91 protein-coding genes (1 of these 91 running past the window's edge) are annotated in these 115,343 nt (G+C 42.7%); 52 read left to right on the top strand and 39 right to left on the bottom strand.

The window, feature by feature from the left end:
- Together QNI24_RS07575 and QNI24_RS07570 are read left to right on the top strand one after the other, a co-directional pair.
- Window positions 1–848, top strand: the 3' portion of a protein-coding gene (locus QNI24_RS07575) for a YfcC family protein (RefSeq protein ID WP_267175955.1). It extends 553 nt beyond the left edge of the window; the window shows 848 of its 1,401 coding nt (coding positions 554–1,401); its start codon lies beyond the left edge, outside the window; the stop codon is at window positions 846–848.
- An 80-nt stretch (window positions 849–928) separates the two neighbouring features.
- Complete coding sequence (locus QNI24_RS07570; protein ID WP_267175954.1) at window positions 929–2,164, top strand: choice-of-anchor Q domain-containing protein; 1,236 nt, start codon at window positions 929–931, stop codon at window positions 2,162–2,164.
- A 34-nt stretch (window positions 2,165–2,198) separates the two neighbouring features.
- On the opposite strand, the gene metH is transcribed toward QNI24_RS07570, so the two are convergent.
- Together metH and QNI24_RS07560 are read right to left on the bottom strand one after the other, a co-directional pair.
- Complete coding sequence (gene metH, locus QNI24_RS07565; protein ID WP_267175953.1) at window positions 2,199–5,855, bottom strand: methionine synthase; 3,657 nt, start codon at window positions 5,853–5,855, stop codon at window positions 2,199–2,201.
- 3 nt (window positions 5,856–5,858) lie between these two features.
- A complete protein-coding gene (locus QNI24_RS07560) occupies window positions 5,859–6,779 on the bottom strand; it encodes an ArsR/SmtB family transcription factor (protein WP_267175952.1) in 921 nt (306 codons plus the stop codon).
- Window positions 6,780–6,899: 120 nt separating this feature from the next.
- Between QNI24_RS07560 and QNI24_RS07555 the strand changes: the two genes are divergently transcribed.
- The 4 genes from QNI24_RS07555 (at window position 6,900) to QNI24_RS07540 (ending at window position 13,993) form a co-directional block, all read left to right on the top strand.
- Window positions 6,900–7,502 carry a glutathione S-transferase family protein gene (locus QNI24_RS07555; protein ID WP_267175951.1) on the top strand — a complete coding sequence of 201 codons (603 nt, stop codon included), beginning with the start codon at window positions 6,900–6,902 and terminating at the stop codon, window positions 7,500–7,502.
- 253 nt (window positions 7,503–7,755) lie between these two features.
- On the top strand, window positions 7,756–12,666 hold the full coding sequence (locus QNI24_RS07550; protein WP_267175950.1) for an NAD-glutamate dehydrogenase: 4,911 nt from the start codon (window positions 7,756–7,758) through the stop codon (window positions 12,664–12,666).
- Between the two features lie 209 nt (window positions 12,667–12,875).
- Window positions 12,876–13,316, top strand: a complete 441-nt coding sequence (azu, locus tag QNI24_RS07545; RefSeq protein ID WP_267175949.1) for an azurin — start codon at window positions 12,876–12,878, stop codon at window positions 13,314–13,316.
- 161 nt (window positions 13,317–13,477) lie between these two features.
- Complete coding sequence (locus QNI24_RS07540; RefSeq protein WP_267175948.1) at window positions 13,478–13,993, top strand: BLUF domain-containing protein; 516 nt, start codon at window positions 13,478–13,480, stop codon at window positions 13,991–13,993.
- 27 nt (window positions 13,994–14,020) lie between these two features.
- Here QNI24_RS07540 and QNI24_RS07535 read toward each other — a convergent pair whose 3' ends face one another.
- From QNI24_RS07535 to pyrD, 6 genes are all read right to left on the bottom strand, one after another.
- Complete coding sequence (locus tag QNI24_RS07535; RefSeq protein WP_267175947.1) at window positions 14,021–14,821, bottom strand: SDR family NAD(P)-dependent oxidoreductase; 801 nt, start codon at window positions 14,819–14,821, stop codon at window positions 14,021–14,023.
- A gap of 74 nt (window positions 14,822–14,895) precedes the next feature.
- Window positions 14,896–15,222 (bottom strand): c-type cytochrome, encoded by a 327-nt coding sequence (locus tag QNI24_RS07530; protein ID WP_267175946.1) that lies wholly within the window; start codon window positions 15,220–15,222, stop codon window positions 14,896–14,898.
- Between the two features lie 2 nt (window positions 15,223–15,224).
- Window positions 15,225–15,542 (bottom strand): c-type cytochrome, encoded by a 318-nt coding sequence (locus tag QNI24_RS07525; protein ID WP_267175945.1) that lies wholly within the window; start codon window positions 15,540–15,542, stop codon window positions 15,225–15,227.
- Between the two features lie 158 nt (window positions 15,543–15,700).
- Entirely contained in the window at window positions 15,701–15,997 is a 297-nt protein-coding gene (locus tag QNI24_RS07520) for a c-type cytochrome (RefSeq protein ID WP_267175944.1), read from the bottom strand.
- A 124-nt stretch (window positions 15,998–16,121) separates the two neighbouring features.
- The gene (gene murB, locus QNI24_RS07515) at window positions 16,122–17,117 is read right to left on the bottom strand and encodes a UDP-N-acetylmuramate dehydrogenase (RefSeq protein WP_267175943.1); all 996 of its coding nucleotides are present in this window, start codon (window positions 17,115–17,117) and stop codon (window positions 16,122–16,124) included.
- Entirely contained in the window at window positions 17,095–18,123 is a 1,029-nt protein-coding gene (pyrD, locus tag QNI24_RS07510; RefSeq protein ID WP_267175942.1) for a dihydroorotate dehydrogenase (quinone), read from the bottom strand. Before pyrD ends, murB begins: the two co-directional genes overlap by 23 nt.
- Before the next feature lie 531 nt (window positions 18,124–18,654).
- Between pyrD and QNI24_RS07505 the strand changes: the two genes are divergently transcribed.
- Window positions 18,655–19,122, top strand: coding sequence for a CPBP family intramembrane glutamic endopeptidase (locus tag QNI24_RS07505; protein WP_267175941.1), 468 nt, complete (start codon window positions 18,655–18,657; stop codon window positions 19,120–19,122).
- 224 nt (window positions 19,123–19,346) lie between these two features.
- Here QNI24_RS07505 and amaB read toward each other — a convergent pair whose 3' ends face one another.
- From amaB to QNI24_RS07485, 4 genes are all read right to left on the bottom strand, one after another.
- On the bottom strand, window positions 19,347–20,864 hold the full coding sequence (gene amaB / locus QNI24_RS07500) for an L-piperidine-6-carboxylate dehydrogenase (RefSeq protein ID WP_267175940.1): 1,518 nt from the start codon (window positions 20,862–20,864) through the stop codon (window positions 19,347–19,349).
- 11 nt (window positions 20,865–20,875) lie between these two features.
- The gene (locus QNI24_RS07495; RefSeq protein ID WP_267175939.1) at window positions 20,876–21,808 is read right to left on the bottom strand and encodes an electron transfer flavoprotein subunit alpha/FixB family protein; all 933 of its coding nucleotides are present in this window, start codon (window positions 21,806–21,808) and stop codon (window positions 20,876–20,878) included.
- Window positions 21,805–22,560: an electron transfer flavoprotein subunit beta/FixA family protein gene (locus QNI24_RS07490; RefSeq protein ID WP_267175938.1), complete on the bottom strand. Its 756-nt coding sequence runs from the start codon at window positions 22,558–22,560 to the stop codon at window positions 21,805–21,807. The genes QNI24_RS07495 and QNI24_RS07490 overlap by 4 nt, the downstream gene beginning before the upstream one ends.
- A 189-nt stretch (window positions 22,561–22,749) precedes the next feature.
- On the bottom strand, window positions 22,750–24,135 hold the full coding sequence (locus tag QNI24_RS07485; RefSeq protein ID WP_267175937.1) for a hypothetical protein: 1,386 nt from the start codon (window positions 24,133–24,135) through the stop codon (window positions 22,750–22,752).
- A gap of 167 nt (window positions 24,136–24,302) precedes the next feature.
- On the opposite strand from QNI24_RS07485, the gene QNI24_RS07480 reads away from it, so the two are divergent.
- Genes QNI24_RS07480 through cysQ form a run of 8 tightly spaced genes read left to right on the top strand, consistent with a single transcriptional unit; the run spans window position 24,303 to window position 31,386 of the window.
- The gene (locus tag QNI24_RS07480) at window positions 24,303–24,941 is read left to right on the top strand and encodes a sulfotransferase family 2 domain-containing protein (RefSeq protein ID WP_267175936.1); all 639 of its coding nucleotides are present in this window, start codon (window positions 24,303–24,305) and stop codon (window positions 24,939–24,941) included.
- 56 nt (window positions 24,942–24,997) lie between these two features.
- Window positions 24,998–26,071 (top strand): dTDP-glucose 4,6-dehydratase, encoded by a 1,074-nt coding sequence (rfbB, locus tag QNI24_RS07475; RefSeq protein ID WP_267175935.1) that lies wholly within the window; start codon window positions 24,998–25,000, stop codon window positions 26,069–26,071.
- Complete coding sequence (gene rfbA / locus QNI24_RS07470) at window positions 26,068–26,946, top strand: glucose-1-phosphate thymidylyltransferase RfbA (RefSeq protein ID WP_267175934.1); 879 nt, start codon at window positions 26,068–26,070, stop codon at window positions 26,944–26,946. The genes rfbB and rfbA overlap by 4 nt, the downstream gene beginning before the upstream one ends.
- 3 nt (window positions 26,947–26,949) lie before the next feature.
- A complete protein-coding gene (rfbC, locus tag QNI24_RS07465; RefSeq protein WP_267175933.1) occupies window positions 26,950–27,507 on the top strand; it encodes a dTDP-4-dehydrorhamnose 3,5-epimerase in 558 nt (185 codons plus the stop codon).
- On the top strand, window positions 27,504–28,394 hold the full coding sequence (gene rfbD, locus QNI24_RS07460; protein WP_267175932.1) for a dTDP-4-dehydrorhamnose reductase: 891 nt from the start codon (window positions 27,504–27,506) through the stop codon (window positions 28,392–28,394). The genes rfbC and rfbD overlap by 4 nt, the downstream gene beginning before the upstream one ends.
- Window positions 28,391–29,836 carry a mannose-1-phosphate guanylyltransferase/mannose-6-phosphate isomerase gene (locus QNI24_RS07455; RefSeq protein ID WP_267175931.1) on the top strand — a complete coding sequence of 482 codons (1,446 nt, stop codon included), beginning with the start codon at window positions 28,391–28,393 and terminating at the stop codon, window positions 29,834–29,836. The genes rfbD and QNI24_RS07455 overlap by 4 nt, the downstream gene beginning before the upstream one ends.
- Window positions 29,814–30,611 carry an inositol monophosphatase family protein gene (locus QNI24_RS07450; protein WP_267175930.1) on the top strand — a complete coding sequence of 266 codons (798 nt, stop codon included), beginning with the start codon at window positions 29,814–29,816 and terminating at the stop codon, window positions 30,609–30,611. The genes QNI24_RS07455 and QNI24_RS07450 overlap by 23 nt, the downstream gene beginning before the upstream one ends.
- Window positions 30,604–31,386, top strand: coding sequence for a 3'(2'),5'-bisphosphate nucleotidase CysQ (cysQ, locus tag QNI24_RS07445; protein ID WP_267175929.1), 783 nt, complete (start codon window positions 30,604–30,606; stop codon window positions 31,384–31,386). The genes QNI24_RS07450 and cysQ overlap by 8 nt, the downstream gene beginning before the upstream one ends.
- Window positions 31,387–31,440: 54 nt before the next feature.
- Here the strand turns inward: cysQ and QNI24_RS07440 are convergent, their stop codons facing one another.
- The 5 genes from QNI24_RS07440 to msrP all read right to left on the bottom strand — a co-directional run bounded on the left by QNI24_RS07440 (window position 31,441) and on the right by msrP (window position 37,681).
- The gene (locus QNI24_RS07440) at window positions 31,441–31,815 is read right to left on the bottom strand and encodes an RNA-binding S4 domain-containing protein (RefSeq protein WP_267175928.1); all 375 of its coding nucleotides are present in this window, start codon (window positions 31,813–31,815) and stop codon (window positions 31,441–31,443) included.
- A 66-nt stretch (window positions 31,816–31,881) separates the two neighbouring features.
- On the bottom strand, window positions 31,882–34,755 hold the full coding sequence (locus tag QNI24_RS07435; protein ID WP_267175927.1) for a hypothetical protein: 2,874 nt from the start codon (window positions 34,753–34,755) through the stop codon (window positions 31,882–31,884).
- 163 nt (window positions 34,756–34,918) lie between these two features.
- Window positions 34,919–36,172, bottom strand: coding sequence for a threonine/serine exporter family protein (locus tag QNI24_RS07430; RefSeq protein WP_267175926.1), 1,254 nt, complete (start codon window positions 36,170–36,172; stop codon window positions 34,919–34,921).
- On the bottom strand, window positions 36,114–36,746 hold the full coding sequence (locus tag QNI24_RS07425) for a protein-methionine-sulfoxide reductase heme-binding subunit MsrQ (RefSeq protein ID WP_267175925.1): 633 nt from the start codon (window positions 36,744–36,746) through the stop codon (window positions 36,114–36,116). Before QNI24_RS07425 ends, QNI24_RS07430 begins: the two co-directional genes overlap by 59 nt.
- Window positions 36,746–37,681 (bottom strand): protein-methionine-sulfoxide reductase catalytic subunit MsrP, encoded by a 936-nt coding sequence (msrP, locus tag QNI24_RS07420; RefSeq protein WP_267175924.1) that lies wholly within the window; start codon window positions 37,679–37,681, stop codon window positions 36,746–36,748. Before msrP ends, QNI24_RS07425 begins: the two co-directional genes overlap by 1 nt.
- A gap of 74 nt (window positions 37,682–37,755) precedes the next feature.
- On the opposite strand from msrP, the gene serC reads away from it, so the two are divergent.
- The 7 genes from serC (at window position 37,756) to QNI24_RS07385 (ending at window position 47,431) form a co-directional block, all read left to right on the top strand.
- Window positions 37,756–38,835, top strand: a complete 1,080-nt coding sequence (gene serC / locus QNI24_RS07415) for a 3-phosphoserine/phosphohydroxythreonine transaminase (RefSeq protein ID WP_267175923.1) — start codon at window positions 37,756–37,758, stop codon at window positions 38,833–38,835.
- On the top strand, window positions 38,828–39,676 hold the full coding sequence (locus QNI24_RS07410) for a CvfB family protein (protein ID WP_267175922.1): 849 nt from the start codon (window positions 38,828–38,830) through the stop codon (window positions 39,674–39,676). The genes serC and QNI24_RS07410 overlap by 8 nt, the downstream gene beginning before the upstream one ends.
- 255 nt (window positions 39,677–39,931) lie before the next feature.
- Window positions 39,932–42,862 (top strand): ligand-binding sensor domain-containing diguanylate cyclase, encoded by a 2,931-nt coding sequence (locus tag QNI24_RS07405; RefSeq protein ID WP_267175921.1) that lies wholly within the window; start codon window positions 39,932–39,934, stop codon window positions 42,860–42,862.
- A gap of 150 nt (window positions 42,863–43,012) precedes the next feature.
- Window positions 43,013–44,389: an NAD-dependent succinate-semialdehyde dehydrogenase gene (locus QNI24_RS07400; protein WP_267175920.1), complete on the top strand. Its 1,377-nt coding sequence runs from the start codon at window positions 43,013–43,015 to the stop codon at window positions 44,387–44,389.
- Window positions 44,386–45,387: a DNA topoisomerase IB gene (locus tag QNI24_RS07395; RefSeq protein WP_267175919.1), complete on the top strand. Its 1,002-nt coding sequence runs from the start codon at window positions 44,386–44,388 to the stop codon at window positions 45,385–45,387. The genes QNI24_RS07400 and QNI24_RS07395 overlap by 4 nt, the downstream gene beginning before the upstream one ends.
- Before the next feature lie 134 nt (window positions 45,388–45,521).
- Entirely contained in the window at window positions 45,522–46,307 is a 786-nt protein-coding gene (locus tag QNI24_RS07390) for a hypothetical protein (RefSeq protein WP_267175918.1), read from the top strand.
- 65 nt (window positions 46,308–46,372) lie between these two features.
- Window positions 46,373–47,431 carry an MBL fold metallo-hydrolase gene (locus QNI24_RS07385; protein ID WP_267175917.1) on the top strand — a complete coding sequence of 353 codons (1,059 nt, stop codon included), beginning with the start codon at window positions 46,373–46,375 and terminating at the stop codon, window positions 47,429–47,431.
- On the opposite strand, the gene metJ is transcribed toward QNI24_RS07385, so the two are convergent.
- The gene (gene metJ / locus QNI24_RS07380) at window positions 47,410–47,700 is read right to left on the bottom strand and encodes a met regulon transcriptional regulator MetJ (RefSeq protein ID WP_267175916.1); all 291 of its coding nucleotides are present in this window, start codon (window positions 47,698–47,700) and stop codon (window positions 47,410–47,412) included. The genes QNI24_RS07385 and metJ overlap by 22 nt on opposite strands.
- A gap of 50 nt (window positions 47,701–47,750) precedes the next feature.
- Window positions 47,751–48,023 (bottom strand): hypothetical protein, encoded by a 273-nt coding sequence (locus QNI24_RS07375; RefSeq protein WP_267175915.1) that lies wholly within the window; start codon window positions 48,021–48,023, stop codon window positions 47,751–47,753.
- 89 nt (window positions 48,024–48,112) lie between these two features.
- On the opposite strand from QNI24_RS07375, the gene QNI24_RS07370 reads away from it, so the two are divergent.
- The 6 genes from QNI24_RS07370 to QNI24_RS07345 are packed head-to-tail and all read left to right on the top strand — an operon-like array spanning window position 48,113 to window position 54,449.
- Window positions 48,113–49,117 carry a tryptophan--tRNA ligase gene (locus tag QNI24_RS07370; RefSeq protein ID WP_267175914.1) on the top strand — a complete coding sequence of 335 codons (1,005 nt, stop codon included), beginning with the start codon at window positions 48,113–48,115 and terminating at the stop codon, window positions 49,115–49,117.
- A 28-nt stretch (window positions 49,118–49,145) separates the two neighbouring features.
- Window positions 49,146–50,135 (top strand): hypothetical protein, encoded by a 990-nt coding sequence (locus QNI24_RS07365; protein ID WP_267175913.1) that lies wholly within the window; start codon window positions 49,146–49,148, stop codon window positions 50,133–50,135.
- A 40-nt stretch (window positions 50,136–50,175) separates the two neighbouring features.
- Window positions 50,176–50,493, top strand: coding sequence for an MGMT family protein (locus QNI24_RS07360; protein ID WP_267175912.1), 318 nt, complete (start codon window positions 50,176–50,178; stop codon window positions 50,491–50,493).
- A gap of 6 nt (window positions 50,494–50,499) precedes the next feature.
- Window positions 50,500–51,804 (top strand): aminopeptidase P N-terminal domain-containing protein, encoded by a 1,305-nt coding sequence (locus QNI24_RS07355; RefSeq protein WP_267175911.1) that lies wholly within the window; start codon window positions 50,500–50,502, stop codon window positions 51,802–51,804.
- A 4-nt stretch (window positions 51,805–51,808) separates the two neighbouring features.
- Window positions 51,809–53,098, top strand: coding sequence for a metal-dependent hydrolase family protein (locus tag QNI24_RS07350; protein ID WP_267175910.1), 1,290 nt, complete (start codon window positions 51,809–51,811; stop codon window positions 53,096–53,098).
- 22 nt (window positions 53,099–53,120) lie between these two features.
- On the top strand, window positions 53,121–54,449 hold the full coding sequence (locus QNI24_RS07345) for a choice-of-anchor B family protein (protein ID WP_267175909.1): 1,329 nt from the start codon (window positions 53,121–53,123) through the stop codon (window positions 54,447–54,449).
- Window positions 54,450–54,492: 43 nt separating this feature from the next.
- On the opposite strand, the gene QNI24_RS07340 is transcribed toward QNI24_RS07345, so the two are convergent.
- From QNI24_RS07340 to QNI24_RS07315, 6 genes are all read right to left on the bottom strand, one after another.
- Window positions 54,493–55,935: a protein adenylyltransferase SelO gene (locus QNI24_RS07340; protein ID WP_267175908.1), complete on the bottom strand. Its 1,443-nt coding sequence runs from the start codon at window positions 55,933–55,935 to the stop codon at window positions 54,493–54,495.
- Between the two features lie 4 nt (window positions 55,936–55,939).
- Window positions 55,940–58,939 (bottom strand): efflux RND transporter permease subunit, encoded by a 3,000-nt coding sequence (locus tag QNI24_RS07335; RefSeq protein ID WP_267175907.1) that lies wholly within the window; start codon window positions 58,937–58,939, stop codon window positions 55,940–55,942.
- The gene (locus tag QNI24_RS07330; protein ID WP_267175906.1) at window positions 58,936–59,988 is read right to left on the bottom strand and encodes an efflux RND transporter periplasmic adaptor subunit; all 1,053 of its coding nucleotides are present in this window, start codon (window positions 59,986–59,988) and stop codon (window positions 58,936–58,938) included. The genes QNI24_RS07335 and QNI24_RS07330 overlap by 4 nt, the downstream gene beginning before the upstream one ends.
- A complete protein-coding gene (locus QNI24_RS07325) occupies window positions 59,985–60,563 on the bottom strand; it encodes a TetR/AcrR family transcriptional regulator (RefSeq protein ID WP_267175905.1) in 579 nt (192 codons plus the stop codon). Before QNI24_RS07325 ends, QNI24_RS07330 begins: the two co-directional genes overlap by 4 nt.
- A gap of 80 nt (window positions 60,564–60,643) precedes the next feature.
- Window positions 60,644–63,793, bottom strand: a complete 3,150-nt coding sequence (locus tag QNI24_RS07320; RefSeq protein WP_267175904.1) for an efflux RND transporter permease subunit — start codon at window positions 63,791–63,793, stop codon at window positions 60,644–60,646.
- Entirely contained in the window at window positions 63,790–64,911 is a 1,122-nt protein-coding gene (locus QNI24_RS07315) for an efflux RND transporter periplasmic adaptor subunit (RefSeq protein ID WP_267175903.1), read from the bottom strand. Before QNI24_RS07315 ends, QNI24_RS07320 begins: the two co-directional genes overlap by 4 nt.
- Before the next feature lie 123 nt (window positions 64,912–65,034).
- Here QNI24_RS07315 and QNI24_RS07310 point away from each other — a divergent pair, with 123 nt between their 5' ends.
- The 4 genes from QNI24_RS07310 to QNI24_RS07295 all read left to right on the top strand — a co-directional run bounded on the left by QNI24_RS07310 (window position 65,035) and on the right by QNI24_RS07295 (window position 69,241).
- A complete protein-coding gene (locus QNI24_RS07310) occupies window positions 65,035–68,280 on the top strand; it encodes a S41 family peptidase (protein WP_283708595.1) in 3,246 nt (1,081 codons plus the stop codon).
- Between the two features lie 59 nt (window positions 68,281–68,339).
- Window positions 68,340–68,510, top strand: coding sequence for a hypothetical protein (locus QNI24_RS07305; RefSeq protein ID WP_267175901.1), 171 nt, complete (start codon window positions 68,340–68,342; stop codon window positions 68,508–68,510).
- Window positions 68,511–68,583: 73 nt separating this feature from the next.
- A complete protein-coding gene (locus QNI24_RS07300) occupies window positions 68,584–68,742 on the top strand; it encodes a hypothetical protein (protein ID WP_267175900.1) in 159 nt (52 codons plus the stop codon).
- 106 nt (window positions 68,743–68,848) lie between these two features.
- Complete coding sequence (locus QNI24_RS07295) at window positions 68,849–69,241, top strand: hypothetical protein (protein WP_267175899.1); 393 nt, start codon at window positions 68,849–68,851, stop codon at window positions 69,239–69,241.
- Window positions 69,242–69,408: 167 nt separating this feature from the next.
- Here QNI24_RS07295 and QNI24_RS07290 read toward each other — a convergent pair whose 3' ends face one another.
- The 4 genes from QNI24_RS07290 to mfd all read right to left on the bottom strand — a co-directional run bounded on the left by QNI24_RS07290 (window position 69,409) and on the right by mfd (window position 75,105).
- A complete protein-coding gene (locus QNI24_RS07290; protein ID WP_267175898.1) occupies window positions 69,409–70,197 on the bottom strand; it encodes an enoyl-ACP reductase FabI in 789 nt (262 codons plus the stop codon).
- 75 nt (window positions 70,198–70,272) lie between these two features.
- Complete coding sequence (locus QNI24_RS07285; RefSeq protein ID WP_267175897.1) at window positions 70,273–70,884, bottom strand: YceI family protein; 612 nt, start codon at window positions 70,882–70,884, stop codon at window positions 70,273–70,275.
- Window positions 70,868–71,692, bottom strand: a complete 825-nt coding sequence (locus QNI24_RS07280) for a CsiV family protein (RefSeq protein WP_267175896.1) — start codon at window positions 71,690–71,692, stop codon at window positions 70,868–70,870. Before QNI24_RS07280 ends, QNI24_RS07285 begins: the two co-directional genes overlap by 17 nt.
- Window positions 71,689–75,105 carry a transcription-repair coupling factor gene (gene mfd / locus QNI24_RS07275; protein WP_267175895.1) on the bottom strand — a complete coding sequence of 1,139 codons (3,417 nt, stop codon included), beginning with the start codon at window positions 75,103–75,105 and terminating at the stop codon, window positions 71,689–71,691. Before mfd ends, QNI24_RS07280 begins: the two co-directional genes overlap by 4 nt.
- 147 nt (window positions 75,106–75,252) lie before the next feature.
- Between mfd and QNI24_RS07270 the strand changes: the two genes are divergently transcribed.
- From QNI24_RS07270 to QNI24_RS07235, 8 genes are all read left to right on the top strand, one after another.
- A complete protein-coding gene (locus tag QNI24_RS07270; protein WP_267175894.1) occupies window positions 75,253–76,005 on the top strand; it encodes an SDR family oxidoreductase in 753 nt (250 codons plus the stop codon).
- Between the two features lie 190 nt (window positions 76,006–76,195).
- Complete coding sequence (gene rpsF / locus QNI24_RS07265) at window positions 76,196–76,642, top strand: 30S ribosomal protein S6 (protein ID WP_267175893.1); 447 nt, start codon at window positions 76,196–76,198, stop codon at window positions 76,640–76,642.
- Between the two features lie 5 nt (window positions 76,643–76,647).
- Window positions 76,648–76,902, top strand: coding sequence for a 30S ribosomal protein S18 (rpsR, locus tag QNI24_RS07260; RefSeq protein ID WP_267175892.1), 255 nt, complete (start codon window positions 76,648–76,650; stop codon window positions 76,900–76,902).
- A gap of 11 nt (window positions 76,903–76,913) precedes the next feature.
- A complete protein-coding gene (gene rplI, locus QNI24_RS07255; protein ID WP_267175891.1) occupies window positions 76,914–77,372 on the top strand; it encodes a 50S ribosomal protein L9 in 459 nt (152 codons plus the stop codon).
- An 87-nt stretch (window positions 77,373–77,459) separates the two neighbouring features.
- Window positions 77,460–78,860 (top strand): replicative DNA helicase, encoded by a 1,401-nt coding sequence (dnaB, locus tag QNI24_RS07250; protein WP_267175890.1) that lies wholly within the window; start codon window positions 77,460–77,462, stop codon window positions 78,858–78,860.
- A 2-nt stretch (window positions 78,861–78,862) separates the two neighbouring features.
- Window positions 78,863–79,969 (top strand): alanine racemase, encoded by a 1,107-nt coding sequence (gene alr / locus QNI24_RS07245; protein WP_267175889.1) that lies wholly within the window; start codon window positions 78,863–78,865, stop codon window positions 79,967–79,969.
- Window positions 79,956–81,278, top strand: a complete 1,323-nt coding sequence (locus tag QNI24_RS07240) for an NTP/NDP exchange transporter (protein WP_267175888.1) — start codon at window positions 79,956–79,958, stop codon at window positions 81,276–81,278. Before alr ends, QNI24_RS07240 begins: the two co-directional genes overlap by 14 nt.
- 235 nt (window positions 81,279–81,513) lie before the next feature.
- On the top strand, window positions 81,514–84,375 hold the full coding sequence (locus QNI24_RS07235) for a penicillin acylase family protein (protein ID WP_267175887.1): 2,862 nt from the start codon (window positions 81,514–81,516) through the stop codon (window positions 84,373–84,375).
- A gap of 88 nt (window positions 84,376–84,463) precedes the next feature.
- On the opposite strand, the gene QNI24_RS07230 is transcribed toward QNI24_RS07235, so the two are convergent.
- A complete protein-coding gene (locus QNI24_RS07230) occupies window positions 84,464–85,213 on the bottom strand; it encodes an MBL fold metallo-hydrolase (protein WP_283708594.1) in 750 nt (249 codons plus the stop codon).
- The gene (locus QNI24_RS07225) at window positions 85,210–86,109 is read right to left on the bottom strand and encodes an alpha/beta hydrolase (RefSeq protein WP_283708593.1); all 900 of its coding nucleotides are present in this window, start codon (window positions 86,107–86,109) and stop codon (window positions 85,210–85,212) included. The genes QNI24_RS07230 and QNI24_RS07225 overlap by 4 nt, the downstream gene beginning before the upstream one ends.
- Window positions 86,110–86,261: 152 nt before the next feature.
- On the opposite strand from QNI24_RS07225, the gene QNI24_RS07220 reads away from it, so the two are divergent.
- The 5 genes from QNI24_RS07220 to QNI24_RS07200 all read left to right on the top strand — a co-directional run bounded on the left by QNI24_RS07220 (window position 86,262) and on the right by QNI24_RS07200 (window position 93,512).
- On the top strand, window positions 86,262–86,750 hold the full coding sequence (locus QNI24_RS07220; RefSeq protein ID WP_267175884.1) for a pentapeptide repeat-containing protein: 489 nt from the start codon (window positions 86,262–86,264) through the stop codon (window positions 86,748–86,750).
- A gap of 203 nt (window positions 86,751–86,953) precedes the next feature.
- Window positions 86,954–88,267, top strand: coding sequence for a TolC family protein (locus QNI24_RS07215; RefSeq protein ID WP_283708592.1), 1,314 nt, complete (start codon window positions 86,954–86,956; stop codon window positions 88,265–88,267).
- Window positions 88,264–89,619 carry an efflux RND transporter periplasmic adaptor subunit gene (locus QNI24_RS07210; protein WP_283708591.1) on the top strand — a complete coding sequence of 452 codons (1,356 nt, stop codon included), beginning with the start codon at window positions 88,264–88,266 and terminating at the stop codon, window positions 89,617–89,619. The genes QNI24_RS07215 and QNI24_RS07210 overlap by 4 nt, the downstream gene beginning before the upstream one ends.
- Window positions 89,616–92,735 (top strand): efflux RND transporter permease subunit, encoded by a 3,120-nt coding sequence (locus QNI24_RS07205; protein ID WP_267175882.1) that lies wholly within the window; start codon window positions 89,616–89,618, stop codon window positions 92,733–92,735. The genes QNI24_RS07210 and QNI24_RS07205 overlap by 4 nt, the downstream gene beginning before the upstream one ends.
- A gap of 39 nt (window positions 92,736–92,774) precedes the next feature.
- The gene (locus QNI24_RS07200) at window positions 92,775–93,512 is read left to right on the top strand and encodes a MauE/DoxX family redox-associated membrane protein (protein ID WP_267175881.1); all 738 of its coding nucleotides are present in this window, start codon (window positions 92,775–92,777) and stop codon (window positions 93,510–93,512) included.
- 92 nt (window positions 93,513–93,604) lie between these two features.
- Here QNI24_RS07200 and QNI24_RS07195 read toward each other — a convergent pair whose 3' ends face one another.
- Entirely contained in the window at window positions 93,605–93,940 is a 336-nt protein-coding gene (locus QNI24_RS07195; protein ID WP_267175880.1) for a hypothetical protein, read from the bottom strand.
- A 64-nt stretch (window positions 93,941–94,004) separates the two neighbouring features.
- Window positions 94,005–95,630, bottom strand: a complete 1,626-nt coding sequence (locus QNI24_RS07190) for a hypothetical protein (protein WP_267175879.1) — start codon at window positions 95,628–95,630, stop codon at window positions 94,005–94,007.
- A 168-nt stretch (window positions 95,631–95,798) separates the two neighbouring features.
- Here QNI24_RS07190 and QNI24_RS07185 point away from each other — a divergent pair, with 168 nt between their 5' ends.
- From QNI24_RS07185 to QNI24_RS07170, 4 genes are all read left to right on the top strand, one after another.
- Window positions 95,799–96,614, top strand: coding sequence for a DUF6502 family protein (locus QNI24_RS07185; protein ID WP_267175878.1), 816 nt, complete (start codon window positions 95,799–95,801; stop codon window positions 96,612–96,614).
- A gap of 50 nt (window positions 96,615–96,664) precedes the next feature.
- Window positions 96,665–98,155 carry a DUF5666 domain-containing protein gene (locus tag QNI24_RS07180; protein ID WP_267175877.1) on the top strand — a complete coding sequence of 497 codons (1,491 nt, stop codon included), beginning with the start codon at window positions 96,665–96,667 and terminating at the stop codon, window positions 98,153–98,155.
- 269 nt (window positions 98,156–98,424) lie between these two features.
- Window positions 98,425–99,447: a succinylglutamate desuccinylase/aspartoacylase family protein gene (locus QNI24_RS07175; RefSeq protein ID WP_267175876.1), complete on the top strand. Its 1,023-nt coding sequence runs from the start codon at window positions 98,425–98,427 to the stop codon at window positions 99,445–99,447.
- 69 nt (window positions 99,448–99,516) lie between these two features.
- Window positions 99,517–101,064: an exonuclease domain-containing protein gene (locus tag QNI24_RS07170; protein ID WP_267175875.1), complete on the top strand. Its 1,548-nt coding sequence runs from the start codon at window positions 99,517–99,519 to the stop codon at window positions 101,062–101,064.
- Here QNI24_RS07170 and QNI24_RS07165 read toward each other — a convergent pair.
- Genes QNI24_RS07165 through QNI24_RS07155 form a run of 3 tightly spaced genes read right to left on the bottom strand, consistent with a single transcriptional unit; the run spans window position 101,058 to window position 104,730 of the window.
- Window positions 101,058–101,942: a TIGR03915 family putative DNA repair protein gene (locus QNI24_RS07165; protein WP_283708590.1), complete on the bottom strand. Its 885-nt coding sequence runs from the start codon at window positions 101,940–101,942 to the stop codon at window positions 101,058–101,060. The two genes, QNI24_RS07170 and QNI24_RS07165, sit on opposite strands and share 7 nt — an antisense overlap.
- Window positions 101,943–101,945: 3 nt before the next feature.
- Complete coding sequence (locus QNI24_RS07160; RefSeq protein WP_267175873.1) at window positions 101,946–103,205, bottom strand: putative DNA modification/repair radical SAM protein; 1,260 nt, start codon at window positions 103,203–103,205, stop codon at window positions 101,946–101,948.
- A gap of 55 nt (window positions 103,206–103,260) precedes the next feature.
- Window positions 103,261–104,730, bottom strand: coding sequence for a flavin-containing monooxygenase (locus QNI24_RS07155; protein ID WP_283708589.1), 1,470 nt, complete (start codon window positions 104,728–104,730; stop codon window positions 103,261–103,263).
- 231 nt (window positions 104,731–104,961) lie between these two features.
- Between QNI24_RS07155 and QNI24_RS07150 the strand changes: the two genes are divergently transcribed.
- Entirely contained in the window at window positions 104,962–106,485 is a 1,524-nt protein-coding gene (locus QNI24_RS07150) for a diguanylate cyclase (protein ID WP_267175871.1), read from the top strand.
- 86 nt (window positions 106,486–106,571) lie between these two features.
- Entirely contained in the window at window positions 106,572–109,397 is a 2,826-nt protein-coding gene (locus tag QNI24_RS07145) for a serine/threonine-protein kinase (RefSeq protein WP_267175870.1), read from the top strand.
- Between the two features lie 53 nt (window positions 109,398–109,450).
- On the opposite strand, the gene QNI24_RS07140 is transcribed toward QNI24_RS07145, so the two are convergent.
- Window positions 109,451–109,816 (bottom strand): hypothetical protein, encoded by a 366-nt coding sequence (locus QNI24_RS07140; protein WP_267175869.1) that lies wholly within the window; start codon window positions 109,814–109,816, stop codon window positions 109,451–109,453.
- A gap of 223 nt (window positions 109,817–110,039) precedes the next feature.
- Here QNI24_RS07140 and QNI24_RS07135 point away from each other — a divergent pair, with 223 nt between their 5' ends.
- Window positions 110,040–110,969, top strand: a complete 930-nt coding sequence (locus QNI24_RS07135; RefSeq protein ID WP_267175868.1) for an FHA domain-containing protein — start codon at window positions 110,040–110,042, stop codon at window positions 110,967–110,969.
- A 147-nt stretch (window positions 110,970–111,116) separates the two neighbouring features.
- Here QNI24_RS07135 and QNI24_RS07130 read toward each other — a convergent pair whose 3' ends face one another.
- Window positions 111,117–112,355, bottom strand: coding sequence for a tyrosine-type recombinase/integrase (locus tag QNI24_RS07130; protein WP_267175867.1), 1,239 nt, complete (start codon window positions 112,353–112,355; stop codon window positions 111,117–111,119).
- A gap of 293 nt (window positions 112,356–112,648) precedes the next feature.
- Window positions 112,649–115,042 carry a hypothetical protein gene (locus QNI24_RS07125; RefSeq protein ID WP_267175866.1) on the bottom strand — a complete coding sequence of 798 codons (2,394 nt, stop codon included), beginning with the start codon at window positions 115,040–115,042 and terminating at the stop codon, window positions 112,649–112,651.
- Window positions 115,043–115,343 lie beyond the last annotated feature (301 nt).

Genomic DNA, 115,343 nt, shown 5'->3' with positions numbered 1-115,343 from the left:
AAATCGCCGATGTGCCGTTGTATTCTGGTTTGTGGCTGCGCTTGGCCATATTTTTGCCCTTTGTGTTGATTGGTTTTCACCATGTTTGGAAATACGCCAAAATGGTTCAAGTTGATCCATCAAAGTCATATGTGCATGGTTTGGCTTGTCCACTGGAGGATAAGGAACAACATGATTACCCACAGCTCAATAACAGACACCGTTTGATATTATTTGGCTTGGTGGCAACCATTGTGGTTGCTGTTTGGGGCATATCTGAAAGAGGATGGTATTTATATGAGTTAGGCGCCATGTTTATTGTCTGGGGTGTTTTTGCTGCTGTGGTTGGTAAGCTCAGTGCGGATATGGCTGCCAATAAATTCATCGAAGGGGTGCAAGAATTGGCCACCACAGCCATCCTCATCGGTGTGGCTCGTGGTATTGCATTGATTATGGAAGACGGTCAAATACTGCATACCTTGGTACATGCCATGTCCATGCCTCTGTCATATTTGGGTGCTGAATTGGCTGCGGTAGGCATGTTCATCATGCAATCGGTTCTGAATCTATTTATCCCGTCAGGCAGTGGTCAAGCCTATGTCACCATGCCGTTAATGGCGCCAGTGGGTGACATCATTGGGGTAAATCGTCAGATATCAGTTTTGGCCTATCAATTTGGTGATGGTTTTTCTAACATGATCATTCCAACCAATGCGGTATTGATGGGCATCATTGGTATGGCCGGTGTCCCTTATAACGCTTGGTTCAGGTTTTGTCTGCCGTTGATATTAAAATTGATGGGAGCAGCTGCTGCGGTGCTGGTACTGGCCGTGGTGTTTGATTATGGCGCTGGGGTTCAACCAATTTAATCAGATAAAAATTTTATAACCAATGCAGTCTTCGAAATATATAAACATTTTGATGATGCAATTAAGACAAGGAGTTTCTTATGAAAACAAGTAAGTTTGTGGTATTTGCGTACCTGAGTATGATTGCAGTATTTGAGCTCAATGCGGCTGTCATAGTGGTTAATTCCAACAGCGGCAGTCTAGGTAACAACCAATTTTGTACTTTACGGGCTGCGATCAGAGCCGCCGAGTCAGATGCATCATTTTATGGCTGTTCTGCCGGTTCAGGTCAAGATACCATAGTATTACCCACGGCTGTCACCATCACTTTCAATCAAGTTGATTATAACGGTATCGGCAACAATGCATTGCCCCGAGTAACCACTGCCATCATCATTGAAGGCAACGATTCAGTGTTAAGCATTGACGATTCAGCGCCTCAGATGCGTTTCTTCACGGTCAATGACACCCCTGAAGAAACGGGTCAATTGACTTTGAATGATTTGACTTTACAAGGTGGTAATGTGGATGGTTCAGGCGGTGCCATTGCGAGCAATGGCGTATTGAATTTGAACCGTGTACGTGTTGAAAACAATGAGGCCAGTTTTGAAGGGGGTGCCATGTATTGTTACGAATCACAAGCTTTGTGCCAAGTAACATCATCACTGTTGATTAGTAACACTGCGTCATATGCCGGCGCAATTATCATCGATCTGGGCGCAGAGTTGGTGCTTGATAAAACCACAGTCAGTGGCAACCAAGCCACCATTGGCAGTGGTGGTGCCGATGGCGGATCTATCTATGTTGAATCCGGTAATGCTTTGATCATTAACTCGACCATTACCAACAACCAAGCCTCCCGTTATGGAGGTTTATTTGCAGCTTCAAGTGACTTGCCATTTTCAACCCCAGGTTTCATCGAAGTCCATTTCTCTACAATTGCTTTTAACGAGCCCATAGGTGTGGTGGGTAATGTCACCATCAAGAATTCTATTTTAGCTACCAATGTTGGGGGGAATTGTAGGGTTACCAATTCCATCATCAGTGATGGCTATAACCTCTCTGATGACGACAGTTGTGGTTTGGTTGGAACCGCAGACGTGGAGGGTGTTGATGCTGCGCTTGGGCCACTTCGATTGGCCAGTAATTACCAACAATATTACCCATTGAGTTATCAAAGTCCTGCCATAGACTCGGCTGACCCGCTTGATTGTATCAATGAAGATCAATCAGGTAAAGCACGGCCACTTGATGGTGATAACAACGGCTCAGCATTGTGTGACAAAGGGGCAGTCGAAATGGTCAATGACTTTATCTTTCTCAGCAGTTTTGATTGACACTGTTAGGTTTTAATTGTCCGTTTTCAGGTAGCTATTCCTCTAAATTCGGTCGCAAGCTTTTCTTGGCCTCGTCCACAGTAACGCCTTTTCTTTGGGCATAGTCCTCGACTTGTTCGTCGTTGATCTTACCGACCACAAAATACTGTGATTCTGGATGAGCATAGTAAAAACCACTGACTGATGAAGCAGGGTACATGGTTAAGCCTGAGGTCAGTTCAATGCCGGTGTTGTTGGTGACATCGAGTAAATCGAATAACAACTCTTTCTGGGTGTGGTCTGGACAGGCTGGATAGCCAGGCGCAGGGCGGATGCTGCGGTATTGCTCGTTGATCAATGATTCATTATCTAATTGTTCGTCTGCTTCATAACCCCAATATTGTTTTCTGACTTGTTGGTGTAGGTATTCAGCGTATGCTTCAGCCAAACGGTCAGCCAAGGCCTTGAGCATGATACTGTTGTAATCATCACCAGCGGCCTCAAAACGTTGAACATGTGCTTCTATCCCGATGCCAGTGGTCACCGCAAAGGCGCCAATATGATCATTCAGTCCAGCTTCTTCTGGTGCTATGAAATCACTCAAACACAGGTTGGCCTTTGGCTTGTTGGCTTGTTGGCGCAGGTTCAATAGGCGGTGTGGTTCATCATTGTGTTGAATGATCACATCATCGCCGCTTGAGTGGGCCGGAAAGAAGCCCAACACGGCCTTACATTGTAACCACTTTTCATCAATGATTTGATCAAGCATTTTTAAAGCATCTTGATACAACTCTGAGGCGCTTTCACCGACCACTTCATCGGTAAGAATGGCAGGAAAACGACCGTGCAGTTCCCAAGTTTGAAAGAACGGCGTCCAATCGATATATTCTCGTAATGTACTCAATGCGGTATCTTCAAGAACTTTGACACCTGTGAATTGGGGTTTAACCGGTTTAAATCCTGACCAGTCTAATTTCAGGCTGTTGTTTCTGGCTTGCGCCAGTGGAATCAGATTTTTATTGGACTTGCGGTTTTTGCGTCGTTCCCTGATCTCATCGTATTCTTGTTTGATACTTTTACAGTATTCTACTTGCTTGTCTTCAGACAGTAAGTTGGCAACCACGCCTACAGCACGTGAGGCATCTTTGACCCAAACGGTGGCGTTATCATATCCCGGTTCAATTTTCAGTGCGGTGTGGGTTCTTGAGGTGGTGGCTCCGCCTATGAGCAGCGGTAAATCCATGCCTTTTTCTTGCATCAATTCAGCGACATAACACATCTCATCCAAAGAGGGTGTAATCAAGCCTGATAAACCAATGATATCAGCATGGTGTTCTTGTGCGGCTTTGAGGATGTTTTCAGCCGGCACCATAACACCCAAATCTATGATTTCATAATTATTACAGCCCAAGACCACGCCAACAATGTTCTTACCAATATCATGCACATCACCTTTAACAGTGGCCATGATGATTTTGCCTTTGGCTTGTTGTTTGCCTTTTTGTGCTTCAATGTGAGGGGTCAACCAAGCCACCGCTTTTTTCATAACCCGTGCTGATTTGACCACTTGGGGCAAAAACATTTTACCTTCACCAAATAAATCACCCACGACATTCATGCCATCCATCAATGGGCCTTCAATCACTGACAAAGGATCATTGTGTACTTCCATGGCAGCCTGCGCATCCTCTTCAATGAAATCTATGATGCCATGTACCAATGAATGGTTGATGCGGTCTTTGACTTCGCCTTCGCGCCAAGCCAATTTATCACCTTCATCCTGTGCTTGACCCTGCATGTTCTGTGCTAAATCCAGCAGCTCTTCAGTGGCGTTGGGATCGCGATTGAACAACAGGTCCTCTATCTTATCCTTGATGTCAGTTGGGATGTCATCATAAACCGTTAATTGGCCGGCATTAACGATACCCATGTCCATGCCGGCCTTGATGGCATGGTAAAGGAACACCGAATGAATGGCTTCACGCAGTGGGTTGTTGCCACGAAAAGAGAAAGAGATATTTGAAACACCGCCTGAAACCATGGCATGGGGCAAATTTTGTTTGATCCAAGCTGTGGCTTCAATGAAATCTTTGCCGTAATTGTTGTGTGCTTCTATACCGGTACCGATGGCAAAGATATTGGGGTCAAAAATGATGTCCTCAGGCGCGAAACCAATTTTGTTGACTAATAATTCATAGGAACGCTGACAAATTTCAATTTTGCGTTCATATGAGTCAGCTTGACCGGTTTCATCAAATGCCATGACAATCACCGCTGCACCATATTTTTGGGCCAGTTTGGCATGCGCTAAGAATTCATCCTCACCTTCCTTGAGGCTGATGGAGTTAACCACACCTTTGCCTTGAATGTGTTGTAGACCTGCTTCAAGGATTTCCCATTTGGATGAATCTAGCATGATGGGTACTCGGCCCACATTGGGCTCAGAGCCAATTAAATTCAAAAAAGTAACCATCATTTCTTTCGAATCAATCAAGCCCTCATCCATATTGATGTCGATGATTTGAGCACCGTTATCAACTTGTTCTTGGGCCACTTCCAAAGCCGTTTGAAGGTCGTTTTCTTTGATCAGCCTTTTGAATTTAAGTGAGCCGGTGACATTGGTGCGCTCACCAACATTCACGAAGTTTAACTCCGGTGTAATGGTCAGGGGCTCAAGACCTGACAATCGACAGTAAGTAGGTGTTTCAGGAATTTTTCTGACGGCGTATTTTTGTGCCATCTCAGCCAGTGCGGTGATGTGTTCTGGGGTAGTGCCACAACAGCCGCCCATGATGTTGATGTGACCATGGGATACCATTTGTTCCATGATTTTAGCCATGTGAGATGGACTGTGGTCGTATTCGCCTAACTCATTGGGTAGGCCTGCATTCGGATGGATGCTGACGTAGCACTCACAAATGTCGGATAATTCCTTGATATATGGAATCAAATCATCGGCACCCAGCGCGCAGTTCAGGCCAATTGCTAAGGGTTTAACGTGGCGGATTGAATGGTAAAAGGCAGCCAAAGTTTGACCTGATAAGGTGCGACCACTGGCATCAACAATGGTCCCTGATATCATGATGGGTATTTCGCTGTTGCGCGCATCCAATACGCTCTGTAAAGCAAATAATGCAGCGCGGGCATTCAATGTATCGAAGATGGTTTCAACCATCAATACATCAGCACCACCATCAATCAGACCATTGGTTGCTTCCGTGTAGGCCGAAACCAATTCATCGAAGGTCACATTGCGGTATTCTGGGCGGTTGATATCGGGGGATATAGAGGCCGTGCGATTGGTCGGACCCAGCACGCCAATAACCCAGCGCGGTTTGTCTTCGCTGTTGTATTTATTACAGGCGGTTTTGGCAATGGCTGCTGATTGTTTATTGATTTCATAGGTCAGATGTTCACAAGCGTAGTCAGCTTGAGCAATGCAGGTGGCATTGAAGGTATTGGTTTCAACAAAATCAGAGCCAGCATTCAGGTTTTGCTCGTGTATGTTTTGGATAATTTGTGGCTGGGTTAATGATAAAATATCATTGTTACCTTTCAAATCATCACTGTGGTCCTTAAGTAAGCTTCCACGGTAGTCTGCTTCTTGCAATTTCAATGTTTGTATCTTGGTCCCCATGGCCGAGTCCAACAATAGGATTCGTTGTTTTAGGTGTTGTTCGATTAGACTGCGGGTATTGGTCTTGTTATTCATTATTTATTTACTTGCTTCTACTGTGATGATTTTAAAATGGGGCTTACGTTGTTCTTGTGAGCTGATACTGGCTTGGACTGTGCTGAAACCAGCATCCAAGCACCATTGTTCAAGTTGTTTGGTTTCAAAACCGAGGTTTTTGTGGCCGTAATCTTTCAATATGTCTTGGTGTTGATGCAGGTGAAGGGTTGATATCAACAAATGGCCACCGGTTTTACATACTTTGAATGCTTCCTTGATAACTTTTTCTGGCCGCTCTGAGTAGGTCAAAACATGCAGCATCAAAACACAATCATAGTTGCCTTCAGGTAAATTCAAATGATGGATATCACCTTGGTGAAATTTAACATTTTTTAAACCTTGCAAACGTTTTTTAGCAGCATCTATGGCTTTCATGTTGTTATCAACACAGGTATATTCAGCAGCATTTTTGGCCAATAATTCCGCCAAAACCCCATCACCAGAGCCCAAGTCGAGAACCTGCCCCAAATCAACCAGTTTGGCCACCACTCGAGTGGTGGCTTCCCAAGTTCTGCCAGGAGAATAATGCCTTTCCATGTCACCAGCTACTGCATCAACCCATTGATTACTGACGGCTTGTTCAGACAATACCTGAGCCAGTTGTTTGTTGTCTTCTTGGATGATTGCTACGTTGTTGTAGTGTTGGTTCAATATGTCCAACATTTCTGGATAGTTGTCATCAAAATGTTCAGTATTTAGACGATAATACGCACTGACACCTTGTTTTCTGGCTAAAACCATTTGGTGATTTTTCAAGTTCGATAGGTGGGTGGAAACCCGCGGCTGGGCTAGACGGGTGATTTCAGCCAGCTCTGCAACCGTAAGTTCTTGTTGGTTGAGCAACAGTACCAGTCGAATCCGTGATTCATCTGATAAGATTTTGAACAGTTCATTGAGTTGCATATATCTTTATATCTTGATTAAGAGATATATCAAATTTTAGGCTATTATAAAAAGATTACAAGTATTAATGCATCTCGAGTGTGCATGATAATATTTTTGTGACTTAAATTGAGCCAAGACATGATAGATTTTTATACCTTTAATACCATCAATGGCAGGGCAGTGGCGCTGGCATTGGCCGCAATGCGTTTACCGCATGAGACTCATACCATAGATATAATGAATGGCGAACAGCGCGGCAGTGAATTTCTTAGCATCAATCCCTCAGGCAGAATTCCGGTGATTGTAGATCAATCAGTAGAGCCAGTCTTAACAGTGTCACAGACCACGGCCATATTGATTTACTTGGCAGAAAAAAGCGGCAAGTTTCTAAGTCAAGAACAAGCTCAGCGAGCCAAAACCATACAGTGGTTAAGTTTTATAACCACAGATATTGGGGTCAATGTATTCAACAACTTTTTATTGAAAGCTTTGGTCAAGCCACCACAAGTTGAGGCTGCCAATGTACTTAAATCTCGTGCCCTGCGTTTTTGTCAAGAAATTGAGTCCCAGCTTAATGAGTCGGCTTATATTGCTGGTGATGAATTAAGTATTGCTGATATGGCGGCTCTACCAATCATTGATTTTTGGCGTGATGACATCATCAATAAAGAGCACCCAAATACCCAGTTTTGGTACGAGCACTTATTACAGCAACCATTTGTTATCAATGGACTCAAATAAAACACGTAGTCATACTTGAAGGAATAAGGCTGATTTAATATTCAATATTAGGGTGTTATTCATGCCATTAAACCGTTAAAATTCAACCATGTTGCACATCGCATTCATGATGAATTTGTGCACATGCTAATGGACGGGGACTCATAAAAAAATGATTAATGATGATAAAACTGGGTGCTCGCCTTTTGGTAATTTTAACGTTGTCACTTCAGACCAGTGACGCACTGAAAGATACATTGATACAGAGAATCAGATGCAATCATTATTAACGGCAGAACATAAAAAGTTCATCAAAAAGTTTTCCAACCAAGTTAACCAAGGCAAATCAGCCTACAAAGACAGCATCAAACAACTGGGTAAACAAATGTTCACTCACATGTCGATTGAAGAAATGGAGATGCATGACATAGATTATTGGGTGAATACCTTTAATTTGATGATCAGAAGCATGTCGGCAAGAAAACTGAGAAATCCTGTTATAGAGGTGGTCAACCCTAAATCTGACCCAACTGTCACACAAATAATTTTGGTTAATGACAACATCCCATTTTTGGTTGATTCTGCCACCATGGCCTGTGCAGAGTTTGGCTTGAGTATTAAATTAATTTCACACCCCATTATTCAAATCAAGGGTGAAGATAAAAAAAGGGTATTGATAGAAAAACCCAAAAAAGGCGAAACCCAAGCTAAATCGTTGATATACATTGAAATAAAACGAATTGAAGACAAAACAATCAGCCAACAACTGAAGGATTATTTGGTTAAAGTGTTCGCTCAAATCAGAACTGCGGTCAACGATTGGCAACCGATGTTAGAAAAAATAGCACATGCAAAAACAGTTTTAGGAAGCTTGGGTGATGACACGGTGCGTCAACAACAACAGGCTTTTGTTGATTGGTTAACAGATGATAATTTCACCTTTTTGGGTTACCGCAAGTACGATCGCAAACGCAAATACCTGGGTGCTGTTGCTGATACTGGATTAGGCTTATTAAGTCCGACATTGGATGCGGAGGCCAATGATGCCAGCCAGTTGTCTGTTGAAGATTACCAAATCAAAAAACAATCAGATTTGGTGGTTATCACCAAGCTCAATGTGATTTCAAAGATTCACCGAAAAGGTAACTTGGATTATATTGGCTTGTTAGAAACAGATGAAAAAGGACAGGTGGTGGCTGAACATCGCTTCATTGGTTTGTTCACTTCGGTGGCGATCAATACCAATGTATTAAAAATACCTTACATCAACACCAAAATCAAAGTGTTAATCAAACAGTTTGGTTTTGATTCCAATTCACATTCCGGCAAGATGTTGATGCACATCATCGATACCATGCCGCGAGATGAGGTGTTACAGTCCAATACCAATGAGCTATTCAATGCAGTTTATCAGTCCTTGGTCATTCAAGAAAAAATCACCACACAAGTCACAGCCAGACAAGATAAATTCAATCGTTTTTGCTCATTCATGGTTTATGTGCCGCGAGATTTATTTAACACCAATACACGCCATAAAATTCAGGCATTGCTGGCCAATGCAGTGGGTGGCGTAGAGGTTGAGTATGCAGTGGCCATTGATGAGTCACATTATGCCAGATTGTACGTGGTCATCAGAGACATCAAGCATTTCAATGCTGAACTGTTGGGGGCGATAAAAAATGAAGTGATCGAAGTGGTTACGACATGGGAAGACAAGTTAGCTCAAACTTTGACAGAGCGTTTGGGTGTTAATGAAAGCACTCGATTGATGGCAAAGTTTAAAGGTAGTTTTCCAGTGGCTTACCGTGAAGATGTCAGTCCTTGGGTGGCCTCATTTGATGTTGAAAATGCAGATAAACTCAATGGCGATACTGATATTGAGATGAGTCTCTATCAACCGCGAATAAAGCGTCAAGGTGATTTCAGATTCAAGGTTTTTCGACACCATCACACCATCCCGTTGAGTGAGGTTTTGCCAGATTTGGAAAACCTGGGCTTACATGTAGTGAGTGAACGACCCTATGAATTAAAGATGGCCAATGGTCACAGTATTTGGGTGCAGGATTTTGATCTGTCTTTGGCTTCAGGACAGGGTTTAGAGTTGGATTTGGTTAAAAGTAGGTTTCATGAAGCATTCGCTCAAGTGGTCAATGGTGAACTCGAATCTGACCCGCTGAATAAACTCATAATTCTTGGTGGATTGACATGGCGTCAAATAAACTTTCTGCGTGGCTTGGTCAAATACTTGCTGCAAACCGGTTTGCCTTACAGCAAAGACTACATAGAAAAAGCGATGATACAAAACTCGCACATTTCTCGTTGGATCGTGGAATTGTTCACTGTCAAGTTTTTGCCTAAGTTGGACCATGTTGAAGCCAAAGAAGCCAGAAGCTATTTGGATGCATTTGGTAAGAAATTTGTGATTCAATGTCAGCATTTAAATGTTGAACTGAATCAGTACCAACAAGATTGTGTCGATAAATACATTCGCAGTCGTAAATTCTCTCGCGGCTTAATGTCAGAGAAAATAACTAAAGTAATCAATGCGTTATTAAATTCTGTTAAGTCTCAAGATGAAGACAGAATAATCAGACACATGGTCGACACCATTGGTGCCATCTTGCGTACCAATTATTACCAGACTGACAGTGACGGCCAATTCAGACCTGCCATCAGTATCAAGGTCGATTCAGCGGCTTTGGACTTTCTACCAAAACCTGTGCCTTTCAGAGAAATATTTGTTTACTCCCCCAGGGTTGAAGCCATCCATTTACGCATGGGCAAAGTGGCGCGCGGTGGATTGCGCTGGTCTGACAGGTATGAAGATTTCCGAACTGAAGTATTGGGTTTGATGAAAGCCCAAAATGTAAAAAACTCCATCATCGTACCGGTGGGCTCAAAAGGTGGATTTGTGGTAAAAAATCTGCCCAATGGTTCACGCGAAGAGGTCATGGCTGAGGTCATCAGTTGTTATAAGATTTTTATTGGTAGCATGCTCGACATCACCGATAACATCAAAGGAAAACGTATCATTGCACCTAAAAATGTGGTTAGACATGACGAGGATGATCCTTATCTGGTGGTTGCTGCTGATAAAGGTACGGCCACTTTCTCAGACATAGCCAATGGTATTTCTGAAGAAAGGGGGTTTTGGCTGGGTGATGCGTTCGCATCAGGTGGTTCTGCTGGTTATGACCACAAAGGCATGGGTATCACAGCCAAAGGTGCTTGGGAGTCAGTTAAGCGACATTTCAGGGAACTGGGTGTGGATTGTCAGCGTGAAGATTTTTCTGTGGTTGGTATTGGCGACATGATGGGGGATGTTTTTGGCAATGGCATGTTATTGTCTAAACACATTTGTCTCAAAGCGGCATTCAATCACCTACACATCTTCCTTGACCCCAACCCTGATTCTGCCAGCTCTTGGCAGGAACGCGAGCGTTTATTTAAACTACCTCGATCCAGTTGGGAAGACTACAACCAAGAGTTAATTTCAAAAGGCGGTGGTATTTACTCAAGGTTTGATAAGGCCATTCCGATCTCACCTGAAGTAAAAGCTTGGTTACGTATTAAAGAAGATGAACTGGCACCACAAGATTTAATCAAACGCCTGTTGTTATCTGAAATAGATTTGATTTGGAACGGGGGCATTGGAACCTATGTCAAAGCCTCAGATGAAACCCACGCAGATGCCGGTGACAGTGCCAACAATGCTTTGAGGGTTGATGGTAAGCAATTGCGGTGTAAGGTCGTTGGCGAGGGTGGTAACCTTGGTTTAACGCAAAAAGGTCGCATTGAGTATGCCAAAAATGGCGGTAAGGTCAATACTGATTTTATTGATAATTCAGCTGGCGTCGATTGTTCCGACCATGAAGTTAACATCAAAATATTGCTTAAAGCGATGATGGAAGATGGTAAATATGATGTGAAGTCTCGCAATAAGTTATTGGCTTCAATGACTGAGAATGTCAGTGATTTGGTGTTAAAAAATAATTACATGCAAACCCAGACATTGAGTTTTATGGAGCACCTCAGTGCCAAGCGGGTAGGGGCCAAAGCACATTTGATACGCTTATTGGAAAGTAAAGGGCTGTTGGACCGAGACATTGAATTTTTACCCAGCGATTCAGAATTGGAGCGTCGACGAAAAAATAATGACGGGTTGTCGCGTCCTGAGTTGTGTGTCCTGTTGTCTTATTCGAAATTAGACATGTACGAACAGGTGATGCAATCAAAAGTCTTGAATGATCCTTGGTTAAATCGTTTGATGGTGAATTATTTCCCTTCAAAATTACAAAAAGTGGATGCCAAATATTTAGATAATCATCGATTGAAACGAGAAATCATAGGTACCATTATGACCAGTCAGGTCATTGATCGAATGGGTGCTACTTTTGTGATGCGCATGCAGGAAGATACTGGCGCAGGGGTTGGTGCCATATGTAAGGCTTTTTACATAGTTGTTGAGCTGTTTAAACTGGATGATTTATGGCATGACATTGAGGCTCATGATGGACAAGTTGAAGTTTCAAAGCAGATTGAGAGTTTTGTCTCAATTTGGCAATTTGCGCGACAAACCATTCGCTGGGTTTTGAATAATTTAGGTCATGGTTTGGATATTCAAAAACAAATCAATGCGTTGAATAAAGGGGTCAATCAGTTCCGCAAAGAATTCAGCAAATACATTTCGGATGTTGATCAGGCAGCCATGAACCGTGTCATCAACGCCATCAGCAAACAAGGCTTTTCAGAGGCCTTGGCTCGAGACATCGCAGCTCTACCTTACTTAAGCGCAGCACTGGATGTGGTAAAAGTGGCCAATGAACAAAAGGTTACGGTTAAAAATGCTGCGGACATGTATTTCCCTGTTGGCAAGATGCTCAACTTGATTTGGTTACAAAACATGATTGAGAAATTAAAAGTCAATAATCAATGGCATGTTCATGCCCGAGGAGGTTTGCGTGACGATCTGACTGCCTATCATGCCGAACTCACGGCTTCGTTGATCAAACGTTATGGCAAAAACAGTGATGCCGCGTTACAAACATGGTCAGAAGATTTTGGGCATAAAGTTAAAAACGTCAAAGACATGATGATGTCCATCAAGCATGAGAAGAACGTTGATTATCCGACCATCATGGTGGCAATTAATTCTTTGAGCCAATTGGTGAATGCCACTAAGTGAAGGTGTTACAGCTCTTTATGAATGGGGTTGTGTGCTGCGACCCAATTCACTGCCATAAAATTTCTCCCTTAACAGAAAAACCATTTAATTTGGACGGTTATTTCGTTGGCTACTTTTAGATCAAATAATGGCATGAAATCACTGTTTTTTTACATGAATTTGATGGTGCTTTTTGTAGGATTACAGCCAATCCCACAAAAGAGAAAACTATGAAAAAAGCAACAACCTTTATTTTATTGCTGGCCAGCACATTTGCATGGGCCAATGAATGTGAACTGGTGGTCAACAGTACTGATCAGATGCGTTTTGATAAGACAGAAATGAGCGCACCTGCCAGTTGTGAAGAAGTCACAGTTACATTGAACCACACCGGTCAATTAGCAGCCAATGTGATGGGGCATAACTGGGTATTAACCAAAACCGCAGACTTTCAAGCAGTAGCCACTGCGGGCATGTCAGCTGGTTTGGATAATCAGTATGTACCACCAGGCGATGCACGTGTTTTAGCCTATAGTAAAGTGATTGGTGGTGGTGAATCAACTTCAGTGACATTTTCGACCAAAGGTCTGAGTAAGGATGGTGAGTATACTTTCTTTTGTTCATTTCCTGGGCACTGGGCCATCATGAAAGGTACATTTAAGTTAATTTAAACATTGCCATTAATTGGTAGACAAAGGGCGCCACAGGCGCCCTTTTTTTTAATTATTTTACAAGGTGATACATTCACGCAAATCCCCATCTAAAATCACTCAGCCTCGACAAATGATTACTTAATATAATTGGATTAAATTATCAGTCCAACAGAGCACTTATGAGTCATTTATTACGCATGGTTTATGTCAGTACCACCACCAACCCAATACATCAGGCAGGTACGGAAATACCTATAGATGTGGGAAGAATACTGATGCAGTCAAGGAAAAACAACCCCAAACTAGAAGTTGGAGGCGTGCTTTATTTCAGCAATGATATTTTCTTCCAATGTTTGGAGGGCGAACAAGACGTGGTCAATGCCCTGTATCAAAAAATATCTACTGACCCCAGACACAAAGACATAGAGACACTGTCCGTTAAACGTGTTTATAAACGCCAATTTTCAGATTGGTCTATGAAGTACGTAGCAACCAAAGACAGGGTGGCTGGATTATTGAAAAAATTTGGTATGGATGAATTCAACCCCTATGAATTCGATGATTACATGATTGAGGAGCTGCTCAATCTATTCACCACAACAGATGATAAAACCTCAAAACCTGATCAAAATTACTCATCTAAGGTGCAAGCACCAAACAAGAAAAAAAGTTTTTGGACCAGACTTTTTGGCTGATTTGTTGGTGCCGGTGGAAATCAGTATTTATCTTTTTCTGAATTTAGCCACACTGCCTTTCATGAGGAATCTAACGACCCCCTCTGGTAGGTATTTGCACAAACCTGCAATCATTCGATTGCGTCTGCCATTGATATAGACTGCTTGGTTTTTTTCTACAGCTTGTATGCCTTGAGAGACAACATCAGATGCCGTCATCCATAATTTTTTTGACATTTGACTGACCATGCTGCGGGTACCGTTGACGTCATGGAATTCAGTGTAGGTAAATCCAGGACAAAGGGCAGATACATGCACGCCATGTTCCTTGGCCTCTAAATGCAGGGAGTGACTGAATTTAATCACAAAGGATTTTAGTGCACCATAAAGGGTATGACCTGCAGTTGGAGGTGTCAGTCCTGCCAGGGATGCGACATTAATAATAAACCCTTGTTTTTCTTTTTTCATGTTCGGGTAAAACAAATGACTCAGTTCTACCAATGAAATGAGCATGACTTGTAACATGGCTTGGTGGGTTGTCCAATCAACTGCATCAAAATCGCCTGGTACTCCATATCCAGCGTTATTGACCAACATAGAGATGTTGATTTTTTGCTCATGACAGTAATTAAACACCAGTTGATTGGCGTTTACTTCGGCCAAATCCACAGCCAATATCTGGCATTCCACTTGATTATGATTGGTTACTTCAGTTTGCAGCGCTGTTAACTTGTCAGTTCGCCTGGCCACCAACAACAATGACCAGCCTTTGGCGGCCAATTGTCGGGCAAATTCGGCACCAATACCAGCTGATGCACCAGTGATGAGTGCCCATTTTTGATTATTCATAAGTTCCAATCCAAAAAAAAGCCAAATACTTAATTAAAGTATTTGGCTTTTGTTGTTTCAATAAAATGACTGATTTATTTAAATTTAGTATCAGTTAAGCGGTTGTTCTCTAACTGGGCATAATACGCTGATACATTGGCAATGTCTTCATCAGTTAAAGTGGCTGCGAAACCGGCCATGATGGCATTCTTTCGCGCACCTGAACGGTAATCTTTTAAGGCTTTTTCTAAATAATCGGCATATTGGCCTGCCAAGATTGGATAAGTCTCATCAATTCCCACGCCGTCCATGCCGTGACAAGCGGTACATACTTGAGCTGCTTTTTCTTTACCCATTTCAACATCACCAGCAAAGCTCAAGGCACTGAAGGTTAAAAGGATCATCAATAGTGTGTTTTTCATGTTCACTCCTTGGCTTTTTTATAGCTGGCAAAAAACGCTGCAATATCAGCCATGTCTTGATCAGATAAGCTGCCTGCTTGTGCTTGCATGGTTGGGTGAGATCTTTCACCAGAACGGTATGCCTTTAAGGCTGCTACCAGGTAGGCTTCGTTTTGGCCACCGAGTCTGGGCACATGATAGCTGGGGTAACTGTTTTGATAAAATGGAATACCATGACAGCCAGAACATGTGTAGGCTATTTTTTTGCCTGTTTCGGCATTGCCTGCTGCGGCAATTTGGAATGATAAAAGCATCAGAGCCAGTAAAGAAATTATTTTCATCCTAATCCAGATTCAATAAAAGCACACATTATAATCAGTTAAGTCAGTGGACTCAATGCCAATGAGTCGATTAACGCAAAAAACAAACAATCATCTAGGCACAAAAAAGGGCTGCATATGCAACCCTTCCAAAATCTAATTTGTTGATGCTTTATTTTTTATTTCAAGCTGGCGTAGTAGGCAGCAATGTTCTCAATATCAGCATCTGTTAAGCTAGCGACCATAGGTGCCATGCTTGGGTCTTTGCGTTCGCCACTTTTGAAAGCTTTGATTTGTTTAACCAAGTAAGCTTCTTTTTGGCCAGCTAAGTTGGGCCAAATTGGGTTCATGCTGATGCCTTCAGGGCCATGGCAGGCAGCGCAAACGGCAGATTTGGCTTTGCCGGCTTCTATGTCACCAGCAAAAGTATTGAAAGAGGCAAGCATTAATGTGATTAATAGGGTGGTTTTTTTCATGTTTGTATCCAGTCTTAAATTTCCGCGTAGCATAGCATTTATGTCACCGAGAATGTGTTAATTAAAGTAAATTATGTGTGGTTAAGATCTAAAGTTTGACCTGAATCAAGTTCTTGTTCAAGCATCAAAGAACGCGCACTTCTTCTTCTAATTCGATACCAAACTTGATTTTGACGGCACGCTTGGCCATTTTGGTCATGCGCAATAAATCTTGACCGCTGGCATCACCGTGGTTCACCAAAATGAGGGCATGTTCGTCGTAAAAACCAGCATCCCCCTCACGATGGCCCTTGAATCCACATTGTTCTAACAGCCAGGCGGCGCTGGTTTTTTCTTCGTCAGAGTGTTTATTTTTAAACAAAGGCAAGTCTTTGAACCTGCGTTGAATTCTTTTGGCAATTTGTGATTCGATCACAGGATTCTTAAAGAAGCTGCCAGCGTTGGGGAGCTCGTAAGGATCAGGCAGTTTACTTTGTCTGATTTCTGTCACTGCTTGAGCGACTTGTTTGAATGTGGGTTGAGTTTTGCTGTTGATGAACTTTTCTTGTAACGGGGTATAACTGATATTGATGGGACTGTCTGCCCTGAGATCGAGGCCGATGCGGCTGATGATCCAAGGCTGGTCATGGTATTTAAAGATGCTGTGGCGGTATGAGAACATGCATTCCTCATTGCTTAAACGGTGGTACATGCCAGTGTGCCAATTATAAACTTCTACCCACACCAGTGAATCTTGTAGTTCGGTACCATAAGCACCAATATTTTGGAAAGGTGCAGCGCCAACCAGACCTGGAATCAAGGCCAGGTTTTCAATGCCCCCTAAGTTTTTGTCCACTGCCCAGTTGACCAAGTCATTCCAAGGTGTGCCTGCCCAAGCGACCACCAAACCATCAACTACAGTGATGTGCTTTCTGGGTTTAAAGCGCACCACAAAACGATGTAAATCTTCAGTAAAAAGGATGTTGCTGCCACAGCCCATGATCAGCATTTCAGTGATTTTTATGTCCTTTGGTAAAGCCTCTAGATCAGCCAGTGATTTGATTTCAGCAAATTGATCACACCTGCAATCAACGGCCAAGGTATTGTATTTTTTTAAATTATGGTTTTCTAGTATTTTCACTGATCAGTTGTTTGTTAATGTCATTGATGAGGCGGTTACCCTTGAGTACAAAACCTGTGTAAATTTGTATCAAATCAGCGCCCAAAGCAAATTTTTCCATGGCGCCTTCCTTATCTATGATACCACCAACTGCGATAATTGGGAAATCCCTGCCAGCAAAACTTCTCACCAGGCGTAGGGTTTCATTGGATTTTTTCAACAATGGCTTGCCACTTAATCCACCCATTTCTGCCGTCACGTCAGCAGTGCTTTGTAAGCTGTCAGGCCGGTCGATGGTGGTGTTGGTGCAAATGATGCCGTCAAAGCCTGATTCAACGATTTGTTTGACCATGAATTCAAGTTGGTCTTTATTCTGATCAGGTGATATTTTGACCACCACCGGTGTGTAATGCCCATCTTTGTCAGCTAATTCTGTTTGTTTGGTTTTGATGCCTGATAGTAAATCGATCAAGGCTTGGTCGTTTTGTAATTCACGTAAATCAGGGGTGTTTGGAGAGGATATGTTGACCGTGATGTAATCACACCATGTTCTGGCTTTTTCAAAACAATGGATATAATCATTCAGTGCTTGTTCGTTGGGTGTGGTTTTGTTTTTGCCTATGTTGATGCCCAATATTCCTTTGTAAGCTGATTTTTTTACCTGTTTAACTAAGTAATCAATGCCTTTGTTGTTGAAACCCATGCGGTTGATGATGGCATCATCAGCAGATAACCTGAATAACCTCGGTTTGTCGTTACCGGCTTGCGGTTTGGGCGTGATGGTGCCTATTTCTAAAAAACCAAAACCTTGTTTGTTCAGGCCATGGATGGCATCGCCGTTTTTATCAAAACCTGCAGCCAGACCAACTGGGTTTGGGAATTTAATGCCCATCAGTTCAACAGGGTTTTGAATCTGCTTAGTTTTGGTGAAAATGGATAAAGGAGAACCTAATGCCTGAATGGCTAAATCGTGAGCCAGTTCAGCGGGTAGGGCTTGTAGGGTTTTGCGGGCGAAAAATTCGAGCATGGTTGAGCGTTTTAGGTGTCATATAAGTGGTGAATTTTAAATCATTTTGTGGCATTTAGTATGAAATGTTAAACAAACAAAGTAACAATTTCTGGTGGCGAACGTTTTTAGCTTATTCATCGTATTAAATATACATCAACTCAAATGAAAATTTCAAAAGACTCTTTACTTACCTTGTCAATATTCGCAATTTTTACAGTGCTTCTGTATTTTGTTGGATTTTGGTTGATATATAGAACGGGTAAAGCAACGCCATTGATGCTGTCTGTTGGTTTGGCTGCATTGCTTACGGTACTGATAAGGTCTAGAAATTTGAATTCGCTAGGGTGGGCCTGGGGCCATTCAAAGCATCAATGGATGAGTTATTTTATTCCATTGTTTCTAGCCACTTGTGCCTATTTAACTATTTGGTTTTTGGGCTTTGCTGGTTGGTATAATTTAGAGTCAGTTAATGAAATGAAAAGTGATTACAACCTTTTAGAATGGTCTGATTATCAAGTGATAATTTTTCATTTTCTAATAACAGCTACAATGACTTTTATTATGACCTTACCTTCGGTACTGGGAGAAGAGGTTGCTTGGCGTGGTCTGCTGGTGCCTGAACTTTCAAAGTTCATGGGCTTCACTGGAGTCTCTTTAATCAGTGGCCTGCTGTGGTCGTTTTGGCATTTTCCATTGATAGTTTTGGGTTTATACGGCAATGATGGAACACCACTGGTGTTTCAGTTAATTGTTTTTACAGTATTCATCACTTCGATCTCTGTAGTCATGGCTTACTATCGATTGAAATCCGGTGGTATTTGGACCGCTGTGATTTTTCACATGAGCAACAATGTCTTCATTCAAAAGTTTTACGCACCATTAACTGTCGAAACGACCAATTCAAATTGGTTTACCGATGAATTTGGCTTGATTCCTGCCTCTGTTGCTGTGGTTTTTGCGCTTATTTACTGGCGCAAGGGAAGGGTTGAGTTTGATTGTTTGAACAAAAGCAAGTAGGTTGGGCTGAGCAACGCGAAGCTCAACACTTTATTTTATTATGTATTGAATTTTATGGCTTTGTAAATTTAAAGTTAGAAGGTAGGATTTAATCTTCAAGCTCTTTAAATTATAGGTTTGATGTTGGGCTTCGCTTCGATCAGCCCAACCTACAATTATTCCAATCAAATACAAACAAAAAAAGGGCCCGCAGGCCCTTTTTCAAATCAACTCACAAGTAAATTCTAAATATCAAATTTAATACCTTGTGCCAATGGTAACTCAGTAGAATAGTTGATGGTGTTGGTTTGTCTGCGCATGTAAGCTTTCCATGCATCAGAACCGGCTTCGCGGCCGCCGCCAGTGTCTTTTTCACCACCGAAAGCGCCACCAATTTCAGCACCTGAAGTACCAATGTTGACGTTGGCAATACCACAATCTGATCCGGCAGGAGACAGGAACTGCTCTGCTTGACGCAGGTCATTGGTGAAGATGGCGGATGATAAGCCATGGGCGACATCATTTTGTGATTCAATCACAGCATCCAAATCACTGTAAGTCATAACGTACAGAATCGGTGCGAAGGTTTCAGTTTTAACCACATCCCAATCACCTTGGGCTTTGATCACACATGGTTCAACAAAGTTACCTGGGCCATCGACACGGTTTCCACCGGTGAGTACTTCACCACCAGCTGCTTTGGCACGTTCAACCGCATCCAGGTACATCTGAACTGATGCTTCATCAATCAATGGACCCATCAAGGTTTCTGCATTCAATGGGTTACCAATGGGCACTTGTTTGTATGCTTTGACCACAGAGGCGGTTAATTCCTCAGCAATGTCCTCATGCACGAATAAACGACGGGTGGTGGTGCAGCGTTGTCCTGCTGTGCCCACTGCGCCAAATACAATCGCAGGAACGGCCAGTTTCAAATCAGCTGATTTATCAACTATCAGCGCATTGTTTCCGCCCAACTCTAACAGTGAACGACCCATGCGCTTAGCCACTTGAACACCCACTTGGCGACCGACTTGGGTCGAACCAGTGAATGAAACCAGATTAACTCGACGATCATCGACAAATTCTTTGGCCAGTTCATTGCTGTCATCATTAAATAGCAAGAAAATCGGTGGGAAGCCGGCATCTTTCAGTGCTTCGTTACAGATGTTTTGTACCGCAACAGAACACAGGGGCACTTTCTGAGAAGGTTTCCAAACAGAAACGTTGCCACAAATGGCCGCCACAAAAGCGTTCCATGACCAAACCGCTACCGGAAAGTTAAAGGCAGAGATAATACCAACCACACCGAGTGGGTGCCATTGATCATACATGCGATGACCCGGGCGTTCTGAATGCATGGTGTTACCGTACATCATGCGTGATTGGCCAACAGCAAAATCAGCCATGTCAATCATTTCTTGTACTTCGCCGTCACCTTCAGATTTGATTTTACCCATCTCAGCGGCCACCAATGAGCCTAAGGCATCTTTGTGTTTTCTTAATGCATCACCGACCAAGCGTACTGCTTCACCACGCAACGGACCCGGTACAGTGCGCCATTCTTTAGCAACAGTAACAGCTTCAGACATGACTTTTTCATAGTCAGCGTTCGATGCAGAAACCACTTTACCCAACAACTCACCAGTGGCAGGGTTGTGTGACTCGATTAAACCAGCTGAGTCATCAGTTGACCAACCGTTTGAACCTGTATAAGTACCGTAATTAACGTCCTTCAGGCCCAGTTCTTTCAAAAAATCCATGATTTTCTCCTTTAGAGTTTTTCCATCATTTCAGGAATAATTTTAAATAAGTCACCGACCAATCCCACATCAGCTACTTCGAATATCGGGGCATCACCGTCTTTGTTAATCGCAACAATGGTGCCTGCATCTTTGATACCCGTTAAATGCTGAATGGCACCAGAGATACCAAAACACATATACAAATCGGGTGCAATGATCTTACCGGTTTGACCCACTTGCATGTCATTTGGAACGTAACCCGCATCGACAGCAGCACGCGAGGCACCAGTGGCCGCACCAATTTTGTCAGCCAGGTTATAAACAATCTCAAAATTCTCTTCAGAACCAACACCGCGTCCACCAGAAATCACTTTGCTTGCGGTTTGTAAGTCAGGACGATCAGAATTACCTGATGACAGTTCCACAAACGATGTATGTTCAGCAGCCGTAGATAAAGCATGTTCGCTGACCGTGGCATTGCCATCGGTAGATTTATCAGCAGCAAAAGATGCAGTACGTACTGTGGCCACGATTTGCGGGGTGTCAGTTTTAACTGTGATGATGGCATTACCGGCATAGATGGGGCGTTTGAAAGTGTTGGCATCAATGATTTCCATGATGTCGCTGACTTGGTTAACGCCAAGTAAGGCAGCCACACGTGGCATCACGTCTTTACCAAAAGTGGTTGATGGCCCCCAAACATGGCTGTAGTCTTTACCCATTTCAGCAATTGCAGGTGCAATGGACGCCGCCAATTGATCGTGATTATCTGCTGATGCAACGAACTTCACTTCGTTGATGCCCGCGAGGGTGGCTAGTTGTGCAGCCAGTTCAGCATTGTTAGCGAATAACACCACATCGATGGTATCAGCGCCCAATTGTTTGGCAGCGGTTAATACTTTGGCTGTTGATTGGTTGATTGTATCGCCATTGTGTTCGGCTAATATCAGTACTTTACTCATCCCACTAACCCCTTGTCTTTTAAAATGTTTATTAATTCATCAACTGACTCAACCATCACTCCTTTTGAACGTGGCTGAGGTGCTTCATGTGATAAAACCTCAATCATTTGACCTTGTAAATCGGGTGCGACATCTGCCAGAACCTTGGTTTCCAATGGTTTGCGTTTGGCTTTCATGATGTCAGGTAATTTAACAAACCGTGGCTCGTTCAAGCGCAAGTCTGTTGAGACCACCGCTGGCAATTCAACTTGGATGGTTTCCAGGCCAGCATCGACTTCGCGGGTTACGTTGAGTTTGTTGTCGCCGGTGAACTCTACCTGAGATGCAAATGTGGCTTGTGGGCGATTCCACAGGGTGGCCAACATTTGTGGCGTTTGGTTGTTGTCATCATCAATGGCCTGTTTGCCGGTGATTACCAAACCGGGCTGCTCTTCTTCGATGATTTTTAACAACACTTGAGCTGCTTGTAAAGGTTGAACCGCTGAATCTGTTTCAACCAAGACGGCTCGATCGGCACCCATGGCCATGGCTGTTCTCAGTTGTTGTTGTGAGTCACTGTTACCAATGGTAACCACGACGACTTCATCGGCTTTGCCTTGTTCTTTGATGCGCAGGGCTTCTTCGATGGCAATTTCGTCAAATGGGTTGATACTCATTTTGACACCATCGGTGGCCACACCAGAACCATCAGGCTTGACCTGTACACGGACGTTGTAATCAACAACGCGTTTGATAGCTACAAGAATTTTCATGTGAGTTATTTACGGTCTGTTAAAAGGCGTCGGATTATATCACTATTAGTGGGTAGATTTCATCATTAGTGCGGTTGATATTTGAATGATTTGTGGATTGATTTAAGGGGTTCTGAGTTAATCGCTGTTTCATGTGGTCGCTGACTCATTGACGACTATGTCTGAGCCAGCGGTGGTATAAATGGTTTTTTAATCAGCCAGCTTTAAAACAAGAGAAGGGTGCTTGATTTGCATCATATGCGGTTTTAGCTTGTTTGTGGTTTGTTGTTTCAAGTCTTGCCAATTTCGTGGCCAGACTGAAACAATATCAAAAAGTAGTCTGTCAATTTCATTGGCTGACATGAGTTCCAAGCGAGTATCAATAAACTCAGTCAGGAATTGTTTGGCAAAACTGTTCTTCGAATCAAATGCCTGAAATACAAAATGCTGGTAATCAATGTCCGAGCGATTTTTAAGGTTTTCACTCAAATAATTGATCAGCTTCTGATTGAAGTTGATTGAGCCTAAATGATAAATATTCTTTTCTTCATCCAGAAAACTAACAAATTCTTGACCGGTCAGCTGTTGGTAATTTTGCCGTAGTTGAATTTTTTTCATACTGTACAAATCCAATGCTTGGCCGCCGAACCTGTTCAGAGCATGATAAGTTTGAGGGTTTGGTATTTTAAAATCGTATGATGTATTGGACTGCCAAAATTCAGGAACATCTGATAAAGCTGTGTAGATTTGGTCCTTTGAAAGATAATCACTGAATAAATCCAGCGCGGCAATAATCGGAGTTAACTCACCAGTCATCCGCACACAACCAGAGCCATATGTGTAGCTTAATTCACTTTGCCACCACAAAGCCTTTTCAAATACTTCCGTCGCAACTTGTTCCGGGGCAATGCGATGCAGCGCCAGCCAACTACCTAAAGCAACTGAAAACTCATCGTCATGCATCCAGAGTTTCAAATCATCCACATCCGAGTGTTGGTAAATTGTATTGATGGCAGCCTTGATGAGGTGGTTATTGGTGCTTAATTCTTTCAGTGGCTTGTCTTTCTTGAGGAATTCAATGGCATCATTGATGTGTTTGAAATGATCATTTTGAAACACAAACAAATTTTTCCAGATAACATCTGGTCTTAAATTTTTTCTGACGTATTGATTGATGCGAATTCGATATGCGGATTGCCAACCATACTTTCGTTGCCAGATTTCGTAGGCAGTTTGGGCAACGTGAAACTGTGCTTCGTTGTGATTGAACTTTCGCTTCAAGGCAGTCGTCAAATAAGCTTGTAACTCATCATTAGAAACATACTGTGCGAGAGTCCAAAGCAGTGCCACAGCTGCTTCTGGTTGGCCTTTGCTGATGGTGTGATGCCATTGCTCAGGCTTGACTTCATGCGCCTTCAATTCTGAAGCATCAGGATAGACATATTCCTCAAAATCATACCATTGTTCACGGGACATTTGATAAAGCTTGCCTTTTATCTCTTTGATGACTAGGGCGTCTGTAGATTGAACCACCAGGGCCTGAGGCGTCAGGACAAAAGTGAGCAACAGCAGGGTTATTAATGTTCTTAAATTCATAGTTTTTCTCCTCAGTAGTAATAAGTCGGACACAATCTACGAAAGATGGTTCATATTAAATGTATTAATTTTGATTACTGTAAATACGGTTGGTGATAGACAAAGGGTTATTTGTTTTGCTGATTGAAATGTAGTTAAATGAGTCCATCTCAATAACCAGCAATTCAATGCTTATATCTGACAGTCATCAATTTGTTTTTGTGCACATCCGCAAAGCAGCTGGAACCAGTTTGCGGCAAATATTAGAGCAAGTGTCACTGCCTAAGAACAACCATTGGTGGTACAAATTACTGAGCCGAGGTGGCTTAGCGATTGATTATCACAACTATTCATACCGTAAACATGCCAATTTGGTTGAGGCTGAGCGCAGCATGCCTGCAGATAAATTTACAAGTTACTTCAAGTTTGCTGTGGTCAGAAATCCATGGGATCGCCTGGTTTCCGAGTACGAATACATCAAAACCCAGCCCACACATTCCCGATTTAAGCGTCTGAAGGCTTTCAGTTTTGCTGAATTTGTTGAGTTTCAGGCCAAGCGGCCTGCAGCCCATCAAGTCAATGCATTGCGGTTAAAAAGCGGCGAAATTGGCTGTGATTACATCGGTAAATTAGAAACACTTGATGAATCTCTTGAGGTCATTGCGAAGTTTACTGGTTTAAACTTTGAGCATTTACCACACATCAACAAAATCCAACGGCGTGATTATCGCAATTACTATGATGATGACCTGGTATCAAGGGTGGGTTCGCTTTGGTTTGATGACATCAGAAACTTTGATTATCAATTCGACAAGGTGGCATCCTAACCATTTATTAATTTCTGATTCTGTTATAATAAGCGGCTTTTTCAAAACATAAATATATGACTGAAAAGTGGTTGGTTACCGGTGGGGCTGGTTTTATAGGCGGCAATTTTGTTTTGCGCCAAGTCTTAAAAAATAACAGACAAGTCATCAACTTGGACAAACTCAGCTATGCTGGCAACCTAGATACTTTGCAACAACTGGCTGGAAATCCCAATCACAAATTCATTCATGGTGATATCAATGACAGCGCATTACTGTCTGAGTTGATTGCCAGAGAACAGCCAGATGTCATTGTGCATTTTGCTGCCGAATCGCATGTAGATAGGTCCATAGAAGGACCGGAAGTATTCATTGAAACCAATGTCATGGGTACTTTTAACTTATTGCAACATGCTTTGAATTATTATCAAACTTTACAGGGCGATAAAAAACAAGAATTCAGGTTCTTGCATGTTTCCACTGATGAAGTTTATGGTTCATTGGGAGAAACTGGATCTTTTACTGAAACTACACCTTACGCCCCGAATTCACCTTATTCAGCTTCTAAAGCGGCTTCTGATCATTTGGTCAGGGCATACCACCACACCTATAATTTACCGGTATTGACCACCAATTGTTCAAACAACTATGGTCCCTTTCAATTTCCAGAAAAACTGATTCCTTTGATGATAGAAAAAGCCTTGTCAGGTGAAGACTTGCCGATATACGGTGATGGTAAAAATGTCAGGGATTGGTTGTTTGTTGAAGATCATTGTCGTGCGATTGAAACAGTTATTGAAAAGGGCCGTTTGGGTGAAGTGTATAACGTCGGTGGTAACGAAGAAAAACAAAACATTGAAATCGTGCATACCATTTGTGACCTGATAGATGATATACAGCCAACAGAACAAAGCACAAGAGCACAAATCACCTATGTCGATGACCGACCAGGGCATGACCGCCGTTATGCGATTGATGCCAGCAAATTACTCAATGAATTGAACTGGCAGCCCAAAGAAACATTTGAATCAGGTATTCGACGCACCATTCAGTGGTATCTAGATAACCGAGACTGGGTTGAAAGGGTTAAAGATGGTAGTTATCAAGGCCAGAGACTCGGTCAGAGTATTCAAGGAGTCAATCAAGCATGAGCAGAAAAGGCATTATATTAGCTGGTGGTTCAGGTACCAGACTATACCCATTAACACATTCTGTCAGTAAACAGTTACTGCCTGTTTATGATAAACCCATGATTTATTACCCTCTGAGTACGTTGATGGAGGCAGGGATAAGGGATGTACTGATCATCAATACGCCGCATGAGCAGCCTTTGTTCCAACAGCTATTAGGCGATGGTTCACAATGGGGTATGAACTTACAATACGCGGTTCAACCTGATCCGGGTGGATTGGCGCAAGCCTATCTAATTGGTGCTGATTTTGTTGGCGGTGATGAGTCATGTTTGATTTTGGGTGATAACATCTATCACGGCAATGGCATGCGACAGCTGATGGCCAATGCCAGTGCCAGAACATCTGGTGCCACTGTCTTTGGATATCGGGTTCACGACCCTGAACGCTATGGTGTGGCTGCTTTTGATGCTCAAGGCAAGGTGGTGGATTTAGAAGAAAAACCATTGAAACCGAAATCTAACTATGCCGTTACCGGATTGTATTTTTATGACAGTCAAGCCACAGACATCGCAAAAGCTTTACAGCCTTCGCCACGTGGAGAGTTAGAAATCACAGACCTGAATAAAGTCTATCTACAACAGCAAGCCCTGAATGTTGAATTGATGGGCAGGGGTTATGCTTGGTTGGATACAGGCACACACGACTCATTGGCCGAGGCCACAAATTTCATCTCAACCATAGAAAAACGACAGGGAATCAAAGTGGCATGTCCTGAGGAAATTGCATTCAACCAAGGTTGGATCACTGCCGATGAAGTGATGCAGTTGGCCCAACCCATTGCTAAAAACGGTTATGGCCAATACTTGATTTCACTGATCAAAGAAAAAGGTTAATCAATGAAGGTTACGAACAGCAAACTACCTGGTGTCTTAATCATAGAACCACAAGTTTTTGGCGATCAGCGCGGCTATTTCATGGAGTCTTGGTCACAACAAAGGTACCGCGATGCTGGCATCACTGAAGACTTTGTGCAAAGCAACGTTTCAAAATCACAACAGGGCGTGTTACGAGGCTTGCACTTTCAAAATCCTAATCCTCAAGGCAAGCTGGTTTATGTGACACAAGGCGAGGTATATGATGTGGCTGTTGATATCAGGTTGGGTTCACCCACATTTGGCCAGTATGAGTCAATTATCCTGAGTGAAGAAAACCACAAACAGTTTTACGTACCTGAAGGATTTGCGCATGGGTTTTGTGTGCTCTCAGAATCAGTAACATTCGCCTATCTGTGTACCAATTATTATGATGCCGCGGCTGATCATTCAATTTTATGGAGCGATGAAGACATATCAATTGATTGGCCAATAAGGTCACCTAAATTATCAGAAAAAGATGCTAAAGCATTGAAATTAAACGATATATGTGTCGATGAACTTCCTAGGTTTAAGCCATGAAAGTGCTGCTTATTGGTGCTGAAGGTCAAGTGGGGTATGAATTGTGGCATGCGTTGCAGTTCAATCGTGAAGTGATTCCCACCACCTCTGATGGACGTGATGTGGGTGGCATGACCACCATTAAACTTGACTTAAGTGATGCCCAAGACATCAGTAAAAAAATCGATAACATCAAACCCGATGTGATTTGTAATGCTGCAGCATATACCCAAGTAGACCAAGCAGAAGCCGAAACAGAGGCAGCCAAGAGCATCAATCATGAAGCAGTGGCTGTAATGGCTGATGCTGCGAGGCGTAATAAGTGTTTATTGGTTCATTATTCAACCGATTATGTGTTCTCAGGCGACCACAAGGTGCCTTGGAAAGAAAAAGACCGACCTAATCCAACCTCAGTGTACGGCCAAACTAAGCTTGATGGTGAGCAAGCCATCCTTGCCAGTGGTTGTGAATATATGATTTTTCGCACCGCATGGGTGTTTTCAAATCGCCGCCAGAACTTTTTGAAAACCATGTTGCGTTTGGCTGAAAACAACCAACAATTGAAAATTGTTAATGACCAACAAGGGGCACCGACCTGGGCCACGACCATAGCATTGGCAACCATGCTGGCACTGAATATTCCGGAAACAGGTTTGTATCATTTAACATCTAATGGTGCCACCACTTGGTTTGGTTTTGCCAAAAAAATATTCTCTCAAGCTGAAAAGATTGGCTTGATTGAACAGCAGCCTGAGTTGGTACCTATTTCTACCAAGGACTTTCCAACAGCAGCACAACGACCGAAGTATTCAGTCCTTAATTGTCGTCAATTTGAGGGTGTTTTTAATGTTAAACTACCGCATTGGCAAACCGCTTTACAACTATGTATGCAAAGGATGAAACCATGAAAATTATACCCGTTATATTGTCAGGTGGGGCAGGGACTCGATTATGGCCTGTGTCACGAAAAGCCTACCCAAAGCCATTCATGCAGTTGGCTGATGGTAAAACCTTGGCTGAATTGACCTTCAACCGTGCTTTGGACTTAGCCACTGAAGGAGAGGTGGTAACAGTCACTTCAAGAGACTATTTCTTTTTATGCAAAGACATATACCGCAAAAACCCTCAGTGTGACATAGAAAAACAAACGTTTTTACTGGAACCAGCGGGGCGCAATACAGCACCAGCAATCGCTTTGGCCGCCATGAAGGTGCAACAAACACACGGCGATGATGCCATCATGGTCATTATGCCATCGGATCATTTGATCAAGGACATTGAGGTTTTCAAGCACACTGTTCAACAAGCCTCAGCACTGGCTGCTGATGGGTATTTAACCACCTTTGGTATTTATCCAACCGCACCTGAAACTGGCTATGGCTATATTAAGGCAGGCGAAAAGCTCAATGAACAAGCCGCAGTGATTGATCAATTTGTAGAAAAGCCTGATCTGGAAACAGCCAAATCATATGTTGCTTCAGGTGATTACAGTTGGAATTCAGGCATGTTTGCCTTTCGAGTCGGAACCTTACTTGATGCCATGGAAGCCACAGCCAGTGATGTGGTGAAACAATCTAAAGTTTGTTTCGAGTCCACCAATACCAACGGTAATCAAATAGAATTTGCTTTAGATCATTTTATGCAACTACCTGATATTTCGATAGATTATGCAGTTATGGAAAGAGCTGAGAAGCGGGCAGTGGTCGATTCTCGCTTTGATTGGAATGACATTGGATCTTGGAATGCCATGGCAGGTTTGTTGGAATCGGATGAGGCCGGCAATCGGATTGAAGGCAAAGCCATCACTGTAGACTCTGAAAATTGTTACATTCGTGCTGGAGACCGATTGGTTGCTGCAGTAGGTGTTAATGATTTGATGGTTGTAGATACCACCGATGCCGTATTGATCGCGCACAAAGACAAATCACAAGGCGTTAAAGATGTGGTGCAGTTTTTAAAAGCCAAAGACCATGAAGCAGCTGTTTTTCATAAAACAGTCCATCGCCCTTGGGGCAGCTATACCATCCTAGAGGATGAAGATGATTGTAAAGTCAAAAGGTTGGTGGTTAAACCTGGCCAGGTATTGTCTCTGCAATTACACCATAAGCGCAGCGAACACTGGACAGTAGTCAGTGGTACAGCCAAAGTCAGAATTGGTGATGAAGAGTTCATGCTTGAGGAAAATAAATCTGTGTACATCCCGGTTGAGACATTGCATCGCTTAGAAAATCCAACTGATACCGACATTGCTCTGATAGAAGTTCAATGCGGCAGTTATTTTGGTGAAGACGACATTGAACGGTTTGAAGACATTTACGGAAGAATAGATGACAAACAAGCCAACTCTTGACCCTGAATTTTTGACTGCTGCACTTGATGTGGCCCAAAAAGCGGCAAAAAAAGCCGAAACAGTGATCAAAAAATACTACCAAGGTGGTGAGCTCAGTACCGAGGTAAAGGGTGATTTGACGCCTGTAACTGTTGCTGATAAAGCCTGTGAAAAAGTCATCAGGGAAGCCATTTCAGAAGCATTTCCAGGGCATGGCATATTTGGAGAAGAATTTGGCCGCTCAGATAATGAAGACAGTGATTATTTGTGGTTGATAGATCCCATTGATGGTACCAAAAGTTTTGTTCGTGAATACCCTTTCTTTTCAACACAAATCGCCTTGATGTATCGAGATGAAATTGTTATGGGGGTTTCCAATGCACCTGTATTTGGTGAAATGGCATGGGCCACATTTGGTGGTGGCGCTTTCTTGAATGGTAATAAAATCAACGTCAGTGACGAATTTTTAGCGCACAGTTCCTGTGTCTCAACTGGCAACATCCAAACATTAATTAACAATAATTGGCAAAGATTAGGTCAATTGCTAGCAAAATTCAGTAAAATAAGAGGTTACGGGGATTTCTATCATTATCATTTGTTGGCTGCCGGAAAAATTGACTTAATTGTCGAATCAGATGTCAACATATTAGACATTGCTGCTTTGTCTTTGATTGTCAAAGAATCTGGTGGCGTAATAAGTGATTTATCAGGGAAGCCAATCAACTTGGATACCACAAGTATATTGGCAGGAACGACAAAAACCCATGCATTGGGATTGGAATTATTAAATGAATGAATTGTTAAAAGATATAGAGTCTCTGGCAGCAGCCGCAGGCGCTGCCATTATGGAAGTTTATGAGTCAGATGACTTTGGGGTTGATCACAAAGCTGATGACTCACCATTGACTAAAGCTGATTTGGCCGCCCACGAGGTGATTGTTGCAGGCTTGAAAAAATTAACTCCAGAAATCCCAGTTTTATCTGAGGAATCTGCTGATATCCCATTTGAGGAAAGGCAACAGTGGAATCAATACTGGTTGGTCGATCCATTAGATGGAACCAAGGAATTCATTAAACGCAATGGCGAATTCACAGTTAATATTGCTCTGATTAAAGCTGGAAAAGCCATTTTATCGGTGGTTTATGTGCCAGTCACTGAAGTGAGTTACTCGGCTGCTGTTGGCGAAGGCGTATTTAAGCGTGAGGGTGGAAAAAAATCTTCTATATGTGTGATGAAAAATAGTCGTTTCAAACCGACCATTGTTGGCAGTCGTTCGCACATGAGTGATGAGGTAAAAGCCTACCTTGAGCGTTTGGGTCAACATGAGCTGGTTAGCATGGGTAGTTCATTGAAGTTTTGCTTGGTGGCTGAAGGAAAAGCAGATTTATACCCGCGTTTGGGTCTAACCTCAGAATGGGACACTGCCGCCGCACAATGCATCGTAGAACAAGCGGGTGGACAGGTGGTTACATTAGAGGGAGAGCCCTTAATGTATAACACCAAAGATTCACTGTTGAATCCGCATTTTATGGTTTTTGGCGATAAAAGCAGGGATTGGGTTAACATCTGATTATTCAAAAATAGATATGCTATTGAGGGCTGGTTATCAGCCCTTTTTTGTGGGCTACAATTTGTTTTTCAGTGACTTGATGTCTCGGCGTTGTTTTTTGGTGGGTCTGCCATCGGGCTTCGGCGTGCTGTGGTACTCCATTTTCTTCAGCAGTGTTTTAGCTTCACGGTTTTTGATGCTCTCATCTGTTTCTTGATAGAGTTGTTGCGCTATGGTGGCAGAGCCTCGTTTTTCAGCCAAGCCCAAAACTTCTACTTCCCACAACACGTCATTTTTTTTGATGCTGATGAAATCACCAATTTGAACGTTTCTTGAGGGCTTAATCTTTTGTGCTGCGATTTTGATTTTGCCTTGTTCTACCTGTTTTTTTGCCAGTGAGCGAGTCTTGAAAAAACGCGCAGCCCACAGCCATTTATCGATTCTAACCATACAAATATTATGCCATAAAAAAGGGCGCCTTAAAGACGCCCTGTGTTACTTTTTAAATGAAATTAATCAGTCTGGCAATTCACAGCCAGTGATTCTAACATTATCAATGGCCCAGCCTTCAGGGCGACCAACAGACGAATCTGAAGTCATTCTGAAGCGGTACTGGACATCACTGCCAGCATTGTCATCTGCATTGACATTGAAAACAGTCTCTGGGCGTGGGTCTCCACACCAAGCATTTCTATTATCTGAAATTGGGTGATCGAATCCACCGGTAATTGGACCGTCATATGCATCATTGATGATGTCTGCATTTGTAACTTGAACAAAAGGACCACCATCAACTGATATTTCTAACATTGCAGAATCGTAACATTGAGTACCAGCATTATCTTCAATAGTCTGTGTATTCCAGAACCTCAATGTCAATGGGCCAACTCCTACTGGTAATGACATGACTGGAGAAACCAAAGATGTGTCATTTACTACTGGTAGGTCATCAGCTTGATACGCTAAGCTTCCACCTTCGCCAACAGGTTGTAGTGACCAGTTAGTTTCACCACTGGCAGTTTGGATTTCCCAAGGTGTAGCAATTGGGCCATCAAAACCATCAGCGAAAATCAAATCAGCTGCAGGTTCTACAATATCGTCAAATATATATGAGTAGACATCGACCTGTGAAGTACCAATTGGACAATCGCCTGGTGCTACCTGTGTGGTAAAGATGAATACAGAACTCACAGAATCACCACATGGGCTCTGTGAAGTTACTCTCCAATAATGATCTGTACTGGTCGCTAAATCACTGTCAGCAGTGTATGAGTTAGTTGCAACAGTCTCTGAAACTACAATGTTGTTGAACAAATCGTCAGTAGCAACCTCGATCAGATAATTGGTGGCATTTGCATCAGCCGACCAAGTAAATGTAGGTGTTGGATTAACACCTGTAGAACCATCTGAAGGCATCATCAGTGTAGATGCACCTGCAGTGCCTGGAGAATAAGTAACGTCAATATCGACAGTTCTTTCAGTAATTGTACCCATATCATCGCCAGAGGCTAAGATTGTTATGGTTTCAGTACCCACTGTTCCACTGCCATCAACATCAAACGTGTAATCTGAACTGAACGGAGCTGTAGTTGCATTAGTCGAGAAAGCACCATTAAGAACGTAACCAGGGGTAGCGCTCTCGCTTAAAGTGATGGTTCCAGGATAGCCTTGAATATCGTTGGCTGTTACCGTTACAGTGTTGTCGACATCACCAGAACAAACTTCAATTGAGGTTGGACTTGCCGCCAATGTAAATGTTGGTTCGCCGAATTGGTTGTTTGAAAGTCCAACCACGAAATCAACTGAGCTAGCACGGTTATCAGTCCAACTGAATGCGATTTTATCTAAAACAACTGACAGTCCGTTGTAATCACCCCATTCAAAATTATCACCAATGTTTGATGAAGTCTGAGTAGAGTATCGTTGTGCTCCTTGTGGTAACCATGAAGCACCACCATCAAGAGACACATTGTAATAAAAGTCAACACCTGTACGATTGGTTGAGTTCCTGGTGTCATAAAAACCAATATGAATAGCATCATTTTCAGCAACCATCAACCATGGGTGAAATCTATCAATGGCATTATCAGAACCACCGGATAGCTCACCGTCTTCAGGATGTGGCTTAGGTAATTCAGACCATGTAGCTCCCGCATCAGTTGATTTAAACACCCTGATTTCTCCACGGTTTGCTGCAGCAGCGCCTGTTCCACCGCCAGTACTATCGGCAGTTTCATCGGTGATTGCAACATAGATGTTATCATTTGAGTCAACATCAACCGATGTATAAATGAACACCTCCCTTGTTTCCATGGCAGGAATTGGGAAATCAAATCTGCCTCGAATCGGAGTAACTTGAACCACAGGTTCGAATGAGTCACCTCCATCGGTAGATTTAAGCAAGTTAATTCCAGAACCATTTAAACCAGGATAAAAATAGTAAACGTTACCGGCAGAGTCAGTAGTGATGTCAGAACCAATTCCGGTATCAGTACCTACCGCAACTGGAGTTGTCCACGTGGCTCCAAAGTCTTCAGATTTTGCAAATTGCATAACATTTCCTTTGTGGTATGTTATGTAAACATTGTCCTTGTATGGAGAAGATGGTGACCTATCGACGTGGATGAACTCTTTGTCATTGGCAGCATCACCATCAATAACAACCATTGGCGCCCAAGTCTGTCCTCCGTCTTCTGAAAATGTGGCACGAATATTACATCCGCCAAATCCACAACCTTCTAATTCGGCTTGATAAACCCGTTGTGGAACTACGTCTGTGGTAGACCAATCAACAGTCGGATCACAACACGAATCATCAGGGTTTACTTGCGATAGAGTCCAATTTTCACCACCATCAGTAGAATAATACATACTTTGTCCACCGTTGGCGTTAGCACCAGCAACGACTTGCATGTTGTTATCAGGATTAAATTCAAGTGTGGTTTCTGCACCTTGGTCAACCAAGATTTCGAAGTCTGGATCAACGATGCCACCTCTGAATTCTGGATCTGATTTGCCATTCAAGTCATTAGGATGCCTGAATAAGCCCAAGCCCTCTTTGTACCAGTGTCCGTCTACAATTAATCCACCATACATACTCAAAAATGATTGGTAAGTCTCTCTGTTATAAAAGTCACCTAAATGTGGTGCATTCTTTCTTACTAAAACTTTGAAAAACAATGGAACATTTCTCAAAACTTGGTCGTTTTCAGGAATAACTGATAAGTCATCAGCTGTGAGTTGGTAGTTACGGTCATCCCAAGGTCCGCCATATTGTTCGACGAGCTTGGTGTAATCAACGCGCTGATCCGCACCTAATTCTTGTTTGACATCTGCAACGGCAGATAAACTCGCTGTGAACATCACAACGAACATGATAATAAATTTCATTGAATACCTCTTTTTTATAATAGTAATGAGATGATAAATTGATGGAATATGAATATCAAGAAAGAACTCTACTTTAATTTAGATTTTTTTTATATAAAGTGCAAATGTTAAAATTTTGTAATTAATTTATGACACTTTAATAACAAATTAAATCAGGGGTTTGTTACAAATCCTTTTTCGGAGGAACGATCAGATTTCCAACCAACAAGCCAACCGAAATGGCGACTGCAATTAATACTGCATTAAATGCCGCTTGGACACCAGTCATGGTGTCGTTGGTATACATGGCAGAGAGGGAATTGAAGCCAATACTGCCTGGAACCAATAAAATGATGCCGGGTATGTGCATCACTGATGCTGGGTTTGAGCTGATTCTTGAGTATATATTGCCCGCCATTGAGACCAATAAGACTGCAGCCAGGGACTTGAAGGGCTGTTCCATCCATACACCAATCAAACTGGAACCCGCGAAAGCAATGCCGATAGAGAGAAAGATCCAAAAAGTATCAGCCAAGCGCGCTTTGAATAACACCCCAAAGCACAAGGCGGTGACTGCCAAGGCACAATAGTTGAACCAGGCAGGAATGGCATCAACCTTATGAACTGTTGTTTCTCCATAAATGCTTTGTGCGATCAAATAACCCAAGGCCAGACCAAAAGATAAAAGGAATAGGTTGGTAACCGCGCCCGCCATGCGGCTGCTGCCGGAGACCAAGTGACCAGTGGATAATTCACGCATAGCCACCGTGATGCCTAAACCAGGAACCAGTATGATTAAGCCAGCCAAAGAAACCAAAAAATGATCAATGTTTTCGGTGAAATGACTGATGGTGATGGCGGTAAAGCCCACTATCATGGCCGCTAAAGGTGCCAATAACTGTGATAAGTATTTATAAGGAGCACTATAAATAGTGATGATGCCGGTGATTAAGCCCAACAAAGATGCTGCTGCCACATCAAACCAACTGCCTGCAAACAAAGTAGTAAAACCACCGCCAACCAAGCCAAAACACAATGCAAACAACCAATTTGGGTAGCTGGCTGGTTGGCTGGTGATGGCTTTGATTGATTTCAGTGCATCGTCTAAACTGATTTCATTATTCTCTAATTCATTTATTACTGCATTGATGGTGTGCAGTGTCGTCAGGTTGATGTCATTGGGATTGGTTTTAATCATGTATGAACGTTGTGAGTATTCATCTTCCCCAATGCTGGCCAAGACTGCTGTGGGCATGGCAAAAAAACTGGCCTCTAAATTGAATTTATCTGAGATGACTTGCATGTATGACTCAAGTCGATGGGCGGGTGCACCAGCTTCTGAGATGGCTCGGCATATGTGCAACAAGATATTGGCTTGTTTACGCCGTGTGGTTCGATCCCTTTTTGAACTTTCTCTGATTGACAGTATGCTGGCCATAATAGTGATGAATAATTCTGATAAGCAGCAATATTAACCCGATTAACAGATATATCAAGGGTTCTGTTATATCAGATTTAACCAACCATATAAAATGTAAGCATGCCAAGCCAATCACCAGATATATAGTCTGGTGCAGTCGTTTCCATTTCTTGCCCATTTTCCTGATCATGTAACGGTTGGAGGTGACAGCCATGGGCAGCATCAACAACCAAGCCAGCATACCAACTGTTATGTAGGGGCGTTTAACTATATCTTCCCACAAGTGTCCCCAAGCCAAACCCAAGTCAAGCCAGGTGTAGATGATTAAATGCAAGGTAGCATAAAAGAAGGTGAACAGCCCAAGCATGCGACGAAATCTGATGAAACCAACCTGTCCGGTGAGGATTTTTAACGGTGTCATGGCCAGAGTTAGCAACAACAAGCGCAATGACCAAATACCAGTTCGGTGTAACAACTCATCAATCGGGTCGGCGGTGAGATTCCTCTGAAAGCCGTCATAAACCATGATGCCCAAAGGCAACAAGCAAAACAAAAAAACCACTACTTTGATTGTTTTTACATATTTAAACATCAATAGTATTTAGTCAGGTCCATGCCTTGATACATATCCGCCACATAGTCTTCATAGCCGTTAAACATTTGGGTTTTGATGCGGCTGTTAAACAACGAAAATCCGCCGGTGATTCGCCTTTCAGTGGCTTGTGACCAGCGCGGATGATCTACATTGGGATTGACATTGGCATAAAAGCCGTATTCTTGCGGTGCTATGGCCTGCCAAGAATTAACTGGCTGTTTATCCAAAAACTTGATTTTTACAATTGATTTGATGCCTTTAAAACCATATTTCCAAGGCACAATCAGTCGCAATGGCGCGCCATTTTGGTTGGGTAATTTTTTACCGTACATACCTACAGTCATCAAAGTCAGCTCATTCATCGCTTCATCCATGCGCAGACCTTCGCGATAGGGCCATGGAATAGAGCGGCCTTTTTGGCCAGGCATTTGTTGCGGATCATATAACGTCTCAAAATAGACATATTTGGCATCACTGGTAGGCTGACAGTATTTAACCAAATCCGCCAGTTTGAAACCCATCCAAGGAATGACCATAGACCAAGCTTCCACACAGCGCATGCGATAAACCCGTTCTTCTATCTGAAAGTTACTGATCAGCTTTTCTAAATCAACTGGGCCTTGTTTTTCACATAAGCCGCCTATCTCAACGGTCCACGGCTCTGTTTTCATCGACCCTGCATTTTCAGCTGGAGCCGATTTTGATAAGCCAAACTCATAGAAATTGTTGTAGGTGGTGGCATCTCTTTCCTCAGTCAATTCATCAATCACAAATGAGGGGTTGGTTTTATGTTTTGGTAAGGTCAAAGCCATTGAGCTTCCAGAGAGCACACTGGCCCCCCCAATCAACCCAGCTTTGATTAATTTACGGCGACTTTTATAAATGCTTTCATCGGTTACTTGATGGTCTTTGTGGGTGTTTTTGAATTTCATGGTTAATTAACTTGGTATTTTTTTTAAATATACTACAATTCTAGACACTCAAATGTGAATAATCTTTCAAATAAATGACGGTATATAATTTTTCTGCTGGTCCAGCAGCACTGCCCATTGAAGTCAAACAACAAATCGAAGCTGATTTATATGATTGGAATGGCACCGGTTGTTCTGTGATGGAAATGTCCCACCGCAGCCAAGAATTCAAAGACATGGCCGATGAAAATGAAGCTTTGGCCAGGGAGTTATTGAACATTTCAGATGATTATGCAGTGATGCTGATCCCTGGTGGTGCGCGTCTGCAGTACTCAATGCTGCCTATCAATGTATCATCACCGCAAGGCAGTGCTGTCTATGCGATCAATGGTCATTGGGGTAAGCAAGCCATCAAAGAAGCTTCTCGATTTACTCAAACTGTCAGTACAGCACCAATCAGTGATGAGGTTTACGCTGATATTCCAGACTATGATGCAGCAACATTAAACCCCAATGCAGATTATTTCCATTTTACCAGCAACGAAACTTTGGAAGGTGTGCAATGGCACAAACTACCTGAAACAAATGGCATCCCATTGTGTTGTGACATGACTTCAGACTTGTTAACCAGAGAGTTTGATGTTGATGATTATTCGATGATTTATGCCAGTGCCCAGAAAAATATGGGCATTGCAGGCATTACTTTTGTGCTGATGAAGCGCAATATGATTGGCCAATCTAAAAATCTCATACCTACCATGACTGATTATAAGACTTATGCCGATACCCGATCTTTCTATAACACACCACCCACATTTCCTTGGTATGTGATGTTACTGGTTCTGCGCTGGGTTAAAGCACAAGGGGGTGTGGGCGCAATTCAAGCGGCCAATCAGACCAAATCAAGTACACTTTATGATTATGTTGATCAAAGTGGTTTGTATATGAATAAAGTGGCAAAAAATTGTCGCTCTGAGGTCAATGTCCCTTTTTGGCTGGCCGACGAGAACCTCAACCAGGTTTTTCTTGAACAAAGCTCAGCAGCAGGCTTAAAAGCTTTGAAAGGACATATGGCTGTAGGCGGTATGCGCGCCAGTATTTACAACGCGATTCCGCTCAGCGGCATCGAGACTTTAATTACCTTTATGCAGGAGTTTGAACGCACCCATGGTTAAACTAGGACAACACAACCACCTCACAGTGAAAAACATTTTAACCATGGGTGCCACTTTGGATGGTGACAACAGCGGTGATATTTTATTACCAAGAAAACACATGCCTGATTCCCTGCAAGTAGGCAGTCAAATCGAAGTTTTTTTATACTTGGATTCTGATGGTTTGTTGACAGCGACGACTGAAAAACCAAAGATCACGGTGGGGCAATGTGCTTATTTAAAGGTCATAGAAGTTAATGAGGTTGGCGCTTTTCTGGACTGGGGTTTGCCTAAAGATTTGTTGTTGCCTTATTCAGAACAACCCAAACCTTTAAGGGCTGGCATGCACAAAGTGGTATGTGCCTATATTGATAAAGCTTCAAAACGGATTGTTGCATCAGCAAGACTGGATAAACATTTACAAGAATACAATGTCACCGCTGGAGATGGGGCTTTCAAACCCGGTGATGCAGTTGATGCGCTGTTTTGTGGTCACAGTGAACTGGGTTATAAAGCGGTTATTAATAACACCCACTTGGCGCTGCTTCATCACAGTGATGTTTATAAAAACATCAAAATTGGACAACAGCTTCAAGCCTACATTAAATCCATCAATGCTGATGGTAAAATTAACCTGACATTGCACATTCCCAACAAAGCCCAATTGGGTGATTTGGCCAGTCAAATTCTGGCTGAATTAGAGGCAGGTTCTGGTGTGAGCTTTTTGACTGACAAAAGCAGTCCCGAGGAAATAAAACTGAAATGGCATGTCAGTAAAGGCAGTTATAAAAAAGCCATCGGTGCCTTGTACAAACAACGAAAAATTGAAATTCACAAAGACCACATCAAATTGGCTGAATAACAACAATCTATAGTGGACTCGCTGATAATGCCAAATGTATCACATTGTTGACATTTGTTGACCATGTGGCCAATGGCTTCATGCTATGATGTTCACGTGTGTTGCTATTGAGTCTGTGAATGACTCATTTGAATTGTTGTGATAGAAAACCAAAAAATCAAACATCCTCCCAACTCAGGAAGAGGCCAAAATAATGCGTGTTTCATATTTTTAATAGGCAGTTGGGCACTTATATTACTGAGCGTTCAAATCGCATTGGCCTCTGTACCAGAAGAGTGGAACACCATCCAACTTCAAGTTGAAGATGGCTTGCCGCAATCAACCGTCTATTCTGTCGTTCAGGACCAGTCAGGGTTTATCTGGTTTGGAACAACCAGCGGCGTGTCTCGCTATGATGGCTATGAATTCCTCAATTTAACCCACGATGGTGCTGACCCAAATACCCTGTCCAATAACAATGCCGGCAATCTTTACTTGGACAGTCAAAACATCCTCTGGGTGGGCACTTTTGGTGGTGGTTTGAATGCCATAGATATTGATGACAATAAAATCATCAGGTTCCCGTATTCAAGTCAAGAAGCGGAAAACATGATTTCAGAAAATGTTCAAACATTTTATGAGGATAAAGACGGAGTTTTGTGGATAGGAACGGGTACCGGTTTATATAGTTTTTTCGAGGGTGTGTTTGAACATTTTGATGTGCACGGTAAAAAATCAGGTGAATTGCTTCATAACCGAATTTGGGACATTCACTCGGCCGGTGACAATAATTTATGGCTTGGTACCTCAAATGGCTTATTTCATTTTGATACCTCATCTAAGCAATTCAGTCATCACAAGCTTCCAACTGAATTAATCTTTGATATCACCTCCACACAATTCAGAACCATTTATACCCAAAGTGGCTTGGTTTGGATTGGTTCATCCAGTGGTCTGTATAGCTTTAATCCCAGTAATGAATCATTTGGCTTTCATGGCAGCAATGATCAGTTCATCAAAGTCAATGACATCGAGCGTTTGAATGAAAGCCAATTATTGATAGCCAGTATGGCAGGTGTCTATTTATTTGATACTGATAACAACAGTTTCGTGACTGACGCATCGGGCCAACAGTGGCGGGCTTATCAATTTGCAGATATCAGGGATATTTTTATTGATGATACAAAAATCATGTGGTTGGCTTCCCGCAACAGTGGTGTTTATAAAGTTGATTCAACGGGTGGATTATTCAGTTATCATAAGAATTTGATGCCTTTGGATGATGCCAATGAAAAAGCAGAAAAAATTTGGACTTTCGCAGAGACTAACAATCAAGAATTACTCTTAGCCACTTCTGATACGGTTTTAAAGCGCACATCAGTTAGAGATTACCAGCGCATAGGCACAACTTCATCTGAATCTATTCCAGGCATCATAAGAGACATCATAAAAGCCTCTGATGGTGGCTTTTGGGTGGGTGGCAGTGACGGTTTGTATTATTTGGATCAACAAGCCAATGTGGCTGAAATTGTAGCCGAGCCATTCCAATTAGCGGGGATGGATCCAACTGATGTGTTTTCAGTCTATGAAACCAACAGTGGTGAGATTTGGCTGGCACTTTATAATGTAGGGGTTTTGCGCTGGCGCCCTGCGCAACAGAACGCAATTTTATATCAATCCATTCAAGGTCAAGCATTGACTGACTTGAATCTGATCAACTTACTGGAGGACAGTCAAGGTCGTATTTGGATAGCCAGTAGTTTGGTCGGTTTGATTCAGTTTGATTTGCCAAACGATCAATGGCGACTTTTTGCGCATGATTTTTCAGACCTTAATAGCCTCTCATCAAATCGAATCAAAGATGTTCATGAAGATACGCAAGGGCGAATTTGGGTCGCAACGGCAAGAGGACTTAATTTGTTCCGTCCTGAAAGTGATAATTTTGTCCGGTATGCTCAGTCTGACGGGCTTCTAGACGACAACATCAACATCATCTTGGAGGACTCAAAACAGAATATATGGTTAGGGCATAGGTACGGTCTATCAAAATTAAACGCTCAGGAGAATTCGTTCTCTTCATATGTATTCAAACAGTCAATCAGAAAAGGGGGGACTGTTACCCATTCAGGTTTTATTGATGCCAATGATGTGATTTATTTAGGTAGTACGCATGGTTATTATGAATTCAATCCAAATAACAACCTCCAAAGTCTGGTGTACCAACCTGAGCTCAATGTCACTGAACTCAAAGTCAATAACAAAGACATCATGACTCCCGCATTGACCATTGATCAGACCGAATTTGAATTAAATCACAACGATCAATCCATCCAGTTTAAATTTGCTGTCTCTGATTACTTGGCGCCAGAACAAATCAAATACGCCTACCGTTTGAAGGGCGTTAATGATGAATGGATTGATATCTCAAAAGATCGGTATGTAGAGCTGAAGGCTTTGAAACCGGGCCAATATCAGTTGGACATAAGAGCAGGGAACAACAATGACAGTTGGAATGAAAAAAACATCAGTTACCAATTATCAGTGAAACCAGCATGGTGGAATCAAACATGGATAAAAGTGTTGTTTTTTATCGGTTTGATTGTGCTGGCCTATGCCATTCACTTCCGCCGAACTCGTGCCATCAGAAAACAAAATTTAATTCTTGAGAGAGAAGTTTCAAAAAGAACTGAGGAATTACAAGGTCTGAACGTAAAGCTTGAGAAAGCGGCTAATACTGACTTTTTAACCAACTTACCCAATCGATTGGCTTTTATCAGTGAAGTGAATGCCAAATCAGAGCAAGCAAAATTTATTGGGCATCTTGTATTGGCTGATATTGATTATTTTAAGTCAATCAATGATAAATATGGCCACAGCGCAGGTGATGAATTGCTTAAGTCGGTGGCCAGGGATTTGCAAAATAACATGGCCGCAGGTGACATGATTGCACGTTGGGGCGGTGAGGAATTTATTTTACTCCTTAACGAAAGTGATGCTCAAGCTGCTACCTCAATGATTGAAGCATTGAGGCAGAAGATGGCCTCTGGTAGTTATTTATATGAGAATAATCAGTTGCAGATATCATTGACATTTGGCATGTGCCAATTCAATAGTGAAATGGACTTAATTGACGCCATTAATTGTGCCGATAAAGCCCTTTATGAAGGTAAAACCAAAGGCCGCAATATGACGGTCTATGCGAGGTAACTCGTGACCTTGTTCAGAGATTTACATGAATCATTGCATGGTCATGCAGCAATTATGTAACTGCTTTTTTGGCGGTGTTAATTCAGGCTTTCACTTGGTGTTGATAACCAAAATGATAACTTATTATATTTTAATCGAGACACAGTTATCATGGCAGATGTTAAAACCACCAACCCATATAACCAAGAAGTATTAAATACTTTTTACTATATATCAAACGAGACACTTGAAGCACGCATCGATGACAGTCATCAAGCCTTTCTCAATTGGCGTGAAACATCACTTGATAGGCGAGCGCAGTTACTCAATGCTGCCGCAAAAGTGCTGTTAAAAAATAAGCGTAAATTCGCTGAACACATCACCCAAGAAATGGGTAAGCCCATCAGTGAATCAGTCAGTGAAATTGAAAAGTGTGCCTGGGTTTGTGAGTTCTATGCGAAACGTGGGGCGGGGTTTTTAGCGCCAAAGAAGATTGAAACTGATGCCGAAAGTTCCTGCGTTCGCTTTGACCCCATTGGTGCAGTACTGGCGGTGATGCCTTGGAATTACCCTTTTTGGCAAGTTTTTAGGTTCGCAGCACCGACTTTAATGGCCGGTAATGTAGGGGTTCTGAAACATGCCAGCAATGTTTTGCAATGCAGTCAAGACATTGAAGATGTGTTCACTGCAGCTGGTTTTCCTGCAGGTGTTTTTCAGTCGTTGGTTATCAGCCATGAACAAGTCAACCAAGTAATAAAAAACCCACATATTAAAGCAGTCACATTAACTGGCAGTGAGAAAGCGGGCAGTGCTGTTGCGGCAGCTGCCGGTGAACATATCAAGAGCAGTTTGTTGGAACTGGGCGGCAGCAATGCATTTGTTGTGTTGAACGATGCGGACATACCATCAGCCGCGGCATTGGCTGCCAAAGCACGATTCCAAAACACAGGTCAAAGTTGTATTGCAGCAAAAAGGTTCATTATTGAGGCTACAGTGTTTGATGAGTTTAAGGGGCACTTCCTCACTCAAGTGAAAAACCTTAACTCAGGTAACCCCATGGACGAGGACACGAAAATTGGCCCAATGGCTAGGGTTGATTTGGCAGAGGAGTTGAATGAACAATTACAACAGGCCATAGTTGCGGGTGCGAAAGTGGAATTGGGTGGTAAGCACAAGGGTGCTCAATTTGAGCCCACAGTTGTTACCAATGTAAGTGCCTCAATGCGCATCATGCAGGAGGAAACCTTTGGTCCTTTAGCGCCTTTGATGGCGGTGGCATCGAGAGAAGAAGCGTTGGCAATTGCTGCCGATACGCCCTTTGGTTTGGGCATGACTGTATGTACCCAGGACATTGATTTTATTGAACGAAACATAGCAGACATCAAGGATGGTGCAGTTTTTGTTAATGAAATGGTCAAATCAGATCCGCGGCTACCTTTTGGTGGTACGGGAATTTCTGGTTATGGTAGAGAACTTGCTGAGCAAGGCATCAAAGCTTTCGTTAATGAAAAGACTGTTTATATCAAAACCAGACAACATACAAAATGAGTGGTACTTCGCAGCTAAAGCATGCAAATGATTCCAGTTTTAACATCAAGAGGGTTCGCTTGGATGATGGTTTTAAGTTTGTAGATAACAACGGTAAAAAATTGTCAAACAAACAACTCGAACGAATCGAGAAATTGGTCATTCCACCCATGTGGCGTGATGTATTGATTTGTGAGTGGGATGACGGGCACATCCAGGCCACAGGCAGAGACAGCAAGGGCAGGAAGCAATACATCTACCACAGTGAATGGGAGCGACAACAACAACAAGAAAAATTCAGTCGCATGCACAGCTTTGGTAAAAAGCTGCCAACATTCAGGAAAAAAGCCATGGCCGATTGCCAGCGAGAAGAGTGGTGCAAAAAAAAAGTTTTGGGTTTATTGGTTTTGATTTTAGATGATACAGGTATAAGGATTGGCAACAAGAGGTACACAGAAGAAAATAATACCTACGGTTTGACCACTTTAAGAAGAAAGCATCTTGAGCTCAAAGAGGATTCTTTGCTGTTCAGTTACAGCGGAAAAAGCAACCAGCTCAGGTCGGTGCATATAAATGATGAGGCTTTAGTCAAGTTCATCAAAACTGCCGCTGAACAACCTGGGTATGAAATTTTTCGATATCAAAACAATGACTCAACCTGGGAAAACATCGATAGTGATGACGTTAATTCATACATACAGGGCATTGCCGGCACTGGTTATTACAGCAAAGATTTCAGAACTTGGGTGGCAACTCGTTTGGCGGTCGATTATTATCCTGCTGCAGTCGAAGAAAAAAAACACAACCCGCAAAAGAAAATGACTAATATCTTGATCCGGATTGTGGCAGATGAAATTGGCAACACCCCAAATGTATGTAAAGATTATTACATTCACCCTGAAGTTATGCGAATGATTGATTTAGAGGCTTTGCCAGAAATCAGCTCCTATCATTCAGATAGGGAGGATTTTGGTTACAGCGCAGCTGAGAAGTTGGTTTTAGATGTTGTTTCTGACTGATATGTGGTGTGCGTATAGGTGTTTATTCTGAGGTCTAGTTAACAATCGGATGGGCTTGTTATAGAGAATGCAGGCGGTGGTCATTTAAAGTATTTTAATCTACAATCATGATTGTTTAATTTGCTGGAACTGCCATGAAAAAACTGTTTGTTATGTTGTTGATAATCAGCAGCCACACAAATGCTGAAGATATTTTTACCAATGAGTTTGAGACATTAATAGCAACCAGAGTAAACGCTTTGAGCTTAATGGACCCTCACTTATTTACTGATTTTTTTGGTTGTAATGACATCACTGACACACTCAATGGTATTTTATTGACTCAAATTGAACAAGACGGTGATGGAGACGGTTTTCTAGATACCAGTTTGAATACCCAATTCAATACCGATCAACCACAGTATATTAACAGCAAAAGTCTCAGTTCCAGCTTAATAAACGGCTTGTGTATTGACTCTCTGACATGTACAACGGGTGTTGTTGCAGTGTCTGGTATCAGTACTGAGGCCAATCAAGTGGATTCATGTTTAGCTACTATTGATGGTACCACCTCTGGTTACAGCCCTGCGGTTGAATCTACCCAAGCGCCTTGTTATTCAACTGCACCAGTCAGCACCACTTTGATCTTAAATGGTATCAACATTGAGTTAGAAGATTATCAGCAAGCTGCACGCTACTCAGGCGGCCTCACCTTAGATCAGGGTCTGCACAGGGGGTTTATTTCTGAGGCGGTGGCCCAAACCATAGAATTTCCGAATGATGTACCACTGGTGGGCGGTCAAACATTGTTTGATCTACTTCCTGGAGGAAACTCTTGTTCTGAAGGTGATGACCGAGACTTGGGACCAGATGGCCTCACCAGTGGTTGGTGGTTTTATTTTAATAGCCAATCAGACTTGGTTCTGCTTGAGAGTAACTGATTTAATTGACGAATCATTCATCGCTTTATTGATACCCTGTTAGAAAATAATAGTTGAATCAATTGATGTTCAAGAAAAGCATTACATTACTCGTTTTGATTGTGGCATTTGCCATGTTAACCGCTTGTTGGCGATCGGTCAGTTACATCAAGCCAAAGGTTGCTGCCGCTCATCATGGTGAGGATAATTTCATCAGTAAGGCACAAAAAACATCACCACTTTTCTCATACCTTAAGATGCGCATCAAAGAAGGTGGTATGCCTGAAATCCCCGCAGATGTTAGGGCACAGCTGACTGTGCCGATTCAAACTGCTTTGATTGCCCAACCCCCAATACAACCACAGTTAACCTGGCTAGGACATGCTACGGTATTGGTACAGCATAAAGGCGTCAATTTTTTGACCGACCCACACCTCAGCCAATATGCATCACCAGTGAAGTATTTCGGCCCAAAAAGAATTATCCCAGCAGCACTCAATGTTGAACAATTGCCTAAAATTGATTTTGTGGTCATTTCTCACAACCACTATGATCATTTGGACCATGAAACTGTGGTGGCTATTGGTAACACCACCACATGGCTTGTTCCCATGGGCTTGAAACAATGGCTGATGAAAAGAGACATCAATGAGGCCAATATTGTTGAACTGGACTGGTGGCAACGTTGGCAATACGCTGAAAATGTCAGCATCACAGCCACACCATCACAACACTGGTCGAAACGCACACCGTTTGATACCAATAAATCATTGTGGGCCAGCTGGCACGTTGATATTGATGGTTTTAAAACTTGGTTTGCTGGTGACACTGGTTATGCTAAGAAAGCATTCCAAAGAATAGGGGAAGAACTGGGTCCTCATGACTTGGCTTTGATTCCGATTGGTGCATACGCACCTAAATATTTCATGTTGCCACAACACGTTGATCCAGCACAAGCGCTACAGACGCATTTAGACGTTAAATCTGAATTGTCTTTGGGCATTCATTGGGGTACTTTTCAACTGACTCATGAACCCTTCTGGGAACCCAAAAACTTACTTGAAAAGGCTTTGCTTGATCAACAACCAGTTCATCCCTTTATGACTTTAAAGGTGGGAGAATCTTATTCTGTTGTTTCGGATTGATTGCTTTTAAGCAAAGTTTCATAAGAGGTGTTGGTTTTTGATAATTCCTCATCAGTGGGCAGCGGTTGACCGGTATAAGCGTGAAGAAAGGCTTCGCAAAGTAATTCACTGTTGGTGGCGTGTTTGAGGTTTTTCACTTGTCTGCGTGTGCGTTCATCAGTCAATACTTTCAGTACATCGAACGGAATCGATACCGTGATTTTTTTTACCTTATCACTTTTTTTACCATGCTCAACATAGGGATTGATGTATTTGCCATTCCAAGCCATATAAACGTCTAGAGTGTTAAAACATTATCATAGCATGAAGCACTGTAATTTCAATGTTGTTGTATTTTGTATGAAACAAAGAAACCCTCTAAGTCACCATTTTCGGTGTAAGGATTAACATCCACCAACTCATAACCTAACGCAGCAAACTCATTGTGTGATTGGGTCATTTGTTTGGCTGCCGCTTTTTTTCGACTCATGATACTGACATCTATAAAAATCGTCACTGCTTTGAGTGATTTTTTTGCGGCTTTTTCAGCTTCAGTTGCAGCCATTGCATTAAGGCATGACAGCCCCAGTATCATCATCAATAAGTATTTCATATCACCACTCCTGAATTAAATTGTTACAGACCATTGTATTTAGTTCTGAGCCTTGAATACAATAGTGCATTTTAATCTTTGGATAATCAATGAGCACTGTTTTAACAGGAATAACCACCACAGGTTCGCCACATCTTGGAAATTATGTTGGCGCTATAAAGCCAGCGATTCAACGCAGTACCGATCCAGCCTATAAAAGTTATTTCTTTTTGGCTGATTTTCATGCCTTGATTAAATGTTGGGAACCCGAAAGGGTGGCTCAATCTACCAAAGAGATTGCGGCCACTTGGATGGCATTGGGCCTGGATACTGATAAAGCGGTTTTCTATCGCCAATCAGATATTCCTGAAATTCCGGAGTTAACTTGGCTGCTGACCTGCATGGCGGCTAAAGGATTGATGAACCGATCACATGCCTACAAAGCGCAAGTGGCTGAAAACACTGAGCAGGGCAGTGATGACCCTGATAAAGGCATCACCATGGGGCTGTACAGTTATCCGGTGTTGATGGCTGCCGATATATTGATGTTCAATGCCACTGAAGTGCCAGTGGGCAAAGACCAAACACAACACCTAGAAATGGCTCGTGATATTGGTGCGCGCTTTAATCATCACTTTGGTGAGCATTTCGTGATGCCGAAAACAGTGGTCGATGAAAAAGTCGCTGTATTGCCAGGCTTAGATGGGCGAAAAATGAGTAAATCATACAACAACACGATTCCTTTATGGTTACCTGAAAAGAAGCTCAGAAAACACATCATGAAGATCAAAACCAACTCATTAGAGCCAGGTGAACCGAAAGATCCAAATGATTCTTTTGTCTTTGATATCTTCAAAGCGTTCGCATCTGAACAACAGATTAATGAGATGAAGGTTGAATTTGCGAACGGCATCGCATGGGGCACCGCCAAACAACATCTTTTTGAGATGATCAACACAGAATTACAAGTTGCTCGTGAAAAATACAACGAGCTGATGAATAACCCAGATATAATTGAACAGGAATTAAACAAGGGTGCGGCCAAAGCCCGCGAGTATGCGACGCCGTTTTTAGCAGAACTTAAAGCAGCAGTAGGCATTCGGCCAATCAGTTAACAAACCATAAATTGTGGGGAGGTATTGAATGATAGACTTTAAATTTGGACAAGTGATGTCCACCTTATGGAAGACCAAAGAATTTGTTTTATTCAGATTCTTAATTTACATGGGAATTACTTTGGCCTACATCATTGGGACCGGAACCGGTGGCGGCTTAGGCTATATGATAGGCAGTGTCGGTGAAGGCAAAGAAACGGGTCTTTTTTACGGCATGGTTGGCGGTTTTACCTTGGTCAGTGGCGTACTTTATTACGTACGTGAGTATTTACTGTATTTGGTCAAAGCCGGTCACATTGCAGTGATTGTTAAACACCTTGATGGTGAGCCTATGCCTGATGGTAAAGGGCAAATTAAATACGCCCAAGAAGTGGTCAAAGACCGATTCAAAGAATCATCGGTGCTGTTTGGCGTGGACCAATTGATAAAAGGTGTACTGAAAACATTCAACCGCATATTTGCTGGTATCATGTCATTCTTGCCCATCATCCCACAGCCGCTGGTGAAGTTCATCAATGGTGTGGTCAACATGTCACTCACCTATGTGGATGAAGTGATTTTGGCTTATTACATCAGGAACAACTCGGAAAATCCTTGGGAAGATTCGCGCAAAGCATTGGTGCTGTATGCTCAAAATTACAAGACATTTTTAAAGAATGCAGTGTTTTTAACCATCATCACTTGGATCTTGTCATTATTGGTCTTAGTGATCGTGTTCGGGCCATTGGCCGCATTGTTCTCATTGGTGGGTTATACCGGTAATGTTTGGATCATCATATTAGCTGTGGTCACTGCTTGGGGCATCAAGTCAGCTTTGATAGACCCCATTGCCATGACGGCATTGATGCAAGTCTTTTTCAAAGTTACCGAAGGTCAAGAGCCCAATCCTGAGTGGGAAGCAAAACTAGAACGCGGTTCGAAAAAGTTTGTGGCATTGAAAGACAAAGCTATGAACTGGGCCGGCAATAAGTTTGGTGGAAAAAGTCACGATGATAAGGACCAATTAGAACAAAAATAAACCGAGCGCGCGTTGGTATCGACCAGCGCGCAGTAACCAGTTGCAAGAATTAAGCCTGAGAATCATTGAACTCATTGCGGCCATACCTGCCGGCCAAGTTGCTACTTATGGTCAAATAGCAGCGATGGCTGGTAATCACCGTGCTGCCAGACAGGTTTCTCGGGTCTTACATACTTGCACTAGTAAATACCAACTGCCCTGGCACCGAGTGATTGGTGCAGCGGGCAAAATTTCAATTCCAAAAGATCAGCCAGGTTACACCAAACAAAAGAAAAAGTTGGAAGAAGAGGGTGTGTTATTTGGCTTGGGTGATACAATAGACTTAAACCAATACAGGTGGTCTGGCCACAATAAATAATCACCCATGATAAAAACCACTGAGTACATCAAACGTCGCAAACAGTTGATGAGAATTGCGGGTAAAAACACCATTACCATCCTCAGCAGTGCGCCAGTTAAAATACGCAACGGAGATGTTCATCACTACTATCGACAAGACAGTGATTTTTATTATTTAAGTGGTTTCAATGAGCCTGAGGCAGTGATGGTTTTGTTGTCAGATGGTTCAAACCAACAACAAATTATGTTCTGTCGAGAGGCAGACCCGAAAAAAATTATATGGGATGGACCCATGGCCGGGGTTCAAGGTATGGTTGATGATTATGGTTTCGATGAAGCCTATGACATCAATGAAATCAATCGCCGCTTGCCGCTGCTGATGGCCGGTTGTGAAAAGGTTTGCTTCAAAATTGGTGACAACGATGAGTTTGATCACAACCTGGCACAATGGGTAAAAGCCATTGATACAAGGGCAGGGGTTAAGTCAAATGCACCTGAAGAATTCATGTCAATCAGTCACATCATTCATGACATGCGCCTTTACAAAAGCCACGCCGAAATCAGGTGCATGAAAAAATCTGCAGAGATAGCAGCACAAGCCCACATCAGGATGATGCAAAATTGTCAGCCTGCTATGTTTGAGTATCAATTGCAGGCTGAATACCAATATGAGCTGATGAATAACAACAGTCATAGCAGTTATCCACCCATCATTGGTAGTGGTGAAAATAACAACATCATGCATTACATCAACAACAACAAACGCATGAACGATGGTGAGTTGGTGTTGGTTGATGCTGGTGCGGAATATGACTTTTATGCATCTGATGTCACCAGAACATATCCGGTCAACGGCACATTCAATGCACGGCAAAAAGACCTTTATGAGTTGGTGTTACAGGCCCAGTCTGATGCCATAGATCAAGTGAAAGTGGGTAAACATTGGATTGATTTTCACGATGCTGCCGCCAAAACCATCAGTCAAGGCTTATTAGATTTGAAGATATTGAAAGGCAGCTTAGATCAGGTTTTAGAGGAGAAGACTTATACCCAATACTATATGCACATGACTGGCCATTGGTTAGGATTAGATGTGCATGATGTGGGTGATTACCGGGTTGATGACCTGTGGGTCGAATTGGAGGAAAATATGGTGTTAACGGTAGAACCCGGCTTATACATCAGTGAAAACTCCAAAGCACCTAAAAAGTGGCGTGGGATGGGAGTCAGGATAGAGGATGACGTTCAAGTCAGTAAAAAAGGTCCAGTTATATTAAGTAAAAGTGCACCGAAGACGGTCGCAGAAATCGAACATACCATGAGGGGTTAAAAAAATGACTTATAAGAAATTCAGTTGCATTCATTTGATGCTAGCGACAACTACCATGATAGGCTTTCAAGCCACTGCCATGAACATCCGTTGTGGTGCTTTGTTTGATGCGTTGAGCGGCGAAATGAAACAAAATCAAGTGGTGATCATGCAGGGAGAAAAGGTCCAAGCAGTTGAGGATTTTGCTGATCACAAAATAGACTTAGATTTTTCAGATCAATTCTGCTTGCCAGGTTTGATGGATATGCATACCCACATCACCCATGAAAACAGTAAAACCAGGTACATTGAGAAGTTCCAACACAACGAAGCTGATGTGGCGTTTAATTCAGTGGTTTTTGCTGAGAGAACCCTGATGGCAGGATTCACTACAATCAGAGATGTTGGGGATGCTTTCAATGTGTCAGTGGCACTAAAAAAAGCCATCAACCAAGGTAAAGTCAAAGGTCCCCGTATCTTCACCACTGCCAAATCCTTGGCTACCACCGGTGGCCATGCTGATCCCAGTAATGGTTATCGCCATGGTTTGTTTCCACACACCACACCTGAACATGGGGTACTCAATGGCGTTGCTGATGCCAGGCGGGCAGTCAGACAACGTTATCAAGATGGTGCCGATCTGATTAAAATCACTGCCACTGGTGGGGTTTTGAGTCAAGCAGCCAGTGGTGATAATGCACAATTCAGTGATGATGAATTGAAGGCATTGATTGCCACCGCTGATGATTATGGTTTCAAAGTAGCAGCCCATGCACATGGTAAAGCGGGCATGCTTAGGGCCATTGAGGCAGGAGTGGCCAGCATTGAACATGGCACTTATTTGGATAAAGAAGTCATTAAAGCCATGAAAAAGCATGGCACTTACTTGGTACCGACACTGATTGCTGGTGATTGGGTCACTGAAAAGTCAAAAATAGCTGGTTTTTTTCCTGAAGTGGTTGCCAACAAAGCTGCCACCATAGGACCTTTGATTGCAGGCTCTTTTAACCGTGCTTATGAAGCCGGTGTTAACATCGCTTTCGGTACCGACAGTGGGGTTTCTGAACACGGCAGGAATGCCGAAGAATTTGCCCTGATGGTCAGCAATGGCATGAGTCCAGCTGAAGCCTTACAGGCTGCTACAGTTGAGGCAGCAAAGCTACTGGGACAGACTGACTCATTGGGTCAAGTCAAGGCTGGCTTCTATGCTGATATGGTGGTTGTTGCTGAGAATCCGCTTGAAAATATTGAAGTAATGAATGATATACAGGCGGTCATCAAAGGTGGTAAGGTGGCAAAATCCCGCGAACAATAACAGACAGGTCAAATGTAAGCCTATGAACATCAAACACCTATGCATCTCACTGATATTACTGGTATGGCTACCGGTTGAAGCCTGTCATACGCCTGCCAGATCTGCCATTATTGGGAAAAAATACCCCGATGCAGATTTTGTGAAATTGATGCATGCCGCTCACAGTCAACCTTACACAGGCTATCAATTCAAAGGGGCGCAAAACTGCACCAACGGCACAGCAGATGAGTTTTCCTGTTTAAATATCGATCTCAAAGGACACTTGGAATTGGCTGCATTAGGCGGCGGGCAAGGCTCTGATTCATGGGGTTGGAAACACCAGGCCAGTGGCCGTTATTTTGCTTTGGTTGGCCGCTCAAATGGCACATCATTTGTAGAAATTACCGACCCTGAGAATCCCATATTTATTGGCCAACTACCAACCACATTGGGTTCCAGTGCTTGGCGTGACATCAAAACATACAATAATCATGCCTACATTGTGGCTGATGCCATCAATAATCATGGCATGCAGGTATTTGATTTAACCCGACTTTTGTCGGTTAAAAACAAGCCGGAAACTTTTGTTGCAGATCGGCTATACACAGCAGGTGCGTTTCAGTTTGCACACAACATTGTAATCAACCAAACATCAGGCTTTGCTTATTTGGTTGGCGGTAACACCTGTAACGGTGGTTTGCATATGGTTAACATTCAAAACCCCATCAACCCTACCTTCGCCGGTTGCTTCAGTGCCGATGGGTATACCCATGATGCGCAGTGTTTGACTTACTCTGGGCCCGATCAAGATTACCAAGGGCGAGAAATATGTTTTGCCAGTAATGAAGACACGGTTACGGTGGTGGATGTTACGGTAAAGAACAATCCAGCGCAACTTTCGAGAACCGGTTACAAAGGCAGTCAATACACCCATCAGGGCTGGTTAACTGAGGATCAACGTTATTTTGTGATTGATGATGAGCTGGATGAGTGGCGTGATGAAGTGAATACCAGAACCCTGGTTATGGACTTTAGAGATTTAGATAATCCCGTTTATAAAGGTTTTCACGAATCTGATGGTGCATCGATTGATCACAACCAATACATCGTCGGCTCGCATACTTATCAGGCCAATTATTCACGTGGTTTGCGCATTCTAGAACTGGGTGATTTGAGTGAGCCAGAAATGAGAGAAGTGGCGTTTTTTGATACCCATCCTGAAGGTGATGGCGTTGGATTTCCGGGTGCTTGGAATGTATATCCTTTCTTTGATAATGGTTTAGTCATTGTATCTGACATCAATCGCGGGGTGTTTATCCTGCAGCCTAATTTGCCTGAAGTGGATCTCATTTTTATCGATGGATTTGACTGATCTAACGCAGTTTCTCTGAATAAAAACTCAATTAATTGAATTTTCAAGTACCGCAGTATGTTTGGTAATTCAGGTCAGCATCTTTATCAGTCACTTGGTATTTATGGGTGTTTTCAGTCAGGGTATAAGGGTTTTGCACTACTTTCAGCATTTCTGAAGCAGCTGGGTGAGCTGAGTTTGCTTCTGTGGCTGTCAGCACCTGTTCAATCAGGTGATTTCTTGGAATTGCCAATGGATTATTTTCTGCCATCAAGGTCACAGCTTGATGATTTAGTTGCTTTTTATTGAGGGTTTCTTGCCATTTTATTTGCCATTCCATTAGGCTTGGGTGCAGCACTGGCGAGGTACCATCCTTAGGTTGTAGTGAGTTTTTAAGCTGAGTGAATGTCTCGGTGTAGTCCAAATGTTTTTTGAACATGATTTCCAGCAGCTCATTACACAGCTGGCTGGCTTCCTGGCTGTTTTCGCTGAAACCTATTTTCTTGGCCATCATTAAACTGAATGCTTGTTGGTATTTATCTTGGTATGATTCGATCAATGGCGTAACCAAAGCAATCGCGTCCTCGCCGCCATCAACAATCACTGGCAACAATGACTCGGCAAACCGGGCCATGTTCCATTGAGCAATCCACGGCTGGTTGCCAAAGGCGTACCGGCCTTGGTGATCGATTGAGCTGAAAACGGTATTGGGGTCATATACCCCCATCATGGCACAAGGGCCGTAGTCAATGGTGTCTCCAGAAAGCAGGGTGTTGTCAGTGTTCATGACGCCATGTATAAACCCAACTCGCATCCATTCAGTAATTAAATGTATTTGTTTATCAATAACATGAGAGATTAACTGTAAGTACTTTGTGTCATCCTTATCATTGATTTCAGGATAGTGTCTGGCAACCGCTATATCAGCCAGCACTTTTATTTCATCATGCATCCCTCTGGCTGCAAAGTATTCAAAAGTCCCAACCCGCAAATGTGAATCAGCAACCCGTGTCACCACGGCGCCAGGGGTGGTGGTTTGCCGCTGAATATCCTCGCCCGTGCTGACCACCGCCAAACAGCGGGTGGTGGGTACACCCAATGCATGCATGGCCTCTGACATGATGTACTCACGAACGGCTGGTTTGATGCCACATTTGCCGTCTCCATTTCTTGAAAAAGGGGTGCGGCCAGAACCTTTGAGCTGAAGCTCTTTGATCAAACCTTCGGCTGTTCTCAACTCACCAAGCAAATGGGCTCGGCCATCTCCCAAATGCGGATTGAACTGACCGAATTGATGGCCTGAATAAGCCATTGCAACCGGTTTTGAGCCGGTAATTAAGGCGTTACCGGAAAAAAACTGGCTGGCTTCATGGTTGTTGGCCTTAATGCCCAATGTGTCGGCCAGCTGTTGGTTCCAAAGCACCACAGTAGGATTTCTGACATGTTCTGGCAGTGACGACTGACTGAAAGCTTCGCCCAATGATTGATAATGATGCTGTAGTTTCATTGCATTAAGTTTTTATTAATTTTTGATACATTGATGGTACCACCAACAATGACAAAGCAGTTGAAACCAACAAACCTGAAATGATTGACCAAGCCAAAGGCGGCCACAAAGTTGATTCAGTCATTACCAATGGTAACAGGCCAGCAATGGTGGTCAGTGTGGTTAATATGATGGGTCGTGTTCGTCTGGCCACAGCATTTTGAATGGCTTCATGCATGTCCATACCAGAATCTTGATTTCGTTGAATGAGATCCAGTAGCACAATGGCATTGTTGACAACAATGCCGACCAAAGCAAGCACCCCCAGCGTCGCAGTGAAACCGAATGGAGTCTGCGTTAACAACAAACCAAATGGCACCCCAGCAAATGCCAAAGGTACGGTTACCAAAATAATGGCCATTTTCTTGAATGAATTAAACTCAATCAATAAGAACACCAACAGCATGATGATACCGATGGGTAGGGCTTTGCCTAATGACTCGTTGGCTTTACCTGACTCTTGTACAGAACCGGCCACATAGAAACTCACACCCCGTGGAAACTCTAATGCTTCAACAGCAGGTAAAAACTTGGATAACACATCATCATAGGTATATCCGGCTTTGGTTTCAGAATACACCGATGCCGTACGTTGTAAATTGATGTGATTGATTGAAGCGGGTAGCCATTCAATGGTTTTTTCAGTCAAAGCGTTGAGTGAAAGCTGATATTCGCCGTTGTTGATTGATATGTCGTCGATGGCTTGCAAGTTGAAATTAACATGCTCTGGGGATTGCATCACGATGTTAATCGGGTCCTCATCACCACGGTATTGGCCAATTACTTGACCAGAGGTGCGCAAAGCCAAGCCACTGGCCAGTTCGTCTCGTGTGATGTCATTGCGGTTGAGTAGTGCATCATCGGGTGTCAGGGTCAGTTTCGCCATGCCCAGTCCGATGGTGTTGCGTAATGTTCTGGTACCCTCTGTTTGGGCCAATAAGTTTTGAATTCTGCGCACAGATTCAGTCAATTCACGTCGATCCTCAGCTATCACTCTGATTTCAATGGGTGCATCTGATGGCGGACCTTGGCCCAGACGGCGTGCGACGATTTGAGCCTGCGGATAATTCGGAGATACTTCATTGGTCACCCATTGAATGATGCTGCTGCTGTTATCGACTGAGTCCACAATAGCCACAATCCGTGCAATGTGCGGTGCGCGAGGTTTTTCTACCAAGTTGTAGTAAAAAACAGGACCTGAATTTCCCACAAATGTCACCGTTCTTGTCACATGTTCCCGTTGTGAAAGCTGTTCGGCGATGGCTTGGGTATTTTCTGTGTTTTGTATGATGTGTGAATTTTCTGGATAGGTGATGTCAACAATCACTTGGTTGCGGTCGGTGTCGGGGAAAAATTCTTTTTGCACAAAGCCAAACATGAAGCCAGAAAGGATTAAGAAGCCCAAGGCACAGACCAATATCAGTCCTGATTGACTGGTAGCAATTTTACCCAGTTTGTAACCAAGTTGTTGTAAGGCTGATTGTTTGTTCTCAATATGTTGTTTGAGGAAAATGTGACTGAAAGCTGGGGTAACCATGATGGCATAAATATAACTGACTGAAATCGATAGGATGATCATGGTTGGGATGGCGCGAGTGAAATCAGCTGAGTTGCCTTGGGACAGTAACATGGGCATGAATGCAGCGATGGTGGTGCCCGTGGCTGAGCCTAGTGACATGGCCAAGTTTTTGACCGATGTAACCGATGCATCAGAGCCACGCATGCCCTCATCAATGTGGTATTGAATGTTTTCCACCATCACAATGGCGTTATCTACCAGCATCCCTAAGCCAATGACCATGCCTGCAATTGCCATTTGGTGAAGTACACCACCCCCCATATTGAAAATGGCTAAGGAAGAAAAGGTCACCAGCGGAATAACCACAGCAACCACTAAGCCGGGACGCAGGCCTAAGAAAAATGCCAATATCACTGTAACCAAAGCCATACCAGTTAATAAGGAACCGCCAAGTTCATCAATCCGATTCAGCACCCGATCGGGCTGGAAAAAAACTTCTTCAATCACTACATCTGGATACAAGCCGCGCATCTGCTCCATATAATCACGCAAGGATTCACCAAATTCAACCACGTTCAATTGATTGATCGGTACATACAAGGAGAGGGCAATAGCGCGTTCACGGTGGTGCCAAAAACCCGAGTTAGAGACGTTTTCAGCCTCCAGCCGCACCTCAGCAATGGCGGACAGGGGCAGTTGTTCACCATTACTGAGCTCAATACTGGTATTCTTTATTTCATCAATGGATTTAAATTCAGTATGGGCATCTATATTGACCCTGTTGTTACCTACATGGATGGAATTAATGGGTTGCGCATTGGTGCGTTCATTGATTTGCCTGGCAACTGATTCGTGGTTGATGATGGCGCTGTTATTAAATGACTCCTTGAGCGTTATGGTGACTTGCTCTTCAGGCATGCCATACAAAGAAACTTTGCCAATGCCGGGTAAATTAAACATACGGTTTTTGATTGATTTGGCCGCATCCCTGAGCTGCATGATGTCATTGATACCCGATAAGCTGTAGACCGCAACTGCTGTGTCTAATAAACGATCTTCTACACTGGGCTCTAAAACCCCATCGGGAAACTTCACTTTGGCTTTATCAACAGCGATACGCACTCGGTCCCAGACAGTGTCGGTATCGTTGATGTGGTCGAGCATTTTAACAATCACCTGAGTAAAACCAGAGCGCACTGTGGCTCTGATTTCATCAATTTCTTCTATTTGTGCCAGTTCCTCTTCCAATGGCTTAAGCACTTGCTTTTCTATCTTTTTGACATCAGCACCAGGGTACTGTACCAATACAAAACCTTGGCGATAAGGAAAAAATGGGTCTTCTTGGCGGTTCATATTCAACCAGGAAAATATGCCAAAAACTGCCAACAGAATCGAAGTGGTTAAAATCAGTCTTTTCTGGCCGACCAAGACCCTCACGACACTCATGGTTGAATCAGTTTCTGTTGTGGAGATAGTTTTGATTGACCCGCAGTAACCACTTCCACTTCACCTTGTTGTGGCATTTTGACTATGACTTCATCACCTTCGATGTCAATTAGACTAATTTTTGACTGTATGACTTGGTTGTTATCAATCACAAAGACAAAAGGTTGGTTGATACCATCATCTATGACACTTTCTATGGGTAAGCGAAAGAATTCACCAATTTCTTCTGGAATTTGTACGGTGATTTTTTCACCAGACTTAATCCCATGCATGATAGGCACATCCAACATCACCTTGAATAATTGTGAGCTGGGATTGGCTGTTTGACTGATTTCTTTGATGGTTGCTTGGATGGGATTTTGGTCATACAAAACCTCCAAGATGTCACCTTGACGCAGGTTTTTATGGAGAAAAGCAGGCAGGAAGATTGGGGCTTCTAATGAGGTGATGCCACCCACCACCAAAATAACCTCTCCTGGACTGATTACCTCACCGGCTTCTTTGTATATTTCAGCTATATTGCCTGCAAATGGTGCCCGCAGATAAGACTCGTCAAACAATGATTCAGCTTGTTCTAACTGTGCTTCCAGGCTTTTTTTGCTGGCCAGTAAGTTATCCCTTTGGTTGGTCAAGCGATCCAATTCATTTTGGCTAATGGCATTGGTTTGTTTGAGGTTCTTAAAGCGCCTGACCTCAACTTGATTCTGCTTTAAAGTGGCTTCAATGGCTTCAATCTCACTTTTGAACTGATTGATTTGTGGCGCCAAAGACGGATTCGACACTTTGAATAATTCTTGCCCTTTGACCACTGAATCACCAATGTAGATAAACTGTTCTTCAATGATGCCACTGACTTGAAAAGACATGCTGGCTTGGTCAGTCGGAACCACAAAAGCCGCTACCAGATGATTTTTAAATTGCGGACTGGGGCTGAATAGGGCGGCATCATAACCGCTGTCTTGCAATTCCGTTGATACATTACTGTCGTTGTGACAGGCTGTGGTCAAAAAGCCAATGATTATTAGCAGGGTAATTTTTGTGGTTCTCATGGTTTAATGCCTTCGATGGTAATTTCTATGAAGTTTTCAATGAATGATTCAGGATCAGTGTATAGCGTTTTGTCCCATTGACTGAAGTGACATTCAGCGACTACGTATTGGTTGATAACGGTGATAAAATTCATTACCAGAACCACTGGATTGAATCCTTTGCGCATCAAACCTTTAGCCTGAGCTTTGTGTATCAATTCACTGCCCTTTGCCATCAAAGGCTGATCTAATTTGCCACAATTCTCATCATTCTCTAAATGTGCATAAGCAAAAAATCTGGGTATCATCGGATTCTTACGAACAAATTCAAAATAGTAGCGCATCGATTTTCTGATTAACTCTATGGGGTCTTTTTCCCTCTCAAACAAATTCATTTGGTTTTCAGCATAACGTTTAAAAAAACGTTCTTTGACAGTCTCCCAAAGTTGTTCTTTGTTTTCAAAATGATGGAATATCAAACTTTTGGTTACACCGGCTTGTTTGGCGATCATCGAAATTGATACATGAGCAAAACCATGGGTAGCAAATAAGTGCAAGGCTTGTTCAAGTATGTTGTCTTTTTTTGATTGTTTCATGGGTGGCATTATATAGCTGACTGACCGTTCGGTCAATTATAAACGTGAATAGCCTGTGAATCTCAGGGCTGTGATTTTGATCAGTTGACGGCTGGTGTTTTCGCTTGAGACATTCTACCGCTTAACTTTTCTGCTATTCCTAGCATGGTAGGAACAATGATCAGCGTAATCAGCGTAGCAAATAATATGCCAAAAGCCAATGAAACCGCCATTGGAACCAAAAATTGCGCTTGAAATGAACTTTCAAACACCAATGGTGACAGACCCATAAAGGTGGTTAATGAAGTCAGAATAATGGCTCTGAAGCGAGATTTGCCAGCTTTTTCAATGGCTGAGAAATAATCCAAACCATTGTTTCTGAAATCATTGTAGCGATTGACTAATACCAAGGAGTCATTAACTACAACTCCACTGAGCGCCAGAATACCAAAAAAGGATAACAGCCCCAATGGGATGCCTAACAACATATGGCCCAAAATAGCGCCAATAATACCGAATGGAATAACACTCATAATCAACAAAGGCTGTAGGTATGATTTGAGAGGTATAGCCAATAAAGTGTAAATCAGTATCATCGACAAGCCAAAGCCTTGAATCAGTGAGCCCGTAGCAGTGCTTTGTTCTCTGGCCTGCCCACCAAAATCAATTTCAATATCAGGGTATTTTTGTTGTAACTGAGAAAGTGAAGTTTGACGCAAATCATTGAGTATCTCATTGCTGCTGGTTATTTGTTTATCGACACGACCGCTGACAAAAACCACTCGTTTTTTATTGATTCGGCTGATATCTGTTAAGGCCAATTGGGGAGTGAATGTACCAATTTGCGCCAGGGGTATGCTGTTACCTTGTGGTGATCGAATGCGAATGTTCTGTAGATCAGTCAACTCATTACGTTCATTTTCTGGGTACCTAACTTTTACGCGTATTTCATCACGTCCACGCTGAATGCGTTGCGCCTCAAAACCAAATAGTGCATACCTGATCTGGCGAATAACGTCGGCTTGATTAAGCCCCAGTGATTGTCCTTCTGAATTTAATTCAAACACATATTCCAGGCTGCCTTCATCGTAATTGGTCTTTAAGTCATAAACACCCTGGTATTCGGCTATGGTGTTTTTTAACTCATTGGCTGCCAATGCCAATTCTTGGTAATTACCAGATGACATTTCAATTTGAATGTCGACCCCACTGCCTGGACCCAGTGCATAGATTTCAAGAGATTTAACACCAATGATTTCGCCAATGTATTCTCGCCAGGCATTGACCACATCTTGGCTGGTGTAATCTCGATCTGGATCCACTTCAAGTTGAATATAAGTTTTACTCTTCTGGTCAGTGGTGTTGAAGGCGTAAACAGAGCGAATAGGGGGGTTCTCAGCTCCAAACAGTTCTTTGGCGTTGCTGTTAACTTTAAGAGCAGCTGCTTCAATTTGCTGCGTGGCCAGATTAGTGACTGTGGCACCTACGCTGGTTTGCATTTCTAAATCAGCCACTGAGGTTTCCTGCTCTACATCAGGAAAAAAACTGGTGCGCACCAATCCAGCTGGAATCAAACCAACCGTCAAAATGAACAAAGCCACAAACAATAACAAAGTATTGATTTTGTTTTTGACGGCTTTCATTAATATTGGTGTGTAGCGGTTTTGAATGAAACTTTTTAGACCATTGTCTATGCGTTTCTGAAACCTTTGCCAAGCATTTGTGCTTTTTGTTTGGCTGTTCTTGATTTTTATGTGTGCTAAATGAGCCGGCAAAATCCATTTTGATTCTACCAATGAAAACAACAAACAAAAAATGACCACAGCAGCAATACTGCCTAAGATTTCACCAAACTCTGAACTGATTAAAGTCAACGGGAAAAAGGCTGCGACCGTTGTCAACACCCCAAATGTGGCCGGGACAGCAACTTGTTGAGCTGCTTTGATGGTGGTTTCAATTGGTTGGGGGTCATCCGCGCCTTGTTCTTGTTTGGCACTGTAGATGTTTTCGCCAATCACTATGGCATCATCAACGACTATACCCAACACCACAATAAAACCAAAAGTGGTTAACACATTCAGCGAGTAATCAGAAACTGCTGGGCCCATCAAAAACAAGGCACCCGCAAATGCAATGGGTATGCCAATAGCCACCCAAAAGGCCACTTTGATGTGCAAAAACAAAGTCAACATAATCAAAACCAAGAAAATGCCGGTTAATGCATTGCCTAACATCAAAGACAAACGGTCTCGAATCACATCTGACTCATCATTCCAGATAGCAGTTTCGATGGTTGCTGGGAACCAAGCCTGCTGCTGAATTTCGTTGATTTTAGTTTTAACTGCTTGTGCTGCTTTGGTGATGCTGTCATTGCTGAGCAATTTGATTTGCAGTTGAATTGAGGGCATGCCGTTATACCTCGAGAATGTTTCTCGTTCGGTAAAGCCGTCTTTGATGTTGGCGATGTCTTTTATTTGCAGTACCTTGCCATCAGTGCCTTGGCGCAGCACCAAGCTGCCATAATCTAAACCAAAATAGGCTTGTTCATCGGCTTTGATGTTGATGTTGCGGCTGGAAGTTTTGATGCTACCGCCTGATAAATTAATGGAGTTGGCCTGAATGGCGCTGGCCACATCTTGTAAAGTTAATCCGTATTCCCTGAGTTTTTGCTCGCTGACTTCTATATTGATTTCGTAGTCTTTGGCACCGGTGATATCAATTTTGTTGATTCCCTCTGAGACCAACAACAGGTCACGAACTCGCTCTGCCGTCTGTTTCAAGGTGCGGTGATCGCTGGAGCCAAATAATTCAAGCGATAAAACACTGCGTTCGAACACCTGCTCTTTGATGATGGGCTTTTCTGCCAAATCAGGAAAACTGGTAATGGCATCTACTTTAAGTTTGATGTCATCTTTGAGTGTCTTCAGCTCATAGCCTTCAACCGCTGTGACTCTGACACTGGTTCCACTGCCAGTGACTGAACTGTTGATTTCTTTGATGCCCTCGACACCTTCAATGGCTTCTTCTATTTTAACCGTTACGCCTTCTTCCACTTCTTCAGGCGTGCCGCCAATAAAAGTGACATCAACTGAAACAGAATTTGGTGGAAAAGCTGGAAAAGCTTCGGTTCTGATGTTGGCGGCGGTAAAAAAGCCGGCAACCAGTATAAAAACCATCAATAGATTCGCGGCGACTGGGTTTCGCGTGAACCACGCTATGATGCCAGCTGTTTGTTGATTGGCTGAATTCACGGTGCAGATGCTGGTGATTGCCAATTATCAGTAGTTACTTCCATGCCAGCCAACAGAGAACTGGATGGAGCCACTACCACATCCATTGGGTATTGGAGATTGTGTTCCGTACTCAGGTAAATTTGTCCGTTCGATTTGTAAGCAATGTTTGGTTGGAAAAAAGCGGTTTGTTGGTTTTCGTTAACAAACCAAATACGGCCATCGATGCTCAAAGCTGATTCTGGCAAGGCCAAAAACTGCTGAGCACTTTCAGCTTGTATTTGTAATTGAATAAATTCACCAATCACCAGATTTTGTTCATTTCCATCGACCGCCACAGTGAATGATTGCCAACGGTTTTCATTGTCAATAAAAGGTTCAAACCTGATTTCTTGGTAGATCAAATGGGTGTTTTTGTCTTCGATGAAAAAGCTGATTTTGTCAGCCGCTTTGAGCAACTGGACATGCTTAACATCTAATGAGATTCGCAGCTCTAGTTTTTCATTATTGACCAGCTCTCCCAAAACGCCACCTGCTTGGATGATTTCACCCAAATCAACATTGCGTGATAGGGTAAAGCCATCAAAAGGTGCCTTAATGGAGGCTCTTTGTAAATTTCTTTGTGCCAATTTAAGCTCGTCTTTGGCAGCTGCCAAGTTAGCCTCGGCGTTACGTAATTGAGGTATTCTTAGATTAAACGGACTGGGTTCACGCTCAGGATTGAGTTTTTTCCAATCATTTTTAGCCCGTTCAGATTGCATCTGTTGTTCGATCAGGTTGGCTTCTGCTGCTTTCATGTTGGCTTCGGCTCGTGACAATTGCACCGCATAATCAATGGGGTCAATGATTACCAGTTCATCACCGGCTTTGAATTGGTTCCCAACCAAAAAATCCTCTTTAATCTCAATTACTTTACCCGACACTTCTGCACTTAAAACTGTTTGCCAGCGAGATTTAACAAAACTTTCAGCAGAAATAATAAGTGGGTGGACTGCGGGAGCGACTGTGGTGACCGGTAAAGTAATCGCATCTTTTGTGGTGGCTGTATTGGTGGCAGGCCTGGGTTTGTTTTTGACCAAGATAAAAACCACCATGATGGCTAGCAAGATGGCCAATGGCCCAATTAATTTTTTTAGCATTAATTTACGCGCTGTCTGAATTAGCAGGATTATATGCTGCTTTGGTGAAAATAATGTGATTCACAATAAACTGACATTTTGATGCTAAAATCGCTCTACTAAATTTACCAGCGGAGTTCTTTAATGCGATCAATGTTCAATTTCAAACAATCCAGCAGTCAGTGGCTGTTGCTTACTTTTTTCAGCGTTATTGCTTTATCGGTCAGTGCCAATGATGCCACCAAGTTGTTGCGTTACGCAGACATACATCAAGATCACGTGACTTTTGTTTACGCTGGTGACATTTATACTGCCAACATCAAAAGCGGTGAGGCCAAGCGTTTGACATCATTCGATGGTTTCGAGGCATTTCCAAAGTTTTCAAGAGATGGTAAGCGCATCGCATTCTCCGCCGAGTACACCGGCTCAAGACAGGTTTTTGTGATGGATATGGACGGCAGTAACCTGCAACAACTGACCTGGTATAATGATGTCGGACCGATGCCACCACGTGGCGGTTTTGATTACCGCATCTTAGATTGGACACCTGATAACAAGCACATATTGGTCAAAGCCAACCGCCTGCCATGGGGTGTACGAACCGGACAACCTTATTTGGTTCCTGCCGATGGCGGCATGGAAGCACCTTTGGCTGTGCCAGAAACAGGTGGTGGCATGCTGTCACCAGATGGCAATAAATATGTATATACCCCCATTGATCGAGAGTTCAGAACTTGGAAACGTTACCGGGGCGGTCGTGCACAGGATGTTTGGATTTATGATTTGCAAGAAAACAGCAGCCAACGAATAACCACCCATGCAGCGACAGATCACCAACCCGTATGGATTGGAGATGACATCTACTTCATCAGTGACCGTGATTATCACTTGAATCTGTACAAATATGTGGCAGATGGCGAACCGCAAAAAGTCACTCATCATGACCAATTTGATGCCTTGTGGCCTTCTGCTGGCCCAGCCGCCATTGTTTATGAGAACGGTGGTCATTTGTGGCGCTTTGATCCTGTTTCATCGACCACCGAACAATTATCTATACAAATCACAGCAAACGCCGAAAATCTTCTTGCTGAACGTAAAAATGTTAAAGACTACATCGACTCTATGGCGATTTCTCCTGAGGGCAAAAGGGTAGCAATTGCGGCCCGTGGCGAAGTATTCTCTGTGCCTGCCCAAAAAGGTGAAATAAGAAACATCAGCAATACCCCCAGTGCCCGTGAGATTGATGTGGCTTGGTCACCAAATGGCTCACACATTGCTTATTTGAGCGATGCCACGGGTGAATATGAAGTGTATGTCCAAGATGTAAAATCGGGCAATGTCACACAAATAACCGATGATGGTGGTGTTTGGCGTTACCCTCCTGTGTGGTCACCTGACAGCAAAAAGATTGCGTACAGTGACACCAATCAAACCCTTTGGAGTGTTGATGTTAAGAGTAAAAAAATCCGAAAACTTGACCGTTCAACCCGCAATGACATAGATGATTTTTCATGGTCGCCAGACAGTCAGTGGCTGGTCTACACCAAAACAGAAGTCAGTGGTTTCAGTTCTATTTTTGTCTACGGTTTCAAAGACGGTTCAGTCAAGCGATTAACCAGTAAGGCATTCAACGATTTCTCTCCCGTATTCGACCCCAATGGACATTATTTGTTCTTTTTATCCAACCGTGATTACAATTTGTCCTTCAGTAGTTATGAGTTCAATTACCTTTACCATCAGGCCACTCGCGTATATGCCGCGCCTCTGAATGATGCTGTACCAGCGCTTTATCCATTTGAAGATGATGGCATCACAACATCCAACGAAAAAGAAGATGAGGATGCAGCTGAAACGGTTGTGGTTAATTTGCAGGTAGAAGGTTTCAATCAAAGGGTCAGGGCTTTGCCGGGCAATGCCAGTAATTATAACAACATCCAAACCAACGGTGATGCTGTTTTTGTGGTTGAAAACGGTGCCAACGGGAATGCCATCAAAATGATTGACCTGAGCAAAGATGAGGCACCAAAAACAGTCTTGGCGGATTCTGGAAATTACCTATTGAGTGCCGATGGAAAACACATGCTGGTGCAGAAACAAGGCAAATATGCGGTAATTGAAGCCAAAGCAGAACAAAAGCTAAAAGATCGACACTTGGATCTGAAGAACCTCACTTTGAAGATTGATCCAACCACCGAGTGGCGTCAAATGTATACTGATGCATGGCGCATATTACGTGACTGGTTCTATGATCCAGGCATGCATGGCATGGATTGGCAGGCTATACACGATAAGTACTTGCCACTGGCCAAAGCGGCTACCCACCGCACCGACTTGGATTATGTGTTTGGTGAGATTGCAGGTGAAATGAATGCAGGTCATATCTATGTTAACTCTGGAGATCAACCGACTGTAAAAAGACAGCAAAACGGTTTGTTGGGGGCTGAATTCAAAAAGCATAAGAGTGGTTATTTTGAAATAACCCACATTTTCAAAGGTGAAAACTGGACGCCCAATAGACGCTCACCATTGACCGAAGCTGGCGTCAACGCCGAAGTAGGGGATTTCATAATCGCCATCAATGGTAAAAGCACTAAAAATGTGGCCAACATTTATCAGTTGTTAGAACACACCGTCGGCAGAACAGTCAGCATAGATATCAACAACAAAGCCCAAAGCAAAGGCTCAAGACAAGTACACGTTAAGCCCATCGCATCTGAGAGCCAATTGCGTTATTTTAATTGGGTTGAATCAAGACGTGCCATGGTGGATAAATTGTCTGACGGCAGAATAGGTTATGTGCATTTGCCCAATACTGCAGTTGATGGTAACCGTGAATTATTCAAACAACTGCTGCCACAGATCAACAAAGACGCGCTGATTATTGATGACCGTTATAACGGTGGTGGCTTCATTCCAGATCGCATGATAGAAATCCTATCACGCACCACTATGAACTATTGGAAACGCCGCGGTTTGGACTTAGACAGCAATGCCACCCCATTGATCGCCCATGATGGTCCTAAAGTGATGTTAACCAATGGCCAATCAAGTTCAGGTGGTGATGCGCTACCGTATTATTTCCGCAAGGCAGGTCTGGGTAAGATCATCGGCACCCGCACCTGGGGTGGACTGATTGGTATCAGTGGCAACCCATCCTTGGCCGATGGCGGCTCTATTTTGGCCTCTACTTTCCGCTTTATGGATACCGAAGGTAACTGGGCAGTAGAAAATGAAGGTGTGACACCTGACATTGAAGTCATCGATCGTCCTGAGCTGGTCGCAGCAGGTCGTGATCCATCGCTAGAAAGGGGTGTTGAGGAACTGTTAAAAGACTTGCAAGAAAACCCAAGAAAATTGATCAAATCACCACCAGCGCCAACTGAGTTTTGATTCAGCTGTGATTAATTAATAGTTTGTTATAATACAGCGCTTTCAACCAGGAGCGCTGTATGAGTGACAAATTAAAAAGTCATGGGCGGCGGAATTGGGTTGCTAAAGCGGCTATCATGAAAAAAGGTGGCGCCCACGTCAAGTCCAATAAAGCCAAACGACAAAAGGACAAACAAGCCTTTAAACGTAAAATCAGAGCCGAGCAATTCGGCTCTTTTTTATTGTGTTGAAACTGTCATTTACTCACACAAATTTTATCTGAAATTTTCTAGAATTCTTCTCAATCAAAAGTTACCCATAACCTTGACTGAAACCAGACTCAACACCATCAAACACTTGTACCAAGAACGGCGGCGTATCAAGCGTGAATTGCGTCAAATAAAAGACAATAACCCAACAAGGTATAAAAGCTTGTTGAAATTACTGCGCTTCAATCAAAAGTGTATTCTGGTTTGGCGCTGATATATTTAGTTTGATTTAATACCACTTTCGAGCAACGTTTAATTAACAAAACTTTCTTATTGTTTGCAAAATCATCGGCTAAGCTTTAATTTTTTGGAGCTTACACATGTCATACCAACCTTTATTATTCGTTTTATTAATGATTTCTACCACCGCTTGTAGCCAGTCAAAACCATCCCGGCCTGAGCCCAAAATCACCACTAACATCACTGCCAGCGGCCTAAAACAATTTCAAGTGATGATGCCAGCCGGAGGTGGAGAGGCCAGAAAAAGATCAAAACAACGTCCTGATTTACGAGACGGCTCTGCTTCTCGCAATGATAAAAAGAGACGCAGCAGAATGGATAATAAACAAAATCTGAAGCATATAATCCAGAGGGTGATGGAGAAAGATGGTTTTTGTACCGAAGGCTTTATGGAGGTGGATCGCTACTCAGAAGGAGGAACCATGTATTTTCGAGGACAATGCAACGAAATCGTTGATGTTTCAAACAACTAGTACATAAGATCTTTGGTGATTTAAACAGATGTCCTGAGGCCATAACAGTAATGGTTTCTATAGGCCTCAGGATTTTTCGCTCACGGTATTTAGCCAAGCTGGCCTGTCAACACAATAAAAAGAGTTCTGATCACTGCTTTGTTACCTGGCTGCGATAGCTGGTTGAATCAATCACCCACTTCAGTCATGGCCATGATGTTATAACCTGCATCGACATAGGTGATTTCACCAGTGATGCCATTGGCCCAATCAGAACTCAAAAATGCGGCTACTTTGGCCACATCTTCCTGCGTGACGTTGCGCTTCAAAGGCGCGGCTTTGGCCACATGGTCTAACATCGACTTGAAATTACCAATACCAGATGCTGCCAATGTTTTGATGGGCCCAGCAGAGATACCATTGACTCGGATGCCATCTGCACCCAAAGCATGTGCCATGTAGCGCACATTGGCCTCTAACGCTGCCTTAGCCACACCCATGACGTTGTAATTAGTCATGGCCCTTACTGCGCCTAAGTAAGTCAGGGTAAGTAATGAGGCGTCTCGCCCTTGCATCATTTCACGTCCAGCTTTACCCAAAGCTGCAAAGCTATAAGAACTGGTATCCATAGCAATGCGGTAGCCTTCGCGTGTCAAGTTATCTAGGTAAGTGCCTTGCAGTAATTCTCTGGGTGCAAAACCCACCGAATGAACGATGATGTCCAGTCCATCCCATTCTTTTTTCAGTTCGGTAAAAACATCTTCAATTTGTTGGTCAGAATTTACATCGCACGGCAGTACGATGTCAGAATTGGTTGCAGCAGCGATTTTATCTACACGCTTCTTAAGTTTGTCATCAAGATAAGTGAAGGCCAATTCTGCACCTTGTTGATGCATGAACTCGGCAGTACTCCAAGCAATAGAACGATTACTGGCCACGCCAACTATCAGTGCCTTTTTACCAGCTAAAATTCCCATGATACTTCCTCAATTAATGAAGCACCTATCTTACTTTCTTTGCCAGTACTTGACCAGCTATGTGATTGAAATCACTTATTTTTCAAACGTTAGTTTGAAATCCACCAGTGAAGCATAATCAATGCTCAAGAGGCCCGCAATCTGGGTTAACTTATTGATACCATCATCCATGCCAAAGTCTTTGGTGTTAATGGCAATCGGCTCGTAATTCACCACCACCAAACGACCCTCGACCATTTGCGCCATGACCTGAGCTTTCATGGTTCTCGTTTGGCCATGTAAATTAAGGGTGAAAGGCAGTTCAACCTTTTGGTTCAGTTCAATACCAGTCGGTATCGAAGCACTGACTGTTGCGCTGGGGTATTGATCTGTTTTAAATAAAATATTGCGCATGCGCTCATCACGAATCGGTATCATGGTATCGACTGACTCCAAATCCACTGCCAAAACCATGTCGCTGTTTGAATCGATGCTGCCTTGGCCGAATTGCAGTTTGTGTTCTTCAGTGATGGTTTTGTTTTTGGTGCTGATGAAAGTTAAGGTGCTTGAGTCTGTTACCAGTTGCCATTGATGACCCATAAAGGCTTTATCAACTGCCGTTTTGTTGCTTTGTTTTTGACAAGCCACCACAGCAAATAAAGACAATATTAAGGTCAAATTTTTGATTGATTCAGTTATTTGCTTCATCTTCTTGCTCCGCTGTTAAGTTAACTTGGGTTACCTTTGCCAGTACACCAAACTGTTGGTGGTCAAAATAGTGCCACTCCTCGAGGTTGATGCGCCTTTGTTGGGATATTTCATAAACCAATGATTCGCCCATGGCATTGATCCTATACAAATTTAATTTTACATGCAGGTGAGTGAATCTTTGTTCAGAAAAAGCCACTTGACCATCGATTGTGAAGTCGTCAGGAACACTGGCATTTTGCTCAAATAATGTGGATTGAACCGCATCATTTGGAGTTAAATCATCACCAAAGGAAAGCTGTTCATTGGCTGCCTCATCTGCCGTTTGTTCAAGGGGGATTGTACTCACTTCAACATAAGTAGGTGCGGTGAATGATGAAGCGGGTTGTCGCCACTTTTGTCTCAGTAGCACTTGATTGCTTGGGTTAACCATGAGTTGATCAATGATTGGATGGTTGAGGCTGTTATCCAACACCAACCAGCTTAATACATTAACTGCTTGGCTTTGCTCTTCAATCGGTACCTGCCAATTTTCATCTTGTTTATCAACAGCCGGTTCTTCGGGTTCTGGGTATTGAATCAAATCAGTCTCTTCATCCCATACAGGCAGTTGCAAAGCATCAGCTGTTTTCAATGATGGAGCCTGCTTAAACTGTTCAGCGGCTGGTTGTGATAATTGGCGAGCAAAGACAATTAATTCGACATCATAAATGGCATCATCCTGCGTGAGTTCCAAGTAACCTTGTGCTGCCACAGAATGCGTCAGATTCATTAATAAAAAGCTGAATAGTGTTGTGTATGTTTTCATGCTTGCAGTATATCAAATAAATGATGAATTGCATCTATACGCTCTGATGCTTGCATGAATTCACCACTGTAGCGTAAGCCATCATTAGGTAAAGGCCTGAACGTATCAGGTTTTTTCTGCACCAGTTGAATCAAACGGGCATAAAACTCTGGACTGTGTTGGTTGAACTTAATATCTGCATAGTCCTCATTCATGACGATGGATTTGATGTTGTGTGATTTGGCTTTGTGTTTGATTCTCAATACATGAAACAGGTTTTCAGTTTGTTCAGGTAACGGGCCAAAGCGATCAACCAGCTCAACCTTCAGGTCATCCAATTCCGATGGGTCTTTGAAATTGTTCATTCTCTTATAAAAGGTCAGGCGAGTATACACATCGAACATGTAATCATCAGGAATCAAGCTTGGGATATTCAATTCAATTTCTATGTGATCATAGGGATCATCTAAAACATCTATGTCTTCACCATTTTTCAAAGCCGTTACTGCCCGATCCAGCATGTCACAATAAAGGCTGAAACCAATACTTTGTATTTGACCGCTTTGTTCTTCACCCAGTAATTCGCCACTGCCCCTGATTTCCATGTCATGTGTGGCCAGAGTAAATCCAGCCCCTAAATCTTCAAGAGATTCAATGGCTTCCAGTCTTTTCTTAGCGTCTTTTGATATGGCTTTCCAACTGGGTATGATCATGTAAGCAAAAGCTTTGTGGTGAGAACGTCCCACCCGACCGCGCAATTGATGCAATTGTGCCAAGCCCAATTTATCAGCTCGGTTGATGATGATGGTATTGGCACTTGGAATATCAATACCCGATTCAATAATGGTGGTACATACCAAAATGTTAAAGCGCTGTTTGTAGAAATCAACCATCACTTCCTGCAGTTCTTTTTCATTCATTTGGCCGTGCGCCACCCGCACTCGGGCGCTGGGGTTTATTTTTTGAATGCTTTCAGCCATTTGTTCAATGGTTTGAACTTCGTTGTGAAGGAAATAGACTTGTCCGCCACGTTGAATTTCTCGGGTACAAGCCTCATTGATGATGCTGTTTTGCCACTCAACGACCTGGGTTTTAATCGCCAGTCTGGCCTTGGGTGGGGTGGCAATGATTGATAAATCACGCAGACCAGATAAAGCGCTGTTCAGTGTCCTTGGAATAGGGGTGGCCGTGAGCGTTAAGAAATCGGCGTCGGCTTTCAGCTTTTTCAATTGGTCTTTCTGTTTGACTCCAAAACGATGCTCTTCATCAATGATAACCAATCCCAGATTTTTAAACTTAATGCCTTTTTGAATCAGTTTATGGGTACCAATGACTACATCGGCTTGGCCACTTTCACATGCAGCTAATATGTTTTTGGTGTTTTTGCTGCTGACAAAACGCGACAACAACTCAACTTTAACTGGAAAGGGCGCAAAACGATCAACAAAATTATCATAGTGCTGCTGAGCCAAGAGCGTGGTTGGAACCAACAAAACCACCTGTTTGCCTTCATTGGCGGCAATGAAGGCCGCACGCAAGGCAATTTCGGTTTTACCAAATCCCACATCACCACAAACCACTCGATCCATGTGGGTTTTGGCTTGCATGTCCTTGATGACGGCATTGATGGCATTTTGTTGGTCTTCGGTCTCATCAAAAGGAAAGCCATCACAGAATTGTTGAAAGTCATCGGCACTAACTTGCATTGCTTGACCACCGGCTGCTTCACGTTTGGCGTAAAGAGACAACAATTCTGCCGCCACGTCTTTGACTTTCTTAGCGGCTTTTTGTTTGGCTTTTTCCCAAACTTCAGAACCTAACTTGTGCCATGGTGCATTCTCTTCACTGGCCCCTGAGTAGCGAGAGACTAAATGTAATGATGACACCGGTACAAACAACTTATCACCCCCAAAATACTCAACTTCTAAATATTCTGCTTCGCCCTCATAATCCATGGTCTTTAAACCACGGTAGCGGCCCACACCATGATCAATGTGTACAATCGGCGAATCCAGGTGAAGGTCAGTCAAGTTGTTTATGATGTCTTCTGGGTTGGCTTTGTATTTTTTTACTTTTTGGTTGCGGGTGACTCGTTTACCAAACAGACAGCCTTCATCCAAAACTTGTATGTCCAGTTTTTTCAGGTAAACACCGTTCTCAATGGGTGCAATGGTGATGGCACGGTTCAAGTCGCTGTCTAAAAATTCATTGATGCTGCTGACTGTTGTGAATTTTTTATTGGCCCCTTTTAATTTATCAGCAATCAGTTCTTGCCTGCCCAGGGAATCCGCTGCAATCAATAATCGGCCAGGTTGTGAATCGGTAAAAGCAGGCAGTGATTGATGTAATTCTTGATTAAAACGATGGGGCAGTTGGGTGTCAATGGCATGGATATCATGTTCAGCATTGGCAGTTTGATTAACCCATATGTTCTGTTTTTGGTTTATTTGAGCCAATGTGTCATCAGCTGAGAGGTAAATTTTAGTAGGTGCCAGGATGGGACGTTGTAAATCATGCCGCCGTTCTTCATAGCGTGCATGAATCTGTTTTTCCCAAGTATTCAAAACCGGCGTGGTTTGGTTACAATGGATGAACGTGGTTGCTTCAGGCAAGTAATCAAATATATCAGCCATTTCGCGATGAAACATCGGCAGATATTGTTCGATACCAGAAAATTTGATTGATTTTCTGATGTCTTGGTACAAGGTGTTTTTGCGGGTATCAACATCAAACCACTCACGAAAGCGACTCAAAAACAATTCTCTGGCTGCATCATCGAAAGGAAATTCGTTGGCTGGCATCACTTGAATTTTGTCGGTCTTATTAATGGTCAGCTGGGTATCGGTATCAAAGATGCGAATGCTTTCAATCTCATCATCGAACAACTCGATTCGAAAGGCCTCATGCCCACCCATAGGATACAAATCCAGCACCCCACCTCGCACCACAAATTCACCAGCTTCACGCACTTCATTGACGTGGATGTAACCGTTTTTCTCAAACAAGGCACGCCATCGATGCAAATCAAACTGATCACCCAACTTCAAATTAAGGCTGCGGCCCACAATGAAATCTTTGTTTGGTACTTTTTGCATCAGGTTTTGTGCAGGCATGATGACCACAGCATTTTGTTTGACCGTTGAAATATCGGCCAAGAACTTCATCCGTTCTGAGACAATCTCAGGATTCGGTGAAAATACATCGTAGGGCAGGGTGTCCCAAATTGGAAAATGCAGTACTGTGGCTGCCTGGTCTTCACTACACAACTGAATTTCCTGTTCCAATAACCGGCTGTGGTGCACTGAGTCGGTCAATACCACAATCAAGCCAGAATGATTTTGGTGGAATTCATTGATAGCAATGGCCAAACCCAAGCCTTTGATGCCTTGCCAGTGTTGGTTGTTGTTGAGGTTTTTTGTTGATGGTATCAGCATCGAATTGTTAGATTCTTAAAGCGCGGCATTGTAGCAGTTTTTGCTTGGGCTTGATGTGAGATGGTGATAAATACAATAAACCTATCAAGACAACATTCGACAGGCATTTATTCCCAAGCTCATTCTGATAGTGATAACATGCAGCTTATGAAAAGCAGAAAAAACACAGTAATCACTGGGGCCAGTTCAGGCTTGGGCATGGAAATGGCCAGACAATACGCCAAACAGGGTAAAAACTTGGGCATTTGTGCACGTCGTGTTAATAATTTAAGCGCATTGAAAGACGAGCTGTTAACAATTAATCCTGATATTCAAGTTGAGGTTTTGGCTCTGGATGTCAATGACCACGAACAGGTATTCGAAGTATTTAAGCAGTTTAAAACAGCTTTTGGCCAAATTGATCGAATCATATTAAATGCCGGCATGGGCAAAGGGGCCAGCATAGGCACTGGCTTTTTCCACGCCAATAAACAAACCGCTGAAACCAACTTTGTGGCATTGTTGGCACAAGCAGAAGCGACTTTGGAAATCATGCGAGCACAAGGCCATGGGCATTTGGTGGCGATTTCTTCGATCAGTGGCTACCGTGGCTACCGCCGGGCCTTAAATGTATATGCAGCCACCAAAGCTGCGGTTACCAACCTGTGTGAAGGGATGTACATTGATTTAATGGGTACCGACATAAAAGTCAGTTGTGTGCATCCGGGGTTCATTCGCAGTGAAATCAATGAAAAGGTCAAGAAGGCACCTTTTATGGTTGATACTGAAACGGGCGTCAAAGCCATGATCAAAGCGATTGAAAAAGAAAAATTGAACAGCCACGTTCCGATTTGGCCTTGGGCATTTTTGCGCTATATTTTTCCTATTCTTCCCAGGTCATTAATCAGAAAAATGTCATGAATAAGAGTTGTTATTAGAACTAAACAATCGATTGTTTGCTGATTTCATATCAGAACGTTAAGCTGATACCGAATATTTTGTTGCAAACGTTGCAATACCACCAGTAAACAAGTAAAATCCGCGAACTTTTCCTTGCTGCACCAGTGTTTTTGTCCATTGGGTGGCATATTTTAACCGTAAGGAGTTACATATGAGACATTATGAAATTGTGATGTTGGTTCATCCGGACCAATCTGAGCAGTTGCCAGCCATGATCGAAAGATACAGTGGCATGGTAACTAATGGTGGCGGTACCGTTCACCGTTCTGAAGACTGGGGTCGTCGCCAGTTGGCTTATTCTATTGAACGTCTGCACAAAGCACACTATTACTTATTGAACATTGAATGTTCACAAGAAGTATTGGATGAAATTGTTGATGCATTTCGTTTCAACGATGCCATCTTGCGTCACATGGTGTTGGGCAGAAAAGAAGCCGACACAGCTGATTCACCTTTGAAAAAAGCCGAAGATGAAAAAGCTAAGAAAGTCACTGAAGCAGATGTAAAAGCCGTAGAAGCCAAAGAAGAAGCAGCAAAGGAAGAAGCTGCAAAAGAGGCAACTGAAGCAAAAACTGAAGAAACAGCAACTGAGGAGTAATTAACATGGCCAAACCACAAAGAAGAAGACGCCCAGCGCAAAGAATCATCAGCCGCAACTGTAAATTCACCGCTGCCGGTATCAAAGAAGTTGATTACAAAGATTTAGACATGTTGAAACAGTTCATTACTGAAACAGGTAAAATCATTCCTAGTCGCATCACTGGAACCAAAGCCAAATACCAAAGACAGTTATCAACTGCGGTAAAACGTGCCCGTTACTTGGCACTGGTACCATACTGTGACCAACACGGTAAATAAAGGAGACTATCATGCAAGTAATTTTATTGAATAGGGTTCAAAACTTAGGTGACTTAGGTGAAATCGTTAACGTTAAAAACGGTTATGCCAGAAACTACCTGATTCCTCAAAAATTAGCTTCACGTGCAACTGAAGATAACATCAAAGCATTTGAAGCACAAAAAGCCGAGTTGGTTGCCAAAGCCAATGAGTCAAGAGCTGCTGCAGAAGCCAGAGCCGAGTCAATCAATGGCCTGAGCATCACCATCACTGCCAATGCCAGCCCAGAAGGTCATTTATATGGTTCTGTGGGTCCTCGTGAAATTTCTGAGAAATTAACCGAAAGTGGCTACCCAGTAGATGCATCTGAAGTGATTCAGTCTGAAGGTGCTTTCAAAGATGTGGGTGAATATGAAGTTAAATTGATTCTTCACGCTGATGTAGAAGCTGACTTTACACTGACGGTTGAAGCCGAAGAAGAAGAAGCTTAAATCTACTCAGAAATAAGACTTAAGAAAGCCGATTAATTGTTATAATCGGCTTTTTTTGTGCCATAATTAAATTCACTTTAAACAACAATGAATGACATCCGTCCCGTAAGAAACAGCAACGACCAGGTTGAAAACCTGAAAGTCCCACCACATGCTATTGAAGCTGAAAAAGCAGTTTTAGGTGGTTTGTTGATTGTGGCCAGTGCTTGGGACCGAGTAGCAAGTAAAATTGGTGAAGAAGATTTTTACCAAAAAAACCACCAACACATCTTTAAAGCCATCGCTTATATCAATGAAAACCAACAAGCTTGTGACGTGGTCACTGTCAGTGATTGGTTAGAGGCTCATGGATTAACCGATAAATCCGGTGGTCTAGACTATCTGGCTGATTTAGCAGCCAACACGCCAGGGGCATCTAATGTCGAGGCATACGCTAAAATAGTACGCGAAAAATCGGTACTGAGACAATTGATTCAAATTGGTAATGAGTTGGCAGAAAGCGCATTCAATCCTGAGGCGCAAACGGCTGATGAATTGATTGAAGAAGCAGAAAAATTGGTTTTTCAAATCCGCGAACAAACCCTTAAGTCACAATCTGGTTTCCATGACATCAAAGACGTGTTGAAGGAAACCATCCAAAACATCGAGCTGTTATCTGAAAATGAGGGTGACATCACCGGTTTGCCTTATGGTTGGACCGATTTAGATAAGAAAACGGCTGGGTTACAACGATCAGATTTGGTCATTGTGGCTGGAAGACCAGCCATGGGTAAAACATCATTTGCAATGAATATCGCCGAACGTGCTGCCATCACGGGTTCATCTGTCGCTATTTTCAGTATGGAGATGGCAGCCCATCAATTGGTTATGAGGATGTTTTCCTCACTGTCACAAATCAATCAAGGTGATTTAAAGCGTGGCAAGTTGAAAGACAATGACTGGCCAAAACTGGGGCAAACCACCCAGTTGTTAAACCAAGCCAAATTACATATCGATGATCAACCCGCCTTGAGCCCGAATGAAATCATGTCGCGCTGTCGCCGCTTGAAGAATCGTGAGGGCTTGGATTTAATCGTCATCGATTACCTGCAGTTGATGCAAGTCAAAGGTAAAACTGAAAACCGAGCCAATGAAATCTCAGAAATTTCAAGGAACCTCAAAGCCATGGCCAAAGAATTGGACGTGCCGGTCATCGCTTTATCACAGCTGAATCGCTCTTTGGAACAACGACCCAATAAAAGACCCGTGATGTCTGATTTAAGGGAATCAGGAGCCATTGAACAAGATGCAGATTTAATCATTTTCATCTACCGAGATGAGGTATATAACCCGGACTCCAACGACAAAGGCAAGGCTGAAATCATTCTGGGTAAACACCGTAATGGCTCAATTGGTACGGTTAATTTAACCTTTAGGGGGCAGTTCACTCGTTTTGATAATTATGAAAACGACATCATGTTGGATGAGAGTAATCCCGCGTTTCACTGATCATGTCAAAACAGCCTGAGCCTGATACAAGCACTTTCCGAGAACGCGGCACCCAAGCTGTTATCACCCCAAGTAACATCACCAAAAACCTCAACACACTGAAACAAAGCCACCCAGGAAAGACCATCGCTGTGATTAAGGCCAATGCTTATGGGCACGGTGTTGATCTGGCTGTTCCAGCACTGGCTGCAGCCGATGCCTTCGCGGTGGCTGCCATCACTGAGGCACAAAAATTACGCTCACTATCAACTGACAAAAGAATCATTTTATTGGAAGGTGTTTTTAATCAAGCAGAATTAATCATGGCACAGCAACAACAATTTGATGTTGTGGTTCACCAAGATTATCAACTTGATATACTCAAGGATGCCCACCCAAACACGTCATTGGATGTTTGGTTAAAAATAGATACGGGCATGAATCGGCTCGGTTTTGATATCACTGAACTGGATACAAAGCTCAGAGAGCTGCAAGCCATGCCTGTGGTTAAGCAAATCAGGTTGATGTCGCATTTTGCCTCATCTGATGATAAAAGTTGTACACAGACTCAACAGCAGTTGTCATTGAATCAACACCTTAAATCCAAAGGTTTTGAGTATTCATTCAGCAACACTGCTGCAGTTTTGAACCAGATCTCAGATCCACATGAGTGGGTCAGGGTGGGTTTGGGCTTGTTCGGTATTTCGCCATTACCTGCACCCCATTTTGCTGCATCTTTTAACTTAGCACCTGCCATGCATTTGTCTGCCAATGTGATTGCCACTAAACACATCCCTAAAGGCGCTCAAGTAGGGTACTGTGCCACCTATACCGCCCCTGAAGACATGCGAATTGCCATTGTAGGTATTGGTTATGCCGACGGTTACCCTTGGTCACATTTGAGCAGTTCAGTGTTGATTAAAAACCAGCTGGTTGCCGTCCTTGGGCGAGTATCAATGGACATGATTGCCATAGATGTCTCAAAATTTAATGAACCACTCACAGGTGAAGAGGTGACCATTTGGGGTGAAGGTTTGCCTGTTGAACAAGTGGCAAGTGATCTAGAAATGATTCCCTATGCCTTGGTTTGTGGGGTAACTCAAAGAGTTAAATATTATGTTAATCAATAAGATATCGAGTTATTTTAAACAACAAGTTAAATCAGATGAATGGCCTGCTTTATTGTGGTCATTTCTATATTTTGTATTTTTATTAACAGGTTATTTTATCTTGCGACCCATCAGGGAAGAGATGGGAGTCACTGCAGGCCCTGAGAATTACGGCTGGCTGTTTTTAACCACATTTATAGTGATGCTGCTGATACAACCTTTCTACGGCAAAGTTGTTTCCAGATACTCACGCAAACAATTCATTCCAATTGTATACGGCTTCTTCGGCTTGATGATCCTGTTGTTGTGGTCCTTGTTTCATTACGTGGGTAAGGAAAGTGTGCTGCTGGCACGGGTGTTTTTCGTCTTCGTGAGTGTATATAACTTGTTCATTGTCTCCATTTTTTGGAGTTTTATGGCAGATGTCTATAACAAAGAACAAGGCAAGCGGTTGTTTGGTGTGATTGCAGCTGGTGGCAGTACCGGCGGCATTTTAGGTGGCTTGATAACCAGCCAATTGGTTCATCACTTGGGGACGATTAACTTATTATTGGTGTCTTTTTCGTTTCTGATGTTGTGTATTTATGCGGTTTTTAGGGTCAGGCGCTTTGCCACTGATTCTACCATCAACCAAGAAGCACCTCTGGGCGGCAGCGCCATTGAGGGTATTAAACTCTTGATTGATTCAAGGTTTCTACAACAAATTGCCTTGATGACTGTGATTGCCGTAATCATAGGCTCTATCTTTTACTACTTACAAGGTGAATATGTCAGGCAGTTTTTTCCAGAGCGAGACCAAAGAACTTATGTGTTCGCCAACATCAACACCATCACCAACTTCATGACCTTGTTTTTCCAATTGATTTTGATTCCCTGGTTATTACAGCGCGTGGCCATTCATAAGATTTTGGGTATATTCCCATGCATGATGATATTGGCTTTGACCTTGTTTGGTCTGATGCCGATGTTATACGTGGTATTAGGAGCTATTATCTTTCAGCGCAGTGGTGCCTACGGCATCATGAAGCCACCCACAGATTGGTTATTTACTGGCTTGCCCGATAACATCAAATACAAGTTCAAAAACTTCCTAGATACAGTGGTCTACAGAGGTGGCGATGTATTCGCGCAACTGATATTGGTTAATTACGTATTCATTTCAGAAAGTTCATTGTTGCATTGGTTGGAGAATAAATTCAATTTCGATATCAATGATGTACTGGCTTTAACTGTATTTGGCGTCATACTTAGTGTGGTGTGGCTGTGGAATGCCGTAACCGTTGGTAAAATGGCTGTTAAAAAGTTTGCCGAGTATGAACGCATCAGTTAACCGTTTTCACACCCACTTAACTCATTAAATACTATTATTACTCCGCTATTTGTAGTATATATTTATAACAATCAGACAGTTAGCTAAGCGCAAGCTGACTGAAGGTTGTATTGAATCATGTGTTACATATTTTATGGGTGGGTTATGGATAGCGCCCACCATGTCTTTTTATAGCCAATCATTTTCCTGAGGGGGACAATGCAATTGGTATTATTTTAAATACTGGAGATGATGAATGAAATTTAAATCAATCAAAGGGTTGACTGGGTGTGTGTTGATGGCATTGGGCGTGCAAGCTCAAGCCAATGAAACAATCATGACCAACAACCAACTCAGTGCACCGGCCAAGGTGTTCTACAACGAGTCACAAATTCCCAGCATAACAGCTGCTACTGAGAAAGATGCTGCTTTTGTGATGGGTTATTTACACGCCAAAGACCGACTTTTTCAAATGGATTACACCCGCAAGATTGCGCAAGGCAAGTTGTCAGAATTGGTCGGTGTAGCTGGATTATCAAACGACATTCAGTTCAGAACAATTGGTTTTGAACGGGCAGCCAGGGTTTCTCTACCGGCTTTGTCAGCACAAAGCCAAGGCATGCTCAAAGCTTACGCTGATGGGGTCAATGCCTGGTTAGCGAATAATCCACTGCCGATTGAATACAGTGGCCTTGAAGTCACGGAGATTGATCCTTGGTTACCGATTCATTCAGTGGCCATTGCCAAAGTATTGGCTTTTCAACTCTCCAATGATTTGAATGAGATTGATGCATCCATCGCCATTGGCACTTTCCAACAAGTGGGTGCCGCAGCTGGCTTTGATGGTACGGCATTGTTTATGGAAGATTTATACCGTGCGGCACCACCTGATGATCGCGTCAGTGTACCGGGATTTTTGGCCTCAATTGGTGGTGCTGGACAACCGAACAAGTCTTTGAAAGAAGCCATAGGCGATTTCAGCCTCAATCTGACTGATGTTGAAATGAATTTATTAAAAAGCATCAAAAACAATTGGGACAGCTCAGCAGTCACCAAAGCATTGAAAAATGATGGTAACTCAGACAAGGGTTCTAATGTTTGGGTCATAGCAGGTGATAAATCAGTAGGTGGCAGTCCATTGATCGCCAATGACCCCCATTTGGCATTGGATTACCCATCCACCTTTTATCCTGCACACATGGCTGCAGATACTGGCTTGAACGTGGCGGGTGTGGGTTTCCCAGGTGCACCTGTGATGGCTCAGGGCTGTAATGAGGCCTTATGCTGGGGCAGTACCGTGAATCCAGTTGATGAGACTGATTTTTTCTTTGAATCGATTAAAGTCAATTCCTTTGGGGTGCCTTCACACACCGTTTACCAAGGTCAGGAAGAACCATTGATTTGGGTGTTCCAGACATACAACGCCAATGTCATAGGCGATGGCATCATGAACAACATTGAACGCCAGGAAGTGGGTTATACCTCAGGTGGTCTGACATTTCTGGTACCACGCAGAAATTTCGGCCCCATCTTAGATGTGGACACCGCCAATGCTCAGGCCGTGTCTATGCAATACACCATGTATGGCCCCACCAAAGAAATCGAAGCATTTTTTGATATGGCTCGTGCTCAAGACATCAATGAATTCAAAACCGCATTAACCAAATTCGATGTGGGCTCACAAAATTTTGGTGTGGTTGATACCGCTGGAAACATTGGTTATTTCACCGGTGCCGAGGTACCTTTACGAGAAGACTTACAAAACATGATGCAACCTGATGGCACGCCACCGATGTTCATCAGGGATGGCACCGGCACCTTCAAACATGATTGGTTACCAGTTGAGACGGCTGACATGAATCAGGCTACCAATGCAGCAGTGATTCCATTTGATGAGATGCCTTTCAGTGTTAATCCTGACAGTGGTTATGTGGCGAATGCCAACAATGATCCTATTGGTGTGTCTTTGGATAACAACGTGTTCAATCAGGTCAGACCAGGTGGCGGCTTGTACTACATCGCCCAAGGTGGTTTCTCTGCTTATCGCCAAGGCCGCATTGATCGCTTGATTCAAAGCAATCTTGATGCGGGTAATGACTTCACTGTGATGGACATGAAAGTCTATCAATCCAATCACCAGTTATTAGATGCTGAATTAATCATGCCGCATGTGATGAATGCTGTGGCCCGTGCTTCAGCTGATGGTGCTTGGCCTGGTATCCAACAATTTTTAGGTGACCCAAGGGTGGTTGAAGCTGCTGGCTATTTTGCCGAGTGGGACTTCAGTACACCAACTGGCTTGGCTGAAGGTTATGACCCATTTGAGAATCCTTTTGCCTTATCACCACCCACTGATAAAGAAATCAGTAGTTCGGTTGCTGCCAGTATTTATTCGGTGTGGCGTTCGAAAACCATCAACAACACCATTGATGTGACTTTGGCAGGTATTGATGCAGCCATTGGCCAAAACGTCATGACGGCCAACCGTCCAGGTAGCCGCTTTTCTTTGAATGCTTTGCAGCACATGTTGGACACTTTTGATAGCAATCAAGGCATTGGTGCATCAGGCATCAACTTTTTCACCAACCCTGAAGCACCCACCCGTGAGGATGCGCGTGATTTTGTGATTTTAGCTTCTTTGAAACAAGCCTTAGATGCTATGGCAGGTGATGATTTTGCGCAAGCCTTTGGTAATTCGTCTGATTTGGATGATTACCGCTGGGGTAAACTTCACCGCATCACATTCGCACACCCTCTGGGTGATTCACTGTCAGTCCCAAATGGTCAATTTGGATTCTCCACGGTTGATGGCCTACCTGGTGTTGCCAGATCAGGTGGTTATCAAGTTCTGGATGCCTCATCGCACAGCACCCGAGCTGACAGCAGCAACGAGTTCATGTTCTCATCAGGCCCAGCCAGACGCTTTGTGGCTGAAGTCACCAGTCGTGGCATCGTTGCTGAACAGGTGATTCCAGGTGGCCAGAGCGGTGTGGTTACCTCTGGGGCCAACTACGTCAATCAATTGTTTGCTTGGTTGGTCAACGGCTACTTACCGTTGATCACTGATTTGGATACCATTGTGGCGATTGCCAATGAGGTTTATGACTTCGAACCTTAATTGTTAAATAAAACAATAAACTTAAAAGCCTCTGGGGAAACCCAGGGGCTTTTTTCTTATGAAGGACATAAAAGAATCAACTTTCGGCTCAATGTCTTTGGGTGATTTTTTTGAATTTTTTGATGGTCGCTCTCAGCGGCGTTCGGGGTATCTTGGGCGCATGCGCAATCATGTGATCGAAATCCTCATGCGCCATCTTAATTTGTCCACCGTGTGCCAGTAACACCAGTTCGGGTTTCATTTGTTTGATTCGCTGCAGGGAGGCACGGTATTTATTCGGGTGAAAAACAGGGAAGGGTACAATGAACTTGGTGCGTAACTTAATGATCAAATCAGCCACATAAACCATGTTTTTGTCTTTGTGCAAAATACTCAAATCACGGTCCGTATGACCTGGCGTTTCCAGCACCTGCCACTCATCAAAGCCTGGCACATCATCACCATCCTTGAGTTTGATATCTGGTTTGAGTTTGCGTGAATAAAGCACATTGCGCGTGCCTTTTTTCAATCGACGCCCCACATAAATGGATAAAACCACATCAATCCAGTGCATCAATATGCCATTGAAGCCGCGGTACCAGTGGTTGTTCTTATCTGCTGAAACCACTTGGCAACCGGTTAAGCGACGGAATAAATGAGCGCCACCGGCATGATCAGGGTGCATGTGTGTGACCAAAACCGCTTTCAGATCATTGAATGGGCGTTTCAGCACGGTTTCAATGAACGCCTTGACTACCTTCACATCACTGCGACAACACCCATCTAAGAGCATCAAGCCGTGCGGGTATTCAACCAAATAAATACACTGGATGTACCCTTTCAACTGATGAATGATCATTGGTTGTGTGTTTTGATATATTCGCCGGCTTGTTTTAAAGCCATTCTTGCTTGTGCAAACAAGCTGGGGTTGAAATGAAACACATGCCACAATTCAGGATAAGTCATCAGTTGGACCTTGACGCCGGCTTGCATGGCGCGTTGTTTAAGCATTAGGCTGTCATCCAATAACACCTCATCAGTACCAACATGAATCAACAGCGGTGGAATATCAGCCATATCCTTATCAGACAAACAAGCCTCATCCAATAATTCAGCCGATTTTTGCAAATAATTCTCAGCCAATTGTTCACTCCATTTTACGTTTATCACCGGATCAAGATCATATTGGGTCACATAACTGGCGGTTTTCTTTTTCTTATTGATCAAAGGCGAAATCAAAAACAAACAAGCAGGCTGAGGCACACCAAAAGCCTTTAACCTGATACTCAGGCTCAATGCCAGCCCACCACCGGCTGAATCTCCCGCCACGGCTATTCGAGCGGGGTCATAGCCTTGGGCCAATAACTCTTGATAGGCAGCCATTGCATCATCTAAGGCCGCAGGGTAGGGGTGTTCTGGCGCCAAACGATAAGAAAAAGACACCACAGACTGCTTTGCTGACTTCGCCAGGTAGGCACATAAATCCCGGTGTGAGCGTGGTGATCCAATGCTATAGCCACCACCATGAAAATACAGGGTAATTGATTCAGATCGTCGTTTTTCATAATCAAACCACCAAGCCGTTCTATCAACCAACGTGGTTTTTTCAATCTTGATTGACTTCGGTAACCGACTTAAGCGGCCTAAAGTATCCAAACCCAGCCTTTGTAACCAAATCGGACAGCGCGGATTCAGCAGCAGTTTTGAATTGAATTTAACCAGCTTGCGCATGGTTTGTTGAGATAAATTGATCATTTGATTGATGTTATGGGGTTGAAATCATTTTAAACAATTGGCTCACTGACTTCACCCTTGAATAAAAATTGTTAATAAAATCATGACAATCAATCAATAACGCTTTAAAACAGGTATTGAACTTTCATTAACAACTGGTATCATTATGGTATATGTTTAAATTCATCAGACAAATTAAACAAGTCAACAGTTTGGTTATCTTGCTGTTTTTGGTGATGGTTTCAGGGCAGTCCTTGGCAGAAATAAATGCCTGTGCCATGCCACCTTCGACCATTGAAAATCATGCGAATCATGACATGAAAACTGGTGAATCAAACAACAAACATGAAATGACTCATACAGATATGTCTCATACAGATATGTCTCATACAGATATGTCTCATACAGATATGTCTCATACAGATATGTCTCATACAGATATGTCTCATACAGATTTGTCATCTGTTCATGCAGGTAGCAGTAGTTGTTGTGATGGTGATTGTCAGTGTAACCAAAACACATGTACTTCGTCCGTGACGATGTTATTCTCAAGCAATGTATTCAGAATTTACCATAAAGCCAAAGCACCACGCTACGAAATTAATTTATCAATCAGCTCGCAGGCCTCTTCAGCACTGTTTCGTCCTCCTATTATCTGCTGACACAGTATCAGTGCGCCCAAAATTTGGGTAGCAACTACCCATGTATTGGCAGAGGATTCAAAACCTCTTTCCGTAATTAATATGGTCCGCCTCAAGCGCGACCAATAACAGTCCCACTGAAAAAGCGCCAGGGGGATGACCCACGCGAGGTTGATATGATTAACATAATTAATATTGGGCACAAAACACTAATAATCACAATTGTGCTGTTTAAGCTGACATCAGCTGCGGGCGAAAAGTTGCCTGAAAAACTATCCATTGACCGTGCCATTAATTTGGCTCAATTGAATGATCCCTGGTTAGAAGCAAGTCAATTCAATCAGCATAAATTAGCAGCAACAGCCGTTGCTGCAGGGCAACTCGATGACCCTAAAGTCTCACTGGGTGTGGCCAACATCGGTGCTGATCGCTTTGACTTTAATCAAGAGCCTATGACGCAGTTAAAAGTTGGTCTAACCCAGATGTTTCCTAGGGGTAATACGCGCAGCATCAAAACCGAGCGATTCAACTTAATGGCTCATGAGCAGCCCATACTCAGGGAAAACAGGTTGGCCTTACTTAAAAAACAGGTCAGTATTTACTGGCTTGATGCTTATCAAGCACAGGTTAGTATCTCCCTGATTGAGCAAGACCGCCCTTTGTTTGAACAACTGATAGAATTGGTTACAGCCAGTTACTCATCCGGCTTTGGACAATCCAGACAACAAGATTTAATCAGGGCTGAACTTGAACTGACACGCCTTGATGATCGTTTGAATGTACTTAATCAAGGGTATGAAGAGGGTTTAGAACGACTCAAAGGCCTGATCAATCATTCACAGGGCACAGTGATTGATGTTACTGATCAGGTTTACTACAGTTTGGGCAGTGAGCTCCCTGCTGTCAGGGAACATGATGTGTTGCCTATTGGCAAGGATGAACTATTGAATGCGTTATCCAAACACCCAGCAGTGAAGGCCATGGATGTTCAAATCCAAGCAGAATACAAAGGTGTTGAATTGGCCAAGCAAAAATACAAACCCGCTTGGGGGCTGAATGCCAGTTATGGCTATCGTGATGATACAGCAAACAACATCAATCGTGCGGATCTCTTTTCAATTGGCCTCACTTTTGAATTACCGATTTTCACCAAGAACAGACAGGACCAAGGACTCAAAGCGGCACTCAATTCAGTTGACAGCAAAGAGTCGCAAAAAACACTGCTTTTGAGGGAATTGCTTGCGGCTTTTGATGCCACCAGAGCCCAACTATTCAGGCTGAACGAACGCAGCGAGCTTTATGAAAAAACTTTACTGCCACAAATGAAGGAACAAGCAGAGGCATCTTTGAATGCATATACCCATGATGATGGTGACTTTGCAGAAGTGATCAGAGCCAGAATAGCACAACTTAATGCTCAGATAGAGGCACTGAGCATCAAGGTGAACGTGGCCAAAGCACATACTGAGATTAACTACCTGCTATCAGGAAGAGACAATTCACACCCCCAAGCCATAAGCAGTGGAGAGCAGAGATGAAGACTAAAAATATACAAGCACAAAATAACTTGATACTTGGGTTGCTGCTGGGATTGATCTTGGGTGGTTTGTTAACCTACTTTATTTATGCCACTGAGAATGAAGCAAAGGGTGCGGAGAAAAACTCTGAACAAAAAGAACCTTTGTATTGGGTGGCACCAATGGATCCCAATTATCGCAGAGACCAGCCAGGCCAATCCCCTATGGGTATGGACCTTATTCCGTATTATGGTGATGAAGGCAATGACAGCCCCGGTACCATAAACATATCGCCTGATGTGGTTAATAATCTGGGAGTCAGGACAGAAGAAGTCACCTCACGAAAAGGCAGTTCAGTCATTAATGGTGTTGGTGTTGTTCAATACAATGAGGAGCAATTGTTTCATATTCACCCAAGGGTGGAAGGATGGATTGAGAAACTGCACATCAAATCATCAGGCGTAGAAGTGTCAAAGAAACAACCGCTTTATGACATGTATTCTCCGCAGCTGGTTAATGCTCAGGAAGAATTAATTCTCGCCCTCAAACGCAATGACAGTCAATTCATCAAAGCATCTGAAGAACGGCTCAAATCATTACAGTTCTCAAATGAGCAAATCGCTGCTGTTAAAAAATCCAAAAAAGCACTTCAACAAGTCACTTTTTACTCGCCCAATCATGGCGTGGTTGAAAACCTAAAAATCAGAGAAGGGTTTTATGTCAAACCTGGAGATACGTTGATGTCTATTGGGGCGCTTGATGAAGTTTGGGTTGAAGTTGATATTTTAGAAAAACAAGCATCGCTGATCAGTCTCAATCAGGCAGTTAAGATGAAACTTGATTATGCACCGGGCAAAACTTGGGATGGTTTTGTTGATTTCATTCACCCCACACTTGATGCCATGACCAGGACATTGAAAGTCAGGCTTCGTTTTCAGAATTCGGATAAAGCATTGAAGCCCAATATGTACGCATCGATCACAATTGATGCTGTAGCAGAAAACAGCACACTGGTGGTACCTGCTGAAGCGGTGATCAGAACCGGCAACTCAAATAGAGTGGTCTTGGTCTTGGGAAATGGCATGTTCAAATCGGTCGATGTCGCTTTAGGCTATCTTTATGATGATTACATTGAAGTTCTAGATGGCCTTGTGTTGGGTGATGTGGTGGTTACATCTGCTCAGTTTTTATTGGATTCAGAGTCGAGCAAAACATCAGATTTAAAAAGAATGGATCATTCTCAGATGGATCATTCTCAGATGGATCATTCTCAAATGGATCATTCTCAGATGGATCATTCTCAGATGGATCATTTTCAGATGGATCATTCGAAGGGTAAAAATGATGAAGAAGATGAGGAGGGTCAGCGATGATTGGCGGCGTCATCAGGTGGTCTATTCATAATAGACTCTGGGTGCTTATCGCTACATTTGTCCTGGTTACATGGGGGCTTTATGCTGTTAAGCATACGCCAGTGGACGCCATTCCTGACTTATCAGATGTCCAAGTAATCATCAAAACCAGTTACTCGGGCCAGGCACCTCAAGTGGTACAAGACCAAGTCACCTATCCCTTGACCACAGCCATGCTCTCGGTGCCCGGGGCATTGACCGTCAGGGGCTATTCATTCTTTGGTGACTCATTTGTCTACGTGATTTTTGATGAGGATACCGACCTATATTGGGCCCGCACTCGTGTTTTAGAATATTTAAGTCAAGTTGCACCCTCTTTACCTGAAAATGCGAGGCCACAATTAGGACCTGATGCCACCGGAGTGGGTTGGGTTTATATCTATTCGTTGATAGACCGAAACGGTAGGCATGATTTAAGCCAGTTGCGAAGTATTCAAGACTGGTTTTTGAAGTATGAGCTACAAACTGTGCCTGGGGTATCAGAGGTGGCAGCCATCGGTGGTATGGTCAAACAATACCAGGTCAAAGTTGATCCACAGAAGCTTCAAGCCTTTGATATCCCGCTCTCACATGTATTGATGTCAATCAAACGCAGTAACCAAGAAGTGGGTGCGTCAGTGGTTGAGATGGCAGAGGCGGAGTATATGGTGAGGGCCACAGGATACATCAAAAGCATTGATGATTTGGAATTGGTTCCTTTGGGTGCCAGCAACAATGGCACGCCTTTGCTGCTCAAAGATGTGGCTCAAATTGATGTGGGGCCACAAATGCGACGAGGCATCGCTGAACTCAATGGTGAAGGCGAAACTGTTGGCGGTATTATTACCATGCGCTTTGGTGAAAATGCGCAAGAAACAATCAATGGTGTCAAACAACGGTTGGAGGAGCTGAAGAAGGGGTTGCCAGAGGGCGTCGAGATTGTCACTGTTTACGACAGGAGTGCATTGATTGAGCGGGCTGTTGAAAACTTGTGGTACAAGCTGCTGCAAGAATTTGCCGTGGTTGGACTGATTTGTATCATTTTCCTCTTTCATGTGCGCTCATCACTGGTTGCTATCATCTCACTGCCAGTGGGTATTCTGACCGCATTCGTCATCATGCACATGCAAGGTTTAAATGCCAACATCATGTCCCTTGGTGGTATCGCCATTGCCATTGGGGCGATGATAGACGGTGCCATTGTGATGATTGAAAACATGCACAAGCACATGGAAAAAACTGAACTCACAGCAGATAACAGGTGGCAATTAGTGATCAAGTCCGCATCAGAGGTGGGGCCAGCCTTATTCTTTAGCCTATTGATCATCACAGTGAGCTTTATTCCCGTATTCACATTAGAGGCGCAAGAAGGACGGATGTTCACACCACTGGCATTCACCAAAACTTATGCCATGGCAGCATCGGCTGCATTGGCCATTACCTTGGTGCCGGTATTGATGGGCTATTTTATCAGGGGAAAGGTAGTTGCTGAGCAGAAAAACCCAGTTAACAGGTTGCTAACAGGACTTTATATGCCAATGCTTAAAGTGGCATTGAAGTTTCCCAGAATCACATTGCTTATGGCATTGGGTATACTCATTATCGGTTTTTGGCCTGTCAATAAAATAGGCAGTGAATTCATGCCACCGCTTGATGAAGGTGATTTGATGTATATGCCAACCACATACCCAGGTATCTCCATTGGTAAAGCCCGTCAACTGCTACAGCAAACCGACAAACTAATCAAAACGGTACCTGAGGTGGCAACTGTTTTTGGTAAGGTGGGTAGGGCTGAAACTGCAACTGATCCTGCGCCATTAACCATGATTGAAACATTCATCCAACTCAAGCCGAAGGACCAATGGCGTGAAGGGGTTGATACTGAATCATTAAAAAAAGAACTTAATGCATTGGTTAAGATTCCAGGGTTAACCAATGCTTGGGTCATGCCCATCAAAACACGCATTGACATGCTGGCAACAGGCATAAAAACGCCTGTGGGCATCAAAATATCAGGTCCTTCTTTGAACGAAATAGAATCAATTGGTAAACAACTTGAGGATATCCTTGATGATGTTGAAGGCACGGCTTCTGTTTATTCAGAACGGGTTGCTGGTGGTCGGTACATAAAAGTAGATATCAATCGCAAGAAAGCTGCCAGGTACAACCTGACGGTCAGCGACATCCAACAAGTGGTTTCATCTGCCATCGGTGGCATGAATATCGGCATGAGTGTAGAAGGTCAAGAGCGCTATCCAATCAATGTCAGATACCCCCAAGAAGACCGTAACTCACCTGAAAAAATAGCACTGTTACCCATCTTTACCCCCAGCAAGCAAACCATTGCACTGGGTGATGTTGCTGATGTGTTTATCGAAGATGGCCCGCCTGGCATCAAAAGTGAAAACGCCAGGCTCACTGGCTGGTCCTTGATTGATATCGAAGGAATTGATATTGGGACTTATGTACAAAAGGCCCAAGAAATAGTCAGTGAGCAGCTGGTTTTGCCTGCTGGTTATTCGGTCACATGGTCTGGACAGTATGAATACATGCTCCGAGCCAAAGCTAAATTGACCTACGTCATTCCGTTAACTCTAGGCATCATCATTTTGTTGTTGTACATGAATTTCAGGAATTTTGCTGAAGTGGCTATCATCATGGGCACCTTACCTTTTGCCTTGGTGGGTAGCATTTGGTTGATTTATCTGGAAGGCTTTAATTTCTCAACAGCGGTCGGTGTGGGTTTCATTGCCCTGGCTGGCGTTGCCGTTGAAATCGGCGTGATTATGTTGGTTTATTTAAACCAGTCCTACCAAAATCTAACAACCAGTCTATTCAATGAAAATAAAAAGCTTGATCGATCAAACCTTGTTCAAGCAATCACTGAAGGGGCTGGATTGAGGGTGAGACCAGTGATGATGACATCATTGTCAATCATCATTGGGCTGCTTCCGGTTCTTTATGGTACCGGCACCGGCTCTGAGGTGATGAGTCGAATTGCAGCTCCAATGGTTGGTGGTATGGTCAGCGCGCTCATTTTGACGTTGCTGGTATTGCCAGTCGTTTACTACCTTTGGCGTTCAAAAAGCATCAATTAGATTAACCAGAAAAACCAAAAATAATTAGGAGAATTTCTGATGAAAAAAAAAGCAACGCTCTATCGGATGGAAACATCTGATCACATTTGTCCATTTGGACTCAAAGCCAAACATTTATTGAAAAAGCATGGCTATGAGCTGGACGATCAAATCCTTGAATCAAGGGAACAAACAGATGCATTCAAAGAACAGCATGATGTGAAAACCACTCCTCAGGTGTTCATTGAGGGTAAGCGAATTGGTGGCTATGATGACTTGGTAGCCTATTTAGGTCTTCAACAACAAGACAAAGATGAAACCACCTACAAACCAATCATTGCTATTTTCAGTGTGACGTTTTTGATGTCATTGGCATTATCCATTAACTTTTATGACTCAATCAATTATGCATCAGTTTTGATGTGGTTTATTGGCATCAGCATGTGCGTTTTGGCCGTGCAGAAATTAAGGGACTTGGAAGCTTTTACCAATCAGTTCATTACCTATGATTTACTGGCCATGAAATACATCCCATATGCCAAGGTCTATGCGTTCGCTGAAGCCTATGCGGGAGTAGGCATGCTGTCTGGATTAAACCCAATGTTTTACGCGCCTGTGTCCTTGTTTATTGGTACAGTGGGAGCAATTTCAGTATGCAAAGCCGTTTATGTGGATAAAAGGGACCTCAAATGTGCCTGTGTTGGTGGCGACAGCAATGTGCCATTGGGTTTTGTATCGCTGACTGAGAACTTGATGATGATTTTTGCAGCAAGTTACATGCTTATTAAGTTTTTATAGGAAAGAATGATACAACACGAAAAGTACTTGATGATTAAAACACCCACATCCAATCAAATATATGTTGTTGATATGTGTGAAAACCACATCATTCAAGACTTTTCTAAAAAAGGCAAAAGCTGACTGCCCTTAACTAAGTGTTGTTTAATCAGACATATTCTGATGGCATTCGAAATGACGATCTTGGCACAACTGAATGCCTCATCCGGTGGTATGTGAACCTCAAAAGAATGATTAAGCCTTTCAGAGTGGCAAATGTATTTGCATGGTATCCAAACCACTTGATCTGTTCCACACAGTTTAAATAAGTAATCATCCAAACACTCACCCAGCCATTGGTCTTTGTTCAAAACGACTGATGAACACAACCGATCAATTGAACTGTTATATTCAAGTGAATTATTGATGACATGATGTGGCTGGTTCATATAATTATTTAACAGGAGTTATCATCTGGCCCAGCTTAGGCGCCAAGCCAGATGTAAAGTTGTTTTACTGTAGCAACACTGATAAATAAACATTGCCAGATTGTTTAACTTCAATCAATTGATTCAATGGATCAAAATCTAACGGCAATTTGTCCGGTTCAACAGGATCACGAAATTCAAGTTCAACCTCATCATCATTAACATTGAAAGATGCCACTGTTGCTCCACCAACAACCAGTTGGTAAGTTCCAAAATTAAGGTCCTCAACTTCTACTTTAAAATCTTTACGGTCACTACGCACTTCATATTCAACCGAACCACTGGCATCTGAATCAAGACCTGAATTGTTAAAATCTAACTCAATCTCAACTAACTGAGTGTTGTTATCATCATCGCAATCATCGTTTCCTGAACCATCAGCGCAATCATCATTGTCATTACAGTCATCTCCTGAACCATTTTCACAGTCATTATCATCATCACCATTGCCTGGTGTTGATGGAAAATTAAGTGTAAAGAAAACAGTAGATCCTTGGGTGACTGATAATGATTGGCCCAACGGGTTAAAATCAAGCAACTCTTTACCAGCTTCAACTGGGTTACGGTATTCCAACTCACCTTCAATTCCTGCAGCTGTTTGAGTCACTTCTATAACACCTTCAACAGATCCGTTGACATTAAAATCATAAAAACCAACAGGAACATCTTCAAGCTCAATTTGAAAATCAACACGGTCTGACCGCTGTTCAAGTTTGGTTTTTGCTTTTCCTAAAGGTGTAATACCAGCGTTAAGCATATAAACTACTGATTCGCTGTTGCCAAATGGTGGCGCATTTTCACTGGTGTTACCTCCATTGTTGCTGCCACCATTTGAACCATCGGTAGTTAAATAAACCACATTGTTTTGAACAATATCGACGACCTTGCCTTGTGGGTCAAAATCTAAGGGCAGTTTACCTGGCTCAACTGGATCTCTGAATTCAATCTCACCTTCTGTGCTTCCATCGTTTTGGGACACGACAGTTATTAGACCTTGTTTTATATCACCCACATACAATTCATACACACCTACTGGCAAATCTTCAATCTCAACTGAGTAATCTATGCGATCGGTTCTTTGCTCATATTTAGTTTTACCATTGGCATCTGAATCGACACCGGTTGAAGTGAGTGGTGTAATTATTTCTGTTTCCTCTAAGGTGTCACCCAACTCATCAAATAAACCACCCGTACAATTCAAATTATTGATTGCTGTGGTTCTGATTATTTGCATTGAGCCTGAACCGAAGCCAGGTAACTGTGGTTCCCAATTGACAGTTCCATTGTTACAGCTGGTAAAATTGAATTTCACATCTCCCCAGTAGGTATTTGTCATGTTAGAAGGATCATGCGCATCACCAAATTGACCACCTTGTGGTAATAACATTTCAAAATTGATACTTTGGCCTTGGATTTCGCCAACGCCTATCAACCAATATTGATTGCCGCTGGTATCAAATGTAAACCATGTAGTTAATGCTTTCTTTTGGTTGTTGCTTCTGATGATCTCTAACAGAAATCCTTGGCCATTCTTACTTGGGTCATGCCACCCACCAGTAAAACTTTTGGTAATTATCGGCTCACTGGCATGCGCCAAACTCGCAAATATTGCAATGTATATACATATTAATGTTTTAAGTACTTTATTCATTTTTACCTCATTTGTGTTGTACAGAATCAATTTTTTTAAAACCTCTTTATGCATTTTATATGTCAATATTAGGGTATAAATCAAGATTTATTTAATTTATTTGCAATATATATTGCAATTTAGAATTTTAATTGGTAAATTAGCCACAAATATGAAAAAGTGCGGACAATGAAAAATAAATTAAAAAGCGTCATCATTCAAATGCTCATACAAATATTCAGGCCTTTGGTCAAAATATTGTTGAGATTAAAAGTTCCTTTCAATGAAGTGAGCGATATTTTGAGGTGGACTTATGTTGATGTGGCCAATGAACATTTTGGTATTAACGGCAAACCACCATCAAAATCACGCATTTCAGTGATCACAGGACTATCAAGAACTCAAGTGGATATTCAGATGAAATCTGATTTGTTTACTGAGGAAACAGAACAATATAAATGGAACAGAGCTGTAAGGGTTTTAACTGGATGGGCGGAAGATAAAGATTATCTTGACCAACATGACAAGGCTAAAATTTTACCCTTGGACTCTAAAAAAGAACCAGACTTCAAATCACTGGTTGAAAAGTATTCAGGTGGTGCAACTGTCCGTTCAATTCTGGATGATTTAGTCGTTTCAGGCTCAGCAAAGGTAGTAGATGGTGATGTAGAGCTTTTAAAACCTTACTACTTGACTGTCAACGACCCTGATGATGTTCAGAAACTTAATTTCCTAGGTGTTTCAACTCAATACTTACTGGAAACGATTGAACACAACATCAACCCAGAGAAGTCTGACCCCAGATTCCAACGCATCGTTTTTCATGAGGAATTACCAATATCTCTTATCAATATTGCGGAATCCTTCGTACGTGACAAAAGCCAACAATTGGCTAATGAAGTAGACGAATACTTAGAACATTTAATCCAGTATGCCAATGATGATGGTGAAACATTACCTTATATCGGTCTTGGTCTTTACTATTATCAAGGTGACAAACAATGAAAACAATTAACAACAAAAACAATTACATATCTCTTAAACAGGAGCAGAAAATGAAAAAACACAGTCAAATACTCATTATGGTATTAATTATGGCAAGTACCGTTGCCTCAGGGGCCATCAAAGGGCAAGGAGGTACAGGTGTTTCAATAAACGATATCAGAAACTTTCAAATCGATCAAAATACAGTGATTAAAGAGGATGGCCAAGTTATTCCTGAAATCAGAGGCCAAGGTGGTACTGGTTTTAAAGTCAGGTATAGAATTGCCAGCGATGTTAACCCAGAAGTGACCACTGGAACAATTGAAGAAATTGATTTAATCAATACACATAAAGGGCCTGTGACCTCATTAGATCCATTCAGGATCTTCAATGTAGACGCCTTACTAACTGCCAATACATTTTTTGAAGATAACTTAACTTTCGAACAGATCTCAGTTGGTGATGAGCTTAAACTGTCAGGCTTTGTTGATTCAAATTCGACTTTAATAGTGAGTCGAGTTGAAGCCGATGATGAGCCACTGGATGAATGGAAAGTATCCGGTTATGTATCTGGATTGAATGCCACGCAATTCAGTATTCAGAATCAAGTAGTGATAATAGGTGGCGTGATTCCAAATGATTGTGACACCGGTTTAGCAGATGGACTTTTTGTAGAAGTAGAAGCGACGCCTGATGCCATGTTTATGGCTGGCTCACCCCTCAATACAGTCACAAAAATAGAATGTAAACCTGAGGGAATAACAACCCTACCTGGTGATGTGATTCCAGTAGCACTAGAAGGCATTGTAGACTTTGAGGACATTGAACTAAATAATCTATTTACTATCGCAGGACAACCAATCACGGTCGGTGGTGCAACTGTTTACATCAATGGTGAAGTTGATGATATTGTGATAGGTGCTAAAGTTGAGGTTGAAGGATTAATGAACACAACCACCTCTTTGATAGATGCTTTAAAAGTTAAATTCAAAGAAGTCAGGTTTAAATTTGAAGAACCTGTACTACCATCAGATGTCACAACAGGTGAATCGATAACACTGTTTGGCAAAACCATATTCTCAACTCCACAATTACGAGATGAAGATGGCATCATGGGCTCTGGTCTAGGGGTGGAGACCCAAGTAGAAGTCAGAGGATATGCCGATTCGGAGGGTAACTTATATGCAACCCGAGTAAGAGAACGAGGCAACCCGGATGTAAATGAGGCCAATGCCGATGGATTCATAACAGCTATTAATAACCCACAAATTGAAATCTTTGGTGTGGTTGTTGATACATCAACTTCTGTGTTCTTTGATATCAATGGTATGCCAATTAGTTCAGCTGATTTCTTTAATCAAATTGCTGTTGGTACTGAAGTTGAAGTGGAAGATGCGTTTATCAATGAAACCACAAATGTGATATCAGGAGGTATCATCAGAATAGATGAGGATGATGATTTCACTCGGGTAAGTAGCATCAAAGCCGGAGCAACACAAGCGCTGGGGGTCGGTACCATAACCGGCTTACCAGATGTCATATTTGCTGATTCTTTCGAATAACCTCTTTTTTTATCAGCAATAATAGAGAAGCCAGGCAATCATGTCTGGCTTTTTTATATGCACTCTAATTATTTTTCTGCTCTTGGGTTATTTTGATGACAAAGTTGTGGGCATAACTGTGCTTTGCAATTATCAATACTTGCTGATATTAAATCACAGTATCAATGAAATGAACAAAGAATCAGACACTGTTCAAAAGAATTGAATCATCACATCTTTTAGGATTTAACTGGGGTTATAATCAAGTCTTATTCAATCGCTATGTTGTGATGACAAAGACAAAAGAAGACCCAATTATTATCGGTGGTACAGCAATCAACCCCGGTGAAAGCAGAGAAATTCACCTACCCACATTAAAACTTTATACCGACACCACCATGAACATCCCCATTTATGTCAAGCGTGGGAAAAAACCAGGGCCAACCATCTTTATCAGTGCAGCCATTCATGGTGATGAATTGAATGGCGTTGAAATCATTTCACGGCTGATCAAATCAAAATCCATCAATACCCTCAAAGGCACATTAATAGCTGTGCCCATGGTTAATGGTTTTGGGGTGTTGAATCAGAGCCGTTATTTGCCTGACCGGCGTGATTTAAACCGCAGCTTTCCTGGTTCAGCTAAGGGCTCATTAGCAGGAAGAATGGCGCACCTGTTTATGCAAGAAATTGTCAGTTTGTGTGATTTTGGTATTGATTTACACACCGGTGCCATTCATCGCAGTAATTTGCCACAAATCAGAGCCAATATTGATGATGAGACGACTTTTGCCATGGCCAAAGCCTTTGGTGTACCGGTGATCATTAACTCGAATTTACGCGATGGCTCATTGCGAGAAGCGGCTGATGAATTAGGCATACCCATGTTGTTGTATGAAGCAGGTCAGGCTTTGCGCTTTGATGAATTGTCCATCAGTGTCGGACTCAAAGGCATCATCAATGTACTCAGACATTTAAAAATGTTACCCAAATCCCGCAGTAAAAAGTTGCCCATTGAGCCATTTGTGGCATACAAAAGTAGCTGGGTGAGGGCGGCTGACAGTGGTTTTGTTTTACATAAAGCAGAATTGGGTGATCGAGTCTCCGAAGGCGAGGTGTTGGCGCTGGTCAAAACCCCTCTCGGTGAAATTTCATCCGAGGTCAAAAGTCATGCCGATGGCATCGTCATAGGCAAACAAAATATCCCTCTGGTTCAAGAAGGTGAAGCGGTTTATCACATTGCATTTTTTAACAAACCGAAAAAAGTCGAAGCCAGTATTGAGACCATGCAGGATCGTTTTGAGTTGGAATAGGGGTACTTAACGACAACAAATTCATCTGTAGAATTTTACAATACCTATTGACCAAAATTACCCACTCACATGGCTCAAATTGACTGGCTAGAACAGCAGCAAACACCACAATTATCCGACGGTTTTCCAACGCGCATGGTGCTGCTTGACTGTGAAACCACAGGCGGGCGTTCCAGTTACCACCGCATCATAGAAATTGGCTTGGTTGTGATTGAAAATGGCCAACAAGTTGATCGCTGGCAAACTTTCATCAACCCTGAACGCGCTGTACCAGCAGGCATCACCAGACTCACAGGCATCACCAGCACCATGGTCAAAGAGGCACCTGTCTTTGCCGAAGTTATTGATAAGTTACTTGAAATACTCGATGATCGGGTGTTGGTCGCTCACCATGCGCGCTTTGATTATGGATTCCTGAAAATGGAATTCGAACGTGCAGGTATCAAGTTCAACACCAAGCCCCTGTGTTCAGTGAAACTCAGTCGCATGCTTTACCCTAATTATAAAAGGCATGGATTGGATTACATCATCAAGCGTTTCAATATCAACATCACCAACCGCCACCGGGCTTTGGATGATGCCATTGCCATCCAAGCTTTTTTCATCAAAACCAGTCAGATTCACACGGTGGAAGAAATCAAAGCTGCCTGTGATCGCTTGCTCAAAGAACACACCTTGCCGATAAAAATCAACCAGCAACACATCGACGCGCTGCCAAAAACATCAGGGGTGTATTACTTTTATGATGAACAAGGCAAATTGTTGTATGTCGGCAAGAGCGTCAACATCAGACAGCGGGTACTGAGTCATTTTTCACAAGACTTTAAGAACCACAAAGACCTGAAGATGAGTCCATTGATCGCACAAATAGATTACACCCAAACTGCCAGTGATTTTGGCGCGCAGATACTCGAGAGTCAACAAGTTAAAAGCCTGAAACCATTGTTTAACTCAAGACTCAAACGGGTGCGTAAGCTGTATCGAATCAAAACCCAACTGCATCAAGAGGGCTACATCTACCCACAAATCAATATGATCGAAGTTGATGATTCAGACCACATTGTGCAGGATTTTTATGGTTTATTCCGCAGCAAGCGAAAAGCCCAAATCAAACTCCAAAACTTGGCCGACAAATATTTTTTATGCCATAAACTACTGAGAATTGAATCTGGCACCATCAAACAAGGTCAGCCTTGCTTTAGACACCAATTAAACAAATGTTTAGGTGTTTGCTGTGGCAAGGAAACCATAGCCACTCACGATGAAAGGTTACTTAAAGCACTACAGAAGTACCACCAGAAAGTGTGGCCTTATCCTGGACCCGTATTAGTGGAGGAGCGGCAAGCAGAAGATGATAATCTGCAGACCTTCCATTGGGTTGACCAATGGTTGTATCAAGGTACTATCGAGTCTGAAGAAGAACTGTATGACCGTGGTTTCACCATCAATCCAAATCCTGTAGAAATCAGCCATGAACAAACGATGGCCAAAGAAATCACCGGTGATTTTGATTTGGATATTTATTTTATTTTGGTGAGGTTTTTATTGGATGCAGAAAAATTGTCGGTTAACAACATCAAAATACATCATTTACAAGCCGCTGAATCTACTTATTGAGCTTGTTTTTGATTTTTACTTCGGATTGCGTTTTGTTGTTGTTTGAGTTTTTTTGATTTAGCCCTGAGTCGCTCAGGGTCTGTGGCTGGTTGGCTCAGCATGTGAGTCATGTTAAGCGTGGCCTTTTGGGTCAGTTTAGGGATCAAGACAGATTCAGGTAAGTACTTCCAGTATTTCTTAGGCATTTCGCTTTTCATCGCCGCCTCTTTTAATCGGGCCGGGTTAAAAATGTGGCGGTAATACTGGCGCCAGTATTCATTCATTTCATCATCTTCTGTCATTTGCTGGTACACAGCATAAGTGATACCCTCACTCAAGCGCAATTGCTTTTGATTCCAGTGCGCACAACCGCCTGGCGTACAGACGGTCCAATTCATGGCGGTGAATCTTTTAACAAAGAATTCAGCCACAGCCTCAAGGACCAAATGTTCCGGTTCAAACCAGGCATGAAAATGTTCTTCACCTGAATGGCTGGATGAATTGAACCGAACAAAAGCTTTCATCTTGTGAATGTCACGACTGACTGCTTTGTTCATCCGGTGTAATTGTCGCACAGCTGGGTCAGATGACAGGCGCAAAAGATAAGGCTCTCCATGAGTCAGGCGCCACAGCATTTGATACAACAAGGTCCATTTGCTGTGGTCGCGATGTTGTGACAGAAACTGAGCCACTTGAATGAAAGCGGCAGGTACTTGGTGTTTGTTGGTTTTTGCTGCGCTTTTCGGCTGCTCAAAGCTGAAGGGCAGGGCCAATTGATCACCCAAGTCCCACCTGGCATCTGCTGGAATCACTGCATTTTGTAGGTAAGTTCGAGCCATCTCGCGCCAGCGTTTGAAATCCTGTTGCACAGTGAGTTGTTTTTCTGCCATACCAGTCATGTATCAGAAGGCCAATTGTTGTTGTTCTGGCGGAATAAAATAGCCACGCAGGTTGTCCTTTTCTAACAAGCGAGCCTGTGGGTGATAATCTGAAGTCTCTATAAAAGGTTTGACTTTTTTGATTGCCACACGCATTTTCTGTAGATCAATCAGTCTGATTCGGCTGTATCGACGCATGTTGATGATGCGGCGGGCACTCATGGCACCAATTCCAGGTATTCTTAATATGTGTTCCAAGCTGGCTTTGTTCAGGTTGATGGGGAAAAATTCACGGTGATTGATGGCCCATGATAATTTGGGATCAATATGCAAGTCCAACATGCCATCAGATGTTGAGTTTAAAGGGGTGATTTCATCCACCTCAAAACCATAAAACCGCAACAACCAATCGGCTTGATAAAGCCGGTGTTCGCGCATCAATGGCGGTGCAATCAAAGGCAGTGCCTGTGATGCATCTGGAATCGGGCTGAAAGCCGAGTAGTAGACCCGACGCATTTTGAAATTGTTGTAAAGTTGATTTGACTGGATCAATATGATGCGGTCATTGGACTGATCTGCACCCACAATCATCTGCGTGCTTTGTCCGGCTGGCGCAAATTTGATGTGGCTTTTGATGCGTTGGTTGCTGATGGTTTTCTTTTGGCGCTTATGGGCTTTTGCCTCAGCAATTCCCGATTTCAAGCGCGCCATGCTTTTTTTGATACCGAGCGGGCTTTTTTCGGGTGCAAACTGTTGCAGTGATTGAGCTGTTGGCATTTCGACATTGATGCTCAGGCGATCTGCATATTTACCAGCCTCTGCCAAAAGTTCTGGTGAGGCATCTGGGATGGTTTTTAAATGAATATAGCCCCTGAAATCATGCTCGGTGCGCAGTTTCTTAGCAATCAGGCTGATTTGTTCCATGGTGTAGTCTTCGTTCTTGATGATGCCGGAGCTCAGGAACAGTCCTTCAATGTAATTGCGCTTGTAAAATTCAATGGTCAGTTTCACCACCTCATCCACGGTAAAACGGGCTCTTTTGACTTGGCTGGATGCCCGGTTGACACAGTAGCTGCATTCATAAATACAAAAATTAGTCAGCAGAATCTTCAACAAGGACACACAACGTCCATCCGGGGTGTAGCTGTGACAGATGCCCATGCCACCGGATGAGCCAATGCCTTTGCCATTCTTTGAGTCGCGTTGATCGGTACCACTGGAGGCACATGAAGCGTCGTATTTAGCGGCATCAGCTAAGATCGCCAATTTATCTATGAGTTGCATGTTGTCATTATAGGGAACATAAAGGGAACATACAACTGACAATCACTTAACTCACTCAATAATGATGGTAATCATCAATATCAATTTGTTTGGTTTTCAAGCGATAACTCAGCGTCATCCCAGGCCAGTTGTTGGTGTTGGTGCCGGCAGCGTTTTGGTACCAGCTGTGACAACCACCTTGTTGCCAAACGGTATTGGCCAAGCGTTTTTGTAACTGGACTCTGTATTTACTTTCGACATCAGCTTTTAAATCCATGTAATTGATATTTCTATTTTTAATTTGGTCAATATAATCACAAATGTAATTGAACTGACTTTCTAGCACATGAATCATGGAGTTGTGACCTATGTTGGTGTTGGGATCATAACACAGCATGAAATTAGGAAAACCAGAGACCGTGATGCCGTGGTAGGCATACGCACCTTGGTGCCATTGTTGCTGCAGGGATTCATCTGAGGTGCCTTTGATGTGGATGCCTTGAAGAAAATCGGCGGCCTTGAAACCAGTGGCATAAATCAGGGTGTCGGCCGTGTGGTGCTTACCAGATTCAGTCATCACCCCATCTTGAGTGACCTTTTTGATCGGTTCAGCCACCAGTTTAATGTGCGGTAAGTTGAGTGTGCTGTAGTAATTATTGGCGATTAATATGCGTTTACAACCAATCACATAATCAGGCGTCAGCAAGTGCCTTTTTTCTTGGTCTTTGATTTGAGAATGCATGAACCATTGCCAACGCAAAGTGTATAGTTTTAACACCGCTTTTAATGGGCCCATATAAAGTGACCTGAATTCGTTTTTGGTATAAATGGCCTTTCTGATCAGGTCTTGTAACTTTGGCAAGCGCGACATCAGTTTTTGTTCAACCTGACTGATGACACGGTCGCGTTTAGGCAGTACATAAGGTGCTGTGCGTTGAAATATGGTGACCGTGGCAGCTAGCTTGGCAATTTCAGGGATGAACTGAATGGCACTGGCACCGGTGCCAACCACCGCCACGTGTTTACCTTGGAAGTCGTGTTCATGCTGCCATTGGGCTGAATGAAACTGCGTGCCTTTGAACCTTTCGCTACCCGTGAGGTTTGGCCAAGCTGGCTGGCACAGTTGGCCACAGGCAGAGATTAAAAAGCGACAAGAATAAATCGCTTTGTTCGCAGTGGTGACATGCCATAAGCCTGTGACCTGATTGAACTCAGCGGCTTCTACGCATTGATTCAATTGAATTTTATGACTGGGGATGTGTGCATCGACACAGTCTTTCAGGTAATTCATTATTTCACTTTGACCTGAAAAGCTGCGTGACCAATGGGTGTTTTGCGCGAAAGAGAAAGAATACAAGCTTGAGGGCACATCACAAGCCGCAGCCGGGTAGGTGTTATCACGCCATACCCCGCCGATGTCATCACCCCGTTCTAATATCAGGTAATCACTGTGGTTTTGTTGCTGCAGCCGCATGGCTAAACCAACACCACTGAAACCAGCGCCAATGATGATGGTTTCATGATGTAGCAATGAATTAGTGGTCATATGATGTTGTAAAAACTGGGACAATTTATCTTGCCTGCTGATGAGTCACTTGTCAAACACCGCCACGACAGACTAAAACGAAAGCAGAAACCAAACAATAACCGCTTAATAATGTGTGATTATGTACATTAAATGATTGGAATAATTCATTGAAATGTATGCCAAAAAAGTTGCAGTTGACATTCATTCTATGACCACAGCATAATAACCTAATTCCATCTACCATTTTCTATGCAACCAAAGGATACCAATCACTATCTGTCATGGATAGACGTAGACAACGAATTACACTGTGAGCAGTTGTCGCCGGCTAAAAAAGTGATCACCATTGGACGTTCTGATCAAGCCGACGTGGAGGTGTTCAATACCAGTGTCTCTCGTCAACACTTAGAACTCTCTTGGAACCAAGGTAAATTACAGGTCAAAGACACCGGCTCCAGCTTTGGCACCTGGGTTAATGGTGACCAATTGGCGCCGCATGTGGCTGAATCCTTGGTGGTTGATACCGAAATTAAGTTGGGGAACTTGAGCATGTGGTACGAATTGCGTAGGAGTGATGAGTCGCAAGAGTTATTCCAAACCTGTTTTCATCCCCCAGATGTTGCTGATGAAACCGAACTTTCAGGCGAAATCAATGACTTCAGGATTAAACTGCTAGGCATGCTGCAAGACAATTACGGTGATGACACGCTGAATGTTCAGCTGATTAAAAACATTGATTCTGAATTACATGACTTAATCAGTGCCCAAGAACTGCGTTTAAAAGAACAAAGAATACTCAATTCAATCAGTCACATCTTGAACCGCAGTTTAAGCTCATCCGAACTATTAAAAACCTCTTTGAACCTGGTCAGTAAAGTATTGAATGCCGATCGAGGCTTTGTGGTTTTGAAAGATTGTCAGGCTGAGGGCTTTGAGTTTTTGGCCATGCGCCATTTCAATGCACTGCGTTGGTCTGATGAACCAAGCAAGCAGACTTTCAGTCAGAAACTGGTGGCGCGCTGTTTTGAGCAGAACCAAATCATCATCATTGGCGACTCCCAACTCAACGAAACCTTATCTGATCTGAATCCAGTCAGTGACGGCGGTGGTCGCAGTATTGTGGTTATTCCACTGGTCCAGGATACTCAAGTGGTGGGTGTGATGTACCTGGATAACCAAAACAAGTCACACAACTTCAGTCAAACGCAAATTCCATTTCTGACCACTTTTGCGGCACATACCAGCATTGCACTGCATAACACATTGCTCTACAAGCGGGCCATCACCGATGATTTAACCCAACTATACACCCGCCAACACATTGATGAATCGTTGTCAGAGGCCATTAAGCAAGCCGACAATAGTGGCCAACAATTGGCTTTACTGGTGATGGATCTGGATCACTTCAAAAACATCAACGATAATTACGGCCATATTACCGGTGATGAAGTGTTGAAAACTTTTGCTGACATCATCCGCAAACACATCAATGATGATGCCCATGCCGGTCGTTTTGGTGGTGAGGAGTTTATTGTTATATTGCCAGATGTTGAGCCACAACAAGCCCTACAATTGGCCGAGGCCATTCGCCAAGATTTGGCGGCCACCACCATCACCCAAGATGAACACAGTGTCAAAGTCACAGTCAGTATTGGCATAGCCAATTACCATGACAAGTACGGCAGTAATAACCTGTTGTTTCTCGATGATGCTGATAATGCCATGTACCAAGCGAAAAATGACGGTCGCAACCGAACTGTTGTGGCGCCATAGACCTGCTGCTGTTTCAACCGGCGAATTGACTTCGGTATCAATCCATTCATATAATCACTGTACCCAAACACCGATATAATTAATTAATGGATCAAGCACCGTTTTTATCCTGTCCACAATGCCACCACCACAACCCAATAGATACCAAAGCATGCGAGCTGTGCGAATGGAAATTGGTCGCAGCGGATGATGAGACCCTGAAGACCCAGGCACCATCGAGCGTTGACCTGAATCAGACCATTGATCCCAATGCCATTACCCAAGAAAACCATGACCCACAGGTGACTGTGGCGCCAGCAGTCTTGGCGGCAAAGAAACAACAAGCCAGCGATGAAAAAACTTTTCATCTGGCAGGAGACTTATCACATTTTGAGGTATTAAAAGTGTTGGGGCAGGGAGGTATGGGCATGGTCTACCATGCCAAAGACCGCACTTTGCAGCGCGATGTGGCGCTGAAGATGTTGCGACCACTCTCCGGCACCAACCAGCTCAGTACCGAAGCCTTATTGGATGAGGCGCGCATGGCCAGCCAACTGAACCATCCCAACATCGTTACCATCTATGATGTGGCACGGGCAGATAACAGCAATTACATCGTCATGGAATGGGTCGATGGCAAACCACTGGATGAGCTCATTCCAGAAGAGGGCCTACCGCTGGTCACCGCCATTGATTACGCCAGACAAATAGCCCACGGCTTATCCTCAGCACACCAAAAATACATCATCCACCGCGACATCAAGCCGCAAAACATCATGCTCAGTGAACAAAACACGTTGAAGATTTTGGATTTTGGTATCGCTGGCTTGGTTGAACACATGGTTGAACAGGATGAGGCTGCGTCCAAAGCGGCTCACTTAACCACCCCAGCTGCTGGCACCCCCAGCTACATGTCACCCGAACAGGCCCAAGGCCTTAATCTGGATCCTCGTTCTGACATTTACTCCCTCGGCATTGTGTTGTACCAAATGCTCACCGGCCAACGCCCCTTCACTGGTAAGAACAGCAGCGTAGTGAAACAAGCCATCATTAACGGTCGCTTCACACCGATTGAAAAAATCAAACCGGAATTACCCGCAGTGGTAGTCGAAACGGTGAATAAAATGCTGGCCACAGCCAAAGACCAACGCTGGCAGAGCAGTGCTGAACTGGCCACAGCTTTGGATGAGGTTTACAATGAATTAACCTACAGCAAAAACTGGTGGCAAAAACGCCACTGGTTGACCAAAGCTGCGATGCTACTGCCCTTTATAGTGGCGCTGGGTTGGACCACCAAAGACATCTTATTTCCCGCATCCACCCAACAACTGATTGAACAACAACTGGCCGAAGCCACCAAAGTCGCTATCTTGCCCTTTGATAACATCAGTGGTGACCCAACCCTACAATTATTCGGTGACGGTTTGGCGGTGAACCTCAGTACTGATCTGGCCACCGTGGCCAGTGAAATCGGGGATACCTGGATAGTTCCAGCCACCGAGATCAGTCGCATGAAAGAAGTGGCACCGAAAGCCGTGGCGGATAAATACGGTGTTGAACTGATCCTTACCGGCAGCATGCAACACATGGGCTCCACCCGCCTGGTGGTGCTGAACTTGTTGGATGCACAAAGTGGCCAACAATTAAAAACCACCGAATTAAACATCAACGCCGATGATTTATTTGGCGGACACGCCTTAATCCGTGAAAAAGCCATGGCACTGCTTGATTGGCCTTTGCCCGAGGCGTTAGCCACAAGCTTTAATGCTGAAAGACCACAATTAGATGGTGCCTATAAACATTATGTTGAGGGCAGGGGGTATTTGTATCGATATGACCAAGATGGTAATTTAACAGATGCAATAAACTCATTTAAACAGGCCATTAAAAATGACCCAAGTTATGAAGCTGCTTATGTAGGATTGGCCGAAACATACTTGAATCAATTTTCAAAAACAAAAGCCAGCACTTGGCTAGATCAAATGGTTGAAACCATCACAGCGCTCAAAAAAGTCAATGTTGAAAATCCACAAGTCAGTTATTTATCGGCTGAAGCCGAATCAAACCTGGGTAATTATGAACAAGCCATTGATATGTACACCACCAGTATCAAACAAAACCCCAATAATTTTGATGCTCAAATAGGTCTTGCCAATGCGTTCAACAAACTACAACGTGTAGATGAGGCCGAAAACACTTACCTTAACGCAATCAAGCAGGCACCTAACAATTGGAATGTGATTGTTAATCTAGGTGTTTTTTATACGCAAATTGGTAAATACTCCAATGCTTTAAAACAATTTTTGAAATTAACTGAGATTAGTCCCAATAATCACATTGGTTACCGCAATGTTGCTGCTCTCTATTACATTATGAATGATATCACCAATGCGATCACCTTCAGTGAAAAGGCCATTGCAATAAAACCATCGGATAGATCTTACTCAAATTTAGGAACTATGCTTTTTTCAATTGAGCAATATGAAGAAGCTATTCACAACTATCTAAAAGCAATAGAGACCAATGATAAACACTATATATATTGGGGAAATTTAGCAGATGCATATAAATTTAATGGGAATCAAAAGTCTGCAATTAATAGTTTTCAAAAAGCCTCGGAACTAGCTCATGATATGCTTAATATAAACCCTAACGATGTAAAAGTTAAAGCTGACCTCTCTTATTATTTATCAAACCTCAATTTTACTCAAGAAGCATTAGATTTCGCATCTGAGATTAATGAAAACAGTACTGGCTTAGAAAATTTTATAGTAGCAACAGCCTTTGATGAGTTAGGAATGATTGATCAGGCTTTATTACATTTGGAATGGGCGTTAAAAAAGAATTATCCATTAGAAGAAATAGTCAAATCTCCACTTTTGAAGAATTCGAAATTAAATAATAATTTCAGGGAATTGATTTCTTCATATTAAATTATGGCACACATACTGTTCCAATATATGTGCCACATTCTCATTTATGAAAATCAATCAGGATCAACAATAATTTGTGGATCAGTCGAATAATTCTGTCCATTAATGGTTAAGGTCAAACAATAAGTATCAGTCGTTAAAGAAGCATCATTCATGATTTGCAATGTCTCTGTGGCTGAAGCACTGCCCGCATCACGAGTTAAATCAAAATTGGTGTCACCATTGGCTTCATCGTTGAATGGGTCTTGGTCACCACCGGTAAACTGTAAATCAACTGTGATGGTGTTGGGGGCATCAGATGGCCATGTAACGTTGACATCCAACTGGCCGCCTTCGGCCACTGAAACTTCTTGGGTAACTGATGGTAATGTGCCTGGTTGTAAAGAGTCTAATTTGACTTCAATTGTCGGGTTTGACATATATTTCCTCTTGGTTGTAGTTAATGATAGGAGCAGTTAATTAAGACCTTACTAAAAACCCCTTTGTGGATTCCCCTTTGCTGACTGTTCACATTAATAAATGCTTATATATCAATCCTTTTTAATAAGGTCTTGATTAAAAGTTTAACTGATTAATTTGTAAAAAGATATTACATCTTATTACAATAAACCACAATAATTTAGCTGGCATCAAATTTCAAACATGGCAAAATTCAAAAATCCAACAACTGGGGAAACAGTTATACTGAGGTCTCAGCATGTCTTTGGAAGGCACCCAGCCACAGCACATACTTTATTGGGAGATCATGCTGCTTCACGCATCCATGCCAACGTATTTTGGGACGGTAACGATTGGCAGATAAAAGACAGCAGCTCCAATGGCACCTACCTCAATAAAAAGAAACTTGAACCGGGTGAAAAATACACGCTGAGGACAGCTGATACCCTGCATTTCGGCAGCCCTGATTCAGATAAATGGCAAATCACTGATTTAAATGCCCCTAAAAGCATGTTGTTACTCATTGGCAATCACAAACAGACCATTGAGCTGGATGATTTAATTGTGCTACCAGATGCTCAAAAGCCAGAAATCACCATCTACCGCAACAACCAATCACTGTGGGTTCTTGAGAACCAACATGAACAGCGGGTGTTGAATTCAGGTGACCAAGTTAGTGTTGGTAATGAAACTTGGGTTTTTATCACTCCTGATGACATCGATGAAACCAACCCAATAGTCCAACTAAGCAATGAAACGCCGCAATTGAAATTTGCTGTGAGTCGAGATGAAGAACACATTGATTTGGATATTCAGTGGAACCAACAACACATTGCCCTGGGTGAACGTGTTCACCATTATTTGTTGTTATGTCTGGCACGTAAACGGCTGTCTGATCAAATTGATGGTTTAAAAACAGAAGAACAAGGCTGGTTAGAAAAGGAATTATTGGTCAGAATGACCGGCATGGATGAAAAACACATCAACATCCAAATCTACCGTTTCAGAAAACAACTGCTTGACACCAATAGCTCTGATACCAATGCATTACTCTCTCTCATTCAACGCAGAAGAGGGCAGTTGCGTTTGGATTGCGATGAAATAGTCATCCAGGGTGGGCAACAGTTAATATAAATACGACTCATCTCGTCAGTGCTTATGACACAAAAAAACTGGGTTCTTAAGCAGGGCGGTTAAACCTCCCTGCTTTTTTATTATCTAAATTAATATAGATTTTATTTATCAATAAGATAGATGATTTATCTAAACATAATTATAAACTCAATCAACCCGTCTTGTTTTACCACTTTCTGCACGTTTCTTATTTTCTGTTTGTACATAAACGGTATCTGTTGTGGCCATACTGGCATGGCCTAAATCTTCGGATAAATCTTTAAGCGCCCTGCCTCTTTCAACTTCCATACTGGCCCCAGTGTGTCTCAGCCAGTGGGTGGTGGCTTCTTTGAGTTTTCTGGCTTGGGCCGGACTTACCGATTGACTCATGCGCTCAAAGGCTTGATCAAAAACTTGTTGAACCAAGCGCCTTAAATGCCTGGCCGTCATGCCACCTTGGCCCCTGATTTTTTCAACCAAAACTGTGTTTTCACCACTGTCAGGTAAAGCCGTTAAACCCCGAGAAGTTCTGTAACGCTTTAAATAATGTAAAAAGGCCAAAGGTACCGTTACATCCCTTATTTTACGACCTTTACCAAATATCCTGAGCCACCAATTGTGATCGGAATCTTGCCAAAAATGACCCATTTCAGGGCTCCAATTTGGCCTTTCAGACAGCTCCGAAATCCTCAAAAAAAGCACTTTTGTCGCGGCAATAATAAACAAGTTACGCTCAAACAAAGGGTTTTCATCAGCCATGGTTGTGGCCGTATCCAGAACATATTGCCATTGATCTTCAGTTAACCTTTTAGGTTCCTTGATTTGAGATTCAGTGATGAAGTGTTTACAGTCTTTTTTAGCTATTTGCGCTGGATTACCCAGAACCAATTCTTCACCCATCAAATAATTAAAGAATGAAATGATTGCTGTGAAGGTCGAAGTCAAGGTTTGTTGCGATGGTCGGTAACGTTTTTTATCGACTTTTTTATCTACAGCGCTTTTAGCAGCTTGCAGCTTGAACGGACGCCAAGCCTCGTTGGATTTAAAATAACCATTCTCAAAAATAAAGCGATCGTGGTTTTGTGTAGCAATCCATTGAACCGGCGGATGCCAACAAAAATCAGCGTAATCTAAAATATCTGATTTGCGGTAAATATCAATGGCTTGGTTTTTAATCAATATGGCCCACAACAGAAAACGTTCAATTTCATTTCTGAAACGTGTATAGGTGTGTTCAGATTTGTTTCGGCCTATATACAACAAATAATCTTTTCCCCAATTCCAATGCACGCGCTGCCATTCATCAAATCCTTCAATCTCTGCACACATCTGTGGATAATCATTTAAGGACAGGTGTTTTAATTCCTGATATGTGGGATACAAAGGTACTGGTTGAGGAAGAGCCATAAAATATAATAGAATGAATCATTAACACAAAAGCCATTATATATCGATATTTACACTATGTCCAATACTAAACAGTATCGGATTTAGCGAGAGATCTATATCAACACATTTATCACCTATTGAATAACTTGGACGTCCAACTAAACATTTGAATATTTGCCTCTGATGAGCCCTAGTTTCCAACTAACCCCATGAATATTTTGTCCAGTGTAAAATATATTTAAATAGCTTGAGATATAAGATCTAAAGATTTGGTTTTTTAAGGGTGATTATTAAGAGATAAACTTACTGATTTAGTCAAATCCATTTTTAAAGATTACATCTGTCGCTTTAAACAAGAAAGCGGCACCGGAATTTGTCCCAAAATCATCTAATCCAACTGCGCCAATAATGGCATTGTCTCCATCAATGCTCACAGAATCACCCAAAACATCCCATAACCTGGCTTCATTATTAATCAAAGTCTGCCTTTCTTCCCAAATACCATTTACCTTTGCAAACCAATAGGCAGCACCAGAGTAGCTTGTACCACTAACTCGTGCCCAACTAGAACCAATAATCAGGTTGTCACTCGAGAGTGATACATCAATTCCAAAAAAGTCGAATCCACCAACTTTGGGACGTAACCATTGATCAATTTGCCAGAGTTTTCCGTCATAATTTAAAAGACTTGCGTTGCCTCTGCCATTCCCTGAATCAGCTAAATATGATCCAACTAATAATGTGTCCCCATCTAAGTCTAATGAACTTCCAAATCGACCAAAACCATTGATTGTTTGGTAATGCATCCAATTTGATTTTGCATCAAAAAAATGTACTGCATCGGACTGTCCCACAATTGCCCATTGATTATTTAAACCAACATCAAGGCCCAAGTAATCATCTTCATCTGGATTAGGAATAACCAATTTATTTACTTCACTCCAGATACCATTTTCCTTTTTGAATATATAAGCTGCACCACTGCGATCACCAAAAGTATCAGAACCTGTTCCACCTATTAATGCATAATCACCGTTAATAGTTACAGAACCACCAAAATAATCGTCATCAACTCCATCACTTGCTGTTAACTTGGTTTCATAAACCCAATCGCCGCCGATATAATTAAAAATGTATGCTGACCCGGGATCATTTGTCATATCACCAAATGATGGGGCTCCTATAATAGCCTTTAAGCCATCTATATCTATTGCATATCCAAAATTTTGAAATGGTTGTGGGCTTTCTGCAAAAATCTTAGAGTTTAGAATCCATTCTTCATTTAAAAGCTTATACCCATATACAGCACCTGACTCGCGACCAATCTCATCATCCCCATAAGAACCAATCATCATATGATTTCCATCAATTTTTGTGGTGCTACCAAAGAAATTTCTTGCTGAACCAAGGAGCATATCAACTTTATCATTTTCATTCCACTGGAAATTATTAAATGAAAAACTAAAAAATGATCCTGCCTCATTGTCAATAGAATCATCGCCGCTGGCACCAATCAGTAACTGGTTGTTATCTGACGCAAGAGAAAAATCAAATTCATTATCATCTGAACCTATAATTGGGCCTAAGTCAGTAGTTTGAACCCAGTTCAAGCCAGCCTGTTCAAAGACATGAACATGGCCTTCAAATTGTTCTAATGATTCATCTGAAACAGAGCTGATAAATATTTTATTAGAATTAATTTGAACGTTCGATCCAAATTTATTGAAATGTTGTTCATTGGGTGCCACTAACTTTTGTTTCTCTTCCCAAACGTCTTCCTCTTTCTTGAACAGATAAACAGCGCCAGGTCCATCAGCGTCGAAATATTTTCCATCCTTATCTGCACCAATAACTAGTATTTCATTATATATATCAATCGATGCACCAAAGTAATTGTTTTCTTCTCGATCAGAAGCATTTATTTTTTGCTCAAACACCCAATCTAACCCATTGGGTTCAAATATATAAACAGAACCTACTCGATAAACTCCCTCAAAAGAATCACTATACGCACTCACAACCATCTGTGCCTCATTGATTACAAGCTGACTGCCAAAATTTCCATATCCTGGAATTTTAGATTGTTCAATCCATTCATGATCTAAAAGTTTGAAAACATAAACTTGCCCCCGATAACCATTCAATCTATAGTTGGGAGCCCCTATGATTATTGTATCTTCATATTGAGATATTGCAGCACCAAATTCATCAACGCGATCGCCATCTGAGGCCAGCAGTATTTGCACCTGTGCCCATTCGTCATTTACATCATCATAATCAAAAACATATGCAGCACCAAATCGATTTCCACCACTAGAAGACTCTCTAGCTCCTACAACTATTCGCCCTTGATTTATGCTTACGGAATAACCAAATTCATCACCTTGTTGTCCATCATCAGGTATCAATGTTTCAGACAGCTGCCAATTATCACCATCAAACTGGTAAACAAACGCCAACCCATGCCCCATCGCTTCTGGCGCCCCAACGACGGCCATACCCATCTCCACATCGATACTATGACCAAAATAACTTTGATCTCCACCGATCCCAAATTGATCGAAAGCTGTTAACTTTTGATCAATTGATAGATATTGCTTGGAAGAGGTTCCATTTGATTGAATTTCTTGATAACTAGAGTTTTTACATAATCCCATAAAAGAGATATGTGCAATTAGCAACACACATATTAATTTACATTTCATTAGCAATTTCCTTTGTAGCCTAAATTCCCTTGATACTCTCTTGGATTATTTTAGAGATAATAAATATTCAAAGTAAATGTAGTAGTCAAGTAATATTGAGCATTTTAACATCAATCCAGCATCAGCTCCATTTGGAATTCCTAAATAAATGATAAACGCCCTGACCTTTCCCCCAAAAACAGACCCATGACAAGGATGAGATTTCCAATTAAACTAAGAAAGAGGATATCTCATTATGAAAAAGAAACGTTATACAGAAGAACAAATCATTGGCGCCATCAAACAGCATGAGTCAGGTGTT

The organism is Marinicella marina (assembly GCF_030065545.1).
GTDB lineage: Bacteria > Pseudomonadota > Gammaproteobacteria > Xanthomonadales > Marinicellaceae > Marinicella > Marinicella marina.
The sequence above is the reverse complement of the archived record's forward strand: the minus strand, read 5'-3'. Positions and strand labels throughout refer to the sequence as shown.

What these genes read in the sequence shown, in the direction of transcription:
- rfbD (WP_267175932.1), top strand. Translation starts at nt 27,504, where the DNA reads ATGAAAGTGCTGCTTATTGGTGCTGAAGGTCAAGTGGGGTATGAATTG.
- QNI24_RS07400 (WP_267175920.1), top strand. Translation starts at nt 43,013, where the DNA reads ATGGCAGATGTTAAAACCACCAACCCATATAACCAAGAAGTATTAAAT.
- QNI24_RS07285 (WP_267175897.1), bottom strand. Translation starts at nt 70,884, where the DNA reads ATGAAGCAAATAACTGAATCAATCAAAAATTTGACCTTAATATTGTCT.
- QNI24_RS07385 (WP_267175917.1), top strand. Translation starts at nt 46,373, where the DNA reads ATGTTCAAGAAAAGCATTACATTACTCGTTTTGATTGTGGCATTTGCC.
- QNI24_RS07570 (WP_267175954.1), top strand. Translation starts at nt 929, where the DNA reads ATGAAAACAAGTAAGTTTGTGGTATTTGCGTACCTGAGTATGATTGCA.
- QNI24_RS07210 (WP_283708591.1), top strand. Translation starts at nt 88,264, where the DNA reads ATGAAGACTAAAAATATACAAGCACAAAATAACTTGATACTTGGGTTG.
- QNI24_RS07130 (WP_267175867.1), bottom strand. Translation starts at nt 112,355, where the DNA reads ATGGCTCTTCCTCAACCAGTACCTTTGTATCCCACATATCAGGAATTA.
- QNI24_RS07140 (WP_267175869.1), bottom strand. Translation starts at nt 109,816, where the DNA reads ATGTCAAACCCGACAATTGAAGTCAAATTAGACTCTTTACAACCAGGC.
- QNI24_RS07170 (WP_267175875.1), top strand. Translation starts at nt 99,517, where the DNA reads ATGGCTCAAATTGACTGGCTAGAACAGCAGCAAACACCACAATTATCC.
- QNI24_RS07375 (WP_267175915.1), bottom strand. Translation starts at nt 48,023, where the DNA reads ATGAAATACTTATTGATGATGATACTGGGGCTGTCATGCCTTAATGCA.
- QNI24_RS07270 (WP_267175894.1), top strand. Translation starts at nt 75,253, where the DNA reads ATGAAAAGCAGAAAAAACACAGTAATCACTGGGGCCAGTTCAGGCTTG.
- QNI24_RS07145 (WP_267175870.1), top strand. Translation starts at nt 106,572, where the DNA reads ATGGATCAAGCACCGTTTTTATCCTGTCCACAATGCCACCACCACAAC.
- msrP (WP_267175924.1), bottom strand. Translation starts at nt 37,681, where the DNA reads ATGAAATTCAAAAACACCCACAAAGACCATCAAGTAACCGATGAAAGC.
- QNI24_RS07435 (WP_267175927.1), bottom strand. Translation starts at nt 34,755, where the DNA reads ATGAAATTTATTATCATGTTCGTTGTGATGTTCACAGCGAGTTTATCT.
- QNI24_RS07160 (WP_267175873.1), bottom strand. Translation starts at nt 103,205, where the DNA reads ATGCAACTCATAGATAAATTGGCGATCTTAGCTGATGCCGCTAAATAC.
- QNI24_RS07485 (WP_267175937.1), bottom strand. Translation starts at nt 24,135, where the DNA reads ATGAATTTAAGAACATTAATAACCCTGCTGTTGCTCACTTTTGTCCTG.
- QNI24_RS07195 (WP_267175880.1), bottom strand. Translation starts at nt 93,940, where the DNA reads ATGAACCAGCCACATCATGTCATCAATAATTCACTTGAATATAACAGT.
- QNI24_RS07135 (WP_267175868.1), top strand. Translation starts at nt 110,040, where the DNA reads ATGGCAAAATTCAAAAATCCAACAACTGGGGAAACAGTTATACTGAGG.
- QNI24_RS07505 (WP_267175941.1), top strand. Translation starts at nt 18,655, where the DNA reads ATGACTTTTATTATGACCTTACCTTCGGTACTGGGAGAAGAGGTTGCT.
- QNI24_RS07230 (WP_283708594.1), bottom strand. Translation starts at nt 85,213, where the DNA reads ATGATCATTCATCAGTTGAAAGGGTACATCCAGTGTATTTATTTGGTT.
- metH (WP_267175953.1), bottom strand. Translation starts at nt 5,855, where the DNA reads ATGAATAACAAGACCAATACCCGCAGTCTAATCGAACAACACCTAAAA.
- QNI24_RS07490 (WP_267175938.1), bottom strand. Translation starts at nt 22,560, where the DNA reads ATGAAAATTCTTGTAGCTATCAAACGCGTTGTTGATTACAACGTCCGT.
- QNI24_RS07125 (WP_267175866.1), bottom strand. Translation starts at nt 115,042, where the DNA reads ATGAAATGTAAATTAATATGTGTGTTGCTAATTGCACATATCTCTTTT.
- QNI24_RS07315 (WP_267175903.1), bottom strand. Translation starts at nt 64,911, where the DNA reads ATGCTAAAAAAATTAATTGGGCCATTGGCCATCTTGCTAGCCATCATG.
- QNI24_RS07335 (WP_267175907.1), bottom strand. Translation starts at nt 58,939, where the DNA reads ATGAGTGTCGTGAGGGTCTTGGTCGGCCAGAAAAGACTGATTTTAACC.
- QNI24_RS07520 (WP_267175944.1), bottom strand. Translation starts at nt 15,997, where the DNA reads ATGAAAAAAACCACCCTATTAATCACATTAATGCTTGCCTCTTTCAAT.
- QNI24_RS07425 (WP_267175925.1), bottom strand. Translation starts at nt 36,746, where the DNA reads ATGTTTAAATATGTAAAAACAATCAAAGTAGTGGTTTTTTTGTTTTGC.
- pyrD (WP_267175942.1), bottom strand. Translation starts at nt 18,123, where the DNA reads ATGCTCGAATTTTTCGCCCGCAAAACCCTACAAGCCCTACCCGCTGAA.
- QNI24_RS07185 (WP_267175878.1), top strand. Translation starts at nt 95,799, where the DNA reads ATGAAAAATAAATTAAAAAGCGTCATCATTCAAATGCTCATACAAATA.
- QNI24_RS07390 (WP_267175918.1), top strand. Translation starts at nt 45,522, where the DNA reads ATGAAAAAACTGTTTGTTATGTTGTTGATAATCAGCAGCCACACAAAT.
- metJ (WP_267175916.1), bottom strand. Translation starts at nt 47,700, where the DNA reads ATGGCTTGGAATGGCAAATACATCAATCCCTATGTTGAGCATGGTAAA.
- QNI24_RS07530 (WP_267175946.1), bottom strand. Translation starts at nt 15,222, where the DNA reads ATGAAAAACACACTATTGATGATCCTTTTAACCTTCAGTGCCTTGAGC.
- QNI24_RS07290 (WP_267175898.1), bottom strand. Translation starts at nt 70,197, where the DNA reads ATGGGAATTTTAGCTGGTAAAAAGGCACTGATAGTTGGCGTGGCCAGT.
- QNI24_RS07455 (WP_267175931.1), top strand. Translation starts at nt 28,391, where the DNA reads ATGAAAATTATACCCGTTATATTGTCAGGTGGGGCAGGGACTCGATTA.
- QNI24_RS07560 (WP_267175952.1), bottom strand. Translation starts at nt 6,779, where the DNA reads ATGCAACTCAATGAACTGTTCAAAATCTTATCAGATGAATCACGGATT.
- QNI24_RS07365 (WP_267175913.1), top strand. Translation starts at nt 49,146, where the DNA reads ATGATAGACTTTAAATTTGGACAAGTGATGTCCACCTTATGGAAGACC.
- QNI24_RS07395 (WP_267175919.1), top strand. Translation starts at nt 44,386, where the DNA reads ATGAGTGGTACTTCGCAGCTAAAGCATGCAAATGATTCCAGTTTTAAC.
- QNI24_RS07345 (WP_267175909.1), top strand. Translation starts at nt 53,121, where the DNA reads ATGAACATCAAACACCTATGCATCTCACTGATATTACTGGTATGGCTA.
- QNI24_RS07525 (WP_267175945.1), bottom strand. Translation starts at nt 15,542, where the DNA reads ATGAAAATAATTTCTTTACTGGCTCTGATGCTTTTATCATTCCAAATT.
- QNI24_RS07495 (WP_267175939.1), bottom strand. Translation starts at nt 21,808, where the DNA reads ATGAGTAAAGTACTGATATTAGCCGAACACAATGGCGATACAATCAAC.
- dnaB (WP_267175890.1), top strand. Translation starts at nt 77,460, where the DNA reads ATGAATGACATCCGTCCCGTAAGAAACAGCAACGACCAGGTTGAAAAC.
- alr (WP_267175889.1), top strand. Translation starts at nt 78,863, where the DNA reads ATGTCAAAACAGCCTGAGCCTGATACAAGCACTTTCCGAGAACGCGGC.
- QNI24_RS07540 (WP_267175948.1), top strand. Translation starts at nt 13,478, where the DNA reads ATGAGTCATTTATTACGCATGGTTTATGTCAGTACCACCACCAACCCA.
- azu (WP_267175949.1), top strand. Translation starts at nt 12,876, where the DNA reads ATGAAAAAAGCAACAACCTTTATTTTATTGCTGGCCAGCACATTTGCA.
- rfbB (WP_267175935.1), top strand. Translation starts at nt 24,998, where the DNA reads ATGACTGAAAAGTGGTTGGTTACCGGTGGGGCTGGTTTTATAGGCGGC.
- QNI24_RS07480 (WP_267175936.1), top strand. Translation starts at nt 24,303, where the DNA reads ATGCTTATATCTGACAGTCATCAATTTGTTTTTGTGCACATCCGCAAA.
- cysQ (WP_267175929.1), top strand. Translation starts at nt 30,604, where the DNA reads ATGAATGAATTGTTAAAAGATATAGAGTCTCTGGCAGCAGCCGCAGGC.
- QNI24_RS07325 (WP_267175905.1), bottom strand. Translation starts at nt 60,563, where the DNA reads ATGAAACAATCAAAAAAAGACAACATACTTGAACAAGCCTTGCACTTA.
- QNI24_RS07295 (WP_267175899.1), top strand. Translation starts at nt 68,849, where the DNA reads ATGTCATACCAACCTTTATTATTCGTTTTATTAATGATTTCTACCACC.
- rfbA (WP_267175934.1), top strand. Translation starts at nt 26,068, where the DNA reads ATGAGCAGAAAAGGCATTATATTAGCTGGTGGTTCAGGTACCAGACTA.
- QNI24_RS07370 (WP_267175914.1), top strand. Translation starts at nt 48,113, where the DNA reads ATGAGCACTGTTTTAACAGGAATAACCACCACAGGTTCGCCACATCTT.
- QNI24_RS07180 (WP_267175877.1), top strand. Translation starts at nt 96,665, where the DNA reads ATGAAAAAACACAGTCAAATACTCATTATGGTATTAATTATGGCAAGT.
- QNI24_RS07235 (WP_267175887.1), top strand. Translation starts at nt 81,514, where the DNA reads ATGAAATTTAAATCAATCAAAGGGTTGACTGGGTGTGTGTTGATGGCA.
- QNI24_RS07240 (WP_267175888.1), top strand. Translation starts at nt 79,956, where the DNA reads ATGTTAATCAATAAGATATCGAGTTATTTTAAACAACAAGTTAAATCA.
- QNI24_RS07305 (WP_267175901.1), top strand. Translation starts at nt 68,340, where the DNA reads ATGAGTGACAAATTAAAAAGTCATGGGCGGCGGAATTGGGTTGCTAAA.
- QNI24_RS07175 (WP_267175876.1), top strand. Translation starts at nt 98,425, where the DNA reads ATGACAAAGACAAAAGAAGACCCAATTATTATCGGTGGTACAGCAATC.
- QNI24_RS07535 (WP_267175947.1), bottom strand. Translation starts at nt 14,821, where the DNA reads ATGAATAATCAAAAATGGGCACTCATCACTGGTGCATCAGCTGGTATT.
- rpsF (WP_267175893.1), top strand. Translation starts at nt 76,196, where the DNA reads ATGAGACATTATGAAATTGTGATGTTGGTTCATCCGGACCAATCTGAG.
- QNI24_RS07350 (WP_267175910.1), top strand. Translation starts at nt 51,809, where the DNA reads ATGACTTATAAGAAATTCAGTTGCATTCATTTGATGCTAGCGACAACT.
- amaB (WP_267175940.1), bottom strand. Translation starts at nt 20,864, where the DNA reads ATGGATTTTTTGAAAGAACTGGGCCTGAAGGACGTTAATTACGGTACT.
- QNI24_RS07225 (WP_283708593.1), bottom strand. Translation starts at nt 86,109, where the DNA reads ATGATCAATTTATCTCAACAAACCATGCGCAAGCTGGTTAAATTCAAT.
- rplI (WP_267175891.1), top strand. Translation starts at nt 76,914, where the DNA reads ATGCAAGTAATTTTATTGAATAGGGTTCAAAACTTAGGTGACTTAGGT.
- serC (WP_267175923.1), top strand. Translation starts at nt 37,756, where the DNA reads ATGACGGTATATAATTTTTCTGCTGGTCCAGCAGCACTGCCCATTGAA.
- QNI24_RS07430 (WP_267175926.1), bottom strand. Translation starts at nt 36,172, where the DNA reads ATGGCCAGCATACTGTCAATCAGAGAAAGTTCAAAAAGGGATCGAACC.
- QNI24_RS07340 (WP_267175908.1), bottom strand. Translation starts at nt 55,935, where the DNA reads ATGAAACTACAGCATCATTATCAATCATTGGGCGAAGCTTTCAGTCAG.
- rfbC (WP_267175933.1), top strand. Translation starts at nt 26,950, where the DNA reads ATGAAGGTTACGAACAGCAAACTACCTGGTGTCTTAATCATAGAACCA.
- QNI24_RS07155 (WP_283708589.1), bottom strand. Translation starts at nt 104,730, where the DNA reads ATGACCACTAATTCATTGCTACATCATGAAACCATCATCATTGGCGCT.
- mfd (WP_267175895.1), bottom strand. Translation starts at nt 75,105, where the DNA reads ATGCTGATACCATCAACAAAAAACCTCAACAACAACCAACACTGGCAA.
- QNI24_RS07450 (WP_267175930.1), top strand. Translation starts at nt 29,814, where the DNA reads ATGACAAACAAGCCAACTCTTGACCCTGAATTTTTGACTGCTGCACTT.
- QNI24_RS07550 (WP_267175950.1), top strand. Translation starts at nt 7,756, where the DNA reads ATGCAATCATTATTAACGGCAGAACATAAAAAGTTCATCAAAAAGTTT.
- QNI24_RS07330 (WP_267175906.1), bottom strand. Translation starts at nt 59,988, where the DNA reads ATGAGAACCACAAAAATTACCCTGCTAATAATCATTGGCTTTTTGACC.
- QNI24_RS07190 (WP_267175879.1), bottom strand. Translation starts at nt 95,630, where the DNA reads ATGAATAAAGTACTTAAAACATTAATATGTATATACATTGCAATATTT.
- rpsR (WP_267175892.1), top strand. Translation starts at nt 76,648, where the DNA reads ATGGCCAAACCACAAAGAAGAAGACGCCCAGCGCAAAGAATCATCAGC.
- QNI24_RS07440 (WP_267175928.1), bottom strand. Translation starts at nt 31,815, where the DNA reads ATGGTTAGAATCGATAAATGGCTGTGGGCTGCGCGTTTTTTCAAGACT.
- QNI24_RS07200 (WP_267175881.1), top strand. Translation starts at nt 92,775, where the DNA reads ATGAAAAAAAAAGCAACGCTCTATCGGATGGAAACATCTGATCACATT.
- QNI24_RS07310 (WP_283708595.1), top strand. Translation starts at nt 65,035, where the DNA reads ATGCGATCAATGTTCAATTTCAAACAATCCAGCAGTCAGTGGCTGTTG.
- QNI24_RS07555 (WP_267175951.1), top strand. Translation starts at nt 6,900, where the DNA reads ATGATAGATTTTTATACCTTTAATACCATCAATGGCAGGGCAGTGGCG.
- QNI24_RS07205 (WP_267175882.1), top strand. Translation starts at nt 89,616, where the DNA reads ATGATTGGCGGCGTCATCAGGTGGTCTATTCATAATAGACTCTGGGTG.
- QNI24_RS07355 (WP_267175911.1), top strand. Translation starts at nt 50,500, where the DNA reads ATGATAAAAACCACTGAGTACATCAAACGTCGCAAACAGTTGATGAGA.
- QNI24_RS07165 (WP_283708590.1), bottom strand. Translation starts at nt 101,942, where the DNA reads ATGACTGGTATGGCAGAAAAACAACTCACTGTGCAACAGGATTTCAAA.
- QNI24_RS07220 (WP_267175884.1), top strand. Translation starts at nt 86,262, where the DNA reads ATGTTTAAATTCATCAGACAAATTAAACAAGTCAACAGTTTGGTTATC.
- QNI24_RS07280 (WP_267175896.1), bottom strand. Translation starts at nt 71,692, where the DNA reads ATGAAAACATACACAACACTATTCAGCTTTTTATTAATGAATCTGACG.
- QNI24_RS07150 (WP_267175871.1), top strand. Translation starts at nt 104,962, where the DNA reads ATGCAACCAAAGGATACCAATCACTATCTGTCATGGATAGACGTAGAC.
- QNI24_RS07410 (WP_267175922.1), top strand. Translation starts at nt 38,828, where the DNA reads ATGGTTAAACTAGGACAACACAACCACCTCACAGTGAAAAACATTTTA.